Here is a 115343-nt window from a genome sequence, read left to right as displayed (position 1 = left end):
GACAAATATGAAGGTATTGGTTAGTGCCTGTATTATGGGAGTGAACTGTAAATATAATGGGAAAAACAACGAAAATATAGCGGCTATGAATTTTTTGAAAGATAAAGAAGTGATTTCTATCTGCCCGGAAGTATTAGCAGGTATGAAAATTCCCAGATCCTGTGCAGAAATTGTGGATGGGAGAGTAGTTGATGAAAACGGAAATGATGTTAGTTTAGAATATGATAAAGCAGTGGCAGTTGCATTATCGAAAATTCAGAATGAAGAGATTGATTTAGTTATATTACAATCCAGAAGTCCTACCTGTGGTGTTAATCAGATATATGATGGTAGCTTCACTGGGAAGTTAATTCCTGGAATGGGCTTGTTTGCAAAGGCATTAAAACAAAGAGGATATAATGTCATTGATGTTGAAGAAATATAAGTTTACCATTTGTTATTTGTTGAGGGACAAGGTTTCTAACGCATTAAGGCTGCATTTTTATCTTCGCCTGATGCAAATGTCAATGGGAGCATGAGCAACTACATATAGTAGTTTTCTTCACGGAGGCTGATATGAAAGAAAAAATATTGATAATAGAAGATGATCCATTGATACGGAATGAATTGAAAACGCTGCTGCAAAGTAACGGCTATGAAACAGCGGCTCCGGAAGATTTTTCTGATGTGATCGACCGGATCAAAGCCGAGCAGCCACACTTGATTTTGCTGGACATCAAGCTGCCGGGAATCAGCGGCTTTTCTCTCTGCACCGAGGTTCGCACATTTTCCGAAGTACCAATCATCTTTGTGACAAGCTGCAACACGGATATGGACGAACTGAATAGCATCATGCTGGGCGGAGATGCTTTTATTACGAAACCCTATAACACAGCAATTCTGCTTGCGAAGATTGCATCTCTGCTGAAAAAAGCCTATCCCGCACAGCAACGGGAGCAGATCGTCTATGGAGATGCGGTGCTGCATCTGGAATCCAGCAGTTTGGACTATAATGGACGGAGCGTAGAACTTACTAAGAACGAATTGAAAATTCTCTATTACCTGTTCAAGAACGGTGGAAAAATCTGTTCTCGCGGAGATATGATTGAGTATTTGTGGGACAATCAGCTATATGTGGATGACAATGCTTTGAGCGTCAATATCAACCGCATCCGGGAAAAACTGGCGGGTATCGGTCTGATGGATTTTATCAAGACAAAGCACCGACAGGGGTACACGATATGAACAGCAGACGATATTGGAAAAACAGGCTGCCATTTCTGCTGACGAACCTTGTTTGTATGGCTGCACTCACTGTATTTTTGCTGGTGTGCGGCAATTCGGTTTCCGCAGTAGTATTGATCCTGATTGTATGGGCATTGATTTTGCTGATGGGACTTGTCCTTACTTACTGGAAACGAAAGCGGCAGATGAAAAAACTTCTGGATATGGCAGAGCAGCTCTCTGAGAGATACCTCATTTCCGAAGTGATGGAGCTGCCGGAACAGGCCGAGGATCAAGTTTACTATCAGCTTTTGAAGATGGCAGGAAAATCCATGTTAGAGCAGATTGGAGAAGTCGAGCGGGAACGCCTGGAGTACAAAGAATACATTGAACAATGGATTCACGAAATCAAAACGCCCATTACTGCCATGAAACTTCTATGTGAAAACCATCGGATGGACTGGACAAAAGAACTTCTGCTGGAACTGGAAAAGACCAACCGCTTTACCGAACAGGCTCTTTATTATGCCCGCAGTGAGCATACAGAGAAAGATTATTCTGTCCGGGAAATGGCACTGTCCCAAGTGGTGCATCAGGCGATTGCAGATAATAAATATCTGCTGCTCCAAAGTGGTATGCGTCTGGAAGTGGAGGAAATGCAGGACACTGTTTATTCAGATGAAAAGTGGGTGCGCTTTATTCTGAACCAACTGATTGCCAATGCGGTCAAGTATCGTACGGAACAGCCGGTTCTCCGCATTTCTACTCATAAACGGCAGGATCAGGTTGTTCTTGTCGTGGAGGACAATGGAATCGGGATTGCTGCGTCCGATCTGCCCCGTATCTTTGAAAAGGGATTTACCGGTCAGAATGGTCGTATGGTCCAGCAGTCCACAGGCATTGGCCTGTACCTATGCAAACGGCTTTGTGAAAAGCTGGGCATTGGCATTACGGCGGAGTCGTCGGAACATGGCACAGCCATTTCACTTTCTTTTCATATTAACTGTTTGATTCATGAAGTGCAGAGCTGAGAACCGTTCTGCACTTCTTACATTTTTGTTAGAACTTTGTAAGAAAACTTGATACAAACGAAGCCGCTCTTATTTTACAATAGAGATTAGAGGTGATAACAATGAAAGAAATTTTGAAACTGGATCATATCCAAAAATATTACGGAAATGGCGGGAATGTTACAAAAGCAATTCAGGACATCAGCTTTTCCGTTCAAGAGGGAGAATTTGTAGGAATCATGGGAGCATCCGGTTCCGGCAAGACCACCCTGCTCAACTGTATTTCCACCATTGATACGGTCAGTGCGGGACATATCTATCTGGATGGAACCGATGTGACGGAAATCAATGAAAAACAGATTGCCCGGTTTCGCCGGGAAAATCTTGGATTTGTGTTCCAGGATTTTAACCTGCTGGACACGCTGACCATTTCGGAAAACATAGCCCTGGCGCTGACCATCAACAAGGTTCCCGCAGGAGAGGTTGATGGACGGGTTCGGGAAATGGCCGGAAAGCTGAATATCTCGGATATTCTGGATAAGTACCCCTATCAGGTGTCTGGAGGCCAGAAGCAGCGGTGCGCCTGCGCCAGAGCCATTATCAACCAGCCTAAGCTGATTTTGGCGGACGAACCCACCGGCGCGTTAGATAGTCACTCGTCCCAGATGCTGCTTTCGACGATCCAGAGTATCAACGAAGATCTCGGAGCCACGATCCTGATGGTGACACACGATGCTTTCTCGGCAAGCTATGCCAATCGTATTCTCTTTATGAGGGACGGGGCGATCTTTACGGAAATCCGTAAGGGTGGTGATTCCCGCAGGACTTTCTTTGAAAAAATCCTGGATGTCCTCACCATGATGGGAGGGGGCATGAGCGATGTACGCTAAACTCATTTTCAAAAATGCAAAGCGGTCTGTGAAGGACTATTTGATTTATATTGTGACCATGACACTCTGTGTCACCCTGTTCTATGCGTTTTTGTCTATCAGCAGCACCCATTATCATCCGACCATTGGTGCGGAATATAATATTTCCCTGCTGGCTGGAGGTATGAAACTGGCAATTTGCGGGATTAGTCTGCTTTTGTTGTTCCTGATCCACTATGTCAATCGTTTCATGCTGAGAAAAAAACAATCGGAGTTTGCAGTTGAGGCAACCCTGGGAATGGAGCAAAAAACCATAGGACTGCTCTTTTTTGGAGAGACTTTTTTCCTGCTCATATTCTCTGTGTCGGTGGGAATCCTTCTGGGGATGATCGTTTCTCAGGTCATTACGGCTATGCTGCTTGCTTCTTTTGGGGAACCCTACGCTTTTTCTTGGTCTTTTTTTCCAGATACCGTGCTACTGACCGTGGGCTTCTTTGTTATTTGCCAGATTCTGGTTGGAGTCGGGAATGTCAGAATTCTCAACAAAAGCAGGATTATTGAGCTTATGACGGCAAACCGTCAGAATGAAAAACCGCTTCATAAAAGCAGATGGATGCCGATGATCTGTATTATCTATGGCATTATGCTGCTGTGGATGCTGGAGGTAGGTGCTGTAAAATATCATTTTTACTTCGATCCCAGACATCCGCTTCCTGTAAAGCTCATGTATTGGGGGAATGTCCTTTTCCCTGCACTGACGCTGCTTTGGGCAATCGCAGGTGCTGTTTTACACAGAAAAATAGGATTTTCCCGATATCTTTGCGGGCTTCTGGCTGGTGCTGTATTGACCGCTATTCCGATTTTTTCCATCGCAGAACTGGAAAAAGCCTACTTCCTTGGATTTGACGCCCCAACTCTGAATCAATATTTGCTGTTTGGGGTTGCGGATATTTTGTTTATCATTTCCGCAGTCATTTATTTATCGAATGCGGCGCTCCTATACTGGAAGGAGTCTAAAGTGTCCCGCAAATATCACAATACGAGTTTATTTCTGTTTGGACAGCTTTCCTCTAAGCTGGCTACCAATACGAAAACGATGACGATAATTTGTGTGACCCTGACTTTTTCTATCTGCTTGTTTGTCATTGCGCCAGTTTTGACAGGATGGAGTCTGGGCTATTTGGATAGTCGGGCAGTCTATGATATTCAAATTTCAAGCCGCTACAACGATGTTTATGAAGTGGAAAATCTTCCGGATACAGACTATGGGGAAATTACTGCGTTTATAGAACAAAACAACATAGCGATAAAGGACGATTTGACTTTTTCGGAATATCTTCCCCAAAAAAGCGACTTTCACCAGCGGGTAAAGTACGATTTTCCTCCCTTGGCAATTGCACTGAAGGATTATAACGCTGTTCGGAAAATGTTGGGATATGAACCTATTACCTTACAAACGGATGAATTTGCTACCCACTGGCATCGTGCGGCAGAGGACAAGGATATTGAAAACTACATCGCTGAGCATACCTTACTGGAAACTGATGCAGGCACCCTGAAACTCAGTGAGAACGCCGTGTTTCAGGAGCCTGTGGGGGAATCTATCTATAATCTTTATACAGATGTGGTGTATATCATACCTGACGAGATAGCGCAAGTCTTGCTTCCGGTACAGAGCAACCGATTTGTGATGACCCAATATCCGCTTCCCTTCAAAACGGCAGAAATGCTGGAACAGCTTCTTGGGCGTTCTTATCCAGAAGATCCTGATAAAGACAATCTGGCAGGATACAGTACAACTGTCCATACTACGGAAGTGAACCGTATAATCGCCCTTAACTTTATCCTAAAAGCGTCCTTGATCTATGGTGCAATTGTGCTGATGGTGATGTGTCTTACCGTGCTGGCTCTTCAGCAGCTCCTAGATGCAGAAAAAAACAACTACAGATTTTCGGTTCTGCGAAAAATGGGAGTGGAAGAGAAGGACCTGCATACTTTGGTTCTAAAACAGCTTGGTGTTTGGTTTGGGATGCCGATCACAGCGGCAATCGTTTTAGCAATGATTGTGATTGGCTATTTTCTTCAAAGTGTTTCTGCTGAAATCTCAGCTTATATTGGCTGCGGAGCCTTGATGCGGCAAATAGGTATCATTGTCGGGATTTTCGCTTTGCTGCTGAGTTGCTATTTTCTCAGTACATGGCTGCTGTTCCAGCGTTCAATTCGCAGCAACTCCGATAGCGTAAGGTGATGGGAGGAAGATATGTACTGGAAGTTAGCAATTCAAAATATCCGCAGAAGCCTGCGGGATTATATCATTTACTTTGTGACGCTTACCTTGACTGCGGCATTGATGTACTCATTTTTGGCATTGGGCTTTTCATCAGATGTTCTTGCTATGGCAGAAAATATGTCGATGCTGACTACTGGAATTTTGCTTATGTCAGCTCTGGTTGCTTTTCTGTCCTCGTTTGTGATCGGTTATGCGATCCGCTTTATGCTGGAAGGAGTTTGCAACCTACGAACTGATTGGCATGGAAGCAAAGACAGTACGGAATTTGTTCCTTGCTGAAAACAGTATCATCGGTACAGGAGCCTTTCTGCTTGGTTCTTTGGTTGGCACAGGGCTTTCCGGTTTGCTGAATCAGGTGGTAAAAAATATCTTTGAGGTGCCGCATACCTATCAGGTTTCCTTTTCTCTCCAGGCATGGGCAGTAACATTTTTGTTTTTTGCCTTGATGTATGGTTTTGGGATGCTCCGAGCAGCAAAGATTATCCGGCATCAGAAAGTAATCGATTTGCTGTATGATAACCGCAAGAATGAAGAATACCGTTTTAAATCATGCAGTCGTAGTCTTCTGGTAGTATTGCTTTCAATAGCCGCAATGGTTGCAGGCGTGATTTTGCTTGGGCGGATGCTTCAGACACAAACCAATGAAGCATTTTTGTACCTTGGCGGAGCCTGCCTGCTCATTCTGGTGGGGGTTTACGAGCTGCATCGCCAGATTCCGCTTTTGCTGCACCGATTTGCAAAACAAAATCTGCGCCATAAGTACAAAGAAGAAAATCTGTTCTTCCTGGGGCAGATTGGGCGGCGCATCCATTCTGCTGGCCGGACAATGGCTGTGGTGGCGATTCTTTTAACCATATCTCTGGCAACCATGTTTGTGGGGCTTACCATGGGAGCAGGCTACAAAGCCAACATGAAAGCCTATTATCCCTATGATGCAGGCGTGGCGATTGATGCACCTTTGGAAAAATCCAACATGGATTCCATCGTTTCCTTTACAGAGGAGCATTGTGGAGTCGAGGATTCTGTGAGTTATTATCTGTATGCGGTTCCTGAAAAACCGATCGAAGCCTTGTCCTTGTCCGACTATAACCATTTGCGTGAAATCCTGGGGCTTTCTCCTGTTTCCATGAGCAACAACGAATTTTTGGTTCATTGCGATACATGGAACTATATGGACGGAATCCGACAGGGCTTGGCGCAGCAGCCGGAGATCACATTCAATGGTCGGACCTTGTCTGCTGCGGAAACGCCGATCCTGACGGAGCCGATGGAGCAGTATCAAATGGCCGGAACGAAGGGATATGTACTTGTTCTGCCGGATGAAGCAGCTTCACAATTCGTCGGAGAAAAAATCCGTCTGGCGATGAAACTGGAAGATGGCGGATACCCGGAATTGAAAAGCGACTTGAAGCAATTCCTGAACAGTGGGAAATGGCAGCCGGAATTGCAGTCCGGTCAACAGCTTCCGGAAAAAGTAACGATGGGTGTTACAGTAAAGGCGTGGGGCGTTGCCAATTCGCTGACTGGATTTACAGCCATTTCGTTCTGCGGATTGTATTTAAGCATTATTTTTATCATCCTATCCTGCTCGGTTCTTGCATTTGAGCAGCTTTCTGCCATAGACAAAAACCAGAAGAATTATGCAGTCATTGACCGTTTGGGTGTACCGGGGCACAGGCAAGCCTCCCTGATACGCAGGGAACTGTCCACAGTCTTTTTGATCCCACTGCTATTCCCTCTTTTGCTGACGGTTTTGCTGATAGTAGGGGCACAGTTCTTTTTCGGAGAGGCAATCTTGCAGCAGGGACTTGTGCCTCTTTATGGTTTGGTGACGATCCTGCTATTCTGTGCAATCTACCTGACCTATTTTGGTGCAACAATGTTCTTATTCAAACGGGTTATTCTTCGACCGGAAATGAGATAAAAATTGAATTGCTACAAAAATGAAGCAATTCCGCCTGTTTTCTTGCCGAAAAAGAAAGCGGTTAGGAGATTTCTGCAACATTTGGCCTTTATCATAGAGTAATAAATTAGAAATGCTGATACCTTGCACTATGCAAAGGAGTGGATTACTATGGCAAACAAAGAAAAGCGCTTTGAAACAATCTATACACAGGGAACTTCCTTGAGTATTGTTGTAGATACCGAAACAGGTGTAAACTACCTTGTCCATGATACGGGGATTACCCCTTTGCTGGATAAAAACGGAACAGTCGTTATTACTGAAATAAACAAGTAAACTTTATATTGGCTGCAGGGTATCAGCATTCTAATTATGAATAAGGGAGGGACATATGGGAAAAATCTTTGTATTGTCGGTAACAGACCATGAAGAATACATACTTAGCAGAATTATGGAGATTATTGCAGCCGAGCCAGGATTTGACCATATTGTGTCATCTCACCCTTGTAATACTCTTGTTTTTCCGGGATTGGAGCTTCGCCTGAAGGAGAGAACGGTACACCGAAACGGCGAGTTAATTTCTATGACCCATCGGGAATTTGCGACATTGGTATACTTGGCAAACCACCCGTCCTGGGTATTTTCTGCCGGGCAGATTTATGAAGAAGTGTGGGGTGAGGATGGTGAAAACTGCGGAACAGCCGTTGCCAGCGTCATTGGTCAGATCCGCAGAAAACTGACACCGGATATGCCGAAAGCGGGTTATATCCGTACTGTTTTGGGGAGCGGATACAAATTTGAAGTTCCGCAAGGTATGGCAGAATAGAACAATCAAATATATATTAGCTGCGCACATTATGAAGCAGCCAAAAGCGGGAAACCTTTATGATGGGTCTCCTGCTTTTTGTTTTCATAAAAATAGTGTGTGATTGTTGAGAATAGGCGTCATATAGGCGTAAAGGATATGTATAAAGCAAAAAGGAGGCATTACATATGCTTATTGGCGTTGATCATGGCAACAAACAAATTAAAACGGTTCATTGCAACCCCTTTGTGTCCGGTCTGAAGCAGAGTGTCACCCGTCCCTTTGGACAGAATGTGCTGAGGTATCAGAATACCTACTATACGCTGTCTACTGAGCGGATTCCTTATCGAAAAGATAAAACGGAGGACGATCGCTTCTTTATCCTGACCCTATTTGCTCTGGCTGGTGAGATTGAAGCGAGGGGAGCATATTCCTCAGAGGTTCAGCGTATCCAACTGGCAGTAGGGTTGCCGCCGGCACACTTTGGCGCCCAGGTGGAGCGGTTTACACAATACTTTGGGCAGCGGGGAATGGTAGAATTTGAGGTGCAGGGCAAGCCGTATTCCATCTATATTGAAGATGTGGCCTGCTTTCCACAGGCATATGCAGCGGCGGCCACCATGCTTCACACGCTTGTTGAAGAGCCAAAGGCGGTAATTTTGGATATTGGTGGGTTTACTGCTGACTATCTGCTGATGAAAAACGGAGAGATTGACCTTACCTCCTGTGATTCGTTAGAAAATGGCGTGATCCTGTTGTACAATAAGGTGCGTTCAAAGGTGAATTCGGAGCTGGATCTGTTGTTGGATGAAGGAGATGTGGATGCCATACTGATGGGAAAAAAGACTCAATATCCGGATGCAGCCATACGGCTGACAGAACAGATGGCGCAGGAATTTATCAATGACCTGTTCAGCACGTTGCGGGAGCGAATGTTGGACTTGCAATATTGCAAGGTAGTATTTGTAGGCGGCGGTGCCATTCTTTTGAAGCGGCAGATCGAAACTTCGGGCAAGGTGGGAGCACCATTCTTCGTACCGAAAATCAATGCAAATGCGGATGGCTATGAGTATCTGTACCGGATTGAAACAGCAGGCAGGTGATGGTATGGGCGAGAAAAAAGAACGAGGACGGTTTACGCTGCGCTTTAATGAGGGCGATCCAATACACGAGACGGCCATTGGATTACTGGAATTGCAGAGTCCCCGCACAAAAGCGCAATATGTGGCAAATGCAGTGGTCTACTATAATGAGCACTTTGGGCAAGAGCCACAGCCGCTAAATGCTTCAATCATCAGCAAAGAAGCGGTGGTGGCTATTGTCAAAGAGATTTTGCGGCAGGAAGGTATGGGACAGGAAAAAGCAAAAGAGCAGATTCCCACAGCCAGATTGGTGGAGAAGCCTGCAGCGCCTGTGATGCTTTCGACTGCACAGGAGGTGGACGATGATCCGGAAATGGACGATAGGACACGCAGCCTGATTGCCAGTACTTTATCTGCGTTCCGCAGCAGGGGATAATCAAAAGAGGCATGGGAGCCAGTGATGCTCCTATGCCTCTTCCTGTATGGCCGCGATAAAACTGTCTAAAATATCTTCAAAATGCCTGTATTGTTTGGGCGTTAGTGTGGAAATCTTCTTCATAAGAAGAGAAGAATCTGCTTCTGTGATGACGCCTCGCAACAAATACTCGGTGCTGATGTGAAGTGCATCACAGACTTTGAGGATTGTCTCAGGCCGCATAGCCTTTTGCCCCAGTTCTGCGGTGGAGATGGTCTGTGGTGTGACATGAGCCAGCTCTGCCAGAGTTTCTTGGGTCATATTCAGTTGTTTTCTCCGGTCGAAGATCCGTTTACCCATATCTTTTAGTAGATTATCCATGCGTCACCTCCATGCTATAGTTACATTTTATCCGCTATGACATGGATTATTAAGCGGTCATGGTTGATTTATCTCGTCTATGGCAAGTATAATATGCAGAGGAGTATGACGGGAAAGGAGAACCATATGAACAGTTTTTCGTGTGTGATTACAGGCCACAGGCCGACCAGATTTAAGTTCAAATATAATGAAAAGGATAAACGCTGCCAACGGATTAAAAAGTGTCTGCAGGAGCAACTCATACGACTTTATAACCAGGGAGTACGATGCTTTTGGGTTGGAGGAGCAATGGGCGCTGATATGTGGGCAGCGGAGATACTGCTGCGCATGAAAGAACAGCAAACATATCAAGATGTGGAATTGTGCTTGGCGCTCCCTTTTGAGGGTTACGATTCAGACTGGGATGACTGGCACCGAAAGAGGATGGATTTTATTCGCAGATATGCTGAAAAGGTCTTAATACTGTGTGAAACGCCATCAAGTGAAAGCTATAAGAAACGCAATTACTATATGGTGGAGCAGGCCGGATATATGATAGCTGTCTATGATAATGCACACAATATGCGGTCTGGAACCCAGCAGGCGGTCAACTACGCCAAGAAGAAAGGACTCCAAATCATTTATATCCATCCAGATACAGCACAGGTAGCGATGGAAGATACAACTTTATGGAAAAAATAAAGGAAGAGCTCTAAAGCGGAACACTGAGAAAGGTTGCAAAGTAGTGTGTCCGTTTTAGAGCTTGTTTTGTCATATAATGTCGAATGATTTTCTTTTTGCTCGAAAGCGATTCCAATGCTACTCCAAGAGTTTCCGAAAACTGTCAGTTACACTATGATTATGGCAGTGATCCCAAAACCAATGAAAACTCGATAAGTGGAGGTGGGGGGTATGAGATCAGTACAGTACCCAATGAAAATCGGAAGAAGAGGGCGGTCTTTATCCTGGCAATAAGGATGGAGGCCGCCTTTTGTTTTAATTTAATAGAATAGCTGGAATAGCATTTGAAAAAAGTATTATTTCACAATTTAATAATTATTAGCAGGGCGGCAGCGTTGCGCTGCCATATCGCGAAAGAAAGGGGATGATGCAGGCCGCCTGTGTGCCGTCCGCATAACTGCGGACAGGGAGTAACGATGTTATGGAGAAAGGATTCCACAACATCGAGCAGTTCATTGCTTTCATAACTCCAGGACACACGGCTTTTCATGAACGGCTCTCAATAGGGGTATATCGTCGCGGCAGGACAAGAGAGTTTTCTCCACATAAGGAAAAACCTCCACCTGCTCGGGCGGAATCTATTGAACTGCTCGATGCAGCAATTCAAGGAACAGCTGTTTTTGTCCATTGGTACAAAGCTGGCTGTTTTTCTCTATCACAGCCAAGTTTTGTCCGGTGCAGGTCACCGCCAGAAGCTCAGGAAATCCATCGGAATTCTTGAGACTTTTGGAGGTAAAGCCATGTGGCAACGGAACAATGGGCAGGCAGAAGATGACCTGCAATTCAGGTTTACAGCATATTTAGTTTCGGCGGTCAAGCGCCGCAGAAAAGATTATTTGATCCAGCTTTATAAGCGCAGCAGTATAGAGAGTACTGTGGAAGTGGTCTATGAGTCTGAACCCAGCTCAGAGGAAGTGGTCTTGGACAGATTACCGCTTATGGATGTCATTGAGAATGGAGCGCTTCTGGAGGCGTTGCAGAAACTCAATGAACGGGAACGCCAGATATTTCTGGCTCGAACGCTGGAGGAAGAAGATTTCGAGACTCTGGGAGTAAGGTTTGGGCTGTCCTACAAAGGGGTGGCTGCACTTTATTACAGGACGATTCAGAAAATCAGAAAGAGCATTGAAGGAGGTGACAAGAAATGAATTTTGAATGTCTGCTTCTCAATGCCAAAGCCGGAAACGAGGATGCCATTACGGCGATTTTACAGATGTATCGACCATTGCTGCTCAAGTATGCCATTATTGATGGTGTACTGGATGAGGATCTGTACCAGGAATTGAGCATTATTTTGTTGAAGGCGATTAAATTATTTAAGATTTAAGTCAATGAGAAAGGCTCCGAGATCATTACGGCCTCGGAGCCTTTCTTACTGACTTAAAAGGGAGAACTGTTAAATTTATATCCGTTGCCCAGTACAGTCCGGATATAGACACCCTTTGGTGTACAGGTTGTTTCCCCGCAATTATAACATCAACCACTTTTGGAAGCAATGAGTTGAAGAAAGTTCGGAAGCATTTCGGAAAATATCTCATACTCAGTTACAGTTTTTCATACGAAACTAAGTCAGTGAGTGGAATCCTCAGATGGTCATGTCTTTCAGTATCTGCAGCTTCTTCATTTCCATAACCAATTACTAAAATATTGATTGGCTCTAAATTATCGGGCAAATCAAATTCTTTCCGGATAACATCAGGCTGAAAGTAACATACCCATACGGTACCTAAACCTAATTCTGTTGCCTCCAACATCATATGGTCTGTTAGGATAGCTGCGTCAATGTCTCCGGTTTGTTTTTGGTCAAATGGGCGAACCCATGCTTTGTTATGATCTGCACATACAATAATTGCAAGAGGAGCATTATAAATATTTGCCCCTTTGCTGATTTTTTCCAGTCCCTCTTTGCTTTCTACTGCAATTAAGTGAACTGGCTGTAAGTTTGCTGCTGTTGGTGCAACATGAGCAGCCTGCAAAATTTTATCAAGCTTCTCTTTTTCCACCTTTTTGCTGCTGTAATTGCGTACAGAATACCGTTTTTTTGCAATCTCAATAAAATTCATCATAGTCAATCCTTTCTTGGTGTTGTATAATTTAATTGACATATTCAATCGTCGTACTAATTTTAACATGGTGCAGTAGAATAACAAGATTGCACTTTTCAGGTAGATACTTTCCTCAAAGAAAGTACCCCAAAAGGAGTGAATTCATAAAAATGAATTATCAAAAAGATCAATTTAGTTGCCCAGTGGAAGCCACACTTTTTCTAATCGGAGGAAAATATAAACCTCTCATTCTTTGGCATTTGATAGAAAAACCTTTGCACTACATGGAATTACAACGCTTAATTCCAAAAGCCACACCTAAAATGCTTTCACAACAACTTCGCGATTTGGAAGAATGCGGCATGATTCATAGAGAAGTAATTCCAGAAAAACCACCTAAAACTTTGTATTCTCTTACCGCTTTTGGAAAAAGTATCATTCCGGTATTAGATTCTATGTGTAACTGGGGAATACACTTTCTTGAAGGATTGGATATTACGCCGCCTTGTGGTTCAAAACTGTAAATAGTCTATTTGGGGAAGAGTAGACTGCCGTTTGTCGAATTTATATATGTTTTTTCAAGTAACACAGGAAGCAATACTTGCAGCCTTGTTTCAAAAAAACGAAGCGCCGGACAGAGCCAATCGGCATATGTCCGGCGTTTCCTATATCACGGATTCAAATTTATATCCACTGCCCAGTACAGTCCGGATATAGCCACCCTTTGGTGTATCTGGCGTCAACTTGCGCCGGATCTGACCGATGACACTGGCAACGGCGGTGCCGCAGCGTTCACCGTCTCTATCCCATACGGCCTCATAAATCTGGCTGGCTGAGAATACCCAGCCAGGATGACGAGCCAGATATGTAAGGACAGCAAACTCATGGTGAGTCAGAGTAACAAGTTGACCGCTGCAGGACACTGTCTGCTCCTTCAGCCGGATTTCCAGATTTGTAAAAGAAAGAATGTTGCAAGGGAGAGGAGGTGCAATATGGTTAAGCTCCGGCTCGTTTGCGATAGTTTCCATAATTTTATTGAGTATATGTTCTTCGTGGTCTGTAACAGATAATATCAAAAGTTTCCCCATATTGCTCACATCCTTTCTTCTCCTTATGTGCATAAGCAGTAGTTCTGTTTTTTGTTTGATCCCATATGGAACTAAGATATCACTGGTTTTATTTGATTTTTTCTCCATAAAAGTGTGTTAGACAACAGAGGCTTTGATACCTCCGCGCCCGGCGTTTTTTCAGCCTATTAACTGATCTACATAGGTAATCAGGGGATGCAGTTGTTTCAGGCGAAACATCTCAAATAACTTATCTGAACTTACCCATTGAACATCTACAACTTCTGTTTCCTGTAAACGCATTTCTTCAATCTTTATATCCCTATAAAACAGCCAAACATCGTAAAAATCCTGCACATTTTCCCGTCTGGTCTGATAAATCAATTTTTCACTTCCGGGAGTAAGCAGTATTCCTAATTCTTCTTTTACCTCTCGGATTGCTCCTTGCAAGCTGGTTTCCCCGGAAAGTACAGAACCACCCGTACATTCCCAATAAAGAGGGTATTGCTTTTTCGGATGCCGCTGTGATAAAAGATACTGCCCCTGCTGATTGACAATCCATGCACTCACAGATAAATGATACAGCCCTTTGGGTATGATTTCTCCACGGCACACTGTTATTCCAGACTTTTCCCGTTTTGCATTATATAAATCCCATTTTTCCATTTTCATGCCTCTTTGTGTGGGATCGGTGCTTGCCGAAAATCAAGTAGGTAAATATCAGCAATCCTTTCTATCTCTGCACGCTGATCTGCGGAATACTTATCATAAATCCCACCTGCTAACATACGGGCTGCCTTTGCGCTTTTAATTGCTGGAAGCACATCATCAAACACAATGCAGTGTTCAGGTGCGACCCCTAATTTTCTTGCAGCCAATTCAAAGACATCCGAATATTCTTTTCCCCGCTGAACCTCATCTGTTGAACATAGGGCGTCAAATAATTCTAAAATAGAATTGTTCTTTAAGCATGGCATATAGAGCTTTTCCGGCAACCCCGTAGCAACTGCAAGTTTTATTCCATGCTCTTTTAAGCGCAGAAGATAATCAAGGGCATGGGGCAGCAGACCGACATGGTTGCTGTATTCCTCGACCGCCATATTATTCCATTCCTCAATAATTCCCTCTACCGTTTCCTGCAATCCAAAAAGATCAATGGTATATTGTGCGGCTTCCTCAAAACTCCTTGCACATATTTCAGTTACATAATTTTCAGGGACGGGAAGATTTCTCTTTTTCAAAAACTGAATATCTATATGCTCCCATACATCCATTGAATCCAGAATTGTTCCATCTAAATCAAAGATTGCCGCATTAAAATCCATTTTTCTTTTCCTTTCCGCAAAATAAATCTTTCAGTTCCGCAGCAGCAGCTTTTATATCAGACTGCGCTATGATGGCAGATACAACAGCCAGCCCGTCAATTCCCATGGGCTTGAAACGCCCTGCATTTCCCTTATTGATACCGCCAATAACAACTATCGGCAAAGAAACGGCTGCGCGGATTTTCTGTAATTCTTCCATTGATACAGAATCAGCGTCGGTTTTAGTTCCAGTAGGGAACATTGCGCCAACTCCCAAATAATCCGCACCATCCTGTTGTGCCTGTATTGCTTCTGCAATGGAAGAAGCAGATACCCCCAACAGCATATTTTCTCCTATTACTTTGCGGACGGCAGCCGCAGGTAAATCATGCTGTCCAATATGTACCCCCGTAGCCTGCACAGCCATTGCAATATCTATCCGGTCGTTTATGATAAGGGGAATATGGTATTTATCCGTAACCTGTTTCACGGCAACAGCCTGATTGTAAAATTCTAATGAGGACAATTCTTTTTCTCGGAGTTGTATCATTGTGCAGCCTCCTAAAATTGCCTGTTCCACCGCTTCTGTCAGGCTATCGCAGCTCATTAGTTGACGATCAGTAACAAGATAAAGTGTATAATCAAAGTTCATTTTGCACCTGCCTATTCTTTAGATAAACCATGCTGATACAATTCGTAGAAATGGTGCGTCGGGCCACAGCCTTTCCCAATCGCAAGAGAGTGTTCGATTGCCATTGTGACATATGCCTTTGCAGATTCGACTGCAAGCGGAACACTTTTTCCCTTTGCAAGCTGGGAAGCGATTGCAGAAGAAAAGGTACAGCCTGTCCCATGAGTATTTTTCGTATCAATGCGGGATGTTTCAAAATGGTAGAAATTTTCTCCATCAAATAGGACATCAACAGCATTTCCTATATGATGTCCACCCTTGACAACAATCGCCTTACAACCCATGGCATATATTTTTCTTGCGGCAGCCTCCATATCTGAAACTGTGGAAATCTGCATATCCGCTATTTTCTCTGCCTCTGGAATATTCGGAGTAAGTACATCGGCAAGTGGAATTACTGTGTCTATCAAGGTGGAAACCGCCGTAGGATTCATCAATGGGCAGCCATTTTTGGCATACATAACCGGGTCGATTACAACATTTTGGGGCTTATATTGTAATAGTTTCTTTGCCACCGCTTTCATACATTCTGGTGTAGAAAGCATACCGATTTTTACTGCGTCCACTTCAATATCTTCAAATACGGCGTCAATCTGTTTTTCAATCATATCCGGGGTAATATCTTGGATGTCGATAACGCGGCTGGTGTTCTCTGCAACAACAGAAACAATAACACTCATTCCAAATACGCCGTGAGCAGAAAAAGTTTTCAAATCAGCCTGAATACCTGCACCTCCGCTGCAATCTGATCCGGCAATGGACAATACTTTTTTCATTTTGCATTTTCCTCCATTCTCTCGTTCCGATAGGCCATCTTCCAAAAAGCAAGTTCTAACAAACTTGCTTTCTCAAAAATACCAGCCAGATACTTTTTATTTGCTTCTGATAACCCAGCACATTTATGCTCTGCAAAAGCAGACCATTCTTTGCAGCTTTCTGCATATTGTTCATCGGCATAATCTTTGATAAAGTCCCAATATCTTGATTCTTTGCTTGTGGGGACAGACGCCAGTTTGCGGAATATATAGCTGTAACTTAACATACAGGGAAGAACCGCCATTAAAATTTCTTCATTCTTTCCATGTGACGCAATCTCAAACATGAAATCAATGTAATTTTGATTTTCAGGCAAAGGGGCGATCAGTTCAATATCATCATCTGTTATGTAAAATTGCTTTAGATAATCCAGCCGCACTTCCGATTCCGTATCATTTACAAAGTTCAGCATGGAGTAGTAAAGCTGAATTTCTCTTAATGTAGCAGCATGAAAAATTGCCTTTCCGTATATGCGGGCATAGTTTTTTAGATAGATACTATCCTGAATCATATATCTCTTGAATTTTTCAAGAGGTAGCTTTCCAGTTTGCACTTCCTGCACAAATGGGGTAGCTGCACATTCTTCCCAAATGGGGATGTTATGGGTTAAGATGTCTTTCATAAATGCCATGTTTGATCCTCCTAAGATAAAAAAATAGAGCCTCTAAAACAATTAGAAGCTCTTTCAGACGCAATACGAGCGTAAGAAATTGCTTCCCTACGCCGGTATTAGCCGACAGGTCCAGAGGTCAGGTCTTACCTTTTTCAACTTGTTCAGTTCCCTCGCAAACACATATCATATCTTATTCAATTAAAAAAGGACATTCCCAAAACAGAGAATGTCCAAAAAATACGAATCTGTATTCTTCAGCTCCCTGCGTTGGTATTAGCCAACAGGTTCAAAGGGTCAGGTTTTAACCTTCTCAACTACAAGGTAGTCCCCCTGCTTGAATATTATTATAGTTAAGAAGTCCACAAAAGTCAAGTCTACGCATTTAGGGCGGTAAAAGTCCACGGAAATCAAGGGGTTTTCCGCATGGTCGGCAGGCAGGCGGATAAAGTTATCCTGTTCCCCTCAAAACGGGGTTCTAAATGCGGGAAAATGGACAAAAAATGAGAGGCAGATGCGGAGGATTTGGCACCTCTTCGCCGGCATTTTTTATCACTGGGTTACATTAAGGGGCTAATGTATCCTATTTTTCATAAATCTTTTGGATATGATTATGGTGCGGTATATAAGAAGAGAGAAAAACGCACCGAATACAGAGCTGATAGGCATACTGTATCCAGTGCGTTGCAAACTTTTAACCTTTCAGATAGTAATGCACATAGGCATTATAATCTCGATGCCGGGTGACTAGCCGCAGCCAGATATAAAAGTGGGCAGTTTCCGAATACAGATTGAATTCGGTGGGCTCGCTGGTGGGCTGGGCGTACCCTCGACAGAACCGTGTCAGCGTGTCCAAATTCCGAAACTCCGGCAGTTGGAACAGCGCATTCTGAAAAGCATCAATTTCACGGGCAACTTCCAGAACAGGCGTATCCTTTTGGCACTGATGCCAGGTGGTCCACCATTTCCATCCATCATAATCAGAACGGGAATAGGCTATCTCGCTGGCAGGACGGGAGCCTTGCTGAAACAGATCTTCAAAGGTGCAGGAAGTAGTCAGCAGCGGATCCTCAAAATCGGTCTGCTGCTGGCTCAAACCGTTTTTGACAGCCGCCCATTCTGCTAGAGGGAGAGGGCAACGGTTGGCATCACGCAGGGCTTCATCCATACCGCACGCCTCGCAGATATGGACATCTGCATAGCGGCTCAGGGCGTTGATGACCAGCCTGCGGTCCAGCGGCTGACCACACCGAAGACACAAGGGTGGTTGCGCTGCCTCTGGGGTAAACAGCAGTTTGTCCTGCTGCCATACGGTTTCCAACAGGGGTTGGGGATAGATACGGATCTTCATGATGATGTCCTCCTATTTTACTACCTTTAATATTCGTACCGATTCCTCCGGTTTTCAGACCAGGGAGGGTAGACACGCAATTCCTCCTGAAACATGGTCATCAGTTCGGCAGCCATGTCCTCTTTACGCCGGTAGATGCGCTGCTTTTTCGTACCATCGGCATAGCGGATGGTAGTCTGGAGTGCGGGTCCTTTCTGTGTGAAGATGAATTTGCGGCCATGAGAAGGGTCAGACGCCTCGATCCAGAGGGGCAGGGTGGTGGAAACCCCATCTGGACACCGCCAGCCGCTGTAATCAGTGTAGCTGAACCCATTGATTTCTCGTGCCAGCCGGCGCAGGGCAAGATATAGCCGCTCAAAGCGGCGCCCCAGCTCGCCTTTCTGATGCCGGATGTAGAGGGTGTGCCCCTCATGGTCCAGGGCGTCCAATTCTTTGCCATAAAACAGGTATTCAGGGTAAAGACAGCCATTCGATTCAAGAATTTGTCCGGTAGGTTCCGCAAGGTGATTGTCTGATAGCCAGACCGGAAAAAGTCCGTCTGCGGCTTTTATATTGATGAAAGCGCAGTGGTCGGGGCGGATTCCGGTTAAGTTGGTGGTAAGGGTTTCCCAAAAAATCAGGATGCCGTGATCCTTTTCATAAAGTTTGATGGCGAGATTGCCGTTGGGATATGTACTGATTTTCAAAGTCAGCTGGGCTCGGTGTTCGCCCAGCGTAAATGCGAGAGTATTCATAAGCGTTTTCCTCCAAAGAAGCACCGGACGCCTGCAAAAATGCAGATTGCCGGTGCTTCTTAGTGTGTGTTCCGAACAAGGAAACCGGAGCAGGGAGAGGAATGCAGTTCCTCTCTGGTCATCGTCAGCTACACAGCCAAAGTCTTTGACTCAAACTGATAGCGCAGAACCTGAGCCAGCTTTGTCCTGTTTTCACAAGTAATGCGATAGGTAGGGCCATAGTTACGCCCCCGTTCATCCATCCTTCGAATGGAAATGCTAAATCGGGTGCCCTCCTGGGTGATCCACAGACGCCTGCCCGTGGCAGCATCTTCAGCAATAATCCATAAAGGGCACTGCATGGTCATGTAGGTCTGGGGGTAAGCACGCCAGCCGCTGCGGTCATGATAACAGAAACCGGGGGTAGTCTGCCGCCTTTCATTCAGTACATCATAAACTGCCTTATATTTCATGCGCTGCACCGCCTTTCAAAGTTTTTCAGGTAGCCTGCATACCCTTCCGGATCCAGCTCCTGCAGCCGGTTGGCACGAAAACGATATTCAGGATAGGTGCAGAACCCACTCTGCATGGTGCGACCGGTTGGGATAGCCAGACCATGTCGGATGAGCCAGGTGGGAAATTCCGAATCGGCATTGGTGTCGATAAAGGCATGGTCTTTTTGCCGTTGGCCGGGCAGGTTGACGGTGAGAGTCGCCCAGGGTTCCGGGTCACCGCTTTCCCATGTCACCATTTGTATGGCAAGGTTTCCGTTCAGGTAGGAAGTCACCTGCAGCTGGATGGGGTGCGTGGCACCAAATTTCTTGTAAGGCAAGGTAACAGGTGCAGCATCGGTATCAGGCTTTCCATCCTCTACGCCCAGTTCCCAACTAAGGGACAAAATCTGGCTCTGGCTCAGCGTGTGGGTATATTTCTTTGCGTATTTTGGCTTGAAGAGCAGGGCACCGTCCTGCAGGAGCAGCTTTCCTTCCTTTTGGTCCTGAATACAGCGCAGGCCATGCAGACGGGGCTTTGCGCGCTCCACCGCATCGTGGATCTTTGGATGGTCAAACCATATGGAATACTGTACGGCTACATCGAGATTAGGATGCTCCTGAAAGCGTGAGCATAGGAGATCCAGCACCTGTTGACAGATTTTTCTTCGTTTCTCCAGCGTCTGACGTTCGTTAAAGGTCAGCGTGAAATATGAGAAATCCCGTTCGGATGCGTCTGCGGCGCCGTTAAAGGGATTACACCAGAAGTACAGATCCCATCGGTCGCTGCCATAGGACACAGGGATATTTTCGTCATACTGGTAGCAGACAAAGTCCTGTGCGATGGCTTCCATGACGGGTTTCATTGCTGCGCTGCTCTCCAAACTTGCCTGACGGATATACTGCTCCCATTCTTCGCGGGTGTGGCTGTCATAAAACTGTTTGTTGGCTGCTGCCTCTGCTTCGGTGCATAGGGACTGCAGGCGTAGGGAGTGGACATCTTCTTTGGCATAGCCTTTTTCAAACCATCTGGTATCAATATTCATATGAGAACGATCTTCGTGAATTTTCATTTTACATCCTCCTTGTGTATAGTTGCTGCATTTTTTGACGCAGTGTGGTCATTGGTCTTTCCAGTCATAGAGCCGACCATTTCTTTCAGACTGGCGATATACTGCCTCCATGCCTGCTTGGATTCTTCAGCACACTTCAACTCAGCAAGCTGTTCTTCCGGCGACAGGGCTTCAAACTCGCATTGGCGGCAGTCTCTATCAATATCCTGAAAGATGCGGTTCAGGATGGAGAGAGCCAGCTCTGTAACAGTGGGGCTGTGTTCATCAAGCGCCTTGCGGCCTTGACGGAACAATTCCAGATAGCGCTCATACTGCTGTTCGCTGATAAATTCCCAGCCGTAGGCTTCCTGGATGTCGCTTTCGCTATGGTATTGCATAGCTGCTTCAAATTCTGCCTCGCGGTCTGCGGCTTCCTTTTCGATGTGCCGCTTGAGCTTGGCGCGGATGCGCTCCAAGTCTTTGAGCAAAAGCTTGCAGGCTTTGGCCTCCATGAGATAACCGTGTGCTTCGCTGTTTAGATATTGCTGGGATGTATTTTTCATGCGGCAGCTTCCTCCTTGGATTTGGATTGAACAAAGAGTAGGAACCCGTTGCTGGTATCCTCCAGAAGCTGCCATGTACCATCCCGCCAGACGCAGGCGGTTGCATCGTTGTAGACTTCCGGCGTCTTGGGCGGGTCGTCAAAGCATTCCGGCGTCACATAAAGGCACATATGTCCCATATAGAAGGGCTGCAGAGCTGCTTCTATCTCTTTGCGCAGGGCAAGGGCGAGGGATTCGATCTCGTCAATATCCTGGCGCTGAAAGGCAGCATCTGAGATCTGTTTGAGCCGCTTGGTTTGCTTCACAGCTGCATCTATATAGGGTACGGCCTCATCAAAGTATTTGTGTTTGATCCGCATACCGTCAAATACCAGAAAGCGGGTATAGGCGGTAGCGGCTTTACAGATGTCTTGCCGCAAGGCATCAAATGGTTTTTTGTACTTGGTTTTCAGCACCTCCATGGATACAACCTGCAGATTGCGCCGCAGGGTTTCCAGATGGTTCACTAAAGTGGTGCGTAGTTCATCTCGTTCCATAGGCATCCTCCGTGGGTAACTTCCGGGCGGTTATCCGCGCCGGAAGTGGCGGCAGTGCTCATGCACATTGGCGTGGGTAAACGCAAAGCTCTTGCAGGCCAGCAATCGGTTCCGTTCTCTGGAAGATTGCCGGGCAACGCTTGCATGATACTTTTTAACAGATGTTTTTATAGGGTTATTCGAGTTCAGGTTCCCAAGGGGTATCTTCCTCATAAGGCGCAGCCTCCTTTTCATTGTCAGCGGACTTGTTGGCAGCCCGTACCGTCAGCAGAAGGGCATCTTCCCCGACATCGCTGCTGTGGGACTTTTTGGCTCGTTTCTTTTTGCATCTTTCCACAGCTTTGTCATAGTCGTAGCCGATACCAGCTTGCAGCTTATCCGCAATTTTACGAAGCTTTTCGGCATGGTACTCATAGGTAGCACGATGGAATCCAGTCAGCTCCCACTGATCGCATACCGATTCCAGAAGCCGGACATAATCCCGCAGTGCGTTGACTGTTTTGTAGATATCGCCATAGCAGGTAGTAAAGGTATGGACGCCATCAAGATCTTGAAAGCAAAAAATCAGTTCTTCCCCCAAAAACTGTTCCAGTTGGACTGATTGTGCGATCATTGGCCGAAAAGTTTCTTGGGGCAGCTCGGGCAGTCTGTTTTCATCCATTGCTATCCTCCTCATGTTCCGGTACTGGCGGCTGTGGGCCTAAGCCTGCTGCAAACATCTGTACAGCGGTACGGTAACCAGAGGCGTATGCCTGCTCCAATACAGCAGAATTGCGGCATTGTACCGCAGTCTGATACTGTTCAAAAGCGATGGACGCCTCGCTGGAGAGCAGCGGAAGCAGAGCTTTTTCTTTCTGCTGTACTGCCTGGTTAAAAGGTGTGAGGCGTTTATCGGGCTTGAACACATCTGCTTCATATTCGCCGTAATAGAGCGAAGTGAGAAAGCGTGGGTCTGCCGGAAAGGATATAGCAGATGGTGCAGGGCGGGAAAGCGCCGCCGCAATTTCTTTGAGTGTGTTGATCAGTGCGGGGAGCTGAACATTAAAAAATCTTTGCCCCATTGCTGTTTCGTGTAAATTCATAGAATAAGGCCCCCTTTCTAAAAGCGATTTGCCTTTTACTGTTCCCTGGCAATCCGGTGAAGGTCTGCTAACAGGTGTCGGTTATTCTGTTCATACTGAGGCTGAAAAGGCTGGTCTAAATCAAAATTGTAATAGCGGTAGTAGAGTACCTTGAATACAATGCCTTGCCGCATGGCAGGGTCAATGGCGCGCATCAGTTTGCCCAGTTCGGTGGCGATCTCATATTCCCGCTTTACGTATTCTTTGTCTTCCCGCTTAAAATTCTGATACAGCCAGTCCTTGACGGATACCCGGCTGCCGGTAAAGTGGCTCCGGTGCCGGTCCAGACATAGGCAGTATTCAAAATCGCGGCCACGCTCCCCTGGACCTACGGTAAGAGGATAAATACGGCAGGTACGGGTACGGGCAGGGTAGACGGAACAGCGCCCATCCGTAAGGAAGATGCAGGAGTCGTTGGGGGCTTTTGTCTTGAGCATATAGATGGGGAAGCCTTCCTCAGTCAGTGGTTCCGGTTCGCAGTAACGGAACAGGAAATCCTCTATTCCTTCGATGGGCTCACCTTTTGTCCGGAGGTAGCGGGCCAGACGGTAGGCGTCCAGACTTTCCACCATTACACAGCCTTCGATATTGCGGCAGCACGCCCCGCATTGACGGCAGGAAAAGGTAAACTGGTCTTTGGGGCGGACTGGTTGGATTTCATTCATGATTTCTTCGTTCATTTTGTTCCTCCATAAAAAGAGCCGTGACGGAATGGTATCCGCCACGGCCAGAACTTGTGGAATAGTCAGCGGGAGCCGGCTGTTCCAATCCATTTACAGCCCCTTCACGCACATGCGGCCAATCTCACAGGGAGCGGACTGACAGCCGCCAGCGGAAAAGGGGACATGGACAGATGGTAGTGGGAGTTCTGCGTTTCAAAACGGACGCAATCCTCCGACTCCTCCAGAATCGCCACCACACGCGAAGTGTGGTAGATGTTTCCTCCGGCGTGCAGAAGCGCACCTCGCCCAACAGACAGTGGACGCAGCAGAGAACCATTCAAAACGATCTGTTTCTTTTCTTTCTTCATTCGGTTTGACCTCCAATCTTTTTGAAAATGTGGATGTAAGGGTATTTCGTATCTGTAATGGGTTTACCCATAGCAAATGTCCAGAAGCACATCATGGACTTCGGCCAGAAGCTCTTTAATGCGCCGCATAGGAACCTTCTGGGTGCGGGCAATCTCACGGATACCATAGCCGCCCTGTTTCAGATGCACAATATCCATTTGCTGCTTGGATACTCTGCCGGCCAGTTCGTGGAGCAGAAGATCCATTTCCAACTGCTGCATGATTGGGTCATGGGCAGGAATGGTATCTTCTAAAGGTGCACCATCGGGATATAATCCGACATGAATACTGAGAACCTCCATATTGCGCTTGCGGCGCTCCTGGGTGCGGAAGTAATCATAGAGCCGGAATTTCATTTGTCGTGTGGCGATTGTGCTAAAAGAGAATTTTTGTGCAGATGGAGAGTTGAAGTAATCTTTTACTGCCTTTAAGTATGCGAAAACAACCACATCATAAAATTCATCTTCCGGCAGATGGTTTTCATTCAGGAACTTGTAGACCAGTCCGTGATGATCAGTGGCAAATGCCTGTTGTTCTTTGGTTAATGGTACTTCACATAACATTGTGTTTTCCTCCTTAAATAAAAAAAGAGGGATACCTCCGGTGTGTTAAACCGAAGGCATCCCTTTGTTCATGTGTCATGTGGCGCAGGCCACATCAGAATACTTATGCGGGCAGCTGCTCGCAGTCACCATTGATCTGGCTGACAGTATAGTGACCGTCTGCCGGCTCGTTGGTCATGGCGCCAGGCTCGATTACATAATCGCAGCCGGTGTCGCGCTGCTCCTCAGTGATCTCGGCACGCTGCTGGAGCAGGAGTTTGATCTGCTCCTTAAAACTGTTGGCGTAAGCCCGGATCTGAGCCAGCTCCTCGCCCTGGAAATCCTGCAGCAGTTTGAAGGTAGCAACACTGTAGTCATTGGTGCCGTTGTTCTCACGCTTGAGACCAATCTGCACGATACTGCCGTAAGTGGCGCGGCGGCGGAGCATGAAGGCCCGGTTCAGAAATTCCTTGAAGGGCTTGATGCTGGTAGGAGGCAGATTTACCTGCAGAGGCATGTACTCACCACTGCGAAGCAGGTAGAGCACACGCATATTTTTACAGGCTTTTCCTTTGCTGCCATCAGGTGCAGAACCAAAGCGGTTCATCACGCAGGCAGCACAGGCGCCTCCGGGAGTGCCGATGCCAACCTTGCCATCCACAGAAGAACAAAGCGGCGTGGTATCGTCGTCATATTCGCTGCCAGCCGGCCAGTAGGCGCAGGTGGCGTGGTTATGTAGAATGACGCCTACCAGATTCTTTTCATAGTCGGGATTGTCCGGATCATCGGACGGCATCTCAAATTGGAGTGTGCCGCCGGCGGGAATCTTGACACGCTGAAAGCTCATCTGCAGACCATCGGCGTCCTCAGCCAGTTCCTCGGCGCTGAAATCGCCTTCGATCATAGTGGGGAGCATGAATTTTTCCTGTTTCATCAAATCGCTGTTCTGATTATACATAGTGGTTCCTCCTTAAAAATTGTGATGGTTGCAGATGGTCAGGCGGCCATCTGATTGATACGGTTCCACTGCTGTCGGGGCATGGACAGGATATTGTATCCGATCCCCTCCAGGGCAGTGGCGCGGTCATAGCTGTCCACATCCTGACTAAAGCGTGTTACGGCATTGGATAGCCCATAGAGGGTCAGATCTTTGCCTTCAATCAGACGCTGCAGAACGCCGGTGCTTTCTTCCTCGGTGATATTGAAATCCTTGCTTGCCAGACGGACAACGCCGGGAATATCAGTGGTATTCATCTGAACGGTTGTGGCTTCACGCATCATGCCAACTACCCGTGTAAACCGCGTTTCATCCACGGCGGCCATCACGGTATCTTTGATCTTCATGGCAAATGCGTGGTCATCAGCGGCCAACGTCTCCTGTGAGAACAGTTGGAAGTTTTCATCTGCCTCATTGACCCGGCCGATGTGAGTGCGGCGAGTCTGGGCATCGTTGACGACCATGCCGTTACTGCATACCAGCCGATAGACCAAAGGCTGGATGTTGACGGAACCCAGTCCAACTTCACTATTGCTGATGATAACGCCGGACTGTACGATGTCACCGGGTACAACTTCGGCTTCAAGCCGCTTGTTGACTACCTTGATGTACATACGGCTGTCCGTGATCTGGCAGCTTTCAAAATAGGCGTCCTCCATTTGCTGAATGACAGGAAGGACGATTTCTGCAATGTCCAGATTGTCAATGCGGCGATAGCGGTTGCTCAAAAACGCCCGTACAGTGCCATCCAGGGTGCGGACCATACGCTGGGTCGGTTCCCGCTGGAACCAGGAATTCACATTCTCTGCCAGCAGTTCCGGATAATCGGAAAGCATACGGTCATAGTAAGCAGCCGGAATCTTCAGATGTGTGCCGATCTGCCGATGGGCGATCTGGTTGATCTCCAATGGCTCCACCAGTGGGTCATCGTGGTCATCAAAGGTGTGGAGATAAAGTTGAGAACCAAAAGGTTCTACTTGAAGTCGCCTGGTATCAAGCAAATAGTCTTGCTTGAGTTTGGATTGGCGTTCAATCTGCTGTGCCATTTCCACGATGGTAAGTCCTGATTTCATTCGTCAAGTTCACTCCTTTCTCTGTGTTCCTTGTCAGCAGAAGCATTACCAGGATACCTGAATACCCTGGGCAGTGACTTCAGCCGCCAGACCATTGCTTTCCAGTACCTCTGCCAGACGGGGCCAGTAGACCTTCTGGGGAAAGTTGTTCAGATGCTCCTGAGAAACAGCATCTTCGCCCTGCTCAATGCAGATATCACCGTCTTCCCGAAGCGTCAGTTTGCTGTGTCCACGGGAATTAAGGTCGGAGATCAGTGCTTCCAGTACAGAGCGTCCCTGCGTTTCATACCAGATACGGGGATCAACAGGCTGCCTGTTCGGAGGTGTTGCATCATCCTCGTTTGTTTCTCCGCCGACCTTGGATAGCGGAACGATCTTGACCATATCGCATTTGATATTGGCGTTCTGATCCAGTGTCACATCAGCGTGATCAAACTCGTCAATGCCAAACACACGGATGCGGCCGGTACCGCCATTGCGGATCAGCTGCTCCGGCTGCTTTTCACACCACTCGAAGGTGGCTTGCGGATAAGCGGAGCGCAGATATGCCAGAATACGATGGTTGGTGTGGCGAACCAGCAGTTCATCGGAGCTGGTGCTGCCCAGGTCAGGGATCTCAAAACTTCTTGTTTGGATGCCTTCTGCATGGAGCCGTCTGGTGCGCTGCTGACGCTGGCGATGCCGTTTAGCCTGCTGCATATAGGGGAGAAGCAGGATCAAAACTACCCACAGTCCCCAGAGAGTGAAAACGCCCAGAAGTAGCCAAACCTGCCAGGGCCCACGTACCAGAGCCATAATTGCGATGACCGCACCAATCAGGATCGTGATGCTGCCGCTCAAAAGTCCTTTGTCACTATTCATGTTTGATACCATCCTTTTTTCTGAATTTGTTGGAAAACAAAAAAAGAGGGACCGCACCAAGCTTTCAGTTTCATTCTGAAAAACTTGATACGGTCCCTCTTGGGCGCCGAAGTAAACTACTCCGGCAGGGATTCACGGTCGCCGTCCAATACCTCTGTGAGAGGTGGTGCGGGTTCCGCAGTAATGTCCGGGTCATTCTCCTGTCTGTTCGCTGCGGCGGGCTGTTTGGGGAGGAAACCAAAGTCATTTAGACTGACCTTCAGCTTCTTTTCCAATTTACCGTCCTTCATGCGAACATCTACCAGCCGCTGTGAGCCGGCAAGCCAGATCATACTGCCTTTTTTGACCTTGAATTGCATGAGCCGGGTGACATCTGCATCCCAGGCCCATACCTGATAGAACTGCGTCCAGTTTTTGGTGCGTTCCATCAGATCAAAGCATACATAGCTTTGTTTGGACTGGCTTTCTTTGGGTACAAGGTCATTCATGACGCGCCCGAACACAAAAATCTGTGCCATAACACTCCTTTCTGCCATTGGCATTATTATCTATATAAAAAAGTGCCAGCAGTTTTTCGGCCCTAAAAGGGCGCAAAAAATCACTGACACTTGCATACAAACTTAACAGCGTGTGCAATGCAGGCTTTTGGCCTACGGTACAGATCAAAAAGACCTGTATTCCCAAATGGGATACGCACAAAAATCAATTACAAGTTCAGTATAGCACTGTATCTTGTGCCTGTCAAGATGTAAAACGCTATATATAGATTTATAGCCAGCGACAAGTACGATATGTAGTAGTTGAAAAGGTCTTACTCTGTAAGATGGTTCATAATACGGTAGTAGTCGTCCAATAGGTAGAACTGCGTTTTTGTTGGAGATGCAGTTTGGTAGTCAAAGATCAGACCATATAGGCTGCCGGTGCCATCCACTCCCAGGGAACCAAACCAGCAGGACATCGTATGGCCGTTGAAATACCATAGCTGCAGGTCGTTATATTCCGATTCAGTAACGAGTCCTTTGCGTGCCAGCCGAAGGGCGTCATCTTCATTGATCAGAGGATGAGACAGAAAATGGCGGTAAAGAATATCGGACATACCAAGCGCCTGCTGGTAGGTAAGCGGGTTGGGATTGTCCAGCCACCAGCGGGTCAGCGCTTCAAAGTCATGGATGACTGGGCGGGGCGTAAGGCTGCGGAATTGTTTTAGAAAAGCGATTACTGTTTTCGGAGCAGCTGGAGCCGGTACAGGTATTTCCTGCACACAGTCATTGAGAAAGGCAAACGCGATTTTTTCACCGGTTTTGTCCTCCAGCATCAGTCCGAAGCGTGACAAAGGAGCGAGCAGGAAATGCTCCAGCGCAAAGTTTTCTTCCAGAAAGCGATAGACTTTATATTGTTCGATGGTGTGGGGCTTATACATAGGAAACCCTCCTTTCCTTGATCTACCCAATAAATAGGGACAGAAGGAATGTATTCTGCAAAATATAAGGAAATCAGGCGTTGGTCATTGTGATTTGCAAAATGCCCTTTAAGAAAGCGAGGTGGCTCAAAACCACCTCGCATTTTTAGGATTCAGAGGACGGATCGGGATGCTCCTCCGGCTCGCTGATTGCTTCATAGCCCAAAAAGCTGTTCGTTGAAAGTGCTGCGTCCAGATAGTCATTTCCAACGACAGGCCGTGACCCTTTCTGAAAGTAAAATCGGTAGGGCTCGCCTATTTTAAGCAGGGCCGATTTACTGAGAAGCAGTGTGATCTCTATGCCATGGCTGTCTATCAGATGTACTTTGCGGTAGCGGCGGAGCATAGGTGTACTGATACCGGCGCAGATGCCTTCCACTACCTCGTAGTTCTTATGTGTTGCAGTCGCCCAGATCCCTCGACAGGATATAAGACAGGCGCAGAGTACGACAATCCCCAATGCCAGCAGGATATGATCTTTAGTCGCCACGCAGATGATGACGCTGATTCCCGCACTGGCGATTCCGGCCAGCAGAGTGAGCAGAAACTTTCGCTGCAATACAGTGGGAAAAAGAGTCCATTGTTTCATCATGCTCATACCCTCTCAAAGATAATCTGCTGCCGCAGATAAAGATTGGCAACGGCTAATGTTACCGGCTTGCTGCTCTGGCTGATTTTGACCATGCTTGCAATGTTGTCACTGGTGGTCGTTTCATCTCCGTAGAGGGAATCCAAAAGCGCACATTCATTGGGGAGACGGGAAATATTTTTATCTATGCACTTGATGATCTCTGCAGTGGAGAGCAGGGCTTGTCCGGCAAGGCGCATGACCAGAGCTTCGTATTTGGTGCGTTTATCTTTCTGGAACAGTTTCCGCGCAGCGGATACCGGAACATGTGCCAGCAGCGTCAGCTTGACAAAAGAGGCGAGCCGGAGGAAGAACGGTCCGCTGGTTGGGATAATGCTGAGCGAACCAAGCAGGTCATACAAAGCATCGTATTCTGTTTCACCGCTGCCGGATACCAGAAGACCGCGGGTAAGCAGTCGGTTTGTACAGTCTTCCCAAGAACGCTCGGTACAGTAACCGGATGCGGTGGCTAGCTTTTCGTATTCTTGTGCGATGTCATCCCAACGCAGGATTCTCCAGTTGAGCATGCTCCAAATCACCATTTCCTGCATATCGGCCATGTACTCCTGACCGCCTAACAGGATGATTGGACAACTGCGGTTGCAGCCGTTTGTCCTTCGTTCAAACCGGCCGACCGCAGTGTATAGGGTTTTGATTGCCATATTTCGATACCTCCTTCTTATACATATCCCTTACTGTTGCTGATGCTGATTTTCAACAGATCAAAGCAGGCAGGTTAAAAAGTCAGGGTCATTGCGAAGTTTTTCCAGTGAGCGGGAAATCCAGGCACCCACATGGGAAGGAGGGACTTGATAGAGGGCGGCGATGTCTGTAATGCGCATTCCCTGAACCTTCAGTGCTAGCGCTTCGATGCCGAGTCTGGCAACGCCCTGATAGTTCTGTTTGCTGGCTTCCAGCAGATCAAGGGTCTCCAGACGAGAAAGGTGGGAGTCAAAATGGTCATCCGGCTGGTCTACCTGCTCTCCATCTGCGGCCAGCTCGCCCTGTTCTCCGATGATCAGCCGACTGACGTGCCGCCCCTGACTACAGATTTTTCGGCAGTAGGAGAGTAGTCCATTTTTCACAACCTTTTTGGCGTAGGTTGAAAACTGCGCCTGTCCGGCATGGTAGGTAAAAGCGGCCTTGCAGAGCCACAGGCATCCTTCCTGGAACAGATCTCCATACTCCAGACCACAGATGCCGGGATTTACATGGATGTTGTTGACAATGACCCAGTGAACGATGGATAGGTTTTTTTCTACCAGTGTCTGCTGGTCTTTGGTAAGCTTAAAGTTTTGCTTCATCAGGCTTCACCTCCGTTCAGGCAGCACGCCCGGATGTGTACGCCGGAGCCTGCTGACAGAGGGAAATGACTTGCTCGCACATATATTCGGAAAACTGGCCGATGTGGGTCTGGTGTGCATCCAGCCCCAGTTTGGCTTGCAGCCAGATATAGACCTCCCATTTTTCCATATGGCAGTCCTGCTGCAGTTTTTTTAGGGCTCGATGGGCCAGAATGCGTTTGTGGCGCAGATCGCCATTCGCCAGTGTCCCCATGGGGAGCAATGTGCGCTCATGAGCACTGACATAGGCATTGCAGGCCGGCCATCTGTCGCAGACATACAGGTACTTTCCTCTGGTTTGCGGGGTAGATCCATACACAAGGCTTGCAGGTCGAAGAGAAGCGTGCGCATGACAGTACGGACATTTGATTTGCTTTTGTTTCAATAAAATCACCTCCATTACGCGCCGATGACGGCGGCATTGCGTCTTAACAGGCAGAATCATCCGAAGTAGGTATCCCGGTCTGGGCATAGCTGTAAAAACGGACATACATGGTCCGAAGAGGTATGCCATTCCAGAAACTTGGTATAAGCAGTCCGGAACGAGCGGCACTCCAGAATTGCAGAGCATTCTTCGGGGTCCACTGCTTCTCCACTCAGCTTCCGCACTGTCTGGACGGACAGAAAGATCGGCTGACAGCTTGCGTCTGCTGCCATCAGGAACCCCTCACAGGATGCCTGCCGGATCATTGGACAAAGTGAACCGCTGCAGCGGATGAACAGGGCGTTGCGCCAGTTACCCCGGACTGCCTGCAGAAAGGAATAGAACTGACACGGTTTTTGATTCATGCTTTCACCTCCGTTATTCGTTATCTGCAAATAAAAAAGGGGGCCAGCTGCAGAAGTTCTGCAAACTGGCCCCTGATTTGGTGCTTAGGAGAACAGACTTTCAATCTCCTCAGTGATGCGGGGGATGACCGTATCGTTGAAGATGAGGGTCAGAGCCGCCAGGAGCAGCGCACCCAAAACTACGGCGATAATGATCTTGACGGCGTCCGAAATGTAAAAATCGCCGCGCTGATTGGACAATGCCATACGGCCGCGGTTGAGCAGATAGTTGGCTTTGGTATAGATACGGGTCGTGAATTTTCTCATGGGTAACCTCCTGTTATATGTTTGATGATTGAGTGGATAGGTATATCAAGTCCACCGTCTGTTAAGCGCGGCGGATAGGCTTGATCAGATTGTTTTTGTTGGAACGGGGCCGGTTCGGATATGCTTTAGGCCGCTGGAACAGCAAGCAACGAAAGCGGCGTTTTTTGGTGCCGGTATCATTCGGCGGATAAAATTTCTTTTTGGGCATAGGCATTCTCCTGTAAAAAATGAAGCCGGGCTGATGAAACAGTCCGGCTCAGTTCAGATGAAAAGAAATGATGTGCCTGCCGCTATGGAAAATCGCTTGGGTACAAACGCTCACCTCCCTGTGTATCTGTCTTCCATATGAGGAGCAGGTATGAAAACGCCCGGAAGTACCGTGGCGGATGCCGATTAGCCAAAGAACGCCCCGAGCGAACTCATAACCTCGGTACAGAGCACCACCAGGTAGATGATCATAATACAAATCAGCATCATCATAGAGTAACGCTGGATCTTTTTGGGACGTTTGGCAGCTTCCTTTTTCAGATTGTTCTGCTCGATCTGACGCATATCGAAGGTAATCATTTTGAAGTACATCCGCTGATCATCACCGCGCAGGACACCAATCAGGCCACGGATCACATCGGACAGCATGGGGCTGCCAATGCGGGTTTCAAATCGAATGAGGGCATTTTCATAGTTGCCGGTCTTCATATCAGCAATGGTCTGATCCAGTTCGGCGCCGAAGTCTTTCCCAGCCACACGGCGGTAGGAAGTCAGGATTTTAAGTACATCCCTGTCATTTTCAAGGCTCTGGCCGACGGTCAAAGCAAATCGGGGAATCTCGCCCTCAATCAGTTTGCGGCGCTTTTTAACAAAATCAAAGGCTGCATAGTAGGTTGAAAACCACAGCGCCACCGCAAGGCCAATCAAAATAGGCACCAGCAGCGGAATAAGAAATGCCATGGGGATGGCACACAGGCCAACTGCCCCGGCAGTTACCCAGGCTCTGGCTGTATAGACCTCCGGGGTAAGCTGCAGACCTGCAATGTCCAGAGCGCGTTGCACCTTATTGCGCTTGAGCCGGTCCAGCCGCAAATAAGGGGCGATCCAACCGGTGATTTTTGTTACATAGACATCAAGCAGCTTTTCGTTTTTGGTGCCCTGCTGTTTGCGGGAGAGCATCATCATTTGTGAGGTCTTCTTGGTCGGGATGTCCACAAAGGCGCAGGTCAGGTTGTAGACAGCAAAACCGAAGAAGATGATGGCGATGAGCGCCAGAAAAGTCATACGCTATCACCTCCATATTCGATGGGCTTGCTCAGTTTCATAATCTGGGTCAGCGCAAACAGGATGATGGCTGCGCAGATTGCCAGTGCAATTTTGCCCGGTGTGGTGAAGATAAGGGTGTGGAACCAATCCTCATTCAAGAAATAGAGCAGCGGCACATTGGCGATAACCAGAAATATCATGGTGATGGCTTCACGCCGCGGTCCTTGCATCATTGCCTCCAGTTCCGACTGCACCACACGCACATCGGAGAATTTCTGGTTGATGGTAGGCAGGGTATTCTTCATACTGCGGTCGGACTGGCATTGGATGAGGGTACCGCACCATTCATGGAAGACCCGGTTGGGAATCTTCATCTTCAGGCTGTTGATAGCACTGGTGATGTTGGCATTGATCAATTCCGCTTCATAAACGAAGGCTTCAAAGTTGGCTTTTACCGGCTCATTGATATAGGGCAGGTTTTCCTTGACAGAACGGATCAGATCCTCGGTGCGCAGGTAGGAAGTCGTGATGATGGAAATAGCGGTTTCCAGTTCTTCATTCAGGTGCTTTTTATAGCTGGCGGCAGTGCTGCGCAGATACCAGATCGGTATAAGGGAAAAACCGATACCCAGAATGGGCACCATGTACACATTCCCAATCAAAAGAGCCAGCACAGCCCCCACAGCGAACAGAATTAGGGACAGTCGTTTTATTGCCTCATAGCGGTCCGCCCGTCCGGTACCCTTCAAGATCTGTTTCAGTTCGTAATCCTGATTAAAAAAGCCCTTGGCTGGTGTGCCCAGAAGAACATTCAGTTCATCAGACAAGGTGGCGGATTTTCGCTGGGAGCGGAAGAGGGCGTCAATAAAATCACCCGGTTTCACACCAAACAGAGCCAAAAGCCCAGCACTGAGCAGGATAAAACAGATAAGATAGATCCATTGCAATTAACCCACCTCCTTTGGCGGCTGCATGAATTCTTCCAATTCCTTGTTGGAAATGCCATTGTCCAACAGCCTTTTCTTCAAGGAATCGGAGATCAAGCCGATTTTTTTATGGTGCCCTACCACATGGGTTTCACCACGGTTATCAGTTACATTGTCCTCCACTTCATATTTGTATAGGGAATGGGCGATCAGCCGCCCGTTCTGGTAATCCTCGCCCTCGATGATTTCCATGATCTTACGGGAACGGTCCTCCAGCTGCTTGGTAAAGACGATGATGGGATACGCCTCTACCATGATCTGCATGAGGATGGAGTCATCCATGTTGTACTTGCGTTTGGCAAGGGTCATCATCCTGCGGTAAGTACTGTTGCAGGAATTGGAGTGGATGGTGGTACATACGGTATGGCCGGTGCGGGAACTTTCGGCTGCGGACAGGCTTTCTGCCGCTGACCGCATTTCACCTACACCGATGACATCCGGATGCTTACGCAGCACCCGCTCCAGAAGAAAATCCTGATTGATGTTCAGTGCAGGGTTCTCGCTGGGGCGGGTCAGCAGATGTACCACGGAATTGAGGATATTGCCCTGTGCATCCCGCTTGACCAGATCAAATTCGCGGCTGCCTTCTTCAATGGTAATAAGGCGCCGGTTATTGGGCACATTGGACAGCAGCCAGGCCATGATCGTGGTCTTGCCGGAGCCGGTGGAGCCGGCAATGCAGACGGACACCCCATATCGGATACAGGCAGTCAGAAAGTGAAGCATTTCAGCGGTGGCACTGCCGGAGTTCAGCAGTTTTTCTTCACTGACGGTCTGCTGGTTGACAATACGGATGGAGGCATTGACGCCTACATCTGCATCCACAATGGGAGTTTTGTCCACCGAAATGCGGATGTTCTTGTCCAGAAATCCCACAATGCTGGGCATAGTATCATCAATGACCATGCCGCAGGCGTTGAGCATTCGGCGGATCACATCGATGGCGTGCTGGGGCGAACTGAATTTATCAGGGATCTTGATGCTGCGCCCACTGGATTCGATCACTTCAATGTCGTTGTAGGCGTTGATGTTGACCTCCTCAACACCGGGCTTATAGATCCATTTCTTCAAAAAGGAGTAGCCGGCCATGTCTTCATAGAGCTTGGAACACAGTTCTTTTGTAGAGAGCCCGTCAAGGGCATACTTTCGCTTGACAATGTAGTGTTCCATCAGTTCTTTGAGCAGGCTTGTGGCACGCTCTGCATTGCCTTCTCCAGCTTCGGCAATGGTGGAGGCATGGTTTTCGGCAAAATACCGCTGCACATCCTCCAGTACCTGGTCATAGGTCAGCTCCTGATTGGCAGCCGGTGTGAAGAATATATCATTCAAATTACTCATCGGCATCCTCCTCACATTCATACGCCGCATCATCCTCTGACTGCTCGGCCAGTTCCATTTGCTCCAGAATTTCCAGTACCTTGTTCAGTGAAGCAGTGTATTTGGGGTTACAGTAGGTGATAGCCTTGAACATACCGCCTTCGGTAGCACAGCGGTCGATCTCCTTACTGTAGGGAAGCAGGCCGTCAAACCCGCCAATGATATAGCCCATTTCATCCAAGGCGTGGAAGGGACGGGCCAGACCGGCGAATGTCATATGCTCAGAAAACCGGAAGCGCTCGTCCACAAGCAGAGGTTGATGGGCTTTCAGGTAGTTGATGCCCTTTAGGTCCGGGGTGAGGATACGGATGACCACATCGCCGGCTTCAATGGCGGCGGGAGTGAACACATTGGTCATGCTGGTGCTGCAGTCCAGAATGACGAAATCTACCAGTTTGGCGGCAGCATGAATGAGCTGCAGTACCATGGTATATTTGACCTCTGGGTAGCTCAGCGGGTTTTCTCCTGCCGCATAGCCCATCATCCCAATGAAGGGATAGTTTTTCAGCACTGTCACATGACTGGCAACCAGAGATGTATCAATCTCCACACTGCTCAAAACCTGGCCGATAGAGGTATTGGTCTGGATGATCTGCTCCGGCAGCCAGACCGGCAGCATAGGGACATTCATATCGGCATTGATAATGATGGCTTTCCGCTTGTCCCGGGTCAGGGCTTTGGCCAGAATACAGCAGAACATGGATTTGCCGCTGCCTGGGCTTCCCCAGACGGTGATAACTTTACCCATAACGAAGATCCTCCTTCCTTGATTTGATTATTCTGCCGAGGGTGCAGTTTCATTGGTGGATTGTGCAGTCTCTGCATTTACCGTTTCCTGGGGTTCACCTTCAGCGTCAGAATTTTCCGTATCTGCAGCTTCTTCCTCAATCAAAGTTTCGGGGAAGTAGATTTCCTGCAGAGTCTTATCCTGCTCGGCAAGCAGCTCATCTGCCAGTTTGTCATTGTTGCGGGAGATAAGAGCCACATGAGCTACGCCGTCATTTTCAAGACCGGTAATGATCTTCGCCTGTTCAGGGCTTGCCAGCACAGTGATGGTGGCTGACTGCTGCTTTTCTTCATCCTCCGTGGGCTCCTTGGCATTATCCACATTGATGCCGTCTGAGTCTGTGACGGACAATACTTTGACAAAACGCAGTTCCGGTACTTCGGCCGCCGTATCAAGAAAGTGGTAAATACGGATGATGTCACCGGGCTGAAGCTTGTCAGAGAGGCCGGAAGCAAGTGTTTTAACGGTCAGCGAGATAGCAACCTTACCGGAAGGGATGCTGTTGAGCGCCACATCGGACGAAACCGGTACAGAGCTGATCTTGCTGGTAAGGATATAGTCACCCACAGCCAAGTCGGCGGTAGCGTAAAGACCATTTACATCGGAGAGCTGATGGGCGATGTTGGAGGGGAGGTTATAGCCGCCTACCTCAACCACCTCGGCATTTTCTGACGAGATTTGCTCGCCTTTCAATACCGGCTGGGTGATACGGACGATTTCCTCTTTTCCATTGGTCTGACGGGCGATGGTTGGAAGTGCCACAAAGGCGATAACTGCCGCCAACAGCAGAGAGAGGATACCGAAGATGAATCGGTTATTCAGTTTCATAAGCGTTGTCTCCTATCTTAAAAATAGTTGGGCCAGGGTCGCTGTACAGCAGCCACAGGCGAGAAATGGCAGGAACGGGATAGCAAGGGGCTGCCCAGTTCGATAAAGCCGCCTGAGAAGAAAGATCACAGGCATTGCGGTAACAGCGGCAGTCAGAAAGACCAGCGCCATGCCGGAAGGGCCATAGACCAGCCCTAATATTCCGCAGAACTTGATATCCCCGCCGCCAAGACCGGTGCCGTTTGTTGCCAGTGCAGCTGCCAATGGAATACAAAAGCCGAGCAGGGCACCTACCAGGGCATGGGTAGCGACCGGCCAGAGGAAGAGTGGCGGGAGCCCATGATTTAACAGGAAATACCCCTGCAGGACCGGCGCCAGGGCAGCTAAGGGGATAAAAAAGACGAGTGCCCGGTCAGGCACCCGTCTGTAAAGCACATCGTAGACAGCAAAGCCGGCCACCACAAAAAATATGGTAAGCAGGTAAGCTGTCCAGAGATTATTCTCGATTGGTATACCAGTCATCATAAAGGCTCCCTTGGATCGAAACATAGTCATTTAGGTTGATGGATAACATGCCGTCAGGAGTCCAGGTATCCCACACCTGTGTATAGATGGTGTAGTCGGTGGCATCGGGGAACCACAGCGGTGTGAAATGCACTGTCCGGTCATAGGTGGAAAACTCGTTGGGCTTGAAGATGAATTTTGCACTTTGGCCGCCGGAACGCTGCAGAAGCCGCAGATAGGTCTGATACTGGAACTCAGGGAATATGGAAAAAGCAGTTTGAGGATAAGTAATGTGGCTGGTCGGGGCATCTGTGGACAGCGTTGCCCGCACTTCGGTTTTAACGCCGTACCCGCTTTTCATCGTCTTGCCGGATGCTGTGGGTACAATATCATCTGGCATTAGAGACATCTCGCCGCTGATGGAAGCGGAGTAGCCCGTATATTCGTATTCCCAATATCCTTCATCAACCCAGTGCCCGCCATCTTCACCGTGGTCGCACCATACCCATACAGGCACCCAGTAGCAGCTCCAGACGCCCCAGTTGGCAGTGAGTTTCTGCGTTTCATTGGGCAGGGACGGCACAGAGTAGCCGGGATTCGTGTCGGTTGCCACAGGGTCAGGCGGAATGTGCTCATTCAGATCCACGATCTTTGCAACAAAGGTATCCTGAGCGGTATAGGCGCCGCTGACAGATACCGTAATGGTCACGGTCTGTGGGGTGGAGGGGGTATGCCATTTGACCCAGACTACCTGGCTGTCACCGGCTGGGATCACTATATCATTGACCCGGTAGGTGGTGCCGAGAATATGGAAGGTAACCGATGCCGGATTATCCGGCGTCAGATCCTGATCTGTCCGCAGTGTGACGGCGGTGATCACATCCGTATCTACTCGGTATTCGACATCAGGGGCCTCAATTTCTCCTTCCGGCGGAGCTTCATCAAACCAGACGATACCAACGCCAAGGGTGCTGATGATGTCGGAATTGTTCTGCTTTCCAGTGGTGCTGCCTGTCCAGGCGGAGATGCCAAGGTCGCTGAATTCCAGGAACATTGACAGCGGCAGATTTTTATGGGTAAGCGAGGTCATGGTTTTCCGCAGATTGCCGCCGGACATCTGATCATACAGACCGGCTTCAGTAGCTGTCATACAGTAATACTGGCCGTTGTGCGTGAAATAGGCAATGGGCTCGATCAGCAGCTTGTACTCGCCGGCAATCATCCGCTCATAATCGACTCCGGCTGCCTGAGCGACCATCATGCACGCATATTCAGAACAGAAATACCGTTTGATGGCTTCGATGTTGCTCTGCCCCTTACTGCTGACGATTGTGGGCATAGATTGCGTAGGTCTAATGCAGGAATAGGCAACGCCGGACTGGAGGGAGAGACCGGCGCCGCCCAGGTATTGCAGTTTGTTGACTTTCCCAAAATGGAGAAGACTGGTCTTCTGCGTCCGGTTTGAAAAGTCCAGCGGAGAAGATACGGCAGTTCCGCTGGATGCGTCAACAACAGTAATGCGGACGCCATCGTTGCCTGAGTTCCAGAAGTTGCTGCTTGTGCCGTGACCCATGCTGCCACCGCCGCCATCTATGTTTCCATTTCCGCCCGTTGCAAAGGCAGAGGAGGGGAATAGACAGAAAACAAGGGTAAAGCAGCATAGGAAGGCGAGAAGTCGTTTCAAATACATCACGCTCCATTCCTTTTGAAAATAGGAAGGCCGCCACAATCCTGTGACGGCCAAGTAGTGCCATATTCAGTTGTAGTAAATCAGCCCATATTGCCGACCTGTTTGTTCAGATCCCCATCGCTGTCACCGGTGGATTGCTGTACATCGCCGGGAACAACCCAGCCAAACACCGGATCATATACAGCTCCATTTCCGTTGCTGGAGCCTGGAACCGGCTCATTGCTGGGCGGCGCTTGCTCGGCGGGCGGGGCAGTAACCTCCGGAACTGACGGGTCGGGATTGACGGTATGCTCCTGACCAGGATCTTTGATTTCGGTCTTACCTTCCGGCACCGGAGGAGGCGTTTCTTCAGGCTTTTCAGTATCGGTGAAGTCGATCACAACCTCATCCTCCGTTTGGGAGGTTACTTTGGGATATTCTTCTTCGGCATCTGTGGACTGGCCGGGAGCATAAGCATCTGCTCCATTATCACCATCTGTCTGTGTGCCGCCATCTGACCAATCGCCGGTGACGCTGCTGGGTGGGGATTCATCCGGTCTAAAATCTCCGGTACGGTCGCGGCTTACGAACCAGCAGACACCCAGAATAGTGACGCAGAGGAGAGCCAGCGAGGAAACAATAAAGCCTTTGGATTGGAAAAACTTCTTCATATTTTACATACACTCCTTTTTTGCTGTTATATAAAGCCTATACGGTAGAATGTGCCGGGCTTTCAACAGTATTGCTAGAATTTTGTGTTGTGGTAGCCTGTCAGCTCCACCCGTTGGGTGATAGCCGGATAACTGTGACCGAACATCCGCACATAGAACTCCACATCACAGTAAAAGATGTACTCAACCCGTCCATCCTCTACATTGAACTCCAGACTGATGTCGGAAACCTTGTAATCCTCCGTTGAAAGCGGAATCTTGGAGTCCAGGCCGCCTGCCACTGTAGCCTCCAGCATGTCGGTATAGTCACTGCTGGAGTAAAGGGTATTTAGGTACTCTTCAAAGTTAGTTTCACGCTGGGAACGGTAGGTATCTGCATAAATCGTGCCGCTAAGGTTATTTAACTCCATTTTAGCGCCGTTGCGGATGTTGATGCAGGTGATCCGGATGGAAGCGTACAGAAGCAGGAAGGAAATCAGCATCACGATGCCTACCACAAAAAAGCAGGCGAAAAAGGTGATCTCGCCCCGTTCGTTTCGCAGCGGCTGTTTCAGCCGCAGGAATATACGTTTCATAGGTCACCTCACTTCCAGTAGTGCTCACTGACGCCGCTGCCACGGGCAACCACTGTGATGTTTACCAGGTCAAAATTCCAGAACCCGCCCAGTTTGGCATCTCCCTCGATGGTAATGAAGAAGGGGGTGCCCAACTGGATGGCATTTGTCATACCGGATGGCCTGGGTGATGTGTAGGTAGCGTCAATGGAGTAGGAAATATTTTCGGCTCCTTCGATCTGAGAACTCAAAAATTCAAACAGCTCATCGGTCTCGCCGTTGACGCCGCCGGAAAGCTGGATCTGTTTGACCATCTGATCGGCGGCATGGTCAAGTTCCTGCTTGGTGGAAATGATGCTGAACAGGTCAATAATGAAGGCCAGCAGCAGGACAGCGATGAAGATGAAGACCACCGTACTGAAATAGTTGGCTTCGCCCCGCTCGTTGTTCAGCACTTTCCGGGCTTTTTGAAAGAGAATAGAAACCACCACCTTTACTGAAATTGAAAACAGCCGCTCCAAACCGGAGCGGCTGCTATGCAAAGTTTTGACTGTACCAAGTATAACAGATATGGATTTACGGCGAAAGGGCAGGACTGTGCCAATGTTATGCCAATATTATGTCTGATGGGAAAGGGTGTAGATGCTTTGTTCGAAGTCTCGTGCACTTTGGCAAAGATTGGTTACTTGTTCCCAATTCTCACAAACAATAGGAGCAAATTGTTCGAAAATGCGGGTTCTCTTTTTCTTGCCCGAAATGCGAATATCGTGATAAGTTTTCCTCTTGGCAATGACAGATTCCCAAGGATCTTTGATAAATTCAACTTCTGCCGTATTATCATAGGCAGCTACAATCCATGCCTCTGTACTGTCACAGGGGATAACAATACAGGTATCATCGGGTTCTTTTAGCCATGTAGAAAGTAATCCTTTCAAATGCTCCATGTAACCAGTAATAGGTGCTCCATGGTTTTGACATGGAAGAATGACAGGGCAAGCATCCCTATCTTCCGGTTTTATATCACATTCCAGAGGATTTCGAATGCCCTTATAAGGACATTTGACAGACGGACACGAACAATGAGCAGACTTTTCCTTCCGAGATACATCTCCATCCATTTGAACGACCAGAAAATCCAGCCTGGGCGTAATATCCTTCATAAGTTGTTTGCGGATATCAGCATTATCGCAACACCATTTCCAGACACCCTTCCAACCGTTTCCGTATTGTCCTGTTAAGTCGGGTTCTGGTTGGAGCTGTACATAATAATTAGTTTCATTGGTTATCAGGTCGATGACCTTTTTTAATATAATATAGTCTGTCGGTCCTTCGCAGACGATTCCGATATTTTTCATAACAGTGTCGGCACACCTCCCAGTCTACCGTTGATCCAGAGCCGGGACAAAGACTGACCTTCATTTATCAGTTCCTGAGATACAAGAATTCGATTGATCTGTGCGTGCCCATTGTCATCACGGTCTACTGCAAACAAGCGAATATCATCATTAGTCAAATCAAGCCCATCTAAAACCAAGGGATTATGAGTGGTAAGGAAAACATGTTTATTGTTCTGAATGATCTGTTCGCAGAATACTTGTATCATTTTTTTGGCAAGACGGGGATTCAATGCATGGTCAAAACTGTCTACCGCAAAAATAGAAGGACCCTGCGGATGCATGGCTAGAGCCAACATAAACAGCACATACAAAGCACCTTCGCTGGCATCATAACCGGTAAACCGGGAGTTTTCTTTCATATAGCGGTCTGTAAACTCAATAATCTGACGAGTGGTAGGAATGTTGGCGTTGATATTGCTTTTCTTGGGAGCATCCACGGAAATATCAGAAGCCCAATCAATCATATCAAGGATATCATCCATATATAAATTGCCAAAATACAGTTCGCCATCTTCCTCATGAATCAATGTTTTTATTGCCTCAGCCAGACGACCGCCATTCAGTCCGATTGGAGTGGTTTGATTTGGATCTGGAATCGTCCCGCGTAAAGTCATGGTATTGGGTTGGAAAATACCATAAGAGGAGAAATGTTGTGCAATTTTACGGCCGTTTGTCAGTTCCTGATTGTCATCAATCAAGAAAAACCCAATATAGCTGTTGGCCTGCTGCTGGGATGCATTACTGCGCCCCCATATTCTCTCGTCATTCTGGAAAAATGCTTCCGAATGGTATCTCCAGTAATCCGTATCGGTAGGGGTTGTTAGGTGTACATCATAGCGGAACTGATCAGAACAACAGTCATCCTCCCATTCCAAGGAAAGATCTACGGCCAGTTTCTTTCTTTTCAGATCCTTAAAATTAGACTTGTAAAGAGAGGGAATGCTTAAACGCACACCCTTCCGTTGAAGACTTGCAGAATCAACACGGTCAGTCATAGCTGCACTCAAGAGGCCGATAGCCTCCAAAATAGTGGACTTGCCAGAGCCATTGGCACCAACAAACACATTGATTTTACCTGGCTCAAATGATGCGCTATACAGGGACTTAAAGTTCCCAACGCTGATTTTTCGTATATTCATGTTATCGCCCCTTTCTTAGTATAGTATAGCACATCTCGAAAATTAAATACAGATATTTTTTGAAATTTAAGCATATCTAATTTTGGGAATATCATTTTTGCTCTGTCCGCAGCTGCTTTACAGCCCACCCTTAATAAAAGGAATTGCACCATAACGGCCGATTAAATAGCCCTTCTCCAGTTTAGTGTCTTTGCGGATAGAAAAAGCTTGGAGGGAGAACAAATCGGTAGCAGCGGTCAGTTCATCTTTTTCGGTAAACCAAATTTGATCTCTCCTCAGTACATCCAAGTCAAGAAGATTGGTATTGTGTGATGTGAAAATCAACTGTGCCCCATTTGGATTGAATTCCACGCTGTTAAAGAGTGAGACCAGATGCTTTGTCAGGAGGGGATGCAGGTGAGAATCCATGTCATCTACTACAAAAAGTGTTCCTTCATCCAATATCTTTTTTACAGCACAAATCAGTTTGAAATAACTGAGGGTGCCATCGGATTCCTCCGCCATGTTCAGTGTGTAGGAAGAAGTATTTCCCTCTGTATCTTGTACCGTGTGAATGACCTCAATATTGGTGAAAATATCGCCTTGCTGAGAAGTGGCGGGTTCTAAATCACGCATTTGAAGTGACTGTATACCAAAATCTGCGCCACGCAGCATAGAGGCAATCATATGCCGGCAACTATCGTCTTTGAGCTGTTCTGCTTCAAGTTCATAGGCGTCTGCAGCAGAATGTTTCGTGATGAATCGGCAGGAAGCAAACCACTCCAGAACAGGAATTACCTTGGAATAGCTCCAGTTTGATGCAACAGACAGATAGAGCTTGTTAGGTGAAGTGCGATTTTTGAGCGTGCTTTGTTTATCGACATCAACGGTAAAGCGAAAATCGTTTGTGTTTTGCCGCTCAAAAATGATCGCCTGCCGGCCATTGGGATAGTAATATAGGTATTCTTCAATAACAGCTTTGTCTGTTACCGAAAAGCCATACGCATATCGGATGCCATTTGCGGTGAAGATGACCTCAAAGCTGCTGGGGTGAGAGGGTGTTTCACGGTCAAACTTGAAAGGCGAACGTTCGATGGCTTTGTGGAGTTGTTGGTTATGCGAAGTCAGCACATAATTTACCATGAACCAGAATGCATGAAGGACATTGGACTTCCCGGAAGCGTTGGCTCCGTAAATCACGGCAGACTTCAAATACCGTTTGCTTCCATTCACAATCAGATGTTCCGAATGCTCGTTATCCTTACTGGAAAGCAGGGATAACACGACACTGTCTTTGATAGAGAGAAAGTTCTCTACACGAAACTGAATCAGCATGAAATTGCCTCCTAAATCTTTGATTATATAGATTATAACTTTATTTTTGTGAAAAATAAACGCATATGGAACCTAAAAATCAGAATTAGAGATTTAAGAGGGGACCGGACTTATTTTGCGACCACTCTTTATATTCATCCTGATTTTGGAAAGCACCAAAATGATGGTGTGATAAATGGTGTGATAAATGGTGCGATAAATCTCAAGCCGAATGAAGAACGGATTATAGAGTGCGTTAAGAAAAATCCTAACATCACAGTTAAGGAATTGGCAGAATTGCTGGAGGTCGGTACATCTACAATAGATAGGGCAATTAAAACGCTGAAACAGAAAGGTATCCTTACACGTCAGGGAAGCAATAAGAAAAAAGAATGGGTTCTTTTAAGAAGGTAATAATGACAATGACACATCAAAGTCTTTGTAAATAATGTGTCGCTGTCGTGGGCGTCTACAATATGAAAAATAGAAGTTAGCAAAAAGCGAGCCTGGGGAGTAGCCAAATAACTGCTCCCCAGGCTCTTTTGCTCAAAGGTTCTGGCGGATGATCCGGGTGATAATACCTACGGCCACACCCCGCTCCATATCCAGACGGGTGACGGCAAAAGATACATCGTCCTTTTTGCCGGGCATCCGGTAGTCATAGCAGGAGTGGGCTACCGCATTGACACCGTTGGAGAGGCGCACATAGACAACACCCTTGTGGACATCTGTGACACGGCCGGCATACTTGCCCTGGATACGGCACTTCTGCAGGTTGTCTCTGTCGGTGTTCTCGGAAATACTCTTGATGTCAGCCTTGATGCCCAAGTCTTCCAGACTGTTGCGCCGCACACTGAGAATCCGGACCAGCACCTCATCGCCTACGGAAAAACGCTCATGGGCGTCACCGATCCAGTCCCAGGCAAGGTCACGGGCAAGGATGGAGGTTTCAACGCCGAAAACTTCCACGCGCACAACCTTTTCAGCTACTGCAATCACACGCGCCTGGACGATGCGGCCCTCATAGACACGGTACATACCGGCAGCATCCGTATCCAGATAGAAAATCTGGCGTTTGCGCAGCATGGCCTCCTTGCGGCTGGCAACTACGCTGCGGGTTTTGGAGTCGATACCACGCACGATGAAGTCAATGTCAGCGCCGAGCATGTTGCCAAGGATCTTATTTTGGCGCAGCATAAGGTCGGCGTATTCCTGACCGGAAGGGCTGCGGCCCAGATTGATCATCATTTCCTTGATAGGGATAATGACACGGAACCCCTTGTAATCCACAACTGCCACCGTCTTGCGGTTGTCCAGCTGTTCAATGCCGCCCAGCTTGCCGGTGATGATCTTGCGGGTGCGGTAGGCATTATGGATTTCATGCCAGATTACATCATCACGGTCTTCGGCAGTCTCGACATCATCCCGGCTGCGGATGGTAAGGACGGGGGCCTCGCTGCGCTGGGGGCGGGGCTGACGCCGGGGAGGAGAAGGAGTGGGTGCAGGAGCGGCAGCTTCCTCCACGGCAGGAACATCAGGCTCCACAGCAGGTTCCTCCGTATCAAGAATAGTGTCGGCTGTATCCACCGGCTCGGCGGTCTCGGCATGGATTTCCTCTGTGACAGTTTCTTCAGGAGCAACTGCTTTTTTCTTCTTTCGGCTGGTACGCTTGGGAGATGCAGGGGGTTCCTGCACAGCGTCGGCGTTATCTTCGTAAACATCAGGCGGCTGCACATCAGAGTCTTCCGGCATATCAGTGGGAGCAGCGCTTTGATCGTCTGTTTCAGCAGGCGTATCCCCGAACATTTCCTCCTCGGTAAGTTCAGGAAGGGGATCTTCAGCCATATCTTCGGCAGAGGTGTCCTCCAGGGGCTGATCCATCTGCCCCAGCAGTTCGTTCAAATCCAGACCATCGCCAGCGTCAGCAGGAAGGGATTCAGGTTGAGCGGTATCGGCCAGCAGAGTTTCGCCTTCCGACATAACGGTTTCGGTAACAGGAGCGTCCTGTTCCAGAAGTTCTTTTTTCTTGGTTGCCATAGATTAAAACCTCCTATGAATTTGATAGTTTTGTTCAAGACAGGATGGAATCCTTGTCTGTGGTGATAATGCCTTCCGGCGTACCGGCAGATTTGGGAGCCGGAGCCTCTTTGGGTGATTTATCTGTGGGGGATGCCGGTTTGGTGGCTTTGCGCTTTGCCGGTTTCTTTGCTGCAGGAGCCGGTTTCGGCGCAGGCTGCGGTGTTTTGGCGGCTTCTTCTTCCAAGCGGCGCCATTCCGGCACATGGGCAGATGCTTTGCAGGAACGCAGGTACTTGGCTTCCGGGTGTTTGGAGTAATCCATTTTGTCTACCTGCAGAACCTTCTTGCCACGGATGATGATGAGCGCCTGATCCAGCGGGAGCCGCAGGACTTCATCAGGAGTAAGTACAGGGCGTTTTCCAACACCGGAGGTCTCACGAAACTCCGGTGTATAGTTGGAGATACGCCAGGTGCCCAGCTGTTTGGATTTACTGGATACTGCTACAGAGGCAAGCCCTGTCCTGGCAGAAATAAATTCGGCAGTAAGCTGGTCTGTACAGCCTAAAAACAACTGCGCGTCACAGTTTCCAATGATTTCCTGCCACAAATTCTGCGGGTATCTGTTCTGCAATCCTGCGAGATTTTGGAACACACAGGACATGGAGATATTCCGGGAGCGTATTACGCTGAGCCGGCGGGAGAGGTCTGGGATCGTGCCGCACGCTGTCAGTTCTTCCCCAAGGATATGGACAGGCACAGGCAGTTTGCCGCCCTCGCAGTTGTGGTCTGCATATCGCACCAGTTTGATGAAGCAGAAAGATAGAAACAGCGAGGCCAGAAAATCAAAGGTGCTGTCCTGGTCGCTGGTAACGAGGAAGTAGGCACAGGGCTGCTGACCCGGAAGTTCCAGATCGATCTCATTCTTAGCGGTAATTTTTTTGATCAGCTCAGACTGGAATACCTGCAGGCGGCTGCCCAGACCGATAATCACGCCGCTTCGCACTGTGTCGCTGGCCTGCTTGAACAGGCTGTAGGGTGCTTTGGCAGGGTGCGTGGAAGGAAGCGCCTCGAACAATGTGTCAAGTTGGGATTCCCCATTGAGAGTCAGCAACCGGTAGACTTCGCCAATGTTGCGGTTTTCTTCCGCATAGCCTTGATCCACATACAGTACCAAGGCCTTGAGCAGATTCATCTCGCAGGCATCCCAGAAATGGTCGCTCTTGCCGTTGTTCGTGGTGTTCTTGATGATGACATCTACAAAAAGCTGGGCCATTAGTTCCTGTCCCTCAACTTCGGCAAGGCAACACCAGGAATCTGAGTTTTCAGGCGAAACGAGGTTGAATACCTTGACACAATAGCCCCGGCTGCGGAGAAATTCGCTTGACTTCTCGTACAATTCCGATTTGGGATCGCAGATGATCAACGATTCTCCGGCGCCATTTTCGCCTCGGACAGTGGCCTGAAGGATACGGTTCATACAAAACGAACGGGTTTTCATGGAACCACTGGCGCCGTAGACTGCCAGATTACTGTTGATTCTGGTATCTTCCGGTATGCAGACTGCTTTGCCATCCAGCATACCCAGTACAACACCCTTGTGTTTGCGCAGATCGGGCACCAGATCCAGTACGCCGGACATCTCTTTGCGGGACATCCAGCCGGAGGTGCCATAAGTGCCTTTGGCGGAGTAGGAGAAATTACGGTCTTCGTCATACTCGCCGGCATCACCATATCCCATGCGCATGACCATGATGAGCAGCACTGCTAACAAGCCAATGCAGATCAAAATGCCATACACGCCATAAGGCGGTCGGAGCACAGAGGAAAGGCAGAGAAGGAAGTCGGGCGAAGCGGCCAGCGGTGAAGTACCATCGCCGGGAATACCGCCGCCCTGTTTCCAGGTTGCATAGTTACCCAAAAGCTGTGCCAGAAAGCCGCCTGCGTATAGGATTGCAAGAATGGCAAAGGGCGCTGCAATCAGGCTCACGATCAGTTTTTTCTTGTTTATGGGAACAACCTCCCCTCGAATTTTGTGAAGTCAATGGTCTGGAAGCGCACCCGAGAACCGCAGTAGCTGCGAAGTACCTCTGCCTGGAAGTCAAAGCAGATCAGTGTGCCCGGGCGCTCGGATAGTTCGAGAGAGGTGTTAAAGCGTGCGATACGGGGCAGATCGCAGAAATAGCCAAATAGGACTGGTGAGCCATCCGGTGAAATGCCGTCATGCTCAATAGCCAGTCCGGGCTGCCTCGCAGTAAGACCTTGGAGCAGAATGCGATCCAGCTCCGCAGTTTTCCCAGGGTCGCACAACAGTGCAAGTATCACCTCCCCCTGATGGTCGTTGGTAAGATAAAGAAAATACTCATAGCTGCCATCCAGCATGAAGAAATCATGTTTGCGTCCTCCGGTGCTGGTCAAAATCTGGTAAGCCAGATCCATGCTGTTGCCCAGAATCAGTCCATGAACATCCTCATGGCGAAACTGTGGGGACAGGCGCTGTTGGCAGATTACGCTCCAAATCAATGCCTTGACCCGCATTTCCGATTTGTAGCGCCACTTCATCAGGGCGCTGCTGCTGTTGTAGGTCACGAAGATGCCGGAGGGCGCAAGGAGTATTCCAGTGGAGCGGGAACTGCGGATCTTCGTGGTGTCGATCCCCATTTCTTTCACTTCTCTGGAACTGAAAAAAGCAGGATAGACAATCCTGCCGCCAGCGTAACCCTCCGGCGCAAAAATTGCCGGTTTTTCATCCTGATACACACATACACCCGCATTATCCATGGTCACATAGGTTTCTGCCAGGCGGTGTAGCCGGAGTCTTCGGTCAATTTCGCATTTCAAACGGTTGGTGTCGGTATCTCCTGTCAGGTAGCTGGCAAACCTGTCCGGCCGGCTTTCCAGCAGAGTGGCTTTGGCTCGCGGCCCCAGACGGTAGCCGCGCAGTTTATCCCGGTAATAGGTACGCAGCAGCCCGTCTTTTTTCAGTGCAGTGACAACAGACTCCAGATAATATGGACTGCCGGGAAGTCTGTTAAGCTGGTCTGTGGGGAACTCGCCGGAGATGGCAGTCAGAGAGAGAAGCCTGTACGCCATCGTGTCTGGCTGTGGGAATTTCCCAAGTGATCACCTCCTTGTGGTGTGTGGCTTTTACCGAGACTGCAAGGAACTTCGGTAAAAATCCGTGGTGTAACGACAGAAAAAAGCCCCGAAATCCGGAGCGAAATACGATGTTGCGGCAGGTCGGACAAGCAATGGCTGAAAATGCTCAAAAATCCGAGATGGATTTTAGGGTGTTTTCATGCTCAGCAAGCCAGGCGGGAAACCGCTTTTTTTCCATGACACTGATTCTGGTACAGTCCTTTTCGCCCAGCGCAGCGGTGTTGTAGGCATCGCAGAGCAGGCCGGTATCGTCAGCCATGACGAAGGTGGAGAGGACATCCAGAAGCTGCTTTTCTTCCAGATTGTCGTAGTCACGGATACGCCGGGTGGGAAGGCACTGGTCATAAACCTGCGTAAAGCACACCACACAATCGCTGAAGCGGGGCATGGGATGCTCTTTGGCGTATTGCTCCAATGAGAAGTAGAACGGGTCGAGCAGAAACTCAGTGTTTTGCCTCTGCTTGCGTTTTGGGAGCAGACCAGGCAGGGTGACCTCCAGTACACCGTCCTCATAGATAACCTCAATTCCGTGTACAATACCGGCGGATGTCAGGTAATCGCCTTTGCGGATGGTGGTGCTGGAATATATCAAATGCCGCAGCCTGCAGGCAATTTTCTCTGCCCGCAGGGCGGCATCAGTGGATAAGACTTCATAGTTGTCCGGATAGCGCTGAATATCCGTGGTATCCATCGCGTAAAGAGCATTGCTCAAACGGGATATATCATCAAGAATGCTTCCAATCCGGTGTGAGATGATTTTTCGTTCCAATCAAGTTCCTCCTGTTTTCTTAAAGTAATGCACCTGGCCCGCTGCATCCACGGTGCAGAAACCGGAAATGCCAGGGCAGTCAATGCGGCGAATGTCTTCCGGATTATCGACCAAAATGATGCGGCGTCCACCGCTGCGGTCATCCCGAAGCGCATGGTTGATCAGGGCCTCCTGGCCGGAAGCTGCGTAGACGATTTCGTATAGTTCACCGTTTGCAAAGAAGATAAGCTTGACCGGAAAATCACCGGGAGCATGGTATTCCACCTGCCCGATAAAATCCAAGAGTACCCAGGCAGCCCGTATCAGGGAGTTGTCTGATTTTGCTGCCCAACCAGACGGAAAGTAACCGCCTGTATCAGTTTGAAAAATACGGCCCTGCTTTTGCAGATGGGAGAGCAGGGTCTTGATGATTTCTTCTTTGCCAGGGTGAAAGCAAAGAAGCTGCTGCATATTGAGACCGGGATACATCGTGACGATCCGCAGCAGAGCCGCAGCTTCATTTCCATAGATTTCAGCCCTGGTCCTCATGGGTATCACCTCCAATGGCGTAATATAGGCGTATTCAAGACGCATTAAATAGGAAGGAAAGCCAGTCAGTGTAAGCCCAAAAGATGATCTGGCTGGCAAAACTGGCTTTTAGGCGTAATACAGACGCAAAGCAGACGCATAGCGGCGTCTGGCAGGAAAGTTGCACATGGGAATCACCTCGCCTTTCAAATTGTTATATCTGCTGTTCGGCAGATGTGGATTGTTCACGGCGTTTTCGCTCTACGATTTCACGCAGCTCGCGGCGGTCGGTAGTGATCAGATCCTTTTCCAGAGGGCTGGCTTTGAACTCCACCATAATATTGTTGTTATTGGTAGAAATCAGACCGTGACCTCTTTCAAAGTGAGTGATCTCCATTGTTTCAGCATCGGACAGGTGCAGGGCTTCCTGTACCCGCTGGGCTTCGTCGTCCTCCAGATTCAGAATGATCTTGGTCTTGGAGTTGTTGATGATGCCCTTACCAAATCTGCCGCCGTCAAGGTCAAAGAAATCGGCAAGATCCTGGCTTGCAAAAATCGAGGCGCCGCCGTAACCGCGTATGGTTTTGGCAATTTCCAAAAGAAAATCGCCGGCCAATCTTACACCAGCAGCACCGGCACCGGATAGAAGCTGCCAACACTCATCAATGAAGATGGCTTTTTCTTCTGTACGGTCGGCTTTGGCTCTGTCCCAAACAAAGTCCAGCGCCACAAACATACCTACGGTGAGCAGGTCTCCGGTGAGGGAGGAAATATCCAAAACAGTGTACTTGTTGTCGAGCCGAACATTGGTCTGCTTATTGAAGGTGCTGGCGCTTCCGTTTACCAGACGGTTTAGGATGTGGGCCATGCGCATCGTTTCCTTGGAGGTTTTCAAAATTTCGTACAGGTCACCAAGCACCGGCATCTCACGGTACTGGCCGGGCTTTGCAGGGTCTTCCAAAGAGGCATTATCATGAGTGATGCCTTTTGTGTTATAGGTACGAACAAGGGCTTCGTCCAAAAGCTGTCGTTCCTCGTGAGACATATCGGGGATCAGCAGACTGAAAAATATGTGGAGCTGCTGGATCTTTGCTGCAAGTTCAGATAACTGGATGCCTGGACCGTCCAGAAGTTCATTCACCGAGCGGTCTACCCGCCGAATCTCCATGACATTGATGCAGTGGGGACTGGCCGGTGAAATCTGGATAAAGGAGCCGCCCACATTGGAGCAGGCGCGATGGAATTCATGGCCTTTTAGGGGTGCAACAATGAAAATGGGGATATTTTTCCGCCTCATTCGCAGCGCCATCAACTGCATGGTAAAGGTTTTGCCGGCTCCGCTCGTGCCAAGGATCGACATATTGGCGTTCTTATAGACCGCAGAATTGAAGATGTCCACGATAATAAGGGAACTGTTGTACTTGTTGACACCCAGCAGGATACCGTTATCATCACACATCTCATAGGATGTAAAGGGATAACAGCTTGCGGCACCGCCTGTTAGCAGGTTGCGCTTACCCCGCTCATACAGTTTCTTTTCCATTGCCACCAATGGCAGGGCAGATAAAAACGCCTGTTCCTCCCGAAAATGGCAGGTGCAGGCGTTCATGTCCTGTGAGAGCAGGAGCTTTTTCATCTCGCTGACCTTCCATTCCAAGTCTTCCTCGTTGGAGGCAGTAATGGTAATCAGCAGATTCAAGTAGTAGAAGTCCTCGTTGTTGGCAAGACCCTCTTTGAGAAAGTACCCGCTTCGGATAGCGCCATCAATGTCATCAAAGTCGGTGTTGGTGTCGCTGGCGTCCTTGATTTTGGAACGGTTGATACGCAGCTGCTGTCCGACTTTCTGGATGATGGTTTCTTTGGGCTGACGGGAGAGGAACATATCCATATCGATCCCATCACCGGCATTGACGATAAGACTGAGCCAGCCGGCTGGAACCTGCGTTTTGTAGCCATCAGAGGGCACCAGCAAATAAGCATAATACAGACCGTCAATGCAGATATGGTGACCATGCGTGAAGTCAATGCTTTTTGGCGCACAGAATTCGGTGGCAGGGATATGGTCGATCTCACTGTCGCGCCCTTTGGCAAGGTACTCAGCCACAACCTCCTGTGCCCGGACGGAGAGCGGCTTTACAGCACTTTCATTTCTGCAGAGCAGGTTATAGAGGACATCTACGGTAAACTCATCCCAGTTTTCCGGAACGATGACCTCGTTACCGCACTGACGGAGGTAGTTGGTAGCAGTATGGACTGCACTTTGCAGGGCATTGATTGCCTCGCCTTCTTCATCAGAGCGCTTGGTGTTGCTCCACGGCTCATATTCAAAAATCAGGAAGAAACGTCGGGTAATTGCCTCACGGGAACCGATCTGCTGAACGAACTGGAGGTAGTCTTCCTGCATGAGCAGACATTGTTCATTGGTCTCCTGTTCCATCTCCTTCCGAACGGTATCCAGATGGCGGTTGATCTCTGCCCGACGTGTCAGTACCTTGATTTGCAGCTTGATGGGGCTGATTTTCAAGTAGGACACAAAGGAATAGATGATGTTCCGCTGTTCCTGGGCGCTGCGCAGCATAAAATTGATGGGTACTACCTCGACGACCTTGACATAGCGGTGGTCCTTCGTGTAGATGATGCCGTTTTCAATTTTGGAAATCGGCAGATAATCTGCTACCGGGTTAAGGCAGGCGGGCTTCGGCTCCTGAGTGCGGATAGGGCGTTTTACTTTGCGCTCTTTGGAGACCTTCTTTTTTTGCTTGGCGGCTTTCTTCTCTTTGGCAGGCTTCTGCTTTTTCACAGGACGGAGTTTTTGGCGGATCTCGTAGCCACGAACTTCATCAAACTCCGCTGGGAAATCCTCTCTGCCGGAGCGCCGTGACCGCCGGGGAGCCTTATCGGGCTTGTGTACCTTCTTTTTGATATGCTTGCCGCCATGCTCTGCCGCAGGAACCGCATCTTCTGCGCTGTTACCGCCTACAATGCGGCGGTTTCGCAGGTACTTTATGAAAATCAGCAGAAAAGAGGAAAGGCTCTCACCGGAAACTCCGATAAGCGCCAACAATGCTGCTGGCAGTGCGGTCAGGCACAAAGCGATGATACGGGCAGTCAGGCCAAGAGGGAGCAATGAAAAAACCGGCACACCAATGGCAAATGCCAGGATACCGGCTTCAATCACATTGCGGGCTTTGAACATACCACCGAAGAAGGTGCCTGACTCGATGAAATTCGGTGGTATTATGTAGGTATCTCGGTCGATTTTATGATTCATGATTAACCTCGTTTCCGAAGCCGGGCGGGCACATCAGCCGATAATCCAGAACGGACCGCCAGCTCCAGCGCGCCGGCTGGCCTCATTTAAGATAATGGACAGATCCCAGAGCTGTTCGCTCCGTGTGTAACTGGCAGGGTCAGCCACCATGATCTTGCCGTCTTTTACGCCACGCAGGACAATGAAGTGACCGGAAGAGGTAAAGTGGCCTTCAGACATGATTGCTACTACCAGTTTACCATTAGCCAGTGCGTCTGTGATGCGCTGTGGTTCCGCAGTGGTACAGCCGGAAACCGGAAGCCCCCATTCCCCAGCGGCGGCAGGTATCAGCGCATGGTAAGAACCACTGCTTTTACACCAGTAGCCGTTGTTGTAAGACCACTCGGCCATCTCCACAGGGTCAACCATATCGTCCGTCAGAGAGGACACCACGATTGCCATAGCGGTAGGGCCGCAGCCATAACCGCCAATATTGTCCGTACCATATGCTTTACCGGCATAGCGTTCATCCAGCTGATTGTAGTAAACAACAGGTGTGATCCCGTCGGTGAAAGTAACATCGCCCAGAGCGGTGATGCTGTTTCCGGTCCACGCTTCCAGATTTTGCAGCAGACCATCGCCCAAGAACAGGCTTAGGTTGGAAGCGTAATCAGATGCAAGCTCCTTTTGGTCATCGGTAAGCTGGAATACAACATCAGAAAAATAGGACTCACCGTTGTAACGGACAGTATAGACCATCCATGTTTCGGACACCGTTGTTTCTTCCCCAGTCTCCGGATCAGTCACGGTGCTCTCACGAATCTCTTGCTTGCTGGTGTAGGAATATAGATGCTGTTTGTTTTCCCGCAGGGTGGCGGCAAGGTCATTCAGAGAAATGCTTTCAAAATCCTTGTCTTTGGCCGCACAATACTGAGAGATAAATAGGTTGGCGTTATAAATGGGACCGCTGGAATAGGCGTTTTTGACCTCCATATGGTCGGCTCCCGATGCCGCAAAGTCAGCTTCGATCCGGGCAAGTACATCATCCAGTGCCTCGCCCAAGATGCCGTTGAGGGTAAAGGTGATCTCGTTGGCGTTCTCAATAATCGCTGTTTTGCTATTCAAAATCGGAATTTCGGGGTCAGATGGCGAAAAGGCATTGGTCAGTCCGCCGAAAATAAGACCGGGGAGCATGAGAACAAATAATACCGGCAGCATAAGCAGGGCAATGACTGCCACAATGATTTTTCCGATATGCTTCCGGCCTGCCCACACTGCGCCTGCAACTGCACCGTAAGGACCGCCTGCGGCAGCGCCTTTGGCAGCGGAGGAAATAGCTTTTCCGGTTTTGATTGCGCCGCGGATGGTATGCGCTGCGGAGGCACCGGTCTCCACAGCTTCGGAAAAACTGCTTTTTTGATCTTCTGGCATTTATATCTTGTCCTTTCTCCTCGGGGCTGGAGGCAGCTTTTTGACAATGGACTCGTTGAAGGCGATAGAACCGTCAGGAGCCATGTAGGGCGATTTGTCAACAGCATCCACAGCGTACTGCTTATACCATGCTGTGCCATCCACGGCATGAACGGTGGTGTACTGGCCTTCCGGGGCAACATATTGGTCTGCGTGGTACATACCAAAGGAGATGCCTTCGGGATGTTCCGCAGTCACTTCTGTGCCGGTGATGCGGCCGCCGCCAATTTCGACATTTTGGAAGGTCGGAACATTTTCAGCTCCGGATTCCAGTGCCGCATATCCCATGTAAGAGTGCAGGGCTTCGGCGGCTTTTTCACCGGAAATGGCCCCCATCTGGCTGATACTGCCCGTGGCTACGCTGCCGATTACATTGTTGGCAAAATTGCCGCCCTTACTAACGGAAGAAGCGTACATATGGCCGCCGATTCCTCCGGCTGCAGCATCGCCTAAAAGACTGCCAAGACCGGAAGGCTTGGAGCCGGGAGTTGTGGTGGCTGTTTTGATGGCACTGTTTGTGACTTTTCGGCTCACCACTCCAGCAAGACCGCCGCTGGCAAACCCTGCTCCAAAGCCGCCGCTGCCTTTACCACCGTTTGCGTTGACATTGGTGGAACTGCTGTTTCTCCCGCCGCCAAAGTGGTGACTGGAAAAGTTCTTGATGCCGCCGATGCCTCTGGCAGCAATCATAGCCTCAGCCAGCATGCTGCCGCCGGTATGTCCTACATTGACACCAAGACTGGAGAGGAAGGAATCGATTTTCTGGCCGACTTTGAGAAAGCCGATAGCACAGAGAAACCAGATAAACACATTGCCGGAAACGGCTTCTTTTCCCACAGCGTCTACCTGAGCCTGCACATCGCTTTCGGAGATAGCGGCAAAAGCCGGCTGGCAGAGCAGGCAGGAGAGAATTGCGACTGTAAAGGCCGCAAACAAAATTTTTTTGAGTTTCTTCAAGGATAAGACCTCCTTACAACGAAAGCGGGTTCGCAAGGAAGGACCCCACCATGCTTGTGAACAGGCGCAGGCACCAGGCGTTCATGACCAATAGGAAAATTTGACCACCAAGCATCCGGCACCAGGATTTCCAGATGTTTGCTGTGGTCTGGCTGGCGCCCATAGAAAAAGCCACAGGAGCCGTGTAGACCAGTACACCGAGCAGCACATACCGTTCGGCTGCCTCGAACAGAAGTTTTAGGTAGTTCCAGGCCAGGATGAGAACCAAAATCAAGGTAATCAGCGCCACAGCCCCATTGGCACACACACCGATGATGACCAGCATCACGGAATTGAAGTCTGCAAAGCTTAATGCAGGAAGGTCGGACTCCATGATCCAGTGGTAGGGGGTGCCGCCGATGGTAAGAACAATATTGACGATCTCATCTGAAAAGAGCGTCAGCAGGATAAAAATAACGGAACGGATACTCAGCTTTACCGGGTCTTCTGCTTCCACACCTGCGCCAAGACCGAAGTTTTTGAATAACTGCCAGACCCAGTTGAGCAGGATGATCCCGATTGCCAGAGCCACGAAAACAGAGTACATAGTCTCTGCTGCGGGAAAATAACGCAGAAATACAGCCATATCACAGCCCAGCGCACCCAAAACCGATGTGGTCACCAGATCAAGACCGGCCATTACCTGTTCTGCGATCCATTCCACTATGCCGTCTAAAATGCCCATAAATGCAAGCCTCCTTTCCGGCGAGCAGTCAGACGGTCAATCAGCCTGTCCATTGTCCACCACTAAAGAGCGGCGTCACATACGCCATGATAAAGCCCAAGCCATTGAGGATAGCCCAGGTGATACAGATTCGTTTGAGCCAGGCGCGGCTTTCATCTACCGTCCGTCCGGAACGGGAGAAGTTCATGAGCAGCAAGGCTACCGAAGCAGTGACGATGGCGGCGATAGTGGAGATGGCAAGGATTTGGGTGTATACATCCTGCATGATCTCTTTGGCCTTGGTCCATACATCTGTTGCCGCATAAGCCGGCTGGCAGAACATCATGGACATCATCACACACAGGAAGGCGCTGTAAGCCACTTTGGGCAGCGAAAGCCTGCGCTTGGACTGGGTATCCGGCTCCTGAAGCTGCGGAGTTTGAGGGGTTTTCGTTTTCTTCAATTTGCGATCCTCCAATTCTGAATGATTTTTTGATGCTCAATAGGGAACAGAAAAACCCACACCTGTCAAAACAAATGTGGGCTTTCAAATGGCCGGGCGGCCATCTGGGCAGCAAAAAAGCACCCTGATGAAAGGTGCCGTTACTGTCCTGTTCGGTTTTGGGTGCAAGTTTGAGCATATTCAGTTTAACACATCGGTATTTACACTGAAAGAGCAGAACCATGCCAATTTTGTTCCCGAATTGTGCCAATTATTTGCCCGATTGTCCGGAAGGTGATTTTGTCTCTGGAAAGAACTGTTCCAGCATGTCTAAACTGTCCTTGGAGGTATAGCCCCAAAGGACGGAACTGAGGGCTTCAATAGCTTCCCGGCGTTTGCGGTAGTAGGTTCTGAAACTGATGTCACGAATGTGCGGCCGCAGGGTCTCGATGATTTCCTCAACATTTTTGAGCTGCTGGGGCGAGAGGAAGGAGTAGTACAGCAGCCAGTAATATGCCTCACCGTTTTTGTGCTTGGTACGCAGCAATTCGACTGCGGAATCCAGCAGCTTGAGCATTTTGTGGCTGCGTTCAATGCATTTGGCATGATGCTCGATGTCGCTTCCGGCCAAATCAGCGCCAGCCAGATAGACTGAATCCAGAAAATCCTCGATGGAGGTGCCATACTCGATCTCAAACTTGGTGCGGACATGCTGGACAGAAAGCTCCAGACTCCACACAACATCCCGGTATTTTTTCAGCAGTTTCCAGGTATCATGGTACAGGGGATTATCAGCAACATCAGGTTCAACAAATTTTCTCATTTCAGGTTCCTCCTATTTTCGTGCTCCTCAAAGGGAGTGAGTGTAAGTTCAAAAGTGGCGATTGAAGTGTTTGTGCCGCAGAGGATGGTCAGACCAAAGTAGGCTGTGGATTTCCCTCGCGCACGCGGAATCAACTCTTCCCAGCAGTCGTCCGATAAGGGATATAACTTATAGCGGGAGAGCGGGCAGGAAAAGCAGGAAATCCCTTGCGTAGATAGGATGTCAGCCATCTTGCGGAGTATCGTTTCAATGTGCGATTTTGAAACGCTGGAAAGTGCATCCGAAACAATGACCTCATGCTCAGAGATGGAATGGCTCTCTTCAGTTTCAGCAGTTTCCGGAAGCTCCAGATGAATGTTTAAGGTCATGGCAACTTCCTCCTTGTCGATTAAAACATCGGAAATCTCAAACATGGTGGACAGGTAGTTCTGCAGGTAGATCACGCTTCCATGCCGGCCGGGAAACGACATGATAGAGATATACCCAAGACCGTCCAGTTTTTTCAGTATACGGCATACGGTAGCGCGTGACAGCCCCCAGCGGCAGGAGAGTTCGGTATAACTGACCAGCGGGTTTCCTGTACCATTGCGAAAGTAGGCTACCGGACCGACCTCTGACCCCTGCACCTGTGTATCGTTGTAGACAGCGGATACCCACAGATCCAGAACGATATCCATTTCGGAGCAGCGGGCAGAGCTGACCAGTTCCAGGGCGACAGAGACTGGCAGGAAGAAAAAACCGGTATCCTTTTGGCAGGGAGCATTGTACTCCAGTGCGGAATTGTGGCGGACCCAGTGGAGGATTTTATATTTGACTACATTGCCACGGCCCAGCAGTGTATAGGAAACCAAGTGCTGCTTCTGAAGGGTATCCAGCATGGACAGTGCCTGCCGATGAAAGCGGGTGCGGAACCAGCAAGACAGTTCCTTGACGGTGCACACCCATTCGCCGGGCGAGACTGTATAACTGATCCCGTCAATACGGCGGTATGAGGTGCGGAAGTTTGCATAGCTGCAAAGTACAGTAAAATGAAAAAGGCCGGAGCCTCCGTTTATGCGGATGCTCCGGTCGTTGATCAGTTTGTGGATGAACTCACGATAAATCCGGCATCGTGGGTAATCTACCACTTGTTTAATTTGAAGTTGGTATTCTGGCATGACAGTCTCCTCTTTATTATGTATTAAAGGTGGGGCAATAAAAGTAATAAAATGTTTCGATAAAATCGTTGACTTAGATGGAATTGAAGGTTATTATATAATAATGTATGCGTCTGCGGTTAAACAATCAAGCCGTTCTTTGTGTAGAGATCATGTTAGATATAGCATCCTGAGTAACGCAGCAAATTTTTGCCATTTCTATGCCAGCGATATGCCATAACAGGCGCACTACAACTTTCTACAACTTTTCTACAACTTTTGAAGCGAAAAGGACGGCACAAGAGGACACGAGACGAATGAAAAAAATTTCACGAATCGAGTATTGTGCGGGTTTTGAACCCTTACAGAGCGGCATGGAACAGGATGAAGGGAGCCGAATTTTGCTCCCGACGATGAAGTCCATTGACAAGTAGAAATGTCGCAAAACCGCCATTTATCAAGGTCATACAGAGTTGTAATTCTGATGTATGTGTCAAAATGACAACAAAATGACAACAAATGGTTAGTCAGATATGAATATTTGCGAATAAGTTCAGATAATACTACTTGAAAGTAAAATTTGATAATGCACTAATTTAGGACACTTTTCTAAAAGAAATTTTAGAGAAGTGTCCTTTTTGCGTTACGGAAAAGGAGAGATTAAAAAATGACAGAAAGAAAAAAATATTCTTACGAAGACAGTAGATTAACATGCAAAGGATTTTATTGCAAAGAGAGAAGCTCCAGCATATATAGCAAATGATGGCAAACAGACACCAATGCGTGGACATCCAGTATTTATTGCCCAGCACGCAACAGCAACATGCTGCAGGGAGTGCATCCGAAAGTGGCATAAAATGCAGCCGGGCAAGAAACTAAGTCAGGTGCAGCGGGATTATCTTGTAGATGTAATTATGACATGGATTCAAAAAGAAATCGAGAGGCAGGAACATAAAATATGAGTTTGAAAAATGTATTGATTATTGTTGATAACATTGACGTATCAATTGATTTTTATGAAGAACTGTTTGGACTGCGTGTGATTACAAGGCAGGAAGGTAATCAAAAAATGAGCATTTCTGCTAACAGAAATGAAAAGCTATAATGCAACTGGTGTAAAATGTTGTAAATTCTTGTAGTTAACAAAAGGGTAATGATTAAAAATAGTTCTACTTGAAAAATATCAAGCCTGAATGAGTATTCCGTTCAGATTAGATTAGGTTCTAATCTGGGCGGATTTTTTTGCGTGTGCAATGAGCAGAGAACTGATACTTAAATCTATGGTAGAGAAGTTGAGAGATTTTTATGATTTCATAATCATTGGATGTATGCCGTCTCTTGGAATGATGACAATTAAAGCATGCAGCGTGTCTCATCCTTTGGGATGATTTACATTACGAAACAAACACGTATAATATAATTTGAGACAGATTGCGAAAGGCTTATGGCAATCTCGCTCTGTATCAAAGTCCAGCGGTATGATGTCAAGAGATAAATAATAAAAAAAGCATATATTTTTGTATTGTAACTTATTAACCAAGATGCATGTATTTATGTATCTAAAAGATATTATACGAGGGAGGGAAGAAATGACCAAAAATATTATCATAAAGACCTCCGTTCAGAAACAGTTTGACAGCTTCATGATGCATGGTAGAGTCCTTTTTTTCAGTGCGCCCTGCGGCTTTGGAAAGACCGTACTGGCGGACGCCCTGTTGCACGGTCAGAACGTGCTGCGGCAAAGTGCGGCAGACCCAGACTGTGCGATTCCACCGTCAGAGCAGGATTGGGACATTCTGCTGATTGACGATCTTCAGCTCATGCAGGAGGAAGCCGGGCAGCAGGCTCTTTGCGAACTGATTCGCTCAAGTCCGGAGCACCGTTTTGTGCTGCTCTCGCGCGGTGTGCCGCCCGGCTGCCTGACGGCGTTTCAGTACACGGGGCTGATGACGGTGCTGGAGGCCGACGACCTGCTTTTTGATGAGGGCGATGTGCGGCGGCTGTTTCAGCTTTCGGGAGTAAACGTAACAGATAGCGAGATTGATGGAATTTTGAAAGAATCCGTTGGCTATCCGCTGGGTGTGGCCATCACGGCGCGGTGCATGTCCCCGGACAAGCCGTGGACGCCGGAGCTGGTGGCGCGGGTGTTCCACGAGGTGTTCCTCTACTTTGAGACCGCCATCTACCGGCGCTTTGACCTGCCGGTGCGGCGCTTCTTGTTGGAGCTGGCCCCCTTTGAAAGTTTTGACCTGAAAATGGCGCGGATGGTCAGCGGTGATCCCCGTGCCGGCGAACGGCTGGACTGGATTTTTCGATACACTACTATGCTGCGCTACGACGACTGCCAGCGCTTCCACTTCTGGCCGGGTTTCCGGGCTTTTCTCCTTTGGGAGATGGAACGGGAGTATACCGAGGAAAAGCGCAAAGCGCTCATCAGCCGGGGCGGGCTGTACTATGAGCTGAAGGAAGACTACGCCCACGCCCTAGAATGCTACACCAGTGGCGGTGACCATTCCAAGGTTTCCGAGCTGCTGGTGCGTAATGCAGAACTTCACCCCGGCATGGGGCACTATGCCGAGATGGAAAAATACTACCGCAGCCTGCCGGAGGCGGAAATTCTCGCATCCCCCTCTCTGATGCAGGGCATGAGCATGCTCTGCGCGCTGGTCATGGATTACGAAGGCTCGGAGCGCTGGTATGGCGAACTGCAAAAGTTTGTCGAACACTGCGGCAGGCAGGACGCCGCCGGAAAGCAGGCGCGCGGCCGCCTTGCATGGCTGGACATCTCCCTGCCCCAGCGGGGCGTGAAGGGTCTGACGGAAACCATCCCCGCCGTGTTCCGGCTTCTGACGAACAAAGAGGTGGCGCTGCCGTCCTTCTCCGTCACGAGCGCGCTGCCGAGCATCATGAACGGTGGCAAGGACTTTTCCGAATGGAGCAAAAAGGACGACCTGCTCTACAAAACCCTCCGTCTCCCCGTGGAGGCAGTACTGGGGCGGGACAGTGTGTGTCTTGCCGACTGCGCCATTGCCGAGAGCAAGTTTGAAAAGGGCGAGGACGTCGCCGGCCGGATGCTGTCCCTTCTCCCGCAGATGAACGAGGTCCGCAACCACGGCACGTCGGACATGGAGTTCGCCGTCAGCGGATTGCTGGCCCGCAGCCAGCTGGCAAACGGGCAGCCCACCGACGCGCGGCGCACCATCGAGGTGCTCCATGAATGCTTTGTCGAGCGCGGTTTGACTCGCTTTCTGCCCAATATGGACGCCATGCTCTGCCGTATTGACATGCACACCGGCGACCTTGATGCGGCGGATGCGTGGTACCGGGAAAAAGCCCCTTGCGAACCCACGCACCTGAACGTCATGCGGCGCTACCAGTATCTCACGCAGGCAATGGTGGAAATTATGCAGAACCGCCCGGACGCCGCTTTGCTGACGCTCTCACCCATGGAGCCGTACATTCAAAACTGCGCCCGCATCATCGACGGCATTCACCTGAATGTCCTGACTGCCATCGCCCTGCGCCGCAAGAAGGATGAGCGGTGGCGCGAGCGATTGACGGCGGCGCTGGACGCGGCGGCAGAGTACCGATTCATCCGCACCGTCAGCGTATACGGCACGGCAGTGCTGCCGCTGCTGGGGGCACTGGAATGGGATGGCGACAAAAAGTGGTATAAGCAGTTAATGGCGGCGGTGCGGATGCAGGCGGCGTTCTATCCGCATTTCCTCGAACCCCGCCTTGCCCCCGGCGAGGAGCTGACGCCCACGGAACTGCAAATTCTGCATCTCATCTGCGCGGACAAGTCCAACGCCGAGATTGCGCAGATCATGGACGTGAAGCTGCCCACGGTGAAAACCCATGTCAGCCACATCCTCGACAAGCTGGACGTGAAGCGCCGGGCGGAAGCCAGGACAGCCGCGAAGAAGCTGCGGCTCATTCCGGATGATCTATAAAAGCTGTGCCTGTGCTTGAACGGGCTGAATATAAACTTATACATATATCCTAAAGGAGAATCTTATGAAAAAACGAGTATTGAGTATGCTCATGACGCTGGTACTGTGTCTGACGCTCCTGCCCGCACCTGTGCGAGCGGCGGGGGACACACTGGCGGGCGGCGCACCCGCCGTATCCGAGCAGGCCGGAACGAATGAGGATGAGAACGGTGCAGAGGGCGGCCGGCAGAATACCGGTACCCCCGACGCCGGTGGCGCGGAGGACAGCAAAGCGGATGCGCCCGAGATCGGCGAGGATGAAAACGCCGGGAACAACGCGGACGCGGCGGTATCCGCTGTGCAGACGATGATCGATGCGCTGCCCACCGTGAGTGAGTTGGACGGCATGACCGCCGGCGAGCTGGACGCAGCTTATAATGACATTCAGGCGGCGTATGATGCTTATGAAGCGCTGAACGCAGAGCAGCAGGCGCAGATCAACGGCGCGGACTTCGAGGCGCTGCTCGGCTGGTTCAACAGCCAGACCGCGCCGCTGGCAGACGCACAGTCCGGTGTTCATACCCACTGCGTCTGCGGCAAGGACAGCAGTACAACGGTCAACGGTCATACCCATAACACCGGCACAACATGGACGGCACCCGATGCCCTGCCCAGTACTGCGGGCAGCTATTATCTGACGCAGTCTGTAACGGCAGACTGGACTGTACCAACGGGCGAGGTCAACCTCTGCCTGAATGGGCAGACGATCAACGGCAAAATCACCGTCGGCGGCAGCGCGAAGCTGACGCTGACCGACTGCTCCGGCAATGGCAAAATCCAAGGCGGAGTGACCGTCAACGGCGGCAAATTTGAGCTGTACAGCGGCACGATCACCGGCGGCGTGCAGGTCGGTATAAAGGGCGGCTCCTATCAGACCGGCTCGTCCTTTACCATGTATGGTGGAGCGATTACCGGTAATAAAACAGACAGCGGCTCCGGCGGCGGTGTGTTCCTTGTCGGCACGTCGAATCAGACCGACCCGCCGAGCTTCACCATGCACGGCGGCACCATTTCCGATAACACTGCGGGTGCGTCTGACGGCGGTGGCGGCGGCGTATACGTGGGTGAGAAGTGCAGCTTCACCATGGACGGCGGCACCATCACCGGCAACACAGCCACCAAGGGCAACGGCGGCGGGATCTATATCCACTTTAACGCCGGCAATGTTTCGATCTCCAACGCCACGATCACCGACAACAAGGCGTCCGCCACGGGGAATACAAGTTATGGCCACGGGGGCGGCATTTATTCGGAGAGAGGGGTAACCGTCAAGGGTGTGACGATCACCGGAAACAACAGCACCTTCGAGGGCGGCGGCATCTATGGAAAGGGCGCTATTACCCTCACCGATGCTACCGTTACCGACAACAATCGATATGACGTTTACTACGGCGGACAGGAAAACTCAGCTCCTGAGCTCACTGTTTCCGGCTTGGTGAAGGCCGGTTATTACGCCAATTTTGATTGGAAGCTGCCCATTCTTGTATCAGGCGAATTGAGTGAGAATTCGGTCATCCATGTGGGCGTGCGTGAAGGCATAAAGCTTGGGGCCATCGCCGAACCGGCAAGCGGCGTGACGCTCCGCGCCGAGAACTTCAAGGCGGACGCCGCCGACAGCGAGACCAGTCTGGGCAAGGACGGCAAGGTCTATCTTGTGCCCTGCACGCACGAGATGGACGATACCGGCTACACCTGCAAGAAGTGCAAAACGCAATTCGACGCGCGCGTGGGCGATAGCGCCTATTATAAGACGCTGACGGATGCGTTTAATGCAGCCAGAGGCAGCACCGTGACGCTGCTGCGGAATGTGACGCTCACAGGAAATTGCTCTTCTGAGAACTACTCAGCGACGCTGGATCTGAATGGCAAAACTGTCAGCACCGAGAATAAATACATTCATGTCGGAGGCGGGAACAAGTCCAATACTCTGACGGTCAAGGATTCTAGCAAGGGCGGCGGGACGCAGGCGCTCAATGTCAAGTTTTCGGTTGGGTCCAACGGAACGCTGGCGGTTGACGACTCCTACACCGGCGAGATTTCGCGCGTGGAGCTGCAGGCCGGCGGCGCATTGGAGCGCTTTGGCGGCAAAATCGGCGAGTTGGTTTTAAGCAATGCTGCGTATGGCTCCACAAGTACGGGCTACGGCCTGAAGCTGTGGAAGGGCAATACAAACGCCTGCACCATCGGCAAGATCACGGACAACACGAAGAGCAAGAGCCTCACCGTTAACGACCTGCTGGGAACCGACTACGCGAAGTGCGAGCTGTACGGCGAAAAGGACGGTGCTTGGAGCATCGTTCCCAAGACGGAGAAAATCTCCGAACTGACCGGCTATACAGCGTACAAGGTTCAGTTCACGGAGTGCGTCCATCAGTGCGCCGATGACAGCAACCCTGTGTGCTCTGTGTGCCACAAGGACCTGTATACGAAGATCACCGCCAAGGCTGCTGACGGCACGACCAAGACTGCCTACTTCACGGAAGACAGTGCGCTGGAAAACGGCTATGTAGAGGCCATCCAGACCTTGAACGGCTGGAGCAATGAGGGCTGCACCGAGCCGACGCTGACCCTGCTGCGGGATATGCCTTACGGCACCTCCATAACGCTGACCGGCACGCTGACGCTGGAGAGCGGAACGTACACCGCCAAGAATGTGACGGTCGCTGAAAACGCGAATGTGACCTTTGCCAGCGGCAGCTATAGAGGTGCGACCATCAACGGCACGGCGACGGTGGAGGCGGGCGTCACATTTACCGACGCCTCCGTCACGGTGAACGGCACGCTGAACGCCAAGGGCGGTACCTTCGATGGTCCTGTCAAATTCAATGGCAGCAGCACCGCGAACATCAGCGGCGGCAGCTTTAATTGTGAAAAGAAATATGGCGGCGTTACGTTTGACTACAATGTCACGGGCACGATCTCCGGCGGCACGTTTGTCTTCGCGGATTTTTACACCACCAAAGTCAAGCTCTCCGGCGGCACATTTACGATAATCAAAAGCAACGGCGACCGCAAACTCGCCGACCTGCTGGCGGAGGGCGCGGCGTATTACGGAGCAAGTGATAATCAGGCTGTGACCAATGATGGAGTGAATACGCTGGAAAATGTCAAGGTCGTGTCGCATACGCACAACGGCGGCACGGACGGCAAGGGCATTTGCAGTGTCTGTAAGAAGCAGATGGCGGCGTCGCTGACCGTCGGCGGCAAGACGAGCTGGTACGCGGCCTTTGCCACTGCCATCGAGGCGGCGAACGCGGCGGACGGCGAAAAGACCATCACGCTGTATCAGGATGTGAATGGCTATGCCGACGGGCATTCGACCACCTATGAGCTGACCCACGGGCCGGTGACGCTGGCGACCGGCGGGAAAAGTGTCACAAGAGCAAACCTCACCGCCAAGGGCATTTCTCTGACGGTCACGGGCAGCAACGGAGGCTTCAATGTGACGGTGGAGGGCAAAGACGCGGAATTGACCGTCAACGACAAGGATACGAAGCTCGCCATTGTCACGGCGCAGAACGGCGGAAAGCTTTCGCTGAGCAACGGCACCTTCAGCCGTGTGGCTGTAAAGGACGACGGTAGCAGCGCCAGCCTCAGCGGCGGCAGCTACGGCGAGATCACGAGCGATGCCGGCTATGTCAAGCCCTACGCGCTGCTGGCGAAGGGGTACGCTTACAAAAAAACAAGGGATAACAAATGGCTCCCCAACGCCAATTCAATCTCGGAAAAAGTCACCGTTGAAAAAGCCCCCTTCGCGGTCGAAAAGATTTATCCGAATAGCGATACGAACTACACCGGAAACTCGGCGTTTGCGACGGACGGCAATATCACGCTGACTGCGGTAATCGCGCCCGAAACGGAGGGCGACACCTACTACTACTGGTGGGAGCTGTTTAACGAATCAACCAACGACTGGACCACGAGTTTCAAAAAAGTTAATACTGCGACGCATACCGGCGGGCAGAGCAAGACGCTCACGATCTCCGGGCTGCCCGTAGACAAGAGCTATCAGTACCACATTTTCGTCCAGTGCAGCAACGGCTACAATTGCTACAGCGAGCCGTTCACCGTGACCCAGCATCAGCATAGCTGGACGTACACGGCCAGCGGTGCGACCATCACCGCGAAGTGTACGGCAGAGGGCTGCTATCTGACCGACGGAAACGGCGGCAGCGTGACCATCAAGGCCCCCGCCGAGCTGACCTACAGCGGGGAAGGCAAACCCGCCACGGTGACTGCAAGCAGCGATTGGCAGGGTCCGGCGGCGAGTGAGATCACCATCAGCTACATAAAGACGGGCAAGTATGGTCCAGAGAAATTGGAAAACGACGCGCTCCCCACCAAAGCGGGCGAGTACACCGCCAGCATCACGGTGGGCGAGGGCAATAAGGCTGCCACCGCCAGCGTGAAGTATACCATTCAGAAGGCCGATCCGGTGGTGACCGAATGGCCGACGCTTTCTGCATCGGTTTATGTCAACAGTGAAGCAACCCTCACCGGCGGCAGCGGCGAAGGCACCTTCGCTTTCAAGGCAGGTACTGATAAATCTTGGGACAGCACAGGTAACAAGACCACCACGGTTGTGTTTACCCCCACAGATACCAATAACTACAAGGAGCTGACTCGGGACTACACCGTAACGGTTGTCAAGCGTACGGTAAAGAGCTGCACTACGCCGACTGGCATTACGGACAAGCCCTACGGAACGGCGCTGGAAGAGCTGGGACTACCCGAAACCGTGACGATCACCACGGAGGACGGCAAAACATTTGATAAGATCCCCGTCACATGGAGCGGTTATAATCCGAATACGCTGGAGGAGCAGACGCTCACCGGAACATTAGATCTTACTTCGATTGCTAACGAGGTGGAGCAGCCCGGCATGCCTGTGACGGCGCAGATCAAGGTCAAACTCACGACGAAGAGCTTCAGCGGCATTTCGGCTGCGGCTTATGAGGGTGTGTATGACGGTAGTCCGCACGGGATCACCCTCACCGGCGTGCCCAGCGGCGCAATCGTAAAATATGGCGAAAGCGCAGATAGCTGCACACAGGACAGCCTGACCTACACCGACTTCACTGATGGTGCAAAGACCGTATATTATAAGGTTTCCCAGCCCGGCTATACGGATGCTTCCGGCTCCGCCACGGTAAATATTACCAAACGCCCACTCACCGTTTCCAACATCACGGAAAATAAGACCTATGCGTATGCTTCCGGTTCAGACGATAAGGCAATCGGTGTGGATATTGCAGGAAAGCTCCCGCCGGATAGGGGAACTACAATATATACGGTTGCAAAGAAAGATCCAGAGCAGCTTTTAAGTGAGGTAACAGTCGATACAGCCGGAAATCTGACCTATAAAGTAAATCAGGTAGATTCGTCCAAGGTTGGAAAGACAGCAATTATCACGGTAACAGCTTCGATGGAGAACTATGAGAATGTTGAATACACGCTGACAATTAATATTACAGATAAGAAGACGGTAGAGATTAAGCGTGGAAACACCGTATCCGTAGATGGAAGCAATGCGCTGACTTATGGGGAAAAGGTTTCAAAGCTGACACTTGGAAATACCGTTTTTGTGGAAACCGGTACAGATGATATGATAGAAGGTATTCTTTTATGGAGCAATCCGGACGAGATACCGGCAGCCGGAACCACACAGGCGGGCTGGGTATTCAAGCCGGCAGACAGTACGCATTACGCGGAACTTACCGGAACAGCAGCCATCACAGTAGCCAAGGCAACACCGATAGTTGTAACAGTACCAACCGTTGCAGAGCGTGGATACAATCCGGATGCTGCGCTTACCAGTTCAGATATAACAGGCGGAAGTGTGACAGGGGTAGATGGCAATTCACTTGCCGGAACATGGAGCTTTACAGGAACGAACATCATTCCGACTGTAAACAACAAAGGCTATCAGGCAGTATTTACACCTGATGACACAAACAACTACAATACAGTAACTAGAACAATAACAGTTACGGTCAATAAGGCAGCGAAAGCACCGAACATGCCGCAAGCTGCAATGGCTCCGGCACACAGCACAAAGAAGGTTGGCGATATTACGCTTCCGGATGGATGGAGCTGGCAGGAGGCTGATAAGGACACGGCACTTGCAGATGGTGTGGCAGTGACAGCGACCGCGGTTTATACAGGAGCTGACAAGGGCAACTACGAGACAGAAAGTGTAAGCATTACGATTACAAGAAGCAAATGTGATCACACGCATACTGAAATACGGAATCAGCGGGAAGCGACCTGCACGCAGACCGGCTACACCGGAGATACCTATTGTACGGATTGTAATAAACTTCTGAGTAACGGAAAAGAGCTGGCAGCACTGGGACATAATTATAAAGCAACCGTAACAAAGCAGCCAACGACAACCGAGGAAGGAGTCAGAACCTACACCTGCACCAAGTGCGGACACAGTTACACACAGTCTATCGCTAAGATCAAGTCCGATGACAGCAGTAAAAATAATGGTAATGAAAATCAGAATCCAAAGTCCGATGACAGCAGCAAGGATAATGGCAGTCAAAACCAGAAACCGCAGTCTGGCACAGGCAATGGTAATCAGAATCAGAAGCCACAGCCTGATACGGATAAAGGTAAGGAAAAAGGAGATTCAATTAAGCCATACATCAAGGATGAGAGCGATAAGGAAGGCTGGGATGTTATCAAGCCACAGCTTGAAGAAACTAAGGCAGGCGATACAGTAACAGTTGCCATGAACGGAACGACTGTAGTACCGAAGGATGTAATTGACAGTATCAAGGGCAAAGATACAACACTTGTTCTGGATATGGGAAATGGTCTTTCCTGGAAAATCAATGGACAGGATATTACTGATGCAGCCGGAGATATTGATTTTGATGTGACAGTCGGAGCCGACGCAGGAAAATCCATTCCTGTGGATGTCATCAACAACGTGACCGGAGAACGTTCTTCCTTGAACCTGACTCTTGCTTATGACGGAGAGTTTGGATTTACAGCCACACTGACCGTCAACATGGAATCAAAGAATGCAGGACTGTATGCGAACCTGTTCTACTACAATGAACAGACCGGAAAACTGGAATTTATATAATTATCTCTCTAACTTTCCCCATTTTATAGGCTTTCCCGCCTGTCCATTAGTGAAATGATATGTAGTTTCCCTTATTTTTACCCTTATGAGATAATCACAAGGGAAATAAGGGAATTTTTTTAATCATTGCCTACCACTTTATCAAGAAGCCTAACTGATTTTCGTTTAGCATCTCTTGTGGAGTGAGCATAGACATTCATTGTGGTACTTACATCTGAGTGTCCTAACAGTTCCTGCACATCTTTTGGGGCAGCTCCATTTGCTAAAAGGTTGCTTGTATAGGTGTGACGTAACTGGTGGAAATGAAAGCCTTCAAATCCCTCTAATGTTTTTGCCACCTTTCTGCAAACAGTCCCCAAAGTAGTTGGAAGTTCCAGACAACCATCCGGTCTTAAACAGACGAAAGAAATTTCTTTATAATCTGCCGGGACTTCCTCTGTTCTGTCTAAGCAATAATATTCGTAGTACACTCTGTTTTTCTCTTTGACCGCTTTGTAGTAGTTCGTGTGATAAAGTTCTCCGTACTGCATTCGATTTTTTAACTGCTCTTTCCGGGCATTACGGAAAATCTCTACCAGCGTATCTCCAAAATCAACAATCCTCACTTTTTTCCGCTTGGTTGGTCCGATGATATATTTGCGCTTTGAGCCATCGTATCGGATGCTACGTCTTATGGTAAGGCATTGTTCTTCCAGATTTACGTCCTGCCACGCCAAACCGCAGGCTTCTCCAATACGAAGCCCGGCATAATAGGCTATCTGGATTGGAAGTATTGCGGCTGGGTTCTTTTTTTTCAGATAAGCAAGCAATCTTTCATAATCTTCTCGTGAAATTGGTTGGATATTTCCGTCCATGTCCTCGTCTGAAAACAAATCAACTTCATCCGTCTGATACCGCAGTTTAATATACTGCATGGGATTAAACGTAATATACTGTTTTGGAAATACTGCAAAGCGGAAGGACTGCTGCATGACTGCGGAAAAAGAATGGATGTAATCTTTGCTGTAACCCTTTCTCTCTTTTCCGTCGGGATGAACTCCCCCGAAGGAAAGCAAATCAAAAAAGGATTGCAAATGTTCAGAGGTTACATTTTTCAGTTTCCGTTCTGCCAATGGGTGTTTCTTAATATTTCGGATTGTTCCGAGGTAATTCTCCACCGTACCATTGCTGAGCGTACCTGTTTTTAATTCCTCCTCTGCCCACACATCCAGAAGTTGTCCGACTGTGAGATTTTCCGCTTTGGCAACAAATTTCTTTTTCTCATAATCATCCATTGCCTGACGGAGCAGCTTTTCAGTTCCACTTTTGCTTTCTGTTCCAACGCATTCTTTCTGAACAAGATTGCCGCTTGCGTCCTCTACATAGAAGCGGTAGTACCATTTCTTTCCTTTTTTTCTTACAGATCCTTTTGCCATAATCGTATGTCTCCTTTCGATATTAGACAATCGGAACTGATGAAATGCTTCGTGCGTGTAAGTATATCATAACTCCGGTTGTCTTACTATACCGATTCGGAATCTTCGTATAAGACTTCTGATAAAAGATTTGCAAGCCTTTGTTCTGCTGTTTTTTGTTTCTTGGAATAGAGCCTTACAATGTCTGCCATCTCATTAAAAGCATTGATGGTAGGAGTGATTTCCCTTAAGAACATAATCTCATTATATTCATCATTCGATTCAAACCCTATTGTTTTGGCAATATCCGTCTGACCAGCATTTCCCTTGAAGTTTTTGCAGGCGAACTGGAAGGAATCCAAAAACAGACCATATTGTTTTAACATCAGCAGTAATAAATCTTTTGAAAAAGCATCTTCTTCTTTGGTAAGGGCAAGCGGTAACTGTTCCAGAATATCTCCCATCGCATCACGAATCTGTAATTCTCTCTTATCCGTAATGTCGGTTTCATATTCATCTGTTTCCCCTTTGAGCCATTCCACGGATACATGGAGTGCTTCCGAAAGACCTTCCAGCACCATTTTTTTCGTATTGTCAATCGAACCATTCTCATAACGCAGGATTGTAGAAGCGGTAACACCCATCTTTTCTGCGACATAAGGCTGTGTCAGATTCAATTCCAGACGGCGCTGTTTTATTCTGCTGCCTATCAGCTTGCGTAGTTCTTTATCTTTCATGCTGACTGCCTCCTTTTTCGGTATGTATGAATTATAGCATTGTTTTTCTGAAATTGCAATATGCAATATAAAAATTATTTTTAATATTTCGTAACGCTTGACAAAAAGATTTGGAAAGGATATACTTACATCACAAGAATTGCATAATGCAATTTATAAGGAGGTGATTATATGACGCAAAGAAAAATTGCATTATCCATCGAAGAAGCTGCTGATTATACGGGAATCGGCAGAAATACCTTAAGACAGCTTGTAGAATGGAAGAAACTTCCAGTATTAAAGGTTGGTCGCAAAGTCCTGATTAAAACCGATATTCTGGAAATGTTTATGGAAGCGAATGAAGGTCGTGATTTGAGGGATAGAGGAAATGTAAAAGCCGTAACAAGAACTGCGGCAAATTAAAAAGGCGGCTTCCAAAGAAACCGCCAAAGGTTCTATCAGACCGAAGCCATGATATACCTACACGCAAGAAGATTATACCATGTGCTTCTTCTGATACGCAACCGAGAACTTATGTTTGCAAAAGAAAGGGGAATGTAATCATGGCAAAATCAACAAAAAGTTATGAAGAACGAATGCTTGAAATGGAAAAGAAGGAACAGGAAAGCCTTGAAAAGGCGAAAAGATATGCAACACAGAAGAAAGAACTTCTGAAACGAAAGAAAGCCGAAGAAAGTAAAAAACGAACCCATAGGCTCTGTCAGATTGGCGGTGCAGTGGAATCCGTTCTTGGTGCACCTATTGAGGAGGAAGACATCCCAAAGCTGATTGGTTTTCTGAAAAGGCAGGAAGCCAATGGGAAGTTTTTCTCAAAGGCAATGCAGAAAGAAGCCAATACCGATATGGAGGAAGTGTAATGGCGGAGGGGATGAGTTTTTCATTCCCTTCATTGCTTTTTCATGAAGGGCGCACTTATGGACAACCAGAGGTCGTCCCAATAAGTTTGCCACAAGTGGCAACCGGTCTGCGCTCACGCTTGCCGGGCTCGTTCCGTCGGCGGGGCTTTCAGCCAGACCTGCTCATGCCGCAGGAGGCACTCTTCGCCAGAGGGGCGCATTCCATGCAGACTGCTATGCGCAGGGCACTCTTACGCAGAGGGCGTTCCGGCAATGCTGCTTTTTCTAAAATTGAAAGCAATGTTGCCGGAAATCTATGCCGGATGTGCAGAAAGGAGGAATCCAGACATGGCGATTTTTCATTACACAATCAAAATAGTCGGACGAAGTAAAGGAAAATCTGTTATCTCCGCTTCTGCATATCTCAATGGGGATGTGATGAAAAACGAAGAAACCGGGAGTATCAGTTATTACACTTCTAAAAAAGAAGTGGTCTACACCAGTCTGATGATGTGCGAAAACGCACCTTCTGAATGGCAGATAGTACCAGAGGAAAATATAAAACGCTTTCAAAAGTCTGTCCGATACAAAAGGTCAGAAGATAAAGAAGCTGCTATAAAAAAATTTAAAATCACATTTCAAAAACAGAGGTTATGGAATGAGGTATTGAAGATTGAAAAAAATGCAGATGCCCAACTTGGCAGGTCATTTGAATTTGCCCTCCCCAAAGAATGGAGCAGACAGGAACAAATTCAATATACAACCGACTATATCCAAAAAACTTTTGTAGATAGAGGAATGTGCGCTGATTGGAGTATCCACGACAAAGGGGATGGCAACCCCCATGTCCATCTGCTTCTAACTATGCGTCCTTTTAACCCGGATCATTCTTGGGGAAAGAAAGAAGTCAAGGATTGGGATTTTGTCAGAGATAAAAACGGAAATATCGTGATTGATGAATCCCATCCGAACTGGTGGCAGGATAAGAAAAACCCTGACCGTCATGGAATCCGTATCCCTGTATTAGACGAAAACGGAATTCAGAAGATTGGAGCAAGAAACCGCCTGCAATGGAAACGGGTGCTGACCGATGCTACTGGATGGAACAATCCAAAAAATTGTGAACTGTGGCGGAGTGAATGGGCAAAGGTATGTAATGAACATCTGCCTTTGCATAATCAAGTTGATCATCGTTCTTATGAAAAGCAGGGAAAACTCCAGATTCCTACCATCCATGAAGGAGCTGACGCAAGAAAGATTGAACAAAAGTTTTTTGCCGGGCAGGAAATAAAAGGCTCGTGGAAAGTAGCGGAAAATCAAATCATAAAACAACAAAACACGTTATTGCAAAAGATACTAAACACCTTTGGGAAAGTATCGGGTGCATTATCATTATGGAAGGAGCGATTAAATGACATTAGAAGAAAGCCGGGAAATTATACCCTTAATGGAATCCATGATTGGTCAAATCGAAGAACAGCAGAACCTAATGGCAGAAATGATTCTGGAAATGCAGAACCGGGACACTCAACTCTCTCTTATGCAAAAACAGAATCAGAAATTACAAAAATTAAACAACGAGTTAACCGAGCTGCTCAACATTTTGCCAAATACCGAGGAACTGCTTTCCAAGATGGAAGAACAGAAAACGAAGATAGAGCTTTTGGAAAACGAAAATCAGCAATGGCAGAAATTGGCACAGAAGCTGAACAGCGAAAACAGTTTATTACTGAAACAGAACACCGAATTGCTGAACTGGAACAGCAGATAGAGAAAGGACGTGATATAGATGAACGAATCCAGAGAATCAAAGAACGCCGAACAGTTGGAAGAACTTCTGCTCTTGACCGAGGAGATACAAGAAGAACTAGAACAGAAAGAACAGCTTATCGTGGAACTGAAGACGCAGCTCAGCGAATCTCTGACCTTGAACGAGAAATTAAACAAAGAGAACAGAGCCGGGAATATTCAAGCATTAAAGAACGACTTGAAGCTGGCAGACAGAGCATTGCGGATCGAGAAAGAGAAGTTGCGAAGCGCAAACGTCATGATAGAGGAATGTCAAGATAAAATATGCTATTTAACACAGGAACGGGATTATGCCCGGACACATCAGAAAATCGTAGAAATACCGGTAGAAAAGCCGGTACTCTATGAAAAATGTGAAGCCTGTAACCGGACAGCCTATCAGAATGCAAAAGCAAAATACGAAACACAAAAAGAGCGACTTGCAGGACAGTATAAAGCAAAAACGGTAATGTTCCAAACAACCTTGTTCCTTCTTGCATGGTATTCGTTGACAACCACTCTTTTTCAGGCAGTACAGTCAGATATGTTCCTTGTCGATTGTAAATCATTCTTCAATGATTTAGCATCATTCATACAAACCTTTGTCGGATGGACGATTGATGCCGGGCATTCTGCGGCACAGATTAGTACAAAAATTCCAAATGCTTTTATAGCCGGAATGGTATATTGGTTATTGCTAATATTGATTGTAGGAATATGTATGGCAGGAACAGGGATGCTGGCGATACTGATAGAAATAAAGGTTATAGAATTATATAAGAAAAACTGTTGGGATGTTATTACTCTACTAATGATACTGACAAGTGTTGCTATTGTCATTTATTTTGGAGAATCAATCAAAAAAGTACTGTCAGTAAATCTTCTATTGCTTTTCGTACTTTCGCAGGGCGCATATGTTGGAATTAGATGTTATCTTAAAGTTTGGTTAGAAAAAAGACCATATTAGTATTTTCAACTTACTGTATAGACAGTAAAATTACTCCATACCAGCCTAGTGAAAATTTACTGTATGAAAAGAAGTATTACAGAGAAAAAAGGCTGTAAAAACAGGAACAGCCAGCCCGAAAGAATTTACGGACTGGCTGTATCAGCAGAGTAATGTAATTGTGGAGCTGACCGAGATATGAAAAGCTTTCTATCATCAATTTCGCATTATTGCAATAACAGATTGCTTCTTCCATGAATGAATAAGCAATATTGTCATCAAACTTTCAAGCATAAACATAGCAACAGCAAAAAGAGTAAAAGCAACAACCGGAAATACAAATCCCGTAGACATGCCTGCATTTTTCAAAAATATACCGATTGCATATCCGCCGGGGATTCCAACAACAGCAGTTATAAGCAATGCAATCAAAGTAGTAAAAAGACCTTCCATCATAAATGCTTGCTTCAACTGCTTATTTGTCATACCAATAGATTTTAGTGTGCCCATTTCCTGTTTCTGTGATAAAAGATTTGTCACAGTAAGATTGATTTGATTGATGACCGCAAATATCCACAAGATGGCTGCAATCGCATAAGCTAATGTAAAACCTGCACGATTGTCTGATTGGTGTTCTACAATAAAATCTTGAAGGGTTTGTAAGCGAACATCCCTATTGTCAGAAACGAGTAATTTGAGTTCTTGCTCGATTATCTCCTGATATTCAGTTTCTGCTTGTATTTCGATTGCGTATGTACAGTCATAACCTGCAAGTTCTTTGAGCATATTTTCCGGCATTCTGAAAATATAGCCACCCATTCCATCATTGCTGGAAGTGATTGCACCAATTTTGAATGCTTTTGTTATTGTTTTACCACTATGATTTTTGAAATTAAAGGTCACAGTATCCCCAATTTGAGGTTTCCAATGGTAAACATCATAAATACGTTCGGGATCACTTACAACTAATTCTGTATCATCAGTAATATTTCCAGACAAAACCGCTGCATTTAGCGACGCCAAATCCTTTTCATTATAGCCGAGCATCAAGGTGCTATCTGAAATATCATTGTCTGTTGAGAAATCAACTGGTACGGTAGCATAAGTAAATATATTGCTAACTCCCTCTATATCTCCAACACGCTTTACATAATCAGAAAAATATTCTTTCTGCAAGAGAGCATCCAAATTTTCACTTTCGTTTTCTAAATCAATGCTGATTTTGAAATCTCCGTACTTCATATCCCAATAACGAGCCATACTCTCGGCATTAAAAGAACTCTGATAACTTGCTGCAAGGAAAAATATAACTCCGCACAGTCCCAATGATAAAATGGTCAATAGAGATTTTTTTCTGTTTCTGGAAAAGCTGATTTTCGCTAAATATACAGGCGTAATACGATGTCTTTTGTGAGTGCGGTAATTTACAATTCCCACTGGATTTTTCAGGGCGGAAATTGGAGAAGTATTCGCTGCAATTTTTGCTGGTTTACGAACACTAATATAAACAAGCAGTATTCCAAAAAGGCATGCGCCACATAGAGAAACAATAAATGCAAATACTGACCAGCCTTTTGATTGCAGACAATAGCTGATGATCGTTCCCATGATACTACCAATTAAAATCCCCGGAACTGCAAGCATATAACCCTGTTTAAGAACTATTTTATAAATTTGCTTTTTACTTGCCCCTATTGTCCGAAGCTGTCCGAACTCAGCAACTTTTTGTCCAACCGAAATATAGAAAATGCTGTAAATTACAAGTGCGGCAGCTAAAAACAAAATGGCAGCAACTACACCATATACCGCATAATTACTGAAGGACAAAGTTGTATTTACATAATCATAGTAACTGCTGACTGTCCAATTATTCAGTCCAGTCTCCTCTGAAATTTGAGATAATATTTCTGTTGCTTCGTCTTTTGTAAGGGTATCTGCATTTTCAAGCCAAACATATCCATTAAGCAGGTTATTTCCACGTAATTCCCGGCATTTTTCAAGTGAAACAAAAACAGGATAAGCGGTAGAAGTTTTATCATGATAAATACCAACAATAGTATAATTCTTCAAAGTACCATCCAGATTCAACTGAACTATGGCGTTGATTTCCGGAGACTTATTTTCACTGGCAAAAAAGGCATCTGTAACAGCAATTTCACTTGCTTTCTCTGGATATTTTCCGTCAAAGGCAGGAATCAAACTAAGCATGTCATCATCATAATAAATCAGAGACAGTTCTTTAGAATTTTCTTTCACTGTTTTGATATTACAGGAAAGTCCTACACTTTTTACTTCTTCGTTTGCTAACAACTTTTCTTTACTGTCCTGCGTAATGTCAAAGAAAATCCCTTGATGTAATCCTTCGATTTCTTTCTGATTTTGATAAATGATATTTTGCACTGTGAGCAACGACATCATTATCATAGCAACGGCTACAATAATTGCCGAAAGGCAAAATAAGTTTTTCTTCTTATCAAAACGCACACTTTTTCGTGCTAATTTTTTAATTACTGCACTGGTATCATTTTCAAAAGGATAATTCATAATTCCCACCTCCTTTAGCCAACAATTTTACCATCTTCAATCCGTACAATGCGGTCTGCGAGTTGAGCGATCTCGTTGTTGTGAGTAATCATTACAATGGTCTGATTAAATTCTCCGCTGGTATGCTTCAAAAGCCCTAACACATCTGCACTGGTCTTGCTATCAAGATTTCCGGTCGGTTCATCAGCAAGGATAATCGCAGGCTTCGTAATTAAAGCTCGTGCAATCGCTACACGTTGCTGTTGACCGCCTGAAAGATTGTTCGGCATATTTTCCAGTTTATCTTCTAAAGCCAACATATACACAACTTCGTCCATAAATTTCTGGTCTACTGTATCGCCATCCAGTTCCACAGGCAGGACGATATTTTCATATACATTCAAAATCGGAACCAGATTATAATTTTGGAAGATAAATCCGATGTTACGACGGCGGAAAATTGTCAATTCATCATCATTCTTTTTTGCGAGTTCTTCTCCCCGTACAATCACGCTGCCGGAAGTGGGGGTATCAAGTCCTCCCATCATGTGAAGCAATGTAGACTTACCGCTGCCGGAAGTTCCAACTACGGCAACAAATTCTCCCTGTTCCACAGTAAAATTTACACCATTAAGGGCACGAGTAATATTTGGTTCTGTGCCGTAATACTTCTTTAAGTCGATTGTTTGTAAAATGCTCATATTCAAATGCTCCTTTCAAGGCTTTCTATCTGTTGATAAAGCCATTGTAAACCACAAATGTTACACAAATGTCCGAGATAGAAAAAATTTTTATCGAAAATCAGAGTGAAATGTTACAACGCTCGGACATTTCAAAAAAAGTGGTTATATCTTACCTTACAGGAAGCATAATAGAAAATTCTGAGCCTTGCCTCAGCTCTGAAACAACCTTGATATAGCCCCCTTGCCTTGTTACAATCTCACGAGCCAAATACAAACCTATTCCCACACCCTGTTGATCGTGTACTTCTTCCTCACGATAGAAGCGCCGGAAGATGGCAGCCTGATTGCTTTCTGAAATGCCCTTGCCGGTGTCGGTCACTTTGACCTCTACGTACATTTCCCACTGAACCACTGATACAGAAATCTTTCCACCTGACGGAGTGTATTTTACTGCATTGTCCAGCAGATTGAAAAGGGCTTCGCTTGTCCACTTGCTGTCATGGGAGATTATCAAATTTTCCGGGCAATCCACGGATACAGCAATTTCTTTTTTCTCTGCGGCATATACAATACTGCTCATGGCTTGTGCAAGCGTATGGAATAAGCTGCTGTCTTTCTTTTCTAATCGTATTGCTCCGGTTTCCAACCGGGACGTTTTAACCAGTGCTTGGAACAGAAAATCCAGTTTATCAGTCTGACTACGTATGCCTTGTAAAAAGTCCATCCGTTCTTCTTCTGAAACAGGCTTTGTTAAAAGTGTGTCCGTTACCATTTGCAAATTGCTGACAGGCGTTTTAACTTGATGTGAAATATCAGAAATCAGCATTTGAAGCTCCTGTCGTTCCATGTCTACCTTGTGCCGGTTTTTCTGCATAATCTCATACAACCGAATTAAGCGGTGGTTGATACGGGCAAAAAGAGTTTCACTATCATTTGACTTTTGTAATTCCTCGTTTCCATCAATCATGTTGTCCAGCGTCCGGCACAAATTAGAAGTAAAATGAGAAAGGCGTTTTCCAAAAATCAGCACCAATAGCCAAATCCAGAAAAACGCACAGAGTGTCAATGTTCCACCCACTATAAAAATTCGTATATCCTGCATTATACCGCCGAAAATACCGGTAATTACCAGCATAGAGAAAACCATGCCAGCACTAACCAGTCTACAAATTTTCTTAGCAGAAAGGTTATTCAGATTCATTTCTTTTCGCCTCCTGTCCATTGATACCCCATACCATAAACCGTTTTGATATATGTGTCGCCATCCGCTTCAATCTTACTGCGAATACGGCTGATAGAAGTAGTAAGGGTATGTTCATCTACATATTTTTCATCAACATCCCACAGTTTTTCTAAAAATTGTTGGCGAGTAAGTACCTGCTTCGGATTTTTAAGAAATAGGTTCAACATTTTATATTCCATCGCAGAAAGTGCTAATGGTTTCCCGTTCAAACTTGCAAATTGTTCCGAAAAATCCAGAAACAAGCTACCATCCTCGTAAATATCCTTAGCTGGTTTGTGATGCTCCAACATAGCGAACATGGCTTTGATTTTTCGCTGCAAAGCACTAATCGAAAAAGGTTTCGTGATATAATCCACTGCACCAGCTTCATATCCCCGTATCTGATTGCTTTCCTGATCGTTGGCAGTTAGAAATATAACTACTGTATCAGGATGCTCTGGCTTGATAAGACGGCATAGGTCATAACCATTTCCGTCTGGTAAATTTATATCCAGCAATACCAAATCAAAAATGTTTGTTTTTAATGATTCAGCGGCTGTCCTTGCATTCAGAACAGAAGTTATTGTGTAACCGTCCAATTCCAAATTATAAGTAAGCGTTTTATTCAAAAGATTATCATCTTCGACAATTAAAATATGCTTCATATTATCACTTCCTTTTCTTTTTGCAGATAGTATAACAGGCAAATGTCCGAGAATTGTTACAAGGACAAATATATTTTTCATTTTACAGCTTTTTTCTGTGTACTGCAATTTTATAAAAGAAAGGACAGCAGTGTCAAATTGCTGTCCTTTCTTTTATCATAGCTGGTAGTGTATAAGCGTGGGTTCATCATATCGGGTGTGGTATCTTTAACTACAGGAAACTCCCTACAACACTATCTCACTTCTTGCTTAATAAAGTTCTAATGAATCTTCTGTATCCACCCACATCTGTAAATTGCCATCAAGATATAATCTTGCATATTCCAAAGGCTCATCCACAGCCAATGAAGTAAGCGCACATTCTGATCCATATGTGGTTTTTAAATTTTTTTCAGCTTCCCAGCAATCAATGCGAAGCATATATCCAGCACTTGTGTAAACATCAATACTATCGTGGTTTATATTATATTCTGCATAAATTGTTCTCATCGTATCTTATCTCCATTTTCTTTTGATAATCAGTTACAGAGTTAAATATCGAAAACATTTCAATCAGTTCACCATGTCGTTATTGTTATATGTTATATTGTGTTATGAAATTTTCTTTCCCTTAATTTTTCCCATATTAAGGTTCATGAAAAGCAATGGGAAAATGTAACACAAGGGAAAGAGTAAGGGAAAGTTCACTTGCTACAAACTTAGTATTTTCAAGGGTTTGCGAAGAATTTGATAATCAAATATAACAGTTATTAAATTTCCTAAAATATGTGAAATATCAACTGGAATTTATCAGCGCCGGACAGATTGATCCGGAGGGAAATGTGGAACTTGAATTTACCCATGCATCAGATTACACGATTGTTGTTGATGCCAAGATTATGAGTGATAACAGTCAGACAGACAACAAATCTGATGAAACCATTCCTGCGTCTAAGACAGATGACAGCACTTCAAAATATGCATGGAATAATACGATAATCATTATTATAGGTATCTGTATTATACTGATTGTTTTTGGAGCCGTATTCTATGTAAGGAAAAAGAGTGGTTCAGAGGAAGAATAAGTATCTGAAATTAAAATGAAATAATTAAGAAGTAAGAAAAGAGGCAGTGCCATTGATTGGTGCTGTCTTTTTTTATGATATTGGTTCATATTGGACCTCAATTGATCTTGAAGCAGTACCAGTTGAAGAAAGCAAATTGCCAAAGAAGCTTGACTAATTTCAGTTTGCGGAGCTGAGAAGATGAGTTGGACATAATATCCAGCTCAATCTTCTACATGGAAGACATCTTCCACCAGCATATTAAAGTATTTAGAAATCCGCAGCATAAACTCGGCAGATGGGGTGCTGTCCCCACGTTCTATCCTGCCGACAGTTTTGGTGCTGTATCCGATAGCAGCGGCAAGGTCATCCTGGTAAATGCCACGCTGTTCCCGGATTTCTCTGATATTATTGGTAACTGCCATAAAAATCCCTTCTTTCAGTTCTATAGATATTTTCTTATTGTCAATTATGCAAAATAATGTGTCCAATAAAAAAGACTTGCAATTTTATCGGCAATGCTTTATCGGCAATGTCCTGTAATAGCAGAAGCATCAGATTTTCCAAGAACTTTTCCAAATATGTCTAAGCGGTCGTTTTCTCCAACCTTGATAGGTGCATACTTTTCATTAAGCGAGATAAGGAAGATTCCGTCTTTATCGTTTTGCAATTTCTTGATGTAGGCTTCTCCGTTTAGAGCGAAGATGCCGATTTCTCCATTAGCAACAGATTCCTGTTGTAATACCCATGCAATCTGACCATCGTGGAATTCAGGTTCCATACTGTCACCACTAATGCGTACACCGAAAGTAGTATCTTCCGGCAGGATAGATTCATCTATGCGTACAGTCTCTTTCGGTCCGTCTACAAGGAAGTTACCGGTTCCGGCTGATACTGCATTTTCAAATATATCAATGCAGCGGAACGGAATAATTTTAGCCATTTGCTTTTCATACATACCGGATGCATGGAGCAGATTGATGTAGTCCATAGCTTTTTCCCTGCCTTCATCAGTAAGTGATGAAAAAGGATCGGCAGGATTTACTCCAAAATATGCCTCATACATGTTAGTAATATCAAGGATTCTACACACTTTGTAAAATATGGTAACGCTCGGCTCAGCAAGATTTCTCTCCCAGTTGGATATGGCTTTATAGGAAATGGTAATGCCTTCCTTTGCCAGTTCATCAGCGAGATCCTGCTGGAGCAAGCCTTTCTTTTTTCTATATGTTGAAATGATTTCTCCGATTGAGTACATACATACGCCTCTTTTCTTTCATTTTGTTGATTTCTAATGTCTCTTTTCACTCCATAGTATATAGCAACAGTACCAATTATTCAAGCTTAAAATCCAATATAATGAGAAAAAGGACACATGTGTCCGTTGACAGTCTATTATTCTTGGGGTTATACTATGCCCTGTAAGAAACATTACTCATATACTTGGACTAAAGGTTATGGTAATGACAGATTAAATGCAGGAGGTGATGCAGATGGGAGACAGGGTAATACTTCATTCGGATATCAACTGTTGTTATGCTTCGATTGAACATCTGCATCATCCGGAGCTTGCAGGAAAGCCATTGGCAGTAGGCGGAGACCCGGAGGCAAGACATGGGATTGTCTTAACAGCTGACTATATTGCCAAGAAGTACGGTGTGAAAACAGGAATGGCACTCTGGCAGGCAAAGCAGATCTGCCCTGACATAACATTTGTATCACCAAGAATGGATTTATATCTTCGGTTCTCAAGGATGGCTCATGAGATATATGCAGAATATACGGACAGACAGGAACCATATGGGATTGATGAGTGCTGGCTTGATGTGACAGGGAGCAGTTCCCTTAAAGGGGATGGATTGCTTATCGCACAGGAAATCAGCAGGAGAATGAAGTCAGAGCTTGGCATCACAGTGAGTGTTGGTGTTTCTTTTAATAAGATATTTGCAAAGCTTGGTTCAGATTATAAGAAGCCTGATGCAATCACAACTATGTATAAGAGTGAGTTTAAGCAGAAGGCATGGTCACATCCGGTGGCAGATCTTCTATACGTTGGAAAAAGTACGAACAGAAAGCTTGCATTATTTGGTATCAAAACCATAGGTGATCTTGCAAGGGCAGATGAAGATGTGCTTAACAGTCACCTTGGGAAGATGCAGCTGTAGAGATGTTAAGAGAAATGGCAAAGGACGATGGAGGATATAGCGATGAAATATGATGGTTATGTAGTTGGACCGATACTCCGTAAGCTACGTGAAGATAGAGGATATTCCCTGACACAGTTATCAGAAGCAACAGGATTAAGCGTTTCCACATTGATTCAGATGGAACAGGGTGGAAGAAATCTCAGTATGAAAAGTCTTTATGTATTAATGGAACTTTATAAAGTTGATGCAAATACAATTCTTGGGATAAATAAACGGGAGGATTGTAAATCCATCGATACAAGGCTTGGCAAAATGGAAAAAGAGAAGCGAGCGTATTTTACAGCTTCATTTCTCTTTATGCTGGAAAATGCGGAAGCGATAGTTTAGGAGATGAATGTATGGCAAATAAAAACAAAGTAATTCGTAAAACAATAGAATGTATAGAGTATTTATCAGTTGAAGCACCACTTAGGAAAGTAGATTATCTGGAAGATAAATATAATGAAAATAGCGTTCAACATACTTTAAAAGTGGAGAAGTCTGATAGAGAATACGAATATGACAAGGGTTTATAAGATGCCGGTACTCACGGCATTTTATAATTATGGGCATATCCGAATGGAAGTTTCAAATGAAGAGCTTTTGATAAGCTGGAAGGAATTCTTTTCAAAGGGTACAAATTGGAAGGATATTGATCCCGGTATGAATTACGAAGAGTATTGTCAGATTTCCGATCAGGAGCATTTAAAGAAAATCTGGAGTATGCCGATATACTATCTGTTAAAGTCAGGAAAGGGATTTTTGCTTAAGAAAGACAGCGAAACCCTGATGCTGCGGGAAGAAATGCGGGAGGTAATAAAAAATCCTGCTTTTGCGGAACAGATGGGAGACGTGATAGAATATAGGATGACGGATTATTATTGGCGGAGATATAGAGAAAAGTGTGATATAGATAAGCCTAAAATCATGGTATAAGTGAAAATTAGGCATTACGAAGAAGGGAGAAGAAACCAACTATGTCAAATAAAACCTTTGATTTAACCAGATTTTCCGAAGCACACGCAAATAATTATCAGAAGGCTCTTGCGGAAGTAAGGGCCGGATACAAACGGACGCACTGGATGTGGTATATTTTCCCACAGATAGCAGGACTGGGAATGAATCCTACTTCCCGATTTTACGCGATCGCGAACCTGGAAGAAGCGAAAGCCTATTTAAAGGATCTGGTTCTCGGAGCGCATACGCTGCAAGTATGCTGGTAAGTGGAGTGCGTATTGATTTCTTGATCTCATAAAAAATCTGTTATCATATTCTGCTTTAGGACTTGATTATTACGTAACGTTATAGTTTATGATAGATTCACTGCGAGGGAGGTGCCAGCTATGATGACTGTAAAAGAATTGGCCAATTTAACGGAAACAAGTGTTCGCACATTGCAATACTATGATAAAATCGGTCTCCTACCCCCTGCGGCATACACAGACGCAGGATATCGGTTATATAATGAGCGAAGTCTGGAGCACTTGCATCAGATTCTATTGTATCGGGAACTGGAATTTCCCTTAAGTAAAATCAAAGCAATCATGGCATCCGAGGATTTTGACAGATATCAGGTGGAGGTAAATACATTATGTCAGTCAGGTATTCAAGCAAAATATACTCCTAGGATTGATCTTCATGATCCTGTTGAACTAAAGGAAGCAATTCCGCTTCGGACACCATATGTTATTTATATCGATCCTTGCGACACATGTAATTTCCGGTGCAAATTCTGTCCTTCTGGAAATCTGGATTTGATGAAAAAGACACCGGGTCGTGGTCATGGACCCATGGATATGACCCTTTATAAAGAAATCATTGATTCGCTTTCCGAGTTTGAGGACCCCATCAGGGTAATCCGACTCTATAAAGAGGGGGAGCCGTTACTGAACCCCCACTTTGCAGAAATGGTGCGTTATGCCAAGGCATCACCGAAGGTATTGCGCGTAGACACTACTACCAATGGCGCTTTGCTGACACCAGAGCGGAGTCTGGAAATCATCAATGCTGGACTTGATCGTATCAATATCTCAGTAGAGGGTATGAATGCCCAGCAGTATAAAGAGTTCTCCGGCATAAATTTGGATTACGAGAAATATGTGGAAAACATTTCCTTTTTCTACGCCCATCGTAATCAATGTGAAGTAAACATTAAAATCTGTGGCGACAATTTAACTCAGGAGCAAGAAGAACAATTCTATAATACCTTTGGCAACATTGCAGACGGTATTTCCGTGGAACATACTATTGAATACTGGCCCAAATACCAGGAAATGGGGGTCGATGTGGATGAATCAGTAACCTTATTGGGTGGAAAATCCCGAGAAGTGATGGTCTGTCCCTATGTGTTCTATGAGATGTGCATTAATTCCAACGGTACCTATAGCTTGTGCCGGTTCGATTGGAACCATGCAATGATTATGGGTAAAGAATTTGCTGGAAAAGTAACTCCCAGGCGGGTATGGGATAGCATTACACTTTGGACATTTCAATCTGAATTTCTGAATAAGGAACGTAAATTGATGACCATGCTCAGTTGTCCGAAATGCGGGATACTCAAGCAGGGTGTTCCCGAGGATATAGACAAATATGTGGATGAAATTTTAGATAAAATGTGACTTAAATGCTATAAGCGTAGAAACACAGATATTCAAGCATTTGCTTTAGAGTGCCTAACAAAACCTGACAAATATAGGGTTATGAGAAATTATTAGATGAACAGTTTGCTGAGCATGCATTAGGAAGAGAAGAAGCTGCTATTAGTGATATGCTTAACGAATTAAACAAGGATATCAGTAAAATTCATGTAACTGCAAATAAAAGTAACTTGCCCTTTGAGAGAGGAGAAATCCTTTTCTCAAAGGGCTTTTTTATATATACGGATATTCGCAAACCACAAGATAAAGCAAAAACTTCATATACTCTAAGTACAAGGAGATTGAGGTTTGGCTATGAATAACAGCTCACCGGATGCCCGCTATTTATTATGCGCTCCCTGATACTCCAGCGCCGCAGCCACAAACCCACGGAACAGCGGATGCGGCCGGTTCGGTCTGGACTTCAGCTCCGGATGCGCCTGGGTAGCCAGGAAGAACGGATGATCTTTCAGTTCAATCATTTCCACGATACGGCCATCCGGGGAGATACCGGACAGGGTCATACCGGACTGGCGAAGCACCTCACGGTAATCATTGTTGACCTCATACCGATGCCGGTGACGCTCATGAATGGTTTCCTCGCCATACAGTTCATACGCTTTCGTATCTTTATCCAGGATACAGGGATAGGAGCCCAGCCGAAGAGTACCGCCGATATCCTCCACGCCGTCCTGATCCGGCATCAGATGAATCATCGGATGGGTCGTATTCGGATCCAGCTCCACACTGTGAGCGTCCTCATATCCGATCACATGGCGGGCAAACTCTACGATGGCCATTTGCATACCCAGACACAGGCCCAGGAACGGGATATTATTTTCGCGGGCATACCGAATCGCACTGATCTTGCCCTCGATACCGCGGTCGCCGAAGCCGCCCGGTACCAGGATGCCGTCCACATCGGACAGATATTCCGCTGCATTGGTGTCATTGACCAGCTCAGAATCTACCCATTTCAGCTCAACCACCGAGTGGCTGGCGATACCGCCGTGCTTCAGAGCCTCCACGACACTGATGTAAGCGTCATGAAGCTGAATGTATTTTCCGACGATAGCAATGTGTACTTTGGAAGTGGGATGACGAAGGGCCTCCACCATAGAGGTCCAGTCGGTCAGATCCGGCTCCGGACAGGGTAGGTGCAGACATTCGCAGGCTACCTGGGCCAGATGCTCCTTCTCCATAGCCAGGGGAGCCTCATAAAGGTACTCCACATCCAGATTCTGGAGTACGTGGGAGCTGGGCACATTACAGAACAGCGCAATCTTGTCCTTCAGATGGTTGTCCAGAGGATGTTCGCTCCGGCACACCAGAATATCCGGCCAGATACCCATGCCCTGCAGATCCTTGACGGAAGCCTGTGTCGGCTTGGTCTTCAGTTCACCGGAAGCCTTAATATAAGGAATCAGGGTCACATGAATCAGAATGGCGTTCTCATGTCCCACATCGTGCTGGAACTGACGAATGGCCTCCAGGAACGGCTGACTCTCGATGTCGCCCACGGTGCCGCCCACCTCGATGATGGCAATATGTGTTTCATGCTCATTGAAATTGCGGTAAAAACGACTTTTGATTTCGTTGGTAATATGGGGGATAACCTGCACGGTGCCTCCGCCGTAATCGCCGCGGCGCTCCTTGTGCAGAACAGACCAGTAGATTTTACCGGTGGTGACATTGGAATTTTTCGTTAGAGATTCATCGATAAAGCGCTCATAGTGCCCCAGATCCAGGTCTGTTTCGGCGCCGTCGTCGGTTACAAAAACCTCGCCGTGCTGGACGGGATTCATGGTACCGGGGTCGATATTAATGTAGGGGTCAAACTTCTGCATGGTCACCTTGTAGCCCCGGGCCTTCAGAAGACGGCCGAGAGATGCTGCCGTGATACCCTTACCGAGACCGGATACCACTCCGCCGGTGACGAAGACGTATTTAACAGGCATGTGCGTTACCTCCTTATAAAGAATGATATTTAATAGTGGGATAATAGGTAATAAAGAAAGAATCCTGTTACATAAAAATAACTGAATTATTATACTACTGTGAATTGAAAAAATCCAGATAAACAGCGCCAAAAATATTAGGGAAAATCAGCGGAAATAGCAGAAAAATCCCGGCAGACCAAAGAGCCAGTTTACAGAAATTTCAGAGTTTTCGTATTGCTTTCTCCTTTTCCTCACATTATAATAGAAGTGTTATGATTACGGAGCTTGTCCCATGGTTTCAGGTCATAGCGTACAAGGAGGAGAAATATGGAAGAACATAACAACCATTCCAACCGCCCCTCCGGAGGCGGAGATAACAATAAGAACCCGAAGAACCGTCAGAGTATCCTGATGTTTCTGATTATCGCTATGGTGGCGATCCTGTTCTGGAATTACGTGGGAAATATGGGAAACAGCAGTAGCACCATTACCTACAACGAATTCATCCAGATGCTGGACGACGGCAAGGTGGAGAAGGTGGAGATCAGCTCCAGCAGCCTGAAGATCACAGCCAAGGATAAAGACGCTCTGGGCAGACAGCAGACCTATACCACTGGAATTGTGCCGGATTATGAGCTCCAGCAGCGTCTGGAAAAGGCAGGAATCGAGTATTCCGCGCCCATCGAGGACATGAAGGCTCTGATTCTGTCCGCCGTGGTGAATATCATCCTTCCCATCGTGCTGCTCTGGGCAGCCTTCGGCTTTATTATGCGCCGGATGGGCGGAGGCGGCGGTGGTATGATGGGTATGAACGTGGGCAAGAGCAAGGCTAAGGTTTATATCGAAAAAGATACCGGCGTCACCTTTAAGGACGTGGCAGGCGAAGAGGAAGCCAAGGAATCCCTTCAGGAGGTGGTAGACTTCCTGCACAATCCGGGCAAATACGCCAAGATCGGAGCGAAGCTCCCCAAGGGAGCCCTGCTGGTGGGCCCCCCGGGTACCGGAAAGACCCTGCTTGCCAAGGCAGTGGCGGGAGAGGCCCATGTGCCCTTCTTTTCACTGTCCGGTTCCGACTTTGTAGAGATGTTTGTGGGCGTGGGAGCTTCCCGTGTCCGGGATTTGTTCCAGGAAGCGAAGAAGCATTCCCCCTGTATCATTTTCATCGATGAGATCGACGCCATCGGTAAGAGCCGCGACGGCCGACTGGGCGGCGGCAATGACGAGCGCGAGCAGACCCTGAACCAGCTGCTGGCAGAGATGGACGGCTTCGACAGCCACACCGCCTGCCTGGTACTGGGAGCCACGAACCGTCCCGAGGTCCTGGATCCGGCGCTTCTGCGTCCCGGCCGTTTCGACCGCCGTATCATCGTGGACAGACCTGACCTGAAGGGCCGTGTGGATATCCTGAAGGTTCATTCCAAGAATGTAAAGATGGACGAGACCGTAGATCTGGACGCCATCGCCCTGGCCACCAGCGGAGCCGTAGGTTCCGATCTGGCCAATATGATCAACGAGGCAGCCATCCTGGCAGTCAAGAACGGCCGCCAGGCCGTATCCCAGAAAGATCTCTTCGAGTCCGTGGAAGTCGTTCTGGTAGGTAAGGAAAAGAAAGACCGCATCATGAGTAAGGAAGAGCGCCGCATCGTGTCCTATCACGAGGTAGGCCACGCTCTGGTCAGCGCCCTCCAAAAAGACGCCGAGCCCGTCCAGAAAATCACCATCGTACCGAGAACCATGGGTGCCCTGGGCTACGTGATGCAGGTTCCGGAAGAAGAAAAGTACCTGAACACCAAAAAAGAGATCGATGCCATGCTGGTAGGCCTCCTGGCCGGCCGTGCCGCCGAAGAGATCGTTTTCGACACCGTCACCACCGGAGCAGCCAACGACATCGAAAAGGCCACCCGCCTGGCCCGCGCCATGGTCACCCAGTACGGCATGTCCGAGAAGTTTGGTCTCATGGGCCTGGAGGTCCAGGAAAACGAATACCTGAACGGCCGCACTGTCATGAACTGCGGCGACGCTACCGCAGCCGAAGTAGACACTGAAGTCATGAAGATCCTGAAAAAGTCGTACGAGGAAGCCAAGCGTCTCCTCAGCGAGAACCGTGAGGTCATGGACAAGATCGCAGACTTCCTGATTCAGAAAGAGACTATCACCGGCAAAGAGTTCATGAAGATCTTCCGCGAAGCCAAAGGCCTTCCTGACCCTGACGAGGCCGGCGCTCCGACCGAGGCACCGATCGACGAAACACATCAATAAAGCAACACTTTTCAAAGACAGGCCTGTGTTGCAGAATCACCTTCCTAAGCGGACACCTGGTTGGGGCGGGCGTGGAAGGTGATTCTGCGGCGCAGGCCGTCCCTTTCAAAAAGGAGCCCCACCTTTCATGCAATTCAACATCGAAGAAGAACTGAAAAAACTCCCATCCAAACCCGGCGTCTACCTTATGCACGACGAAACCGACGCCATCATCTATGTCGGAAAAGCCATCTCCCTGAAAAACCGCGTCCGCCAGTACTTCCAGTCCAGCCGCAACAAAGGCCCCAAAATCGAGCAGATGGTCACCCACATCGCCCGCTTCGAATACATCATCACCGATTCTGAGCTGGAAGCTCTGGTTCTGGAGTGTAATCTGATCAAAGAGCATCGCCCCAAATACAACACCATGCTCATGGACGACAAAACCTACCCCTACATCAAGGTAACCACCAACGAAGCCTATCCCCGCGTCCTCTTTTCCCGCACCCTGAAAAAAGACAAAGCCCGCTACTACGGCCCCTACACCAGCGCCGGAGCCGTCAAGGATACCATCGAGCTCATCCATAAGCTCTACAAAATTCGCACCTGTCACAGAGTCTTGCCCCGTGACATCGGCAAAGACCGCCCCTGCCTGAACTACCACATCCACCAGTGCGACGCCCCCTGCCAGGGCTACATTTCCCAGGAGGAATATGGGAAAAACATCGCCAAAGTCCTGGATTTCCTGAACGGTAATTACGCTCCGCTGCTAAAAGAGCTGGAAGAGAAAATGAAGGCAGCCTCCGACGCCATGGAATTCGAAAAAGCTATTGAGTACCGGGAACTCTTGAACAGCGTCCGGCAGATCGCCCAGAAACAGAAGATCACCAACAGCGATATGGAAGATAAAGATATCATCGCCATGTCTGCCGACGGCTGGGACGCGGTCGTCCAGGTATTTTTCATCCGGGACGGCCGTCTCATAGGCAGAGACCATTTTTATCTGAAAACTTACGAGGGCGAACCCAAAAGCGCGATTCTGGGCAGCTTCATCAAGCAGTTCTATGCAGGAACCCCTTACATTCCCCGGGAACTGATGCTGGAGTGCGAGATAGAGGATCAGGAACTGATCGAGCAGTGGCTCACCGCCCGCAAGGGCCATCGGGTCTATCTGCGGGTGCCGAAGATTGGAGAAAAGGAAAAGCTGGTGGAACTGGCCAAGAAGAACGCAAGCCTGGTTCTGAGCCAGGATCGGGAGCGTATTAAGCGGGAGGAGGGCCGCACCATCGGAGCCATGAAGGAGATCTCCGATATCCTGGGGATTCCGGGCATCCGACGCATTGAGGCCTTTGATATCTCCAATACCAACGGCTTTGAATCCGTAGGCTCCATGATCGTCTACGACCATGGAAAGCCCAAGCGCAGCGATTACCGAAAGTTCAAAATTCGTACGGTCAAGGGGCCCGACGACTATGCAAGCATGCGTGAGGTGCTGACCCGCCGCTTTTCCCACGGCCTGGAGGAGGGCCGGGAGCTGAAGGAGAAAGACATGCCCGAGGAAATGGGCAGCTTCACCAAGTTCCCGGATTTGCTGATGATGGACGGAGGCCGGGGCCAGGTCAATATCGCTTTGCAGGTGCTGGAGGAACTGGGGCTTGACATCCCGGTCTGCGGCATGGTAAAAGACGATAACCACCGCACCCGCGGCCTCTATTATAATAATATGGAACTGCCCATTGATCGGAACTCAGAGGGCTTCCGGCTGATCACCCGGATTCAGGACGAGGCTCATCGTTTTGCCATCGAGTACCATCGTTCGCTTCGCAGCAAGGAACAGGTACATTCGGTACTGGACGATATCGAAGGCATCGGACCGGCCAGAAGAAAGGCCCTGATGCGTCATTTCCAGTCCCTGGAGGCTATCCGGGAGGCGGACGTGGAGGCTCTGGCAGCCGTGGCAGCCATGAACCGGAGCGCAGCGGAACAGGTATGGAAATTTTTCCACTGAGAGACCGTATTTTTTGCCCGGATGCCTTGTAAGGGCGCGGAGCGGTATGATAAAATAGAAAGAAAACGGTTTATGAAATCCATTCATAAAATCATAAAACAGGAAGCGAGGATACGATATGGGAAGTACACAGACCGTAGATATGGCGTTGATGGTGGAGAAGCTGAATCTGAAGAACCTGACGCCGGATATCGATCTGACGGGAATGAAGCTGGCGTCGCCGGAGATTAACCGACCGGCTCTGCAGCTGGCCGGCTATTTTGCCCATTTTGCAACAGAGCGTGTGCAGATCGTGGGATATGTGGAGTATACCTACCTGCAGAGCCGCAGCGATGAGGAGAAACTGCCCATTTATGAGAAGTTCTTTTCCAGCAATGTTCCCTGCGTGGTGTATACCTCCCGTACGGAGCCGGAGCCTGCGGCCCTGGAGATGGCGAATAAATACAAGGTGCCGGTGTTCTACTCCGAGAAAAAGACTTCGAACTTCATGGCGGCCATCATCGGCTGGCTGAATGTGCAGCTGGCACCCCGGATCTCCATCCACGGCGTGCTGGTAGACGTATACGGCGAGGGCGTGCTGATCATGGGCGAGAGCGGTATCGGAAAGAGTGAGGCAGCCCTGGAGCTGATCAAAAGAGGCCATCGACTGGTCACCGATGACGTGGTGGAGATTCACAAAGTCAGCGACGAGACCCTGGTGGGCCGTTCCCCGGAGATCACCAAGCATTTCATCGAGCTGCGCGGTATCGGTATCGTGGATGTAAAGACCCTGTTCGGTGTGGAGTGTGTCAAGGAGACCCAGCAGATCGACATGGTCATCAAGCTGGAGGACTGGGATAAGGACAAAGAATACGATCGCCTGGGCCTGACCGAGGAGTACACGGAGTTTCTGGGTAATAAAGTGGTCTGCCATTCCCTGCCCATCCGTCCGGGCCGGAATCTGGCCATCATTGTGGAGACCGCAGCAGTCAATAACAGACAGAAGAAGATGGGTTACAATGCGGCCCAGGAGCTGTACCGCCGCGTACAGGAGAGCATGGCGCGCAGAAAATAAGAGAAGGGTAAAAGGGGATTACAGTGATGAAGAAGTATTGTTTTGGGGCAGATATCGGTGGAACCACCGTGAAGCTGGGACTTTTTGACGCAGACGGCATCGTTCTGGACAAGTGGGAGATTCCTACCCATACGGAAAATGAAGGATCCGCTGTTTTGCCGGATATCGCGAAGGCGATTCTGGATAAGATCGAAGAAAAAAAGCTGAACCGGGAGGAGATCGCAGGCGTGGGCGTGGACGTGCCGGGACCGGTGGCCGCGGACGGCAGCGTTCCCCACACAGCGAACCTGGGCTGGGGTTATAAGGCTGTAACAAAAGAGCTTTCCGAGCTTACCGGACTTCCCTGTAAAGCAGGAAACGACGCCAATGTGGCAGCCTTGGGTGAGATGTGGCTGGGCGGCGGTAAGGGCCACCGGGATGTGCTGATGATTACCCTGGGGACCGGCGTGGGCGGCGGTATCGTCATTGACGGTCAGATCCTGACCGGAGCCCACGGAGCAGGCGGCGAGATCGGCCATATCCATGTGAAGGATGGCGAGACAGAGCACTGCGGCTGCGGCAATCAGGGCTGCCTGGAGCAGTATGCTTCAGCTACCGGCATCGCCCGTCTGGAGCGGGAGTGGCTTAAGAAAAGCGACGAACCCTCCGTATTGCGTGACCGTGAAATCAGCGCCAAGTCCGTCTTTGACGCAGTAAAAGAGGACGACGCCCTGGCGAAAAAGATCGCGGAGGAGTTCGGCACCTATCTTGGAAAGGCGGTGGCTTCCATGACAGCGATTCTCGATCCGGAGATCATCGTCATAGGGGGAGGCGTGTCCAAGGCAGGCCCCATTCTGCTGAAGTATGTGCGGAAGGCTTATGAGCCGGTGGCTTTCAAGTCCACCCGGGAGACGGCCTTCGCTCTGGCGGAGCTGGGCAACGACGCGGGCATTTATGGCTGCGCGAAGCTGATTCTGGGCTAGAAGCCGGACGGGCAGGATACATAGGCTTTGTGCAAAGTACAGAAAATATAGCAAAAATTATTGACATTTTTCGACAACAGAAAGTATTGACTTTTGCGGATTCCCGTAGTAGAATCATCTCAACAAAAGATAATACATAAAATACTAATGATAACAAAGGCGTTACCAATTCCCGTGGTAACGCCTTTTTCCTATTTACAGGGCAACAGGCCCTATCTCTCCCTTTTATTTTATTCGACCCTGCGGTTGCGCTCTCCCGGCGCAGCCCGGCAAGTCGAATATACCAAAAATTAAGAAAAAAAGTAATAAAAAAGTCGTCATCCTGTCAGTTAGGGACGGCTTTTTTTGGAAGTCGCTTGCTTTGCACGAACAATTTATTAAAATTTGATTAAAAATGTGGATTGACAAGGATAGTAAGTTATGATATGATTTGCCGAAAGGGTAGAAAAAGTTCATAAGGTCGGCAATATGCCGCACAAAAGATAAGTTCGGACGAAGGTTCGATTAAAAGGGAATTCGGTGAGAATCCGGAGCGATCCCGTCACTGTGATAGTCAGTCTAAAGCAAGATGCCACTGGAAAAGATTCTGGGAAGGCGCTGCGGGCGTTTACGCTTAAGTCAGGAGACCTGCTTATCTTTGATTCAGAGAGAGTTTCTGCGGAAGACAGAAGGATTCTTACTTAAAGGTGGCGCTTTTCCTTGAAAGACAGAAGGGAGCGTGTAGTTTCTAAAGGTAAGTCATGAGTCGGATGCAAATCCGGCTTTTTTTGTGTATGAAAGAGAGCTCCGGAGTTTCTCGACCGTCATGGATGCGCTGACAAGAGAACAAAAACAGTCAACAAAGCAAAAAAAGAAAGGAAACGCCAATGAAAATCGCAAAGAAGTGTATCACCATGTCTCTGGCTGCAGCGCTGCTGCTGTCCGGCTGCGGCGGAAGCGGAAGCAGCTCCGATTCCAGCGCAAGCAACTCTGATAAAAAAGTCCTGAACTTCGGATGTCAGATGTACACCGACGGTATCGTAAACACCGTAACAGATGAGAACGGCGGCTGGAACGCTATGCGTTACGGCATCACCGAGGGCCTGTTCAAGTTCAACGATAATATGGAAGTAGAGCCCTGGCTGGCTGACAGCTATACCGTAAACGACGAGCATACCGAGTGGGTTATCACCCTGAAGGACGGCATCAAGTTCTCTGATGGCTGTGATCTGACGCCGACCAAGGTAAAAGAGTGCTTCGAGTACCTGAAGGAGATGGGACCCAGCGGTTCCGCGAAGCCCCAGAAGTACCTGGAGTTCGAGGCAACCATCATCGCCGATGACGAGGCGAACACTCTGACCATCCAGACTACACAGCCCTACGCGAACCTGCCGGGACAGCTGGCACATCCGACCATGGCCATCGTCGATGTGGCAGATACTGAGAACTTCGACAACGGTACCATCGGTACCGGCCCGTATATGATTAAAACCTTCAACGGTGTAGGCGTAGGCTATGATCTGGCAGCAAACCCGAACTATCGCGAGAAAGTTCCCTATGATGAAGTAAAGCTGATGTATATGGGTGACGCTTCCGCGAAGACTATGGCTCTGCAGAGCGGCCAGGTAGACCTGGTAGAGAACATCACCAACGTATCTGATATCCAGGATTTCAAGGATAACCCGGATTTTACGGTAGATATCGCTTCCGGTGTACGCTGCGGCTTCAGCTGGATGAACTTCGACGGTGTGCTGAGCAACAAGACCCTGCGTCAGGCGATCCTGATGGGTATCGACTATGACACCATCTGTCATTCCAAGACCATCGGAGACCTGTACACACCGGGCTTCTCCGTATTGCCCTCTACCCTGACCTATGGTTATGACAAGCTGAACAACCCGTATCAGTACGATCCGGAAGGCGCTAAGAAGCTCCTGGATGACGCTGGTATCGTAGATACCAATGGAGACGGTATCCGTGAGATCGACGGACAGAACATCAACCTGCACTATGTATCCTATGAGAACCGGCTGCTGAACGACTTCTCCAATGCTCACATCCAGTATCTGGCGGAGATCGGCATCGGCTGCACTGCGGATTACGGCAGCTCCGACGATCAGTGGAGCAAGCTGGCGGCAGGGAACTATGATTTCAATAATAATAACTGGATCACCGTAGGTACCGGCGACCCGTATGCATACATGGCAAACTGGGCTACCGACACTACTTACTGCGGATATTCCAATCCGGAGTATGACGCTCTGTTCGAGGAGCTGAAGAGCGAGATGGATCCGGATAAGCGCGAGGATCTGATTTTCCAGATGCAGCAGATTCTGATTGACGACGCAGCAGTCCTGATTGACGGTTACTACAACTCTTCCATGATTTACTCCAAGAATGTAGGCTATGCTCACATTCACACAGCAGATTACTACTGGCTGACCACTGAGATTACTCCGGCTGAGTAATCGGTAGTTGTGAACCATATAGGCTGCCCCCATCCGGCCCCCATAGAGGTAGGTGGATAGGGGCGGCTTATTTTGTAACAGTACCTGTCACAAAATAGATTTAGGATTCTTATGGAAAAAAGGAGCGAGAATTTTGAATAAAAAGCAGATTTTCCGTCGATTGGCGCAGATTGTTATCGTGCTGATCGGTATCAGTTTTATCACGTTCCTGCTGACTTATCTGTCTCCCGGCGATCCGGTTCGGAATATGTTCTCTGCGACCGGTGTGATGCCCACGGAGGAACTGGTACAGCAGACCCGGGATGAGCTGGGACTTAATGACCCCTTCCTGACACAGTATGCGCGTTGGCTGACCAATTGCCTGCACGGTGATTTCGGTAAATCCTACAGCCTGAATAAGCCTGTGGTCGATCTTCTGGCAGCGAGACTTCTGCCGACCCTGAAGCTGACGCTTATGTCCCTGGTTTTAATGCTGATTATGGCAGTACCCCTGGGAGTGGCTTCCGCCCTGCATAAGGACAGCTTTATCGACTATGTCTGTCGGGCGGTGACCTTTGTGGGCTGCGCCATGCCGAACTTCTGGGTGGGGCTTCTGTTGATGCTGTTACTCTGCGTAAAGATCCAGATTTTCCCAGTTATCGCGTCGGGCGGTGATTTCAAGAGTCTGTTCCTGCCGGCACTGACCCTGGCCATCGCCATGGCGTCCAAGTATACCAGACAGGTGCGTACCGCCGTGCTGGAGGAGTTGAACCAGGACTATGTCATCGGCGCAGAGGCCAGAGGCGTGAAGCGCTCTACCATTATCTGGAAGAATGTATTTCCCAACGCCCTTCTGCCCCTGATTACCATGCTGGGTCTTTCCATCGGAAGTCTGCTTGGCGGTACCAGCGTCGTAGAAGTGATCTTCTCCTACCCGGGCCTGGGTAATCTGGCGGTTACAGCCATCACATCCAGCGACTATAACCTGATTCAGGGCTATGTGCTGTGGATGGCTCTTATTTACATGGTCATCAATCTGATTGTGGATGCATCCTATGTCTATATCGATCCCCGGATGCGCCTGAAGAGGTAAGCATATGAAAAAGACGTTAAAATTTCTTCGTGAACATAAACAGTTTACATTTTTTGCTTTTCTGGCGTTCCTGATCATTCTGGCGGCGATTTTCGCTCCCCTTCTGACCGGCGGCGCGGATCCGCTGAAGGGGTCCCTGACAGATGCACTGGAAGCGCCCAGCAAGGCACATATTTTCGGCACCGACAAGATGGGCCGCGATATCTATACCCGTGTGATCTACGGAGCGCGGGCGTCCCTGACTTCCACCTTCGGCGTGGTTCTTCTGATTTTCCTGGTGGGAAGCGTAATAGGCGTCATCGCCGGTTACTTCGGCGGCGTGGTAGACGCGGTTTTGATGCGTATTGCGGATATGATGCTGGCATTCCCGGGCCTGGTACTGGCGCTGGCTGTAGCCGGTGTCATGGGCGCCAGCATCCGGAACGCTATTATCGCCATCGTAGCGGTTAACTGGACCAAGTATGCCCGTCTGGCGCGAAGCCTGGTGATGAAGATCCGTGACCGTGATTATGTATCCGCAGCCGTGGTAACAGGTTCCAAGACCCCGTACATGCTGCTCCGCTACATGCTGCCCAACGCCCTGCCGACCCTGATCATCACGGCGGCCACTGACGTGGGAGGCATGATGCTGGAGATCGCAGCGCTGTCCTTCTTAGGCTTTGGAGCAAAGCCGCCCACACCGGAGTGGGGCTATATGCTGAACGAGGGCCGTGCCTGTATGCAGTCCGCACCCTGGATGATGCTGTATCCGGGTCTTGCGATCTTTATTGTAGTCGTTGTATTTAACATGCTGGGCGATTCCATTCGGGATATCCTGGATCCGAGATCAGAGTAGGAGGTGGGAACATGCTGAAAATTGATAACGTAACGATTTCTTATAAAAAGGTTCCTGCCGTCCTGGATTTCAGTCTGGATATGAAGCCGGGGCAGATCATCAGTCTGGTGGGCGAGAGCGGCAGCGGTAAGACCACGGTCATTCGTGCGGTGCTGGGTCTTCTGGCAGGCGGAGGAGCCATCACAAAGGGCGACATCCTTTTCGACGGAGAATCCCTGCTTTCCAAGACACCGGAGCAATGGCGATCCTTACGCGGCAGTGATATTTCTATGATTTTCCAGGACAGCGGAGCCATGATGAACCCCACCCGGAAAATCGGATCGGTGTTCACCGAGTACCTGCAGACCCATGAGAAGATTTCCAGGAAGGACGCCTGGGCCAAGGGAGAGGAGATGCTGAGGAAAATGCGTCTGCCAAGCCCGGACAATGTTATGGGTTCCTATCCGTTCCAGCTGTCCGGCGGTATGCGTCAGCGTGTGGGTATCGCCATGGCTATGACCTATCAGCCGCGTCTGCTGCTGGCCGACGAGCCCACTTCCGCACTGGATGTGACCACTCAGGCTCAGATCGTGCGTCAGATGATGGAGCTTCGGGACACCTACGGCACCGGCATCATCGTGGTGACTCATAACCTGGGCGTGGCGGCTTATATGTCGGATTATATCGTAGTGATGAAAAATGGACACATTGAGGATCAGGGCGATCGGGATCATATCCTGCATCATTCTGAGAACGAGTACACCCGCACTCTCTTGAGCGCGGTACCCTCGATGGAAAGAGAACAGGGAGGGGAAAAGGATGTGTGAAAATAACGAAGTAATTCTGGAAGCCAGACATGTGACAAAACGCTTTCCCGCATCCGGCGGACGGACTCTGGTAGCCAATCATGATATCAACCTGAAATTTCAGAAAGGAAAGACCCTGGGACTGGTGGGTGAGTCCGGCTGCGGAAAGTCCACCTTCATGCGCTTTCTGGTATCCCTGGATACGCCGTCTGAGGGCGAGATTCTCTACCGCGGCAGGGATATCACAAAGCTTAGGGGCGAGGAGCTTCGCCAGAGCCGGCAGCATATCCAGATGGTATTTCAGGATCCCACCTCCTCCTTTAATCCGAAAATGCGGATCCGGGACATCGTGTGTGAGCCCCTGCTGAACTTCGGACGAATCACCAAAAAGGAAAAGGACGCGGCCTGCCGCCGTCTGCTGGAAATGGTAGAGCTGCCCGGGGATTTCGCGGATCGATATCCCCACAATATGTCCGGCGGACAGAGACAGCGTGTGGCTATCGCCCGCGCCCTGGCTCTGGAGCCGGAGATCCTGATTCTCGACGAGGCCACCTCGGCCCTGGACGTGTCCGTGCAGAAGACCATCATTGAGCTGATCGTGAAACTCCAGAGGGAGAAGAATATTACCATCGGTTTTATCTGCCATGATATTTCTCTGATTCAGTCCTGCGCCGACCAGGTGGCAGTCATGTATCTTGGCAATGTGGTGGAGGTCCTTCCGGCAAAGGATTTGGCGAAGAATGCGAAGCATCCCTATACGAAAGCGCTGATTGGTTCCATTTTCGATATCAGTATGGATTTTTCCAAGCCCATCGAGAGCATCGAGGGCGAGGCACCCAGCCCCCTGGATGTGCCTGCGGGATGCCCCTTCCGGGGACGCTGCCCCAAAGCAACTACGCGCTGCGCAGCGGAACAGCCGAAGCTTCGGACGGTAGAAGCGGGTCATGAGGTGGCCTGCCATCTGCTGGATGAGGAGGGCAAAAATAAAACCGGGGCATCAGCGCTTACCGGCAGGATATAGAGAAGGAACTGACGGCTTATGAAAGAACACACACTTACCAGTGGAAGTATCAGTAAAGGACTCTTGTATTTTGTGCTGCCCATCATCGCGGGCAGCCTGGTACAGCAGTTATATGTGACCGTGGACGCCATCGTGGTGGGACAGTTCACCGGACAGCTGGGACTGGCGGCCATCGACTCCGTCCATACCCTGTTCAAATTTCCGATTAATTTTATGAATGGTCTGGCCTCCGGCGCCACGATCCTGATTTCCCGCTGCTTTGGCTCCGGGGATGAGAAGGAGATGCACTGCTCCATCCGGACAGCCTGTACCGTGGCTGTGCTGCTGGGTATCGTCTGCTCCATTGGCGGGGTGCTTCTGACGCCGGGAATGCTGAACCTGCTGGCCGTGCCTGCAGAGGTCTATGGAAGGTCCGCAGCCTATACCCGGATCTATTTCGCAGGTATCTGGTCCATGGTGCTCTACAATATGGCGGCGGGTGTGCTCCGTGCCAACGGGGATTCCAAGCGGCCCCTGTATGTGCTGCTTTGCTGCACAGTGGTTAATATTGTAGGCGACCTGCTGCTGGTGGGCGTGCTGCATCTGGGCGTATCCGGAGCGGCTTTGGCTACGGTGGCGTCTCAGATCGTCAGCGTGGTGATTACCTTTGGAATGCTCCGGAAAAAGCTGCATGTGGAAAAAGGTGAGAAGCCTTTGTGGTGGCCTCATTTCTGCGCGGAACATATGTCGCAGATGCTACGGCTTGGTATGCCGCTGGCCCTGCAGTCCATGCTGTTCCCCATCGCGAATACCATCGTGCAGGCGGGCGTCAATACTATGGGTACCAGTCAGATCGCGGCCTGGGGTATCTGTGATAAGCTGAATATGATCATCTGGCTCATGTCGGACTCCATGGGACCGGTACTGACCACCTTTACAGCCCAGAATCTGGGCGCGAAGAATCATCACCGCATCAAGGCCGGTGTCGCTGCCGGAACGATGATGTCTGTGGGCGTGGTAGCCCTCATCAGTGTGGTGCTGTTCGTGGGAGCGGGCTTTCTAACGCCCTGGTTCGTGTCCGCGAAGGACGCGTCTGTATTGGCTCCGCTGGTAAGCACCTATGCCCGGATGATGGCTCCCTTCTTCATCTTTTACGCCATCGCCGAGGCCCTGTCGGGAGCCTGCTGCGGCACCGGCGATACCCTGAAGCCCATGATGACCACGTTGGCATTCATCTGTATGCTTCGTGTGCTTGGCATCCTGTTTGTGTTGCCGTCCTATGAGTCTATGGAGTGTATCGTAGGAATCTACATCGCCTCCTGGATCGCGGCGGGCGTGGCTTTCCTGGTACTCTGGGGCTGGGATTTGAGAAAGGTTTTGAAAAAATAGAGTAAGTGTGCAGACGCCCCGACGAATCATCGGGGCGTTTTTATTTCAGTTGTGTTCCCTGCATATTATTGCTATAATAAAAATAATACGCAAGAAAATACGAATCAAAGGACGATTGAAATATATGAAAAAGCTTACGAAAGAAAACTGGCTGGAGCTGGCCTTTTTCGCCTTTATCCTGCTGATCTGGCTGGCCTGGGCCTGGATCCTGCCCTTCAACGAGGGACCGGACGAGTACATGCGCTCCCGCATCGTGGACTATATCGTGGAATATGGCAAGCTGCCCACGGGCTATCAGCAGGAGATTATGGATTATTCCTGGGGCTTCACCTATGGCTTTCGGCCCATTTTGCCCCAGATGGTGGAGGCGGTCTTTGTGCGCGTGGCCATGATCTGGACGAAGGACGCCTTTTCCCTGATTTTTGCGGGGCGGCTAGTGAGCGTGGTCTGCGGCATGATTTTCGCAGGCTTCGTCCGGGCCATTTCCAAAAAGCTTTTTGACCGGACGGATACTCAGTGGCTGTTTACCCTGCTTACGGTCTGCCTGCCCCAGGCCTGCTTCCTGTTCACCTATCTGAACTGTGACTCCATGGCTCTGATGGCGTCGGCCATGATTTTATGGTATCTGATCCGTGGCATGGAAGAGCGGTTCCCGTTCAAAAACTGTGTGTGGATTGCGGTATCCTGCGCCATCTGCGCCCTGTCTTATTATAATGCCTACGGCTTCCTGATCACGGCTGCCCTCATTTACCTGGGCTGTTATCTGGAATGGAGCCGGGAGGCGGCGGATCCGGAGCAGAGAAAGGAGATTTGGAAGTCCTTCTGGAAAAAAGGCCTTCTGATTCTGGGGATCGTGCTGATTCTGGCAGGCTGGTGGTTCGTTCGGAATTATTTTCTCTATGATGGGGATATTCTGGGACTGAAGACCCAGGATCAGTATGCGGAGCACTATGCCATGGACATTCTGAAGCCGTCCAACCGACGGACCTATCAGAACCAGGGGTATTCCATGGTCTATATGCTGTTCCGTTCCGACTGGGCCGCGTCGGTACTGAAGAGCTTCATCGGCGTGCTGGGGCCGCTGTGGTACGCCCTGCGCTGGTGGATGTATGTGGGCTACGCCCTGTTGTTTATCGCCGGAATCCTGGGTATGCTGCTCGAGTGCGCGGCAAAATTCCGCGGTCGGAAGAAGGGCGTCAGTGTGAATCCGGAGCGGCTGTTCTGGCATCTGGGCCTGCTGGTGGCCATTCTGGTGCCGAACGTGCTGAACTTCTGGTACTCCTACGCCACAGACTACCAGCCCCAGGGCCGCTACAGTATGCCCATGCTGATTCCCTTCATGTACTATATGGCCCGTGGCCTGCATTTCTGGGTAAAATGGTTGGAACAGCGGATCGGAGCAGCACTTCGCCGTGCCCTGTCCGTCCTGGTGGCAATGGTATGCCTCTGGATCGCAGGCTGCGCCCTGTTTTGTGTAGTCAAAATCATGTGGCCCGCCTACAAAGATGTGGAAGACAAATCCGTGGTAAAAGTCTACACCATGGAAGAACTTTATGGAGATGACTGGGAAGAGAAGATGAACAATTAAAATAAAAAGCCCCTGAAAAGGGAGGATGCCAGGCAGCTGCTCTGCCTGGCATTTATTATGAAAAAGTTTATTCAAAAAATAAAGAAATTGTCATTTTGAGGTATTGCTCTTTTTATTTATCTTATGATGCTATTATATGGACCGAAAATGAATTCGGTATGAGCGCTAATTGAACGATTTTTAAAAGAAACATGAACAAATTATGAACGCACCACGCATTCCGGGCGGTATGAGCGCGGAAAGGTGAGAGACCAGAATCCTGAGTCCGTCTTTTTGTTAAAAATCTAAAAATTATATAAAAATTCCAAAAAAATTTTTATATAATCTTAACATTGACAGTTTCTGGAATCCATGATTATAATATTACTCATATCAAAGGAGATTTGAACGCGGAACTACCGCTGTTCAGGTCTCCTTTTTTTATTTATATTACTGTTCTGCAGGGAATGTATTACAACTCCGGAGCCCTCCAGGATAATATGAAGAAGAGGAGGAAATATTATGACCCAGGAAATTTTATCTGCTATTGACGGTCAGCTTTTCGCCGTCTGGTTCCTCATAGGAGCCGCACTGGTATTCTGGATGCAGGCAGGCTTTGCCATGGTGGAGGCTGGTTTTACCAGAGCGAAAAACACCGGTAATATCCTGATGAAAAATCTCATGGACTTCTGTATCGGCACTGTAGTATTCATTCTGATTGGATTCGGACTGTTGCTGGGTGAAGATGTAGCAGGTTTTATCGGTAAACCCGGTTTTGATATTTTTACCGCTTATGAAAATTTTGATTATTCCAACTTTGTATTCAACCTGGTATTCTGCGCCACCACGGCAACCATCGTATCCGGCGCCATGGCAGAGCGTACCAAGTTCCTGTCCTATTGTGTATACTCCGCTATCATTTCCGCGCTGGTGTACCCTATAGAGGCACACTGGATCTGGGGTGGTGGCTGGCTTTCCCAGCTTGGCTTCCATGATTTCGCAGGCTCCTGTGCCATTCATATGGTCGGTGGACTCAGCGCATTGATTGGCGCGAAAATTCTCGGACCCCGTATCGGAAAGTTTGTAAAAGACAAAGAAGGCAAGATTACAAAGGTAAACGCGTTCCCCGGACACAATCTGCCCCTTGGCTGCCTTGGCTGCTTCATCCTGTGGCTGGGCTGGTACGGATTCAACGGCGCTGCCTGCACCAGTGTAGAGCAGCTGGGAAGCGTATTTCTGACCACAACCGTCGCTCCTGCGGTAGCAACCGTTGTATGTATGGTATTTACCTGGGTTCGTTACGGTAAGCCCGATGTATCCATGTGTCTGAACGCTTCGCTGGCAGGTCTGGTAGCTATCACAGCTCCCTGTGATGTGACCGATTGCTTCGGTGCCATCGTCATCGGCGCGGTAGCCGGCGTTCTGGTTGTATTTGGTGTATGGTTTCTGGATTATATACTTCGCATAGACGATCCCGTTGGCGCGGTAGCTGTTCATTTCATGAATGGTATGTGGGGAACCATTGCAGTTGGTCTTTTCGCTACCACAAACGCTCCGGGAAATGATACCCTGACCGGTCTCTTCTACGGCGGCGGTTTCACCCTTCTTGGAAAACAGCTTCTGGGCATGGTGAGCGTCCTGGCCTGGACTGCAGTGACTATGACGATTTTCTTCTTTATCATTAAAGCTGTCTTTGGACTTCGTGTAAGTGAGGAAGAGGAAATCGTGGGTCTGGACTCCTGCGAGCACGGACTTCCCTCCGCTTACGCAGGCTTCAGTATCATGGATATCTCCAACACCATGACCATGGAGGTTAACGAGAATACGAACCTGGGCGTGGACGAGTACGAGGCGGCATCCGAGGCTCAGAAGAACGCGGCTGTTAAGGTGGTACAGACGCCGGTATCCGCAACTGGTATTTACAAGGTATCCATCATCGCCAAGCTGTCCCGGTATGACCAGTTGAAGAAGGCCATGAATGATATCGGCGTCACCGGCATGACCGTGACTCAGGTTATGGGCTGTGGCATCCAGAAGGGCGCAGGCGAGAAATACCGTGGCGTCGAGATGGACGCGACCCTGCTTCCCAAGGTCAAGGTGGAAGTTATTGTTGGCAGTATTCCGGTGGATACCGTCATCGAAGCAGCCAAGAAGGCCCTGTATACCGGACACATCGGAGATGGCAAGATCTTTGTATACAATGTGGATAAGGTGGTCAAGGTCCGCACCGGTGAGGTGGACATGGACGCCCTGCAGGATGTAGAGTAAGAGAAATCTGAATTAATAGAGCCAATAGAATCAATGGAACCGTCCCGGCGGACGAAGCTTCTTTTCACGCAGATATCGGCGCAGCCAGCCGAAAGCGCCTGGAAAAGTATCTTCGCCTGTCCGGGGCGGTTTTATGTTATACTAGGGGCAATTATATAAGAAAGGTTTCTGTTCCAAATGATAAAGGAAGACTTAATTTACGAAATTCTGTCCGTAGTGGAAGAGATTCCGGAGGGCCGGGTCGCCTCCTACGGCCAGATCGCCCGCCTCATCGGCCGGGATAAAAATTCCCGTCTGGTGGGAAAGGTGTTAAGCATGGCTGAGTATTATGGCAGGTACCCCTGCCACCGGGTGGTGAACCACGCCGGGCGAACAGCTCCGGGCTGGAGGGAGCAGAGACTCCTTCTGGAGGACGAGGGAGTGGAGTTCCGGAAAAACGGGTGTGTGGATATGAAACGGTTTCAGTGGAATGCGTGATTTTACACAAACTTAACAAAACCTGCGATTGTCCTTTACCTCTCCTTGATAAGGTGATAACAGAATCAAAAGATAAAATTAACCTTGAAAAGTTATCATGTATGTAATATCAGGAGGGAGTACAATATGCAACATGTAGAAATGCTGTTTCGTTTTATCGGCGGCCTGGGTATGTTCCTGTACGGCATGAATGTCATGGCGGACGGACTGCAGAAATCTGCAGGTAATAAGATGAAACATTTACTGGAGTTTCTGACCAGGAACCGTCTGATGGGAATTCTGGTGGGAGCCGGAGTGACTGCTATCATTCAGAGCAGCTCGGCTACTACGGTTATGGTAGTCGGTTTTGTAAACGCAGGGCTCATGAATCTGACTCAGGCCGTAGGCGTCATCATGGGCGCCAATATCGGTACCACGGTGACAGCCTGGCTGGTGTCCATGAGCGAATGGGGGGCATTTCTGAAGCCGGAGTTTTTCGCACCGCTTCTGATTGGTATCGGCGCCTTCATGATGCTGTTTTCCAAAAAGGAAAAAATCGTGGATGTGAGCGAAATCCTGGTCGGTTTCGGCGTTTTGTTCATCGGATTGAATTTCATGTCCGGCGCGATTACCCCTTATCGGGACGCGCCGATTTTCTCTGAGGCCTTCCGGGTATTGGGCCGGAATCCGATCTTAGGCATGCTGGCCGGTCTGGCGGTTACGGCTCTGATTCAGAGCTCTTCCGCGTCGGTGGGTATTCTGCAGACGCTGGCGGCCAACGGCCTGGTCAACTGGAGCTCGGCGGTATTTATTACCCTGGGACAGAATATCGGTACCTGTGTAACTGCGCTGCTGTCCAGTCTGGGAGCCCACAAAACTGCCAAGCGGGCGGCGGTGATCCATTTACTTTTTAATGCCATCGGCGCAGTTGTATTCGGCCTTCTGATGTTCGTGGTCTTTACCGTCAACAGAGCCTGGGCTTCTTCAGAAATCAACAGTGTGGGAATTTCCATGTTCCATACCTTCTTTAATATTACGAACACCCTTCTTCTCTATCCCTTCGGCAATCTTCTGGTAAAGCTGTCCGGAATGATTGTGAAGGACGACGGGGAGGAGGAGCAGGCGGAGGAGGCCTTCGAGCTTCCCCATATTGAATCCCGCTTTCTGGAGACTCCGTCCTTTGCGGTGGAAGGAGCCCTGAAGGAAACCGTCCGCATGGGCGAACTGGCGATTGCTCACGTGGAGCTTGTATTTGACGCCATTCGGACCGGCAGCCAGAAACGGGTTGACAAGGCGGTCCGCTTAGAGCAGAATATGAATGAATACGAGAAAAAAATGACGGAATACCTGGCACAGATCAGTAAGGGTTCCCTGACGGATCATCAGCGTCTGATCATCAATGATCTGTTCTACACTGTCAGCGATCTGGAGCGGATCAGCGACCACTGCGATAATCTGGCGGAGCTGACCCAAACCATGATCAGCGACGGCCTGCATTTCTCCATGGAGGCCATGCAGGGCTTTGAGGAGATCGCAGGTCTGACCGTGGACGCGGTGAAGGCGGCGGTGCTGGCCCGGGAGACCGAGAAAATGGCCTACGTGCAGCAGGTGGTTCAGATTGAGGACGAGATCGACGATCTGGAGGAGGATCTCAGAACCCAGCATATCAACAGGCTGGCGCACAATGAATGTTCCGCAGCCCGGGGCGTCATTTTCCTGGATATGCTCAGCAATATTGAACGGATTTCGGATCATGCAAACAATGTGGTAGGCTACGTGGCAGACGAGAAAGAAGGATAAGCGTGAAAAAGAAGGTTCTGGTAGGCTATATTATTGCGGCAATGATTGCGTTAGTCGCGTTTGAATACGCATTTTGGACAAATGGTTTCAGCTATCTGGAGCATCAGAGCGAGAAAAGCTACCTGACCCAGGCGGAAATGCTGCGGGATTTGTTCCAGGCAGAGGATGTGGCCGGGGAAAACGGCTATGAGCAGTTTGCGGAGAATTACGCGAAAGCCTACAATATCCGGATCACCATTATAGATTCCGAAGGCAACGTGCTGGGAGAGTCCCAGGGCGCCAGCGATCTGATGAGCAATCATCTGAACCGGGAAGAGGTGCAGAAGGCCCTGGAGGGGCAGAGCAACAGTCTGATCCGGAAATCAGATACCTTTGATGTGGACTACTGCTACTGCGCGGTGCCGGTGGACTGCGGCGATTTTCACGGCGTCATGCGTGTGGCCCTGCCTTTAAGTGAACTGAAAAATATGGATAATGAATTTGTCCGTTCCACGGTTCTGGTAACCCTGGTGCTTCTGGTTGTGGTATTTTTCCTGGGCGCTTATTTCCGGAAATATGTGCAGGCCATGAAGAAGGTGGAAAATATGCGGCGGGAATTCGTGTCCAATGTGACCCATGAGCTGAAGACGCCGCTGACCTCTATCCGGGGCTTTGTGGAAACCCTGAAGGACGGAGCCATTGAGGATCCGAAGATGGCCCACAGATTTCTGGATATCATTGATATTGAGACAGAGCGGCTGAGCCATCTCATCAGCGATACTCTGCTGTTGTCCGAGATTGAGAGCAAGCAGGACGCCAACCGGGAGCCCTGCGACGTCAACGCAGTGATCGCCGAGGTGGTGGAGCTTCTGCAGCCCAAGGTCAGGGAGCATGTCCGCCTGATTTTCCAGCCGGATCCGACGCTGAAGCCCTATAACTGCAACCGGGACCGGCTCAAGCAGCTGCTGATCAATCTGGTGGACAACGGCCTGAAGGCTACAGAATTCGGCGCCGTTACTGTTAGGTGCCGCACCATGGGAAATGAACTGGTGCTGGAAATCTCGGATACGGGTATCGGAATGGAGGAGGAGCAGCTGGAGCGGATTTTCGAACGCTTCTACCGGGTAGACAAGGGACGCTCCAAGGCCCAGGGCGGTACCGGACTGGGACTGTCCATTGTAAAGCATATTGTAGAGTTGTATCACGGAACCGTTCATGTGACCAGCAAACCGGGCGTAGGTACAGAATTTACAGTGAAGCTGCCGTATTAAAAAGAGTATAGAAATTTTTGCAGACACGGAAGCATTGCAGAGGAGATATCATGGCAAAAAAAGTCATATTAACGATAGACGATGAGGAACATATCTTAGATCTGTTGGAGTACAATCTGGAAAAAAATGGATACGAAGTTCTACGGGCAGAGACCGGAGAAAAGGGACTGGCGATTCTGAAAACCATGCAGGTGGATCTGGTACTGCTGGATTATATGCTGCCCGGCATGGACGGGATTGAGGTGCTGAAAAATCTGCGGGCAGACAAAAACCTGTCCGCCATGCCGGTGATTATGCTGACCGCAAAGGGCGAGGAAATTGACAAGGTCCTGGGACTGGAGATGGGCGCCGACGATTATATCAGCAAGCCCTTCGGCATCCGTGAGCTGCTGGCCCGGGTGAAGGCCCTGCTTCGCAGAAGCTCCCTGGAAAAAATCGAGTCGGAACCGGAGGATAAGATCACAGCGGGAGACCTGATCATCAACAATACCTCCCGGGAGGTTTATATGGAAGGAAAGCCGGTATTCCTGTCTCTGAAGGAATTTGAGCTTCTCTACCTTCTGGCTAGCCACCGCAATCGGGTATTTACCCGGGAGCAGCTTCTGGAGCTGATCTGGGGCTATGAATATTCAGGAGAAACCCGGACCGTAGACGTCCATGTGCGGAATCTCCGCAAGAAGATCGAAAAGGATCCGGATCACCCCCAGTATATTCAGACCGTGCGCGGTATGGGTTACAAGTTCGTCTAATCATTTGAAAACGAATTGCAAAAGAATATAGGAAATAACGGCCCTGCGGCATTCCCTGTCGCGGAGGCCGTTTTTATGTAATAGGAAACCCCTATTACATAAAAAATATTATCGCACTCGGCGCAGTGGTAGATGGTTGCTAATGCAACCGCGCCTCGGCGCGAGAATGTGCCAGTGGCACATTCTTTTTTACGAAAAACCCTTACACCCTCTTTACAGACACTTTACGAAACCTGGCTTTTGCCCTTTACATTGGCAGATTAAGATATAAATCACAGGGCGGACAAGAGAAATCAAACGCCCTGGAGAAGAAAAGAGAGAAGAGGCCGGAAACGTTCACCCGGCGAAAAGGAGAAAACATTATGAAAAAGAAAACAGTTAGCTTATTGATGACCATGGCACTTACAGCGGCAATGCTGGCAGGCTGCGGAAGCTCTGAGACCGCAGATACCACAGCAGCTGCGGATACTGCGGCAGCGGCAGATACAGCAACAGCAGATTTTGACACCGAAGAGGATATCTCCGTATATTCCCGTGAGGACGGTTCCGGAACCAGAGGCGCATTCATCGAGCTGTTCGGTGTAGAAGAGAAGGACGCCAACGGAGAAAAGATTGACAACACCACGGAGGACGCAACCATCACCAACAATACCTCCGTTATGATGACCGGCGTGGCAGGCGATGATTACGCAATCGGATACGTATCCTTAGGTTCCCTGAATGATACCGTAAAGGCACTGAAGATTGACGGCGTAGAGCCGACCGTAGAAAATATCAAGAGCGACAGCTACAAGGTATACAGACCCTTCAATATCGCGACCAAGGGCGAAGTAAGCGAGGCTGCGCAGGATTTCATCGATTATATCCTGAGCGCAGAGGGACAGCAGATTGTAAGCGATGAGGGATACATCACCATTGATGACGCGGCTCCGGCATTCGCAGGCGGCAAGGCAAGCGGCAGCGTGACAGTAGCGGGTTCTTCCTCCGTATCTCCGGTGATGGAGAAGCTGGCAGAGGCTTATATGAAGCTGAATGGCAACGTAAAGATTGAGATACAGACCAGTGATTCTACTACAGGTATGACCTCCGCTATCGACGGCGTATGCGACATCGGAATGGCTTCCAGAGAGCTGAAGGACACAGAGGCTGATAAGCTTACCGCAACGGTTATCGCACAGGATGGTATCGCGGTAGTTGTGAATAACAACAACCCCATCGACAACCTGACCAAAGACCAGGTAAAGAGCATTTATGTAGGCGAGACTACTTCCTGGAGCGAGGTAGAGTAAGCAAAAGAGGGCAAATGATATGAAACAGGCGGCTTGGAAAGCGCGTATCAAGGAAGTATTTATGCAGGCGGTGTTCTTCATAGCCGCCTGCACCTCTATCCTGGCAGTAATACTCATTTGTGTATTTTTATTTGCCAACGGACTTCCGGCCATCGGAAAAATCGGGCCGATGGAGTTCCTGTTGGGAACCAGATGGAAACCGGGCAACAACATTTTCGGAATCCTGCCCTTTATCCTGGGCAGCATCTACGTGACAGCGGGAGCAATTCTCATCGGAGTTCCCATCGGAATCCTGACCTCGATTTTCATGGCGTACTACTGCCCGAAGAAAATCTACCGTCCCCTGAAGGCAGCCACCGAGCTGCTGGCCGGAATCCCGTCAGTCGTGTACGGCTTTTTCGGCATGATGGTTCTGGTTCCCCTGCTCCGGCAGATTCCCCATTGCAAGGGAAATGTCATGCTGACCGCATGCATTCTTCTGGGTATCATGATTCTGCCAACCATCATCGGAACCACGGAAACAGCTCTTCGGAGCGTACCGGCCATGTACCATGAGGGAGCATTGGCACTGGGAGCAACCAAGGAGCGGAGCGTATTTACGGTTATCGTACCGGCGGCAAAATCCGGTGTGCTGACCGGAATTGTACTGGGAATCGGCCGGGCCATCGGCGAGACCATGGCAGTTATCATGGTAGCCGGAAATCAGACCAAGATGCCGGAGAGCCTGTTTAAGGGCGTCCGTACCATGACGGCCAATATCGTCATCGAGATGGGCTACGCCACAGACCTGCACCGGGAGGCTCTGATTGCCACAGCGGTTGTGCTCTTTGTATTTATTCTGATTATCAACGTAAGCGTATCACTGTTAAGGAGGGGCGGAAATGGAAGCAATTAATAAGCAGACGGCAGGCGATAAGCTCCATGCCCTGCAAAAGCATCCGGGTTCCCTGATTCTGTTCCTGCTGGTAGTGCTGGCAGCATGCGTGACCTTTGCCGTACTGATTTTCCTGATAGCCTACATTCTGATTCGGGGCGTACCCTATCTGACTCCGGAGCTGTTCTCCCTGCATTACACCTCGGATAACGTATCCCTGATGCCGGCCCTGTTCAACACCATCGAAATGATTTTCCTGGCGCTGATTCTGGCGGTTCCCGTGGGTATCTTTTCTGCCATTTATCTGGTGGAATACGCGAAAAAAGGAAATAAATTCGTGGGTATCGTCCGGGTAACCGCAGAGACACTGTCCGGTATCCCATCCATCGTATACGGCCTTTTCGGCATGCTGTTCTTTGTAACTAAGCTGAAATGGGGTTATTCCATGCTGGCCGGAGCCTTCACTCTGGCGATCATGATTCTTCCTCTGATTATGCGGACCACGGAGGAAGCGTTGATTGCCGTACCGGATTCCTACCGGGAGGGAAGCTTCGGACTGGGAGCCGGAAAGCTCCGGACCGTCTTTCAGGTGGTACTGCCCAGCGCGATTCCGGGTATCCTGGCAGGTGTGATCCTGGGAATCGGCCGTATCGTGGGCGAGACGGCGGCGCTGATGTATACCTCCGGAACGGTGGCCAAGTATGCGGGAGCCATGGAATCCGGACGGACCCTGGCTTTACATATGTACGTGCTGACCAGCGAGGCCCTTCATGTGGATCAGGCCTCTGCCACAGCCGTAGTGCTGCTGGTAATTGTCATCGGAATTAACGCGTTTTCAGGCTTTATTGCAAAGAAGCTGGCGAAGAAGACAGGAGAATAGAAATGGGTATTATGAAGATTGAACATCTGGATCTGTTCTACGGGGATTTTCAGGCGCTCAAAAATGTAAATATGGAGATTGAGAAAAATGAGATTACCGCATTTATCGGCCCCTCCGGCTGCGGCAAATCCACCTTCCTCAAATCCCTGAACCGTATGAATGATATGGTGGCCGGCTGTAAGATTACCGGAAAGGTAACCTTAAACGGACAGGACATCTACAAGGGAATGGACGTGAATGACCTGCGCCGGAGAGTGGGCATGGTATTTCAGAAGCCGAATCCGTTTCCCATGAGTATCTATGACAATATTGCCTATGGTCCCCGGACCCACGGAATCCGGAATAAAGCGAAGCTGGACGAAATCGTAGAGGAATCCCTGCGGAACGCAGCCATCTGGGACGAGACTAAGGATCGTCTGAAAAAGAGCGCCCTGGGTATGTCCGGCGGACAACAGCAGCGTCTCTGTATCGCCAGGGCTCTGGCCGTGAAGCCGGAGATTCTGCTGATGGACGAGCCGACCTCCGCGCTGGATCCGATTTCCACCTCTAAGATCGAGGACCTGTGTATGGAACTGAAGAAGAGCTTTACGATCGTGATGGTAACCCACAACATGCAGCAGGCGGCGCGTATCTCTGACAAGACGGCATTCTTCCTGCTGGGTGAGGTGATTGAGTACGGCAACACGGATCAGATCTTCTCCATGCCGAAGGATACCCGTACCGAAAACTATATTTCAGGAAGGTTTGGTTGATGTTATGAGAGATTTTTATGAAGAACAGCTGAATGAGCTGCATACACAGATGATCGCCATGGGCGGTCTGTGCGAAAAGGCCATTTCTAATGCTACAAAGGCGCTGACAGACGGCGATTTGCAGCTGGCAGAGGAAATTATGAAGAATGACGCCATCATCAACCGTCAGGAGCGTGACATT

At 48.6% G+C, this 115343-nt stretch carries 115 protein-coding genes, 4 pseudogenes and 2 riboswitches (1 of these 121 only partly in view); of the genes and pseudogenes, 53 read left to right on the top strand and 66 right to left on the bottom strand.

Annotated elements, in window-relative coordinates; all coding sequences use genetic code 11:
• Positions 1-7: 7 nt before the first annotated feature.
• From H8S44_RS00845 to H8S44_RS00800, 11 genes are all read left to right on the top strand, one after another.
• Positions 8-424 (top strand): DUF523 domain-containing protein, encoded by a 417-nt coding sequence (locus H8S44_RS00845; RefSeq protein ID WP_118501978.1) that lies wholly within the window; start codon positions 8-10, stop codon positions 422-424.
• 131 nt (positions 425-555) lie between these two features.
• Positions 556-1224 carry a response regulator transcription factor gene (locus H8S44_RS00840; protein ID WP_118646102.1) on the top strand — a complete coding sequence of 223 codons (669 nt, stop codon included), beginning with the start codon at positions 556-558 and terminating at the stop codon, positions 1222-1224.
• Positions 1221-2234, top strand: coding sequence for a sensor histidine kinase (locus tag H8S44_RS00835; RefSeq protein ID WP_118646104.1), 1014 nt, complete (start codon positions 1221-1223; stop codon positions 2232-2234). The genes H8S44_RS00840 and H8S44_RS00835 overlap by 4 nt, the downstream gene beginning before the upstream one ends.
• 101 nt (positions 2235-2335) lie before the next feature.
• Positions 2336-3103, top strand: coding sequence for an ABC transporter ATP-binding protein (locus H8S44_RS00830; RefSeq protein ID WP_118646106.1), 768 nt, complete (start codon positions 2336-2338; stop codon positions 3101-3103).
• A complete protein-coding gene (locus H8S44_RS00825) occupies positions 3093-5330 on the top strand; it encodes an FtsX-like permease family protein (RefSeq protein ID WP_118646108.1) in 2238 nt (745 codons plus the stop codon). The genes H8S44_RS00830 and H8S44_RS00825 overlap by 11 nt, the downstream gene beginning before the upstream one ends.
• Positions 5331-5342: 12 nt before the next feature.
• Positions 5343-5651, top strand: coding sequence for a hypothetical protein (locus H8S44_RS16255; protein WP_243036825.1), 309 nt, complete (start codon positions 5343-5345; stop codon positions 5649-5651).
• Complete coding sequence (locus tag H8S44_RS00820) at positions 5614-7296, top strand: ABC transporter permease family protein (RefSeq protein WP_243036826.1); 1683 nt, start codon at positions 5614-5616, stop codon at positions 7294-7296. Before H8S44_RS16255 ends, H8S44_RS00820 begins: the two co-directional genes overlap by 38 nt.
• Positions 7297-7446: 150 nt before the next feature.
• On the top strand, positions 7447-7611 hold the full coding sequence (locus H8S44_RS00815; protein WP_117497604.1) for a DUF6440 family protein: 165 nt from the start codon (positions 7447-7449) through the stop codon (positions 7609-7611).
• Positions 7612-7666: 55 nt separating this feature from the next.
• Positions 7667-8101: a winged helix-turn-helix domain-containing protein gene (locus H8S44_RS00810; RefSeq protein ID WP_029465871.1), complete on the top strand. Its 435-nt coding sequence runs from the start codon at positions 7667-7669 to the stop codon at positions 8099-8101.
• Between the two features lie 167 nt (positions 8102-8268).
• On the top strand, positions 8269-9183 hold the full coding sequence (locus tag H8S44_RS00805) for a ParM/StbA family protein (protein ID WP_050624157.1): 915 nt from the start codon (positions 8269-8271) through the stop codon (positions 9181-9183).
• Positions 9146-9598, top strand: coding sequence for a hypothetical protein (locus H8S44_RS00800; protein WP_243008680.1), 453 nt, complete (start codon positions 9146-9148; stop codon positions 9596-9598). Before H8S44_RS00805 ends, H8S44_RS00800 begins: the two co-directional genes overlap by 38 nt.
• 30 nt (positions 9599-9628) lie before the next feature.
• Here the strand turns inward: H8S44_RS00800 and H8S44_RS00795 are convergent, their stop codons facing one another.
• Entirely contained in the window at positions 9629-9958 is a 330-nt protein-coding gene (locus H8S44_RS00795) for a helix-turn-helix domain-containing protein (RefSeq protein WP_117497606.1), read from the bottom strand.
• A gap of 126 nt (positions 9959-10084) precedes the next feature.
• On the opposite strand from H8S44_RS00795, the gene H8S44_RS00790 reads away from it, so the two are divergent.
• From H8S44_RS00790 to H8S44_RS00780, 3 genes are all read left to right on the top strand, one after another.
• Positions 10085-10639 carry an SLOG family protein gene (locus H8S44_RS00790; protein WP_118024189.1) on the top strand — a complete coding sequence of 185 codons (555 nt, stop codon included), beginning with the start codon at positions 10085-10087 and terminating at the stop codon, positions 10637-10639.
• Between the two features lie 620 nt (positions 10640-11259).
• Entirely contained in the window at positions 11260-11826 is a 567-nt protein-coding gene (locus tag H8S44_RS00785; RefSeq protein WP_243167436.1) for a sigma-70 family RNA polymerase sigma factor, read from the top strand.
• Positions 11823-12005: a helix-turn-helix domain-containing protein gene (locus H8S44_RS00780; protein ID WP_117497612.1), complete on the top strand. Its 183-nt coding sequence runs from the start codon at positions 11823-11825 to the stop codon at positions 12003-12005. The genes H8S44_RS00785 and H8S44_RS00780 overlap by 4 nt, the downstream gene beginning before the upstream one ends.
• Before the next feature lie 217 nt (positions 12006-12222).
• Here the strand turns inward: H8S44_RS00780 and H8S44_RS00775 are convergent, their stop codons facing one another.
• On the bottom strand, positions 12223-12741 hold the full coding sequence (locus tag H8S44_RS00775; protein ID WP_080908818.1) for a nitroreductase family protein: 519 nt from the start codon (positions 12739-12741) through the stop codon (positions 12223-12225).
• 152 nt (positions 12742-12893) lie between these two features.
• Here H8S44_RS00775 and H8S44_RS00770 point away from each other — a divergent pair, with 152 nt between their 5' ends.
• Entirely contained in the window at positions 12894-13247 is a 354-nt protein-coding gene (locus H8S44_RS00770) for a winged helix-turn-helix transcriptional regulator (RefSeq protein ID WP_118024187.1), read from the top strand.
• Between the two features lie 141 nt (positions 13248-13388).
• Here the strand turns inward: H8S44_RS00770 and H8S44_RS00765 are convergent, their stop codons facing one another.
• The 42 genes from H8S44_RS00765 to H8S44_RS00560 form a co-directional block, all read right to left on the bottom strand.
• Positions 13389-13811 carry a winged helix-turn-helix domain-containing protein gene (locus H8S44_RS00765; protein ID WP_118024223.1) on the bottom strand — a complete coding sequence of 141 codons (423 nt, stop codon included), beginning with the start codon at positions 13809-13811 and terminating at the stop codon, positions 13389-13391.
• A gap of 159 nt (positions 13812-13970) precedes the next feature.
• Positions 13971-14456 carry an NUDIX hydrolase gene (locus H8S44_RS00760; protein ID WP_243008677.1) on the bottom strand — a complete coding sequence of 162 codons (486 nt, stop codon included), beginning with the start codon at positions 14454-14456 and terminating at the stop codon, positions 13971-13973.
• Between the two features lie 2 nt (positions 14457-14458).
• On the bottom strand, positions 14459-15115 hold the full coding sequence (locus tag H8S44_RS00755) for an HAD family hydrolase (protein ID WP_118024185.1): 657 nt from the start codon (positions 15113-15115) through the stop codon (positions 14459-14461).
• A complete protein-coding gene (gene thiE, locus H8S44_RS00750; protein WP_004611584.1) occupies positions 15105-15746 on the bottom strand; it encodes a thiamine phosphate synthase in 642 nt (213 codons plus the stop codon). The genes H8S44_RS00755 and thiE overlap by 11 nt, the downstream gene beginning before the upstream one ends.
• Before the next feature lie 11 nt (positions 15747-15757).
• Positions 15758-16561 carry a bifunctional hydroxymethylpyrimidine kinase/phosphomethylpyrimidine kinase gene (thiD, locus tag H8S44_RS00745; protein ID WP_004611583.1) on the bottom strand — a complete coding sequence of 268 codons (804 nt, stop codon included), beginning with the start codon at positions 16559-16561 and terminating at the stop codon, positions 15758-15760.
• A complete protein-coding gene (locus tag H8S44_RS00740) occupies positions 16558-17232 on the bottom strand; it encodes a TenA family protein (protein WP_118024184.1) in 675 nt (224 codons plus the stop codon). Before H8S44_RS00740 ends, thiD begins: the two co-directional genes overlap by 4 nt.
• 224 nt (positions 17233-17456) lie before the next feature.
• A riboswitch (TPP riboswitch) is annotated at positions 17457-17556 on the bottom strand.
• Positions 17557-17905: 349 nt separating this feature from the next.
• On the bottom strand, positions 17906-18562 hold the full coding sequence (locus H8S44_RS00735; protein WP_243036827.1) for a hypothetical protein: 657 nt from the start codon (positions 18560-18562) through the stop codon (positions 17906-17908).
• A gap of 26 nt (positions 18563-18588) precedes the next feature.
• Positions 18589-19296: a DUF4313 domain-containing protein gene (locus H8S44_RS00730; protein ID WP_118646112.1), complete on the bottom strand. Its 708-nt coding sequence runs from the start codon at positions 19294-19296 to the stop codon at positions 18589-18591.
• 128 nt (positions 19297-19424) lie between these two features.
• On the bottom strand, positions 19425-19748 hold the full coding sequence (locus H8S44_RS00725) for a hypothetical protein (RefSeq protein ID WP_118646114.1): 324 nt from the start codon (positions 19746-19748) through the stop codon (positions 19425-19427).
• A complete protein-coding gene (locus H8S44_RS00720) occupies positions 19745-20839 on the bottom strand; it encodes a DUF4313 domain-containing protein (RefSeq protein WP_186872916.1) in 1095 nt (364 codons plus the stop codon). The genes H8S44_RS00725 and H8S44_RS00720 overlap by 4 nt, the downstream gene beginning before the upstream one ends.
• The gene (locus H8S44_RS00715; protein WP_118646118.1) at positions 20836-21381 is read right to left on the bottom strand and encodes an adenylosuccinate lyase; all 546 of its coding nucleotides are present in this window, start codon (positions 21379-21381) and stop codon (positions 20836-20838) included. The genes H8S44_RS00720 and H8S44_RS00715 overlap by 4 nt, the downstream gene beginning before the upstream one ends.
• Positions 21378-21917, bottom strand: coding sequence for a hypothetical protein (locus H8S44_RS00710; protein WP_003502000.1), 540 nt, complete (start codon positions 21915-21917; stop codon positions 21378-21380). Before H8S44_RS00710 ends, H8S44_RS00715 begins: the two co-directional genes overlap by 4 nt.
• A 175-nt stretch (positions 21918-22092) precedes the next feature.
• Positions 22093-22578, bottom strand: coding sequence for a hypothetical protein (locus H8S44_RS00705; protein ID WP_118646120.1), 486 nt, complete (start codon positions 22576-22578; stop codon positions 22093-22095).
• A complete protein-coding gene (locus H8S44_RS00700) occupies positions 22571-22999 on the bottom strand; it encodes a DUF6809 family protein (protein ID WP_118646122.1) in 429 nt (142 codons plus the stop codon). The genes H8S44_RS00705 and H8S44_RS00700 overlap by 8 nt, the downstream gene beginning before the upstream one ends.
• A 35-nt stretch (positions 23000-23034) precedes the next feature.
• Positions 23035-23718: a YkgJ family cysteine cluster protein gene (locus tag H8S44_RS00695; protein WP_243036828.1), complete on the bottom strand. Its 684-nt coding sequence runs from the start codon at positions 23716-23718 to the stop codon at positions 23035-23037.
• A 104-nt stretch (positions 23719-23822) separates the two neighbouring features.
• A complete protein-coding gene (locus tag H8S44_RS00690; RefSeq protein WP_003502009.1) occupies positions 23823-24068 on the bottom strand; it encodes a hypothetical protein in 246 nt (81 codons plus the stop codon).
• Positions 24069-24131: 63 nt separating this feature from the next.
• A complete protein-coding gene (locus H8S44_RS00685) occupies positions 24132-24671 on the bottom strand; it encodes an RNA polymerase sigma factor (protein WP_118502026.1) in 540 nt (179 codons plus the stop codon).
• 103 nt (positions 24672-24774) lie between these two features.
• Positions 24775-25608 carry a hypothetical protein gene (locus H8S44_RS00680; protein WP_006874319.1) on the bottom strand — a complete coding sequence of 278 codons (834 nt, stop codon included), beginning with the start codon at positions 25606-25608 and terminating at the stop codon, positions 24775-24777.
• Positions 25609-25646: 38 nt separating this feature from the next.
• Positions 25647-26720, bottom strand: coding sequence for a DUF932 domain-containing protein (locus tag H8S44_RS00675; protein WP_006874318.1), 1074 nt, complete (start codon positions 26718-26720; stop codon positions 25647-25649).
• Between the two features lie 45 nt (positions 26721-26765).
• Positions 26766-27581: a hypothetical protein gene (locus H8S44_RS00670; protein ID WP_118646126.1), complete on the bottom strand. Its 816-nt coding sequence runs from the start codon at positions 27579-27581 to the stop codon at positions 26766-26768.
• 116 nt (positions 27582-27697) lie between these two features.
• On the bottom strand, positions 27698-28099 hold the full coding sequence (locus H8S44_RS00665; protein WP_050624186.1) for a single-stranded DNA-binding protein: 402 nt from the start codon (positions 28097-28099) through the stop codon (positions 27698-27700).
• 293 nt (positions 28100-28392) lie between these two features.
• The gene (locus H8S44_RS00660; protein WP_118024172.1) at positions 28393-29001 is read right to left on the bottom strand and encodes a hypothetical protein; all 609 of its coding nucleotides are present in this window, start codon (positions 28999-29001) and stop codon (positions 28393-28395) included.
• A gap of 145 nt (positions 29002-29146) precedes the next feature.
• Positions 29147-29632, bottom strand: a complete 486-nt coding sequence (locus tag H8S44_RS00655; protein WP_330593522.1) for a hypothetical protein — start codon at positions 29630-29632, stop codon at positions 29147-29149.
• A 2-nt stretch (positions 29633-29634) separates the two neighbouring features.
• On the bottom strand, positions 29635-30330 hold the full coding sequence (locus H8S44_RS00650; protein ID WP_118480310.1) for a hypothetical protein: 696 nt from the start codon (positions 30328-30330) through the stop codon (positions 29635-29637).
• Between the two features lie 60 nt (positions 30331-30390).
• Entirely contained in the window at positions 30391-30972 is a 582-nt protein-coding gene (locus H8S44_RS00645) for a sigma-70 family RNA polymerase sigma factor (protein WP_118480312.1), read from the bottom strand.
• 16 nt (positions 30973-30988) lie between these two features.
• The gene (locus H8S44_RS00640) at positions 30989-31396 is read right to left on the bottom strand and encodes a zinc-finger-containing protein (RefSeq protein ID WP_243167435.1); all 408 of its coding nucleotides are present in this window, start codon (positions 31394-31396) and stop codon (positions 30989-30991) included.
• A 56-nt stretch (positions 31397-31452) separates the two neighbouring features.
• Positions 31453-31800 (bottom strand): hypothetical protein, encoded by a 348-nt coding sequence (locus H8S44_RS00635; RefSeq protein WP_080908595.1) that lies wholly within the window; start codon positions 31798-31800, stop codon positions 31453-31455.
• Positions 31801-31884: 84 nt separating this feature from the next.
• Positions 31885-32106 (bottom strand): DUF6133 family protein, encoded by a 222-nt coding sequence (locus tag H8S44_RS00630; protein ID WP_003499639.1) that lies wholly within the window; start codon positions 32104-32106, stop codon positions 31885-31887.
• Between the two features lie 61 nt (positions 32107-32167).
• Complete coding sequence (locus tag H8S44_RS00625; protein WP_006873413.1) at positions 32168-32314, bottom strand: hypothetical protein; 147 nt, start codon at positions 32312-32314, stop codon at positions 32168-32170.
• Between the two features lie 185 nt (positions 32315-32499).
• The gene (locus H8S44_RS00620; protein WP_118646128.1) at positions 32500-33378 is read right to left on the bottom strand and encodes a hypothetical protein; all 879 of its coding nucleotides are present in this window, start codon (positions 33376-33378) and stop codon (positions 32500-32502) included.
• Positions 33375-34307 carry a type II secretion system F family protein gene (locus H8S44_RS00615; RefSeq protein ID WP_006873411.1) on the bottom strand — a complete coding sequence of 311 codons (933 nt, stop codon included), beginning with the start codon at positions 34305-34307 and terminating at the stop codon, positions 33375-33377. Before H8S44_RS00615 ends, H8S44_RS00620 begins: the two co-directional genes overlap by 4 nt.
• Positions 34308-35684 (bottom strand): CpaF/VirB11 family protein, encoded by a 1377-nt coding sequence (locus tag H8S44_RS00610; protein ID WP_118646130.1) that lies wholly within the window; start codon positions 35682-35684, stop codon positions 34308-34310. It lies immediately after the preceding gene.
• Positions 35677-36471: a hypothetical protein gene (locus H8S44_RS00605; protein ID WP_003499635.1), complete on the bottom strand. Its 795-nt coding sequence runs from the start codon at positions 36469-36471 to the stop codon at positions 35677-35679. The genes H8S44_RS00610 and H8S44_RS00605 overlap by 8 nt, the downstream gene beginning before the upstream one ends.
• Before the next feature lie 27 nt (positions 36472-36498).
• Positions 36499-37338, bottom strand: coding sequence for a Flp pilus assembly protein CpaB (cpaB, locus tag H8S44_RS00600; protein ID WP_118523205.1), 840 nt, complete (start codon positions 37336-37338; stop codon positions 36499-36501).
• Between the two features lie 12 nt (positions 37339-37350).
• The gene (locus tag H8S44_RS00595; protein WP_227589410.1) at positions 37351-37860 is read right to left on the bottom strand and encodes a prepilin peptidase; all 510 of its coding nucleotides are present in this window, start codon (positions 37858-37860) and stop codon (positions 37351-37353) included.
• Positions 37835-39532 carry a hypothetical protein gene (locus H8S44_RS00590; RefSeq protein WP_118646132.1) on the bottom strand — a complete coding sequence of 566 codons (1698 nt, stop codon included), beginning with the start codon at positions 39530-39532 and terminating at the stop codon, positions 37835-37837. The genes H8S44_RS00595 and H8S44_RS00590 overlap by 26 nt, the downstream gene beginning before the upstream one ends.
• Positions 39533-39612: 80 nt before the next feature.
• A complete protein-coding gene (locus H8S44_RS00585; protein WP_118646134.1) occupies positions 39613-40182 on the bottom strand; it encodes a DUF6550 family protein in 570 nt (189 codons plus the stop codon).
• A gap of 74 nt (positions 40183-40256) precedes the next feature.
• On the bottom strand, positions 40257-40757 hold the full coding sequence (locus H8S44_RS00580; RefSeq protein ID WP_008394779.1) for a hypothetical protein: 501 nt from the start codon (positions 40755-40757) through the stop codon (positions 40257-40259).
• An 8-nt stretch (positions 40758-40765) separates the two neighbouring features.
• A complete protein-coding gene (locus H8S44_RS00575) occupies positions 40766-41257 on the bottom strand; it encodes a DUF4320 family protein (RefSeq protein ID WP_243167434.1) in 492 nt (163 codons plus the stop codon).
• Between the two features lie 96 nt (positions 41258-41353).
• Positions 41354-42091, bottom strand: coding sequence for a hypothetical protein (locus tag H8S44_RS00570; RefSeq protein WP_118646136.1), 738 nt, complete (start codon positions 42089-42091; stop codon positions 41354-41356).
• Complete coding sequence (locus H8S44_RS00565; RefSeq protein ID WP_118646138.1) at positions 42088-43272, bottom strand: AAA family ATPase; 1185 nt, start codon at positions 43270-43272, stop codon at positions 42088-42090. Before H8S44_RS00565 ends, H8S44_RS00570 begins: the two co-directional genes overlap by 4 nt.
• Positions 43273-43389: 117 nt before the next feature.
• Positions 43390-44586, bottom strand: coding sequence for an AAA family ATPase (locus tag H8S44_RS00560; protein WP_118646140.1), 1197 nt, complete (start codon positions 44584-44586; stop codon positions 43390-43392).
• Between the two features lie 48 nt (positions 44587-44634).
• On the opposite strand from H8S44_RS00560, the gene H8S44_RS16630 reads away from it, so the two are divergent.
• Positions 44635-44979 (top strand): HTH domain-containing protein, encoded by a 345-nt coding sequence (locus tag H8S44_RS16630; RefSeq protein ID WP_158580867.1) that lies wholly within the window; start codon positions 44635-44637, stop codon positions 44977-44979.
• 132 nt (positions 44980-45111) lie between these two features.
• Here H8S44_RS16630 and H8S44_RS00550 read toward each other — a convergent pair whose 3' ends face one another.
• From H8S44_RS00550 to H8S44_RS00495, 12 genes are all read right to left on the bottom strand, one after another.
• On the bottom strand, positions 45112-46602 hold the full coding sequence (locus tag H8S44_RS00550; RefSeq protein WP_118552430.1) for a S1 RNA-binding domain-containing protein: 1491 nt from the start codon (positions 46600-46602) through the stop codon (positions 45112-45114).
• A gap of 34 nt (positions 46603-46636) precedes the next feature.
• Positions 46637-48577 (bottom strand): VirD4-like conjugal transfer protein, CD1115 family, encoded by a 1941-nt coding sequence (locus H8S44_RS00545; protein ID WP_412319185.1) that lies wholly within the window; start codon positions 48575-48577, stop codon positions 46637-46639.
• Positions 48578-48588: 11 nt separating this feature from the next.
• Entirely contained in the window at positions 48589-49674 is a 1086-nt protein-coding gene (locus H8S44_RS00540; RefSeq protein ID WP_186872918.1) for a hypothetical protein, read from the bottom strand.
• Positions 49675-49846: 172 nt separating this feature from the next.
• Positions 49847-50509 (bottom strand): DUF6100 family protein, encoded by a 663-nt coding sequence (locus H8S44_RS00535; RefSeq protein ID WP_118552436.1) that lies wholly within the window; start codon positions 50507-50509, stop codon positions 49847-49849.
• A complete protein-coding gene (locus tag H8S44_RS00530; protein ID WP_186872919.1) occupies positions 50510-51037 on the bottom strand; it encodes a DUF5697 family protein in 528 nt (175 codons plus the stop codon).
• Positions 51038-51230: 193 nt separating this feature from the next.
• Positions 51231-54287 carry a VirB4 family type IV secretion system protein gene (locus tag H8S44_RS00525; RefSeq protein ID WP_186872920.1) on the bottom strand — a complete coding sequence of 1019 codons (3057 nt, stop codon included), beginning with the start codon at positions 54285-54287 and terminating at the stop codon, positions 51231-51233.
• 33 nt (positions 54288-54320) lie between these two features.
• Positions 54321-55697, bottom strand: a complete 1377-nt coding sequence (locus H8S44_RS00520) for a C39 family peptidase (RefSeq protein WP_186872921.1) — start codon at positions 55695-55697, stop codon at positions 54321-54323.
• A complete protein-coding gene (locus H8S44_RS00515; RefSeq protein WP_186872922.1) occupies positions 55698-56693 on the bottom strand; it encodes a hypothetical protein in 996 nt (331 codons plus the stop codon).
• A gap of 13 nt (positions 56694-56706) precedes the next feature.
• Positions 56707-57417 carry a hypothetical protein gene (locus H8S44_RS00510; RefSeq protein ID WP_003499607.1) on the bottom strand — a complete coding sequence of 237 codons (711 nt, stop codon included), beginning with the start codon at positions 57415-57417 and terminating at the stop codon, positions 56707-56709.
• Positions 57418-57457: 40 nt separating this feature from the next.
• Positions 57458-57751, bottom strand: coding sequence for a fimbrial protein (locus H8S44_RS00505; RefSeq protein ID WP_334291349.1), 294 nt, complete (start codon positions 57749-57751; stop codon positions 57458-57460).
• A 358-nt stretch (positions 57752-58109) separates the two neighbouring features.
• Complete coding sequence (locus H8S44_RS00500; protein ID WP_118024152.1) at positions 58110-58661, bottom strand: hypothetical protein; 552 nt, start codon at positions 58659-58661, stop codon at positions 58110-58112.
• Positions 58658-59818, bottom strand: a complete 1161-nt coding sequence (locus H8S44_RS00495) for a MarR family transcriptional regulator (RefSeq protein WP_186872923.1) — start codon at positions 59816-59818, stop codon at positions 58658-58660. The genes H8S44_RS00500 and H8S44_RS00495 overlap by 4 nt, the downstream gene beginning before the upstream one ends.
• 689 nt (positions 59819-60507) lie before the next feature.
• Between H8S44_RS00495 and H8S44_RS16785 the strand changes: the two are divergent.
• The 5 genes and pseudogenes from H8S44_RS16785 to H8S44_RS00470 form a co-directional block, all read left to right on the top strand.
• A pseudogene (locus H8S44_RS16785) lies at positions 60508-60759 on the top strand (DUF4186 family protein); the annotation flags it as partial.
• Positions 60756-60872: pseudogene (locus tag H8S44_RS00485) on the top strand (VOC family protein); the annotation flags it as partial. The pseudogenes H8S44_RS16785 and H8S44_RS00485, both read left to right, overlap by 4 nt.
• Before the next feature lie 178 nt (positions 60873-61050).
• Positions 61051-61158, top strand: a pseudogene (locus H8S44_RS00480) (AAA family ATPase); the annotation flags it as partial.
• Positions 61159-61386: 228 nt separating this feature from the next.
• On the top strand, positions 61387-63750 hold the full coding sequence (locus H8S44_RS00475; protein ID WP_186872924.1) for a helix-turn-helix transcriptional regulator: 2364 nt from the start codon (positions 61387-61389) through the stop codon (positions 63748-63750).
• A 64-nt stretch (positions 63751-63814) separates the two neighbouring features.
• Positions 63815-70888, top strand: coding sequence for an autotransporter outer membrane beta-barrel domain-containing protein (locus H8S44_RS00470; protein ID WP_186872925.1), 7074 nt, complete (start codon positions 63815-63817; stop codon positions 70886-70888).
• A gap of 119 nt (positions 70889-71007) precedes the next feature.
• Here the strand turns inward: H8S44_RS00470 and H8S44_RS00465 are convergent, their stop codons facing one another.
• A complete protein-coding gene (locus tag H8S44_RS00465; RefSeq protein ID WP_117593971.1) occupies positions 71008-72303 on the bottom strand; it encodes a tyrosine-type recombinase/integrase in 1296 nt (431 codons plus the stop codon).
• Positions 72304-72389: 86 nt separating this feature from the next.
• Positions 72390-73019: a helix-turn-helix domain-containing protein gene (locus tag H8S44_RS00460; protein ID WP_008369918.1), complete on the bottom strand. Its 630-nt coding sequence runs from the start codon at positions 73017-73019 to the stop codon at positions 72390-72392.
• Positions 73020-73190: 171 nt separating this feature from the next.
• Here H8S44_RS00460 and H8S44_RS00455 point away from each other — a divergent pair, with 171 nt between their 5' ends.
• The 4 genes from H8S44_RS00455 (at position 73191) to H8S44_RS00440 (ending at position 76610) form a co-directional block, all read left to right on the top strand.
• Positions 73191-73421 (top strand): helix-turn-helix domain-containing protein, encoded by a 231-nt coding sequence (locus H8S44_RS00455; RefSeq protein ID WP_004843519.1) that lies wholly within the window; start codon positions 73191-73193, stop codon positions 73419-73421.
• Positions 73422-73561: 140 nt separating this feature from the next.
• Positions 73562-73876: a relaxasome subunit MobC gene (locus H8S44_RS00450; RefSeq protein WP_072522126.1), complete on the top strand. Its 315-nt coding sequence runs from the start codon at positions 73562-73564 to the stop codon at positions 73874-73876.
• Between the two features lie 327 nt (positions 73877-74203).
• Entirely contained in the window at positions 74204-75925 is a 1722-nt protein-coding gene (locus H8S44_RS00445) for a MobA/MobL family protein (RefSeq protein ID WP_107029154.1), read from the top strand.
• The gene (locus H8S44_RS00440; protein ID WP_008394183.1) at positions 75903-76610 is read left to right on the top strand and encodes a DUF6040 family protein; all 708 of its coding nucleotides are present in this window, start codon (positions 75903-75905) and stop codon (positions 76608-76610) included. Before H8S44_RS00445 ends, H8S44_RS00440 begins: the two co-directional genes overlap by 23 nt.
• Before the next feature lie 195 nt (positions 76611-76805).
• Here H8S44_RS00440 and H8S44_RS00435 read toward each other — a convergent pair whose 3' ends face one another.
• From H8S44_RS00435 to H8S44_RS00415, 5 genes are all read right to left on the bottom strand, one after another.
• On the bottom strand, positions 76806-79133 hold the full coding sequence (locus tag H8S44_RS00435) for an ABC transporter permease (protein ID WP_117593969.1): 2328 nt from the start codon (positions 79131-79133) through the stop codon (positions 76806-76808).
• A 14-nt stretch (positions 79134-79147) separates the two neighbouring features.
• Positions 79148-79813, bottom strand: a complete 666-nt coding sequence (locus tag H8S44_RS00430; RefSeq protein WP_006859033.1) for an ABC transporter ATP-binding protein — start codon at positions 79811-79813, stop codon at positions 79148-79150.
• Between the two features lie 151 nt (positions 79814-79964).
• The gene (locus H8S44_RS00425) at positions 79965-80996 is read right to left on the bottom strand and encodes a sensor histidine kinase (RefSeq protein ID WP_006859034.1); all 1032 of its coding nucleotides are present in this window, start codon (positions 80994-80996) and stop codon (positions 79965-79967) included.
• A complete protein-coding gene (locus tag H8S44_RS00420; protein WP_009265522.1) occupies positions 80993-81682 on the bottom strand; it encodes a response regulator transcription factor in 690 nt (229 codons plus the stop codon). The genes H8S44_RS00425 and H8S44_RS00420 overlap by 4 nt, the downstream gene beginning before the upstream one ends.
• Before the next feature lie 249 nt (positions 81683-81931).
• Positions 81932-82171: a DUF6061 family protein gene (locus H8S44_RS00415; RefSeq protein WP_006859036.1), complete on the bottom strand. Its 240-nt coding sequence runs from the start codon at positions 82169-82171 to the stop codon at positions 81932-81934.
• Between the two features lie 332 nt (positions 82172-82503).
• Between H8S44_RS00415 and H8S44_RS00410 the strand changes: the two genes are divergently transcribed.
• Positions 82504-82746 (top strand): LPXTG cell wall anchor domain-containing protein, encoded by a 243-nt coding sequence (locus H8S44_RS00410; RefSeq protein ID WP_186872926.1) that lies wholly within the window; start codon positions 82504-82506, stop codon positions 82744-82746.
• A 203-nt stretch (positions 82747-82949) separates the two neighbouring features.
• Here the strand turns inward: H8S44_RS00410 and H8S44_RS00405 are convergent, their stop codons facing one another.
• Both H8S44_RS00405 and H8S44_RS00400 read right to left on the bottom strand, forming a co-directional pair.
• Positions 82950-83150 carry a helix-turn-helix transcriptional regulator gene (locus H8S44_RS00405; RefSeq protein WP_004611564.1) on the bottom strand — a complete coding sequence of 67 codons (201 nt, stop codon included), beginning with the start codon at positions 83148-83150 and terminating at the stop codon, positions 82950-82952.
• Positions 83151-83248: 98 nt separating this feature from the next.
• Complete coding sequence (locus tag H8S44_RS00400) at positions 83249-83983, bottom strand: helix-turn-helix domain-containing protein (protein WP_186872927.1); 735 nt, start codon at positions 83981-83983, stop codon at positions 83249-83251.
• A gap of 235 nt (positions 83984-84218) precedes the next feature.
• Here H8S44_RS00400 and H8S44_RS00395 point away from each other — a divergent pair.
• From H8S44_RS00395 to H8S44_RS00370, 6 genes and pseudogenes are all read left to right on the top strand, one after another.
• Positions 84219-84881 (top strand): annotated as a pseudogene (locus H8S44_RS00395) (DNA polymerase Y family protein); the annotation flags it as partial.
• Positions 84882-84932: 51 nt separating this feature from the next.
• Complete coding sequence (locus tag H8S44_RS00390) at positions 84933-85259, top strand: helix-turn-helix domain-containing protein (RefSeq protein WP_118024789.1); 327 nt, start codon at positions 84933-84935, stop codon at positions 85257-85259.
• 11 nt (positions 85260-85270) lie between these two features.
• Positions 85271-85447 carry a hypothetical protein gene (locus H8S44_RS00385; protein WP_186872928.1) on the top strand — a complete coding sequence of 59 codons (177 nt, stop codon included), beginning with the start codon at positions 85271-85273 and terminating at the stop codon, positions 85445-85447.
• Complete coding sequence (locus H8S44_RS00380; protein ID WP_186872929.1) at positions 85431-85847, top strand: hypothetical protein; 417 nt, start codon at positions 85431-85433, stop codon at positions 85845-85847. The genes H8S44_RS00385 and H8S44_RS00380 overlap by 17 nt, the downstream gene beginning before the upstream one ends.
• A 41-nt stretch (positions 85848-85888) precedes the next feature.
• Positions 85889-86134: a DUF1810 family protein gene (locus tag H8S44_RS00375; protein WP_186872930.1), complete on the top strand. Its 246-nt coding sequence runs from the start codon at positions 85889-85891 to the stop codon at positions 86132-86134.
• A gap of 120 nt (positions 86135-86254) precedes the next feature.
• The gene (locus H8S44_RS00370) at positions 86255-87529 is read left to right on the top strand and encodes a radical SAM protein (RefSeq protein ID WP_186872931.1); all 1275 of its coding nucleotides are present in this window, start codon (positions 86255-86257) and stop codon (positions 87527-87529) included.
• A gap of 359 nt (positions 87530-87888) precedes the next feature.
• Here the strand turns inward: H8S44_RS00370 and H8S44_RS00365 are convergent, their stop codons facing one another.
• Positions 87889-89505 carry a CTP synthase gene (locus H8S44_RS00365; RefSeq protein WP_186872932.1) on the bottom strand — a complete coding sequence of 539 codons (1617 nt, stop codon included), beginning with the start codon at positions 89503-89505 and terminating at the stop codon, positions 87889-87891.
• Between the two features lie 309 nt (positions 89506-89814).
• Between H8S44_RS00365 and ftsH the strand changes: the two genes are divergently transcribed.
• The 21 genes from ftsH to phoU all read left to right on the top strand — a co-directional run.
• Complete coding sequence (gene ftsH / locus H8S44_RS00360) at positions 89815-91746, top strand: ATP-dependent zinc metalloprotease FtsH (RefSeq protein WP_186872933.1); 1932 nt, start codon at positions 89815-89817, stop codon at positions 91744-91746.
• A gap of 127 nt (positions 91747-91873) precedes the next feature.
• Entirely contained in the window at positions 91874-93733 is a 1860-nt protein-coding gene (gene uvrC, locus H8S44_RS00355) for an excinuclease ABC subunit UvrC (RefSeq protein ID WP_186872934.1), read from the top strand.
• Positions 93734-93851: 118 nt separating this feature from the next.
• Entirely contained in the window at positions 93852-94787 is a 936-nt protein-coding gene (hprK, locus tag H8S44_RS00350; RefSeq protein WP_243167433.1) for an HPr(Ser) kinase/phosphatase, read from the top strand.
• A gap of 26 nt (positions 94788-94813) precedes the next feature.
• Positions 94814-95749: an ROK family glucokinase gene (locus H8S44_RS00345; protein ID WP_186872935.1), complete on the top strand. Its 936-nt coding sequence runs from the start codon at positions 94814-94816 to the stop codon at positions 95747-95749.
• A 467-nt stretch (positions 95750-96216) separates the two neighbouring features.
• A riboswitch (cobalamin riboswitch) is annotated at positions 96217-96398 on the top strand.
• Between the two features lie 217 nt (positions 96399-96615).
• Positions 96616-98196: an ABC transporter substrate-binding protein gene (locus H8S44_RS00340; RefSeq protein WP_186872936.1), complete on the top strand. Its 1581-nt coding sequence runs from the start codon at positions 96616-96618 to the stop codon at positions 98194-98196.
• A gap of 133 nt (positions 98197-98329) precedes the next feature.
• Positions 98330-99268 (top strand): nickel ABC transporter permease, encoded by a 939-nt coding sequence (nikB, locus tag H8S44_RS00335; RefSeq protein WP_186872937.1) that lies wholly within the window; start codon positions 98330-98332, stop codon positions 99266-99268.
• 4 nt (positions 99269-99272) lie between these two features.
• Complete coding sequence (nikC, locus tag H8S44_RS00330) at positions 99273-100103, top strand: nickel transporter permease (protein WP_186872938.1); 831 nt, start codon at positions 99273-99275, stop codon at positions 100101-100103.
• Positions 100104-100114: 11 nt separating this feature from the next.
• Positions 100115-100909, top strand: a complete 795-nt coding sequence (locus H8S44_RS00325; protein ID WP_186872939.1) for an ABC transporter ATP-binding protein — start codon at positions 100115-100117, stop codon at positions 100907-100909.
• Positions 100902-101909: an ABC transporter ATP-binding protein gene (locus tag H8S44_RS00320; RefSeq protein ID WP_186872940.1), complete on the top strand. Its 1008-nt coding sequence runs from the start codon at positions 100902-100904 to the stop codon at positions 101907-101909. Before H8S44_RS00325 ends, H8S44_RS00320 begins: the two co-directional genes overlap by 8 nt.
• A gap of 18 nt (positions 101910-101927) precedes the next feature.
• A complete protein-coding gene (locus H8S44_RS00315; RefSeq protein WP_186872941.1) occupies positions 101928-103277 on the top strand; it encodes an MATE family efflux transporter in 1350 nt (449 codons plus the stop codon).
• Between the two features lie 124 nt (positions 103278-103401).
• A complete protein-coding gene (locus H8S44_RS00310; RefSeq protein ID WP_186872942.1) occupies positions 103402-104865 on the top strand; it encodes a DUF2142 domain-containing protein in 1464 nt (487 codons plus the stop codon).
• A 501-nt stretch (positions 104866-105366) separates the two neighbouring features.
• Entirely contained in the window at positions 105367-107112 is a 1746-nt protein-coding gene (locus H8S44_RS00305; RefSeq protein WP_186872943.1) for an ammonium transporter, read from the top strand.
• Between the two features lie 177 nt (positions 107113-107289).
• A complete protein-coding gene (locus H8S44_RS00300) occupies positions 107290-107589 on the top strand; it encodes an MGMT family protein (RefSeq protein WP_186872944.1) in 300 nt (99 codons plus the stop codon).
• A gap of 126 nt (positions 107590-107715) precedes the next feature.
• Positions 107716-109368 carry a Na/Pi cotransporter family protein gene (locus tag H8S44_RS00295; protein WP_186872945.1) on the top strand — a complete coding sequence of 551 codons (1653 nt, stop codon included), beginning with the start codon at positions 107716-107718 and terminating at the stop codon, positions 109366-109368.
• A gap of 2 nt (positions 109369-109370) precedes the next feature.
• Positions 109371-110618 (top strand): sensor histidine kinase, encoded by a 1248-nt coding sequence (locus H8S44_RS00290; protein WP_186872946.1) that lies wholly within the window; start codon positions 109371-109373, stop codon positions 110616-110618.
• A gap of 50 nt (positions 110619-110668) precedes the next feature.
• Positions 110669-111367 carry a response regulator transcription factor gene (locus H8S44_RS00285; protein WP_186872947.1) on the top strand — a complete coding sequence of 233 codons (699 nt, stop codon included), beginning with the start codon at positions 110669-110671 and terminating at the stop codon, positions 111365-111367.
• Positions 111368-111729: 362 nt separating this feature from the next.
• Entirely contained in the window at positions 111730-112656 is a 927-nt protein-coding gene (locus H8S44_RS00280; protein WP_186872948.1) for a substrate-binding domain-containing protein, read from the top strand.
• Positions 112657-112675: 19 nt separating this feature from the next.
• A complete protein-coding gene (pstC, locus tag H8S44_RS00275) occupies positions 112676-113551 on the top strand; it encodes a phosphate ABC transporter permease subunit PstC (protein WP_186872949.1) in 876 nt (291 codons plus the stop codon).
• Entirely contained in the window at positions 113538-114410 is an 873-nt protein-coding gene (gene pstA / locus H8S44_RS00270) for a phosphate ABC transporter permease PstA (RefSeq protein ID WP_186872950.1), read from the top strand. Before pstC ends, pstA begins: the two co-directional genes overlap by 14 nt.
• 2 nt (positions 114411-114412) lie before the next feature.
• Entirely contained in the window at positions 114413-115162 is a 750-nt protein-coding gene (gene pstB, locus H8S44_RS00265; protein ID WP_158364492.1) for a phosphate ABC transporter ATP-binding protein PstB, read from the top strand.
• Between the two features lie 4 nt (positions 115163-115166).
• Positions 115167-115343, top strand: the start of a protein-coding gene (phoU, locus tag H8S44_RS00260) for a phosphate signaling complex protein PhoU (RefSeq protein WP_186872951.1). Its footprint extends 471 nt past the window's final position; the window shows 177 of its 648 coding nt (coding positions 1-177); its start codon is at positions 115167-115169; the stop codon falls past the right edge of the window.

It is taken from the genome of Anaerosacchariphilus hominis (assembly GCF_014290175.1).
Taxonomy (GTDB): Bacteria; Bacillota; Clostridia; order Lachnospirales; family Lachnospiraceae; genus Laedolimicola; species Laedolimicola hominis.
This window is presented reverse-complemented; position numbering and strand designations above follow the sequence as displayed.

Excerpts from the sequence above, each read along its gene's own strand:
- H8S44_RS00845 (WP_118501978.1), top strand. The coding sequence starts at position 8 with ATGAAGGTATTGGTTAGTGCCTGTATTATGGGAGTGAACTGTAAATAT.
- H8S44_RS00840 (WP_118646102.1), top strand. The coding sequence starts at position 556 with ATGAAAGAAAAAATATTGATAATAGAAGATGATCCATTGATACGGAAT.
- H8S44_RS00835 (WP_118646104.1), top strand. The coding sequence starts at position 1,221 with ATGAACAGCAGACGATATTGGAAAAACAGGCTGCCATTTCTGCTGACG.
- H8S44_RS00830 (WP_118646106.1), top strand. The coding sequence starts at position 2,336 with ATGAAAGAAATTTTGAAACTGGATCATATCCAAAAATATTACGGAAAT.
- H8S44_RS00825 (WP_118646108.1), top strand. The coding sequence starts at position 3,093 with ATGTACGCTAAACTCATTTTCAAAAATGCAAAGCGGTCTGTGAAGGAC.
- H8S44_RS16255 (WP_243036825.1), top strand. The coding sequence starts at position 5,343 with ATGTACTGGAAGTTAGCAATTCAAAATATCCGCAGAAGCCTGCGGGAT.
- H8S44_RS00820 (WP_243036826.1), top strand. The coding sequence starts at position 5,614 with ATGGAAGCAAAGACAGTACGGAATTTGTTCCTTGCTGAAAACAGTATC.
- H8S44_RS00815 (WP_117497604.1), top strand. The coding sequence starts at position 7,447 with ATGGCAAACAAAGAAAAGCGCTTTGAAACAATCTATACACAGGGAACT.
- H8S44_RS00810 (WP_029465871.1), top strand. The coding sequence starts at position 7,667 with ATGGGAAAAATCTTTGTATTGTCGGTAACAGACCATGAAGAATACATA.
- H8S44_RS00805 (WP_050624157.1), top strand. The coding sequence starts at position 8,269 with ATGCTTATTGGCGTTGATCATGGCAACAAACAAATTAAAACGGTTCAT.
- H8S44_RS00800 (WP_243008680.1), top strand. The coding sequence starts at position 9,146 with ATGAGTATCTGTACCGGATTGAAACAGCAGGCAGGTGATGGTATGGGC.
- H8S44_RS00795 (WP_117497606.1), bottom strand. The coding sequence starts at position 9,958 with ATGGATAATCTACTAAAAGATATGGGTAAACGGATCTTCGACCGGAGA.
- H8S44_RS00790 (WP_118024189.1), top strand. The coding sequence starts at position 10,085 with ATGAACAGTTTTTCGTGTGTGATTACAGGCCACAGGCCGACCAGATTT.
- H8S44_RS00780 (WP_117497612.1), top strand. The coding sequence starts at position 11,823 with ATGAATTTTGAATGTCTGCTTCTCAATGCCAAAGCCGGAAACGAGGAT.
- H8S44_RS00775 (WP_080908818.1), bottom strand. The coding sequence starts at position 12,741 with ATGAATTTTATTGAGATTGCAAAAAAACGGTATTCTGTACGCAATTAC.
- H8S44_RS00770 (WP_118024187.1), top strand. The coding sequence starts at position 12,894 with ATGAATTATCAAAAAGATCAATTTAGTTGCCCAGTGGAAGCCACACTT.
- H8S44_RS00765 (WP_118024223.1), bottom strand. The coding sequence starts at position 13,811 with ATGGGGAAACTTTTGATATTATCTGTTACAGACCACGAAGAACATATA.
- H8S44_RS00760 (WP_243008677.1), bottom strand. The coding sequence starts at position 14,456 with ATGGAAAAATGGGATTTATATAATGCAAAACGGGAAAAGTCTGGAATA.
- H8S44_RS00755 (WP_118024185.1), bottom strand. The coding sequence starts at position 15,115 with ATGGATTTTAATGCGGCAATCTTTGATTTAGATGGAACAATTCTGGAT.
- thiE (WP_004611584.1), bottom strand. The coding sequence starts at position 15,746 with ATGAACTTTGATTATACACTTTATCTTGTTACTGATCGTCAACTAATG.
- thiD (WP_004611583.1), bottom strand. The coding sequence starts at position 16,561 with ATGAAAAAAGTATTGTCCATTGCCGGATCAGATTGCAGCGGAGGTGCA.
- H8S44_RS00740 (WP_118024184.1), bottom strand. The coding sequence starts at position 17,232 with ATGGCATTTATGAAAGACATCTTAACCCATAACATCCCCATTTGGGAA.
- H8S44_RS00735 (WP_243036827.1), bottom strand. The coding sequence starts at position 18,562 with ATGAAGATCCGTATCTATCCCCAACCCCTGTTGGAAACCGTATGGCAG.
- H8S44_RS00730 (WP_118646112.1), bottom strand. The coding sequence starts at position 19,296 with ATGAATACTCTCGCATTTACGCTGGGCGAACACCGAGCCCAGCTGACT.
- H8S44_RS00725 (WP_118646114.1), bottom strand. The coding sequence starts at position 19,748 with ATGAAATATAAGGCAGTTTATGATGTACTGAATGAAAGGCGGCAGACT.
- H8S44_RS00720 (WP_186872916.1), bottom strand. The coding sequence starts at position 20,839 with ATGAAAATTCACGAAGATCGTTCTCATATGAATATTGATACCAGATGG.
- H8S44_RS00715 (WP_118646118.1), bottom strand. The coding sequence starts at position 21,381 with ATGAAAAATACATCCCAGCAATATCTAAACAGCGAAGCACACGGTTAT.
- H8S44_RS00710 (WP_003502000.1), bottom strand. The coding sequence starts at position 21,917 with ATGGAACGAGATGAACTACGCACCACTTTAGTGAACCATCTGGAAACC.
- H8S44_RS00705 (WP_118646120.1), bottom strand. The coding sequence starts at position 22,578 with ATGGATGAAAACAGACTGCCCGAGCTGCCCCAAGAAACTTTTCGGCCA.
- H8S44_RS00700 (WP_118646122.1), bottom strand. The coding sequence starts at position 22,999 with ATGAATTTACACGAAACAGCAATGGGGCAAAGATTTTTTAATGTTCAG.
- H8S44_RS00695 (WP_243036828.1), bottom strand. The coding sequence starts at position 23,718 with ATGAACGAAGAAATCATGAATGAAATCCAACCAGTCCGCCCCAAAGAC.
- H8S44_RS00690 (WP_003502009.1), bottom strand. The coding sequence starts at position 24,068 with ATGAAGAAAGAAAAGAAACAGATCGTTTTGAATGGTTCTCTGCTGCGT.
- H8S44_RS00685 (WP_118502026.1), bottom strand. The coding sequence starts at position 24,671 with ATGTTATGTGAAGTACCATTAACCAAAGAACAACAGGCATTTGCCACT.
- H8S44_RS00680 (WP_006874319.1), bottom strand. The coding sequence starts at position 25,608 with ATGTATAATCAGAACAGCGATTTGATGAAACAGGAAAAATTCATGCTC.
- H8S44_RS00675 (WP_006874318.1), bottom strand. The coding sequence starts at position 26,720 with ATGAAATCAGGACTTACCATCGTGGAAATGGCACAGCAGATTGAACGC.
- H8S44_RS00670 (WP_118646126.1), bottom strand. The coding sequence starts at position 27,581 with ATGAATAGTGACAAAGGACTTTTGAGCGGCAGCATCACGATCCTGATT.
- H8S44_RS00665 (WP_050624186.1), bottom strand. The coding sequence starts at position 28,099 with ATGGCACAGATTTTTGTGTTCGGGCGCGTCATGAATGACCTTGTACCC.
- H8S44_RS00660 (WP_118024172.1), bottom strand. The coding sequence starts at position 29,001 with ATGTATAAGCCCCACACCATCGAACAATATAAAGTCTATCGCTTTCTG.
- H8S44_RS00655 (WP_330593522.1), bottom strand. The coding sequence starts at position 29,632 with ATGATGAAACAATGGACTCTTTTTCCCACTGTATTGCAGCGAAAGTTT.
- H8S44_RS00650 (WP_118480310.1), bottom strand. The coding sequence starts at position 30,330 with ATGGCAATCAAAACCCTATACACTGCGGTCGGCCGGTTTGAACGAAGG.
- H8S44_RS00645 (WP_118480312.1), bottom strand. The coding sequence starts at position 30,972 with ATGAAGCAAAACTTTAAGCTTACCAAAGACCAGCAGACACTGGTAGAA.
- H8S44_RS00635 (WP_080908595.1), bottom strand. The coding sequence starts at position 31,800 with ATGAATCAAAAACCGTGTCAGTTCTATTCCTTTCTGCAGGCAGTCCGG.
- H8S44_RS00630 (WP_003499639.1), bottom strand. The coding sequence starts at position 32,106 with ATGAGAAAATTCACGACCCGTATCTATACCAAAGCCAACTATCTGCTC.
- H8S44_RS00625 (WP_006873413.1), bottom strand. The coding sequence starts at position 32,314 with ATGCCCAAAAAGAAATTTTATCCGCCGAATGATACCGGCACCAAAAAA.
- H8S44_RS00620 (WP_118646128.1), bottom strand. The coding sequence starts at position 33,378 with ATGACTTTTCTGGCGCTCATCGCCATCATCTTCTTCGGTTTTGCTGTC.
- H8S44_RS00610 (WP_118646130.1), bottom strand. The coding sequence starts at position 35,684 with ATGAGTAATTTGAATGATATATTCTTCACACCGGCTGCCAATCAGGAG.
- H8S44_RS00605 (WP_003499635.1), bottom strand. The coding sequence starts at position 36,471 with ATGGGTAAAGTTATCACCGTCTGGGGAAGCCCAGGCAGCGGCAAATCC.
- cpaB (WP_118523205.1), bottom strand. The coding sequence starts at position 37,338 with ATGAAACTGAATAACCGATTCATCTTCGGTATCCTCTCTCTGCTGTTG.
- H8S44_RS00595 (WP_227589410.1), bottom strand. The coding sequence starts at position 37,860 with ATGACTGGTATACCAATCGAGAATAATCTCTGGACAGCTTACCTGCTT.
- H8S44_RS00590 (WP_118646132.1), bottom strand. The coding sequence starts at position 39,532 with ATGTATTTGAAACGACTTCTCGCCTTCCTATGCTGCTTTACCCTTGTT.
- H8S44_RS00585 (WP_118646134.1), bottom strand. The coding sequence starts at position 40,182 with ATGAAGAAGTTTTTCCAATCCAAAGGCTTTATTGTTTCCTCGCTGGCT.
- H8S44_RS00580 (WP_008394779.1), bottom strand. The coding sequence starts at position 40,757 with ATGAAACGTATATTCCTGCGGCTGAAACAGCCGCTGCGAAACGAACGG.
- H8S44_RS00570 (WP_118646136.1), bottom strand. The coding sequence starts at position 42,091 with ATGAAAAATATCGGAATCGTCTGCGAAGGACCGACAGACTATATTATA.
- H8S44_RS00565 (WP_118646138.1), bottom strand. The coding sequence starts at position 43,272 with ATGAATATACGAAAAATCAGCGTTGGGAACTTTAAGTCCCTGTATAGC.
- H8S44_RS00560 (WP_118646140.1), bottom strand. The coding sequence starts at position 44,586 with ATGCTGATTCAGTTTCGTGTAGAGAACTTTCTCTCTATCAAAGACAGT.
- H8S44_RS00550 (WP_118552430.1), bottom strand. The coding sequence starts at position 46,602 with ATGGCAACCAAGAAAAAAGAACTTCTGGAACAGGACGCTCCTGTTACC.
- H8S44_RS00540 (WP_186872918.1), bottom strand. The coding sequence starts at position 49,674 with ATGGCGTACAGGCTTCTCTCTCTGACTGCCATCTCCGGCGAGTTCCCC.
- H8S44_RS00530 (WP_186872919.1), bottom strand. The coding sequence starts at position 51,037 with ATGAGGACCAGGGCTGAAATCTATGGAAATGAAGCTGCGGCTCTGCTG.
- H8S44_RS00525 (WP_186872920.1), bottom strand. The coding sequence starts at position 54,287 with ATGAATCATAAAATCGACCGAGATACCTACATAATACCACCGAATTTC.
- H8S44_RS00520 (WP_186872921.1), bottom strand. The coding sequence starts at position 55,697 with ATGCCAGAAGATCAAAAAAGCAGTTTTTCCGAAGCTGTGGAGACCGGT.
- H8S44_RS00510 (WP_003499607.1), bottom strand. The coding sequence starts at position 57,417 with ATGGGCATTTTAGACGGCATAGTGGAATGGATCGCAGAACAGGTAATG.
- H8S44_RS00505 (WP_334291349.1), bottom strand. The coding sequence starts at position 57,751 with ATGATGTCCATGATGTTCTGCCAGCCGGCTTATGCGGCAACAGATGTA.
- H8S44_RS00500 (WP_118024152.1), bottom strand. The coding sequence starts at position 58,661 with ATGAGAAAATTTGTTGAACCTGATGTTGCTGATAATCCCCTGTACCAT.
- H8S44_RS00495 (WP_186872923.1), bottom strand. The coding sequence starts at position 59,818 with ATGCCAGAATACCAACTTCAAATTAAACAAGTGGTAGATTACCCACGA.
- H8S44_RS00475 (WP_186872924.1), top strand. The coding sequence starts at position 61,387 with ATGACCAAAAATATTATCATAAAGACCTCCGTTCAGAAACAGTTTGAC.
- H8S44_RS00470 (WP_186872925.1), top strand. The coding sequence starts at position 63,815 with ATGAAAAAACGAGTATTGAGTATGCTCATGACGCTGGTACTGTGTCTG.
- H8S44_RS00465 (WP_117593971.1), bottom strand. The coding sequence starts at position 72,303 with ATGGCAAAAGGATCTGTAAGAAAAAAAGGAAAGAAATGGTACTACCGC.
- H8S44_RS00460 (WP_008369918.1), bottom strand. The coding sequence starts at position 73,019 with ATGAAAGATAAAGAACTACGCAAGCTGATAGGCAGCAGAATAAAACAG.
- H8S44_RS00455 (WP_004843519.1), top strand. The coding sequence starts at position 73,191 with ATGACGCAAAGAAAAATTGCATTATCCATCGAAGAAGCTGCTGATTAT.
- H8S44_RS00450 (WP_072522126.1), top strand. The coding sequence starts at position 73,562 with ATGGCAAAATCAACAAAAAGTTATGAAGAACGAATGCTTGAAATGGAA.
- H8S44_RS00445 (WP_107029154.1), top strand. The coding sequence starts at position 74,204 with ATGGCGATTTTTCATTACACAATCAAAATAGTCGGACGAAGTAAAGGA.
- H8S44_RS00440 (WP_008394183.1), top strand. The coding sequence starts at position 75,903 with ATGATAGAGGAATGTCAAGATAAAATATGCTATTTAACACAGGAACGG.
- H8S44_RS00435 (WP_117593969.1), bottom strand. The coding sequence starts at position 79,133 with ATGAATTATCCTTTTGAAAATGATACCAGTGCAGTAATTAAAAAATTA.
- H8S44_RS00430 (WP_006859033.1), bottom strand. The coding sequence starts at position 79,813 with ATGAGCATTTTACAAACAATCGACTTAAAGAAGTATTACGGCACAGAA.
- H8S44_RS00425 (WP_006859034.1), bottom strand. The coding sequence starts at position 80,996 with ATGAATCTGAATAACCTTTCTGCTAAGAAAATTTGTAGACTGGTTAGT.
- H8S44_RS00420 (WP_009265522.1), bottom strand. The coding sequence starts at position 81,682 with ATGAAGCATATTTTAATTGTCGAAGATGATAATCTTTTGAATAAAACG.
- H8S44_RS00415 (WP_006859036.1), bottom strand. The coding sequence starts at position 82,171 with ATGAGAACAATTTATGCAGAATATAATATAAACCACGATAGTATTGAT.
- H8S44_RS00405 (WP_004611564.1), bottom strand. The coding sequence starts at position 83,150 with ATGGCAGTTACCAATAATATCAGAGAAATCCGGGAACAGCGTGGCATT.
- H8S44_RS00400 (WP_186872927.1), bottom strand. The coding sequence starts at position 83,983 with ATGTACTCAATCGGAGAAATCATTTCAACATATAGAAAAAAGAAAGGC.
- H8S44_RS00390 (WP_118024789.1), top strand. The coding sequence starts at position 84,933 with ATGAAATATGATGGTTATGTAGTTGGACCGATACTCCGTAAGCTACGT.
- H8S44_RS00385 (WP_186872928.1), top strand. The coding sequence starts at position 85,271 with ATGGCAAATAAAAACAAAGTAATTCGTAAAACAATAGAATGTATAGAG.
- H8S44_RS00380 (WP_186872929.1), top strand. The coding sequence starts at position 85,431 with ATGACAAGGGTTTATAAGATGCCGGTACTCACGGCATTTTATAATTAT.
- H8S44_RS00375 (WP_186872930.1), top strand. The coding sequence starts at position 85,889 with ATGTCAAATAAAACCTTTGATTTAACCAGATTTTCCGAAGCACACGCA.
- H8S44_RS00370 (WP_186872931.1), top strand. The coding sequence starts at position 86,255 with ATGATGACTGTAAAAGAATTGGCCAATTTAACGGAAACAAGTGTTCGC.
- H8S44_RS00365 (WP_186872932.1), bottom strand. The coding sequence starts at position 89,505 with ATGCCTGTTAAATACGTCTTCGTCACCGGCGGAGTGGTATCCGGTCTC.
- ftsH (WP_186872933.1), top strand. The coding sequence starts at position 89,815 with ATGGAAGAACATAACAACCATTCCAACCGCCCCTCCGGAGGCGGAGAT.
- uvrC (WP_186872934.1), top strand. The coding sequence starts at position 91,874 with ATGCAATTCAACATCGAAGAAGAACTGAAAAAACTCCCATCCAAACCC.
- hprK (WP_243167433.1), top strand. The coding sequence starts at position 93,852 with ATGGGAAGTACACAGACCGTAGATATGGCGTTGATGGTGGAGAAGCTG.
- H8S44_RS00345 (WP_186872935.1), top strand. The coding sequence starts at position 94,814 with ATGAAGAAGTATTGTTTTGGGGCAGATATCGGTGGAACCACCGTGAAG.
- H8S44_RS00340 (WP_186872936.1), top strand. The coding sequence starts at position 96,616 with ATGAAAATCGCAAAGAAGTGTATCACCATGTCTCTGGCTGCAGCGCTG.
- nikC (WP_186872938.1), top strand. The coding sequence starts at position 99,273 with ATGAAAAAGACGTTAAAATTTCTTCGTGAACATAAACAGTTTACATTT.
- H8S44_RS00325 (WP_186872939.1), top strand. The coding sequence starts at position 100,115 with ATGCTGAAAATTGATAACGTAACGATTTCTTATAAAAAGGTTCCTGCC.
- H8S44_RS00320 (WP_186872940.1), top strand. The coding sequence starts at position 100,902 with ATGTGTGAAAATAACGAAGTAATTCTGGAAGCCAGACATGTGACAAAA.
- H8S44_RS00315 (WP_186872941.1), top strand. The coding sequence starts at position 101,928 with ATGAAAGAACACACACTTACCAGTGGAAGTATCAGTAAAGGACTCTTG.
- H8S44_RS00310 (WP_186872942.1), top strand. The coding sequence starts at position 103,402 with ATGAAAAAGCTTACGAAAGAAAACTGGCTGGAGCTGGCCTTTTTCGCC.
- H8S44_RS00305 (WP_186872943.1), top strand. The coding sequence starts at position 105,367 with ATGACCCAGGAAATTTTATCTGCTATTGACGGTCAGCTTTTCGCCGTC.
- H8S44_RS00300 (WP_186872944.1), top strand. The coding sequence starts at position 107,290 with ATGATAAAGGAAGACTTAATTTACGAAATTCTGTCCGTAGTGGAAGAG.
- H8S44_RS00295 (WP_186872945.1), top strand. The coding sequence starts at position 107,716 with ATGCAACATGTAGAAATGCTGTTTCGTTTTATCGGCGGCCTGGGTATG.
- H8S44_RS00285 (WP_186872947.1), top strand. The coding sequence starts at position 110,669 with ATGGCAAAAAAAGTCATATTAACGATAGACGATGAGGAACATATCTTA.
- H8S44_RS00280 (WP_186872948.1), top strand. The coding sequence starts at position 111,730 with ATGAAAAAGAAAACAGTTAGCTTATTGATGACCATGGCACTTACAGCG.
- pstC (WP_186872949.1), top strand. The coding sequence starts at position 112,676 with ATGAAACAGGCGGCTTGGAAAGCGCGTATCAAGGAAGTATTTATGCAG.
- pstA (WP_186872950.1), top strand. The coding sequence starts at position 113,538 with ATGGAAGCAATTAATAAGCAGACGGCAGGCGATAAGCTCCATGCCCTG.
- pstB (WP_158364492.1), top strand. The coding sequence starts at position 114,413 with ATGGGTATTATGAAGATTGAACATCTGGATCTGTTCTACGGGGATTTT.